Here is a 114470-nt window from a genome sequence, read left to right as displayed (position 1 = left end):
AATCGGTGCCTTCGATTGCGTCGGCAAACCGGCTCCCGGTGATGCGCGCCCCTTCGGAGACCTCGCCGACAAGGTAAAGGCCGCCGCACGGTCGCAACACGCTGCCTACCGCGCGGGGCGTCCGGAAACCGTTGCCGCAGTGCAGCCGACGCCAGTGAGCGATTATCGCGCGGGCCGCAAAGTCGTGGCCATCGGCTCCTCCACGGGCGGCGTCGAGGCGCTGATCGCCGTGCTCCAGAAGTTTCCGGCCAATTGCCCGCCCACCGTCATCACCCAGCATATGCCGTCGACATTCACCAAGAGTTTCGCGGAACGGCTGAACCGCATCTGCGCGCCCGTCGTGGAAGAGGCGACGGATGGCGCGCGCCTGCAAACCGGCAAGATCTATCTTGCGCCCGGCGGCGAACGCCATTTGCAGATTTCCAATCGTAACGCGCCCTGCTGCCGGCTCATCGAGCGCGACCCCGTCAACGGCCATCGCCCCTCCGTCGATGTCCTGTTCGATTCGGTCGCCGAGCTTGCCGGACGCAACGCCGTCGGCGTCATTCTCACCGGCATGGGCCGCGATGGCGCGGCCGGGCTTTTGAAAATGCGGCATGCCGGTGCGCGCACCGTCGGCCAGAACGAAAAAACATGTGTCGTCTACGGCATGCCCCGAGTGGCCTTTGAGCTTGGCGCCGTCGAACTGCAATTGCCGTTGGCCTCAATCGGCGAAGAAATCCTGAAACTAACCACTGCCCGCAAAGAAGGTGCTGACTAATGTCTCTCGCAGAAAAGATCAAAGTTCTGATCGTCGACGATCAGGTGACCAGCCGGCTGCTGCTCAGCGATGCGCTGACACAGCTCGGCTTCAAGCAGATCACTGCCGCTGGCGATGGCGAGCAGGGATTGAAGATCATGGAGCAGCAGCCCCATCATCTCGTCATCTCCGACTTCAACATGCCCAAGATGGACGGTCTCGGTTTCCTGCACGCCGTGCGGGCCAACCCCACCACCAAGAAGGCAGCCTTCATCATTCTGACCGCGCAGGGCGACCGCGCGCTGGTGCAGAAGGCAGCGCAGCTCGGCGCGAACAACGTGCTGGCCAAGCCCTTCACGATCGACAAGATGCGTGCAGCCATCGAGGCGGTTTTCGGATCGCTGAAATGATTGAAGCTGCGGCCAAGCGCGTACATATCATTCAGGGCGAGTACAAGGTTGTCAGCGATCCCGACGTGGTCATGACGACGATACTCGGTTCGTGCGTGGCCGCCTGTCTGAGAGACCCCGTTGCCGGCATCGGAGGAATGAACCACTTCCTGCTGCCGGGAACGGGCAATGTGACCGGGGGAGATGCGACGCGTTATGGCGTGCATCTCATGGAACTCCTGATCAACGGCCTTCTCAAGAAGGGCGCCCGCCGCGACCGGCTGGAAGCCAAGGTTTTCGGCGGTGCGAAGACGATTGCCAGCTTCTCCAATGTCGGCGAGCAGAATGCCGTCTTCGCCATGCAGTTTCTGAAGGATGAAGGCATTCCGGTCATAAGCTCCTCCACGGGCGGGGATCATGGCCGTAAGATCGAGTTCTGGCCGGTCTCGGGCCGTGCGCGGCAGCATCCGCTGAGCGGCGCGGAAACCCAGAAGACGGTTGCTATGGAAACGCGTCCGGTGCCGGCACCCAAGCCCGTCGCCAACGACATCGAATTTTTCTAGTCACGGAGTTTCCAATGCAGATTGCAAACAACACCGGCGCCACTCCGTTCGAAGAAGCCTTGCCGGACGTTCTGATGCGCGTGGTATCGGAACTGCACGATGTCGCCTATCTGATCGAGCGCATCGAGCCGCAATTGCTGGAAGTGACCAGCGGCGAATTGTCCAGTGATGGGGTCAAGCTTCTGCAGGGCATCGACCTTGCCGTTCAGAAAACCCGCGGTCTTGCCGAGTTCATCGATACCGTCACCGGCTCCATTCCCGGTCATTGGATTGTGGATGTCAGCACGGCGCTCAGTCTCGTCAAGTTGGCCGAAATGCAAAAGGCGCTGGGCGCAGCCTTCCGCCACGGCCATTCCCAGCCGCTCGACAAAGCCTCCGGCGACTTCGACCTGTTCTAGACGGCATTCCGGCACCATTCATCCTCGTGGTTCCGTCCTCTTCCCAGATTGCGGGAAAAGGCAACGCTCGCGCAAGCTTCGCACCCTATTGTCATTACGGGGCCAAAAGGTCTCGGACTCTATGAATGACGGTGCGGAACAGAATGAATCTGTTAAATCAAATCCCTCAGGTCTTGAAGAATTTCGCGGCACTGGGTCAGACACGCCTGCTGATGCTGGGCGGTGTGGGCATTTTGTCCATGGCCGTTATCCTTGCAGCAGCGCTTTACGTGAACCGTCCGGCTTACGAGACCCTTTATGTAGGGCTTGAAAAAAGCGACCTTAACAAGATCAGCATTGCGCTTGCCGAAGCCGGTCTCGACTTTCAGGTCGGAACGGATGGCGCCAGCCTTCAGGTTCCGGTCGGGCTCACCAGCAAGGCGCGTTTGCTTCTGGCCGAGCGCGGCCTGCCTGATAGCGCCAATGCCGGTTACGAGCTTTTCGACAATGTCGGCTCTCTCGGCCTGACCTCCTTCATGCAGGAGGTGACGCGGGTTCGCGCCCTTGAGGGTGAGATCAGCCGCTCCATTCAGCAGATCGATGGGATTGCGGCCGCACGCGTCCATATCGTCATGCCTGACGTCGGCAACTTCCGTCGTGGCGAGCAGAAACCCACCGCATCGGTCATGATCCGCGCCAATGCTACCGCCGGGCGCAAGGCGTCCGCTTCCATCCGTCACCTCGTCGCATCGGCCGTTCCCGGCCTTGAGGTCGATGACGTGACCCTGCTCGATTCGACCGGCCAGCTTCTCGCTTCCGGCGACGACGTCACCAATGCCGCGATGAACCGCTCGCTGACGCTGGCGCAGAACGTTCAGCAGGAAATCACCACCAATATCGACAAGGCGCTGGCGCCTTTCCTCGGCATGGACAATTTCCGCTCGAGCGTGACGGCGCAGCTCAATACCGACAGCCGGCAGATTCAGGAAACCGTCTACGATCCGGAATCGCGCGTTGAACGCTCCGTCCGTACGGTGAAGGAAGACCAGAAGTCCCAGGAAACGCAGCCCGATACGGCCGCGACCGTGGAACAGAACGTACCGCAGGCAGCGCCCCAGGGCGGCGGTGGCGGCCCGCAGTCTTCCGACCAGTCGGCCAAAAAGGAAGAGCAGACCAACTACGAGATCAATTCCAAAACGGTTGCCACGGTCAAGAATGGCTACACCGTCGAGAAGATTTCCGTCGCCGTGGTCGTCAACAAGGGTCGCATTGCCAAGATGGTCGGTGAACCCGTCGATCAGGCCAAGATCGACGCCTATCTTGCCGAAATGCAGAAGATCGTCACCTCGGCTGCGGGTATTTCCTCCGATCGCGGCGATATCGTCACGCTGACCGCGATGGACTTCCTCGAAACACAGCTGCTCGACGAGGCCGCAAGCGGTCCGGGCGTCATGGAAGTGTTGAGCCGCAATTCGGCCGGCATCATCAACTCGCTCGCCTTCGTTGCTGTCGCTTTCCTCGTCGTCTGGCTCGGTGTACGGCCTCTGGTCCGCACGGTTGCCGGCAGCGGTTCGGCGGCTGGCCAGATCAGCCAGGAGACCGCAGGTCTCGAATTGCCGGACTTCTCTCCGGGCATGGATGCTGGTGCGGGTGGTCTCATGGAAGGCTTCGGGGCGGATTTCGGCTTCGACAGCACCGACGATCTTCTGGCGGGCGGCGACAGCGAAGGCACCTTCAACCGCCGGGTTCGCGAAGGACCCGAACGCAGGCTCTCCCGCATGGTGGAAATCAGCGAGGAACGGGCAGCCAAGATACTTCGCAAATGGGCAGTGGAAAAAGCTGCGTGATTTTGAAAAAGGCCGGGTTTACCCGGCCTTTTGCGCATTTTCGGGTTTTTTGATATCCTTGTCTCGCGCGCGGTCGCATTCTCGTTTCGGGACACTGTTTACAAAAAATTCAGCAACGATACAGTTTGCTGGGAATAGGCTGAGAATGCCGTTTATGGATTGGTCAGCTTTTCAGTATGTTTTTTAGGAATAGACGAACAAGGAAATACGTGGAAAGGCTGGTGTCAGGTAATGGCAAATCCCAGTCCGTTCCATAAAATGAAGTGATTCGGTCTCCGGGGGCTTGCCGTCCCATTTTGGTAAGCTTCTCGAATGGAATGATTCCATCCCGAGGTATAATCTCCCCACTGGGAGCAAGAGGGCGTAGGCGATTGAAAGTCGATGTTGATATCCGCAGGCTGTCTGCCAAGCCTATGGAGGGCATGGGTAAGCCCTTGCCGCGCGACCAGCTTGCCAAGAACGTCGCAGCCACGGCTGCCGCCGGTAACGTTGCAGGCGCGCTGGATTTGCTCGTAACCTACGCCGGCGCCTCGCATTATCTGCTGGCGCGGGAGGACCTCCTCGAAGAAACCGGGCTGAAGTTCATCGTCACATCCGACTGGCCTTTCGATCTGGTGCGCAGGCTTGGCGCGGAGCTCGCCAACAGCCAGAACAGATCGAGCGAAATGGAAAAGTGCCTTTCGCTTCTGCAGCCGCGATTGCTCGTCCTTCCCGACGACGTTTCCGTTCCCTTTGGCATCGACCGGCAATATTCGGCGCTGTCCTTCTGCGTGGGCCGCATCCGTCTTTCGCTCTTGCTGCTGTTTCCCGAACATGCGGTTCCTTCGCCGGAACGTCTGCGTGAAATCGCCCTGCTGACGGGTTATTGCGTCAGCTTCGGCATTGCCAGTGAAGCAAAGGCTGTGCGGGACATCGATCTCACGGAGCGTGAGCTTGAGTGCCTGTTCTGGATCGCGGAAGGCAAGACAAGCGACGAAATTGCGATGATCCTTGGCATTTCTCGCAATACGATCAATAATTACATCACAAGCGTGATGCGGAAAACCGCAACGAAAACCCGGTCGGAGGCAATCGCCTACGCCGTGCGCAACAACCTCGTATAAATGGTCGGGACCGATGGTACAGACGAAAGATAATGAGGGTATGGGTCAAAGCAGCGGGATGTTTTTCCGCAGCCCTGTGGTGACGAGCCGGTCGGACCTGTTTCCGAAGCTCGTTGCCATGCAGAAGCTGGTCGGCGCACGCAATTTCGTGGTGACGAAGGCTGCCGCTTCCGGCTTCCCCAACAAGAAGAAGCTGACCTGTGAGCTGGAGAACTGGGGCATGAACGCCGCGGAACAGAGCGCGCAGTTCATCCGCGCTGTCGGCGATATTCTTCTGGATCATATCGAGACGTCGCTGCTGCCGGTCATCTGGCGCAACAAGAATGGCGGCGGATTTGCCGATCTTCCCGACGTGCCGGCTTTGCTGCGCCGGATCGAGAACGACACATTACCCTATGCGGGACTGGCTTTGCCGGTGCGGTTAGGCACCATTGGTAACGGTTACATTGTTTTCTGCGGCACCAACCTCGTTCTCGACAACGAGGTCGTCATCGAACAGCACATCAAATGCTGCGAGATCATGGTCGACATGCTGGCGCTGGACGAGCGCAAGGCAGCACCCTCGGAAGCCTTGAGCGAGAGGGAAATCGCCTGCCTGCAACTGGCGGGTGATGGCCGTATCAGTGAAGAAATCGCGGTGAAGCTCGGGCTTTCCGTGCATACCGTCAACGCCTATCTCGGCTCGGCGACGATCAAGCTCGATTCCGTCAATCGCATTCAGGCGATCGCAAAAGCAATCCGGCTTGGCTACATCCATTGATGGCGGACGGGGCTTTCCCGTCTCGCAAGTCTGGCCGTCTTCGGCCGGTTGATCGTGGTATCTTTGCCGGGAAAGCGCGACCGCGCAGGTCATTTCGCGTTTTTTAACAGTTGCCAACTAGAACTGTCATAAGTTTTGGCTTTGGGGAACTGTTTCATGCACAACCGGCTCTTTAAGTCCGTTGCGGGTAAGGTCGTCGCGCTGACGATCGGCCTGATCATGCTCAGCATCGCGGCAGTTGGTTTTTCCACCTACATGCGCTTGAAGGATAATATCATCACGACCGCGTTGCGCGATACCCATAGCGCAATGCGTGGCATGGCGATCCTTTACGAGATGAAGGTCGGTGGCGTCGCCCTCGACATGGGTGACGGAGACCTGAAGAGCGTCAACCGTGCCAGCATCGGGACGCTACGCGATAACGATCTTGTCGACCGCACGGCGGCTGGAAACGGCGGCATCGCCACCGTTTTTGAAACCAAGGCCGGCGAATTCGTCCGTATCACCACCAATCTGAAAAATGAACAGGGTGAGAGAGCGGCAGGCACCAAGCTTGCCACCGATCATCCCGCTTTCGAAAAAGTCTCCAAGGGCGAGGCCTATTTCGGCACCGCCACGCTTTTCGGCACCAATTACATGACCGGTTACATGCCGGTTCTCAACAAGTCCGGAGCCACCGTCGGCATTCTTTTCGTTGGCGTGCCCATGGCCGTTTACGAAGCCCAGATATATGGCCTGCGTGACCTGATGCTGATCTGTGGTGCGCTCGCCATGGCCGGCGTGGGGCTGCTCGCCTATTTCGTCATCCGGCGTACCCTGCAGCCTTTGAGCAAGCTCACCGATGCGGTGAAGTCCCTTTCGGATGGCAATCTCGATACGCCGATCCCCTATGCCACCAATACCAATGAATTCGGCAACATCGCCCGCGCTCTGGTGATATTCCGCGAAAATGCGCTTGAAAAACTCGCAATCGAGGGCAAAAGCGCCGAGGAACGGTCCGCGGCGGAGACGGAACGTCACCGCAACGATCCTGAGAAGCAGGAGCTGGACAGCCAGATCGAATTTGCGGTCAGCGAGATTGCGTCCGGTCTCGGCAGGCTTTCGCGCGGCGATCTCAGCCGTACGATCGAGACGCCCTTTAATGGCCGTCTGGATCGGCTGCGCACGGATTTCAATGAATCCCTTCTCAACCTGCGCGATGCGCTGGGCCAGATCCGTGAACGCACCCTGATTATCCAGCATAGCGGTTTTGAAATCGAGCAATCGTCTGTCGATCTTTCGAAGCGCACGGAAAATCAGGCAGCCTCGCTGGAAGAAACTGCAGCCGCTGTCGAGGAAATCACCGCAACGGTCAGATCGTCGGCCGAGCGGGCGCGGGAGGCCAATGAGGCCGTTCGCATCACCAAGCAGAGTGCAGATAGTTCCGGTTCGGTCGTCAGCAATGCCGTTGACGCCATGGGCCGTATCGAAGGCGCCTCGCGCAAGATAGAGCAGATCATCGAGGTCATCGACGACATCGCGTTCCAGACCAACCTCCTTGCGCTCAATGCCGGCATTGAAGCGGCGCGTGCGGGCGAGGCGGGCAAGGGTTTTGCGGTCGTGGCACAGGAAGTGCGCGAGCTTGCGCAACGCTCCGCCGACGCGGCCCGCGAAATCAAGCAGCTCATCAACCAGTCGACGCAAGAGGTCAGTTCCGGATCGAAGCTGGTGCAGGAGGCAGGCACTGTGCTTTCCGCCATCAGCCATCAGATCGTCGCCGTCAGCCAGCATGTCGAAACCATTGCGACAGCGACGCAGGATCAGTCTTCCGCGCTCCACAACGTCAACGGTTCCGTCAACCAGATGGATCAGATGACCCAGCAGAACGCAGCACTCGCTGAACAGTCTAGTGCTGCCAGCAGGGTACTGTCGGGCGAAGTGGAAGCGCTGCTCGATCTGGTTCAGCGTTTTCAGATGGAGCAGGGCTCGGCGACCGGCAAGGATCGCTACAGCCAGGCGGCCTGATATCTACATTTTGAAAGTCAAAAAGCTCCCGGATCGCAAGCTCCGGGAGTTTTTTTATTCCGCCGCCGCGCGGGCCGTGCTGGATATCTGGTTGATGTAGGCACGCAGCGCTGCTGGCTTGACTGGCTTGTGCTGAACGGAAATCCCGTATTTCTCCGCATCGCTGCGCACTTCCGGGCTGCGGTCTGCCGTCACAAGCAGGGCAGGGATCGTTTTGCCGTAAAACGTCCTGATGAGGCGGATGGCGCTGATCCCGTCGCCGTCATCAAGATGGTAGTCGGCTACGATGATATCAGGCGCCGCCGACATGCTGAGGAACGGTTCTTCCAACGCTGCCACGGACCCTGCGGGCAAGACCTCGCAACCCCATCCCGTCAGCAGTAACGTCATGCCCTCAAGAATTTTCGGTTCGTTGTCGATGCAGAGCACCCGGACGCCGGCAAGTCGGTCGCTTGCCGCCGGATTGGCGATCCCGCCGCTGGCCTTGGCGGGGGGCAGGCGATCCGCCTCACGCGGCAGGTGGATGCGGAATGTCGTGCCCTTTCCGGGTGTGGAAATCAGCTGCACCGGATGGTGCAGCATGCGCGACAGCCGGTCGACGATGGAAAGGCCAAGTCCCAGGCCGGAGGCCGTTTTTGCCCCTTCATCCAGTCGGGCGAATTCCTTGAAGACTGTGCGGAATTTGGATGCGGGAATGCCGATGCCGGAATCCGTCACCTGAATGACGACATCGCCACCCCGGCGGCGCGCGCCGACGACGACCTTGCCTTTCAGCGTATATTTGATGGCATTCGAGACGAGGTTTTGTATCAGCCGTCGCAAGAGGTTGGGGTCCGAGCGAACGGTGAGCGAGGTGGGCATGACCACGAGGTCGAGGTTCTTTTCCTGCGCCATCGGCGCGAAATCGGTCTCGATGCGTTTCAGCAATTCGTTCAGCGGCACGGGTGCCATACGCGCCTTCATCGAGCCGGTGTCGAGGCGGGAAATATCGAGCACCGCGCCAAGAATGGTCTCGACCGATTCGAGTGCCGAATCGATGTTCTGCACGAGATCGCTTTCCCCCGAGGCACCAAGCCGTTCGACCAGCGAAGAGGAATAGAGGCGGGCGGCATTCAGCGGCTGGAGAATGTCGTGACCGGCGGCGGCGAAAAACCGCGTCTTGCCGATATTCGCCTCGTCGGCGGATGCTCTTGCCTCCGCCAGCTCGCGGTTGACGCGGGTAAGCTCGACGGTGCGTTCCGCCACGCGCTGTTCCAGCGTCTCGTTGGCCTGTTTCAGTGCCTGGTCGCTCGCGACTCTCTGGGTGATGTCGGTGAAGGTGGCGACGATGCCCTTGTCGGGCATGGTGTTGGAGCGCACCTCGATGATGCGCTCGCCACCGCCAAGCACCAGCGAGAATGGCAGATCCATGGTCAGGAAACTGGTGATCAGTTGCTCGGTGTCGCCGGCGGGCATATCCCCGCGCTCCTGCAACATGGTGACGATATCCGTCAGCGGCACTCCCACCTGCCCGAATTGCTCGGGCAAATCGAGAAGGGTGCGGAAGCGTCGGTTCCAGATCGTCAGCTGCTGCGAGCTGTCGAAAACGGCGATGCCCTGATCCATCTGCGCCAGCGCCGTTTGCAGCATGTCCTGATTATATTGCAGGGCTTCACTTGCCTGATCGAGCAGCCATGCGGTGTCCGCGCTGGTATCTTCCGCCTTCTGGAGAATGATCGAGAGCACGAGCCGGGCGGAGGAAGAGCCGATGGCGCTGCCCAGCAATTGTTCGGAGAAATGGATCAGCGCCATATCGGCGGGCTGGTCGTCGTTGAGTTTCCTGCCCGCCGTCTTTTCATAGGTCGCCAAGGAACGCAGCATGCGCTCCTCGCCGAGATAACGGGCGATCGCGCTCTTGAGGTCGCCGACGCTGACGCGGGTTTTCCAGCCGCGCGTGGCAAATTGCGATTTCGAGTGACGCTTCACGAAGATGCCGGACTGGATGCGTTCAACCGGCCGCGGATTGCGCGAGAGCGAGCCGAGCACAAAGGCCAGACTATTGACGAGCAAGCTCAGAATGACCGCATTCACGAATGGATCGGCTTCCGGACCGTTGAAGACCGTGCTGCCGGAAAACAGGAAACCGAGAACGGTGGCCGCGACCTCGGAATTATCAGGCCCGCCGAAGCTCGGCAGAAACAGCAGATAGGCCCAGACGAAAAAGCCCGAACTCAGGCCGGCAATCGCACCGCGTGCATTGGCGCGCCGCCAGAACAAGCCGCCGAAAAGGGCTGGGGCCATCTGTGCGATCGCGGCGAATGCCAACAGGCCGATGGAGGCAAGTCCGGTAGCGCTGTCGGCGGCGCGGTAATAGCCGTAACCCAGCAGCATCACAGCGAAGATCGCCGTTCTGCGGATGTTGAGCAGCGTTTTGGCAAAATTGTCCCGGTGCGGCGAGCGGTTCAGCAGCTTCTGCCGCAAAAAGATCGGCATGACGATGTCGTTGGAAATCATGATCGACAGCGCGACCGAGGCGACGATCACCATCGCAGTCGCTGCCGAAAATCCACCGATGAAGGTGATCAGCGACACCACCGGCATCTGGTGTGCGAGCGGCAGCTGCAGCACGTAGAGATCGGCATCGCCATTTGTGCCGAGGGTGAGAATGCCGGCAAGCGCGATCGGCAGGACGAAGATGTTGATCGCGATCAGATAGAGTGGCAGCAGGAACCCCGCCATGCGCAGCTCTTCCGGCGTGCGGTTTTCAACCACGGTGACGTGGAACTGGCGCGGCAACAGGATGATGGCGAAGCCGGAAAGCAGGGTCATCACGATCCAGCGGCTGATGGGCGTATGATAGGATATTGCCCGCATGGCCTGTTCATTGCCGGAGGCGAGCTGCCACAGATGCGAGGGGCCGTCGAAGAGGACGAACAGGACGTAAAAGCCGACGGTGCACATGGCGACCAGCTTGACGAGCGACTCCATCGAAATGGCGAGGATAAGCCCGTCCTGATGTTCGGTGGCATCGGTGTGGCGGGTGCCGAACATGACGGCAAAGCCCGCCATGACGATGGTGACGAGCAGCGGCAGGTCGAGGAAATAGAGGTTGCCGCTACCGATGCCATAGTCGCCGGGATCGACCATCGTCGCCACCGAGCTGGAAACCGCCTTCAATTGCAGCGCGATATAGGGAATGGCGCCGACGAGCGCGATGATGGCGACGATCATCGCCACGGTGGAGTTCTTGCCGTAGCGGGCGGCAATAAAATCCGCAACCGATGTCAGCTTTTCGGTTTTGGCAAGCTCAACGATGCGGCGAATGATCGGCATGCCGATGGTGAAGGCAAGGATTGGACCGGTATAGATGCCGAGGAACTCCAGCCCCCTGTCGGCTGCCAGCCCGACGCCACCGAAATAGGTCCAGGATGTGCAATAGATCGCTAAGCTAAGCGCATAGACAAACGGCCGCCCCTTTTTCGGGGCGTTTCTTCTCCGGCTGTTCCTGTCCCCATAACTTGCAACCGCAAACAGCAGCAGGACATAAGCGAAGGCCGAACCGAATATGATCCACCCAGGAAGCACGCATCCTCCCCATGCAACAATCCCTGAAAATGAGCATAGGCGAATTCCGGGCCATTGAGAATGAGCGCGGTCTGATCATAAAGTTCAAGATGAACGTGTAAAAAGCCTAATAAATGCAATCTTGACGAATTCCAAATGGGACAAGGAACCTATATGGTTGAACGTGTAGGGACAGTCACATAGCTTCAGCTCGCGAAGCAGGAGAGAGGGACCATCTGATGCTTAACGAATTTAAAACGTTCATTGCCCGCGGCAATGTCATGGATCTGGCCGTGGGTGTTATTATCGGTGCGGCGTTCAGCAAGATCGTCGATTCCGTCGTTAACGATCTCATCATGCCGATCGTCGGTGCGATCTTCGGCGGGTTCGATTTCTCGAACTACTTCCTGCCGCTGAGTTCCGGCGTCACCGCCTCCTCGCTCGCCGCCGCCCGCGATCAGGGCGCCGTCTTCGCTTACGGTAACTTCCTGACGGTTCTGATCAACTTCCTCATTCTGGCCTGGATCATTTTCCTGATGGTCAAGGGCGTCAACAAGCTTCGCGCCTCGGTCGAGACCAAGAAGGCCGAGGAAAAGGCGGAAGCAGCCCCGCCGCCGGAAGACGTCAAGCTTCTCACCGAAATCCGCGATCTGCTCAAGACGCGTTGAGACCGGAACTATCCCGGCGCGATATCGCTGGTCCATGGGGCCGGTGATCTCCCGCCGGGGATCTATCCATAAAGAAAATCCATGACTGCCTCACGGAATATCATGCATATCGGCTGTTCGATGCGCTAAGAAGGCACCAAACGGAGTGTCTTTAATGTCCATTTTGAACAGTCTGAGCGCACGCTCTCTGGCGGCTCCCGAGAGCGGCATTGTCGAAGTCGTGAATTATGCCCGGGGACGGGACAATCTTCTGCCGCTGTGGGTCGGCGAAGGCGATCTGCCTAGCCCGGACTTCATCAACAAGGCTGCCATCGACGGGCTCAACAATGGCGAGACCTTCTATACCTGGCAACGCGGCATTCCAGAATTGCGACAGGCGCTCAGCAGCTATTACGAGCGTCACTTTGCAGCCTCGCTTTCCCCTGAACATTTTTACGTGACAGGTTCCGGCATGCAGGCGATCGCGCTTGCCGTGCAGGCGCTGACCTCACCTGGCGACGAGATGGTTTATCTCACGCCCACCTGGCCGAATATCGTCGCTGCCATTGGCGTGGCGGGCGCAGAGGCAGTTCCGGTCGGTATCGATTTTCACGATGGCCGCTGGGATCTCGACATCGGCAAGCTGGAAAGTGCGATCACCGGCAAGACCAAGGCGCTTTTCATCAATACTCCCTCCAACCCGACCGGCTGGACCGCGACGCGCGACAATCTTCGCGATGTTCTGGCGCTTGCCCGCAAACACGATCTGTGGATCGTGGCGGACGAGATTTATGCGCTTTACCATTATGCCGGCACCCGCGCACCGTCGTTCCTCGACGTCATGGAGCCGGACGACAAGATCGTTTTCGCCAATTCCTTCTCGAAGAACTGGTCCATGACCGGTTGGCGCGTCGGCTGGCTTGTTGCACCGCCGGCCATCGGTCAGGTGATCGAGAACCTTATTCAATATTCCACGTCAGGCGTGGCGCAGTTCATGCAGCGTGGCGCAGTGGCGGCTCTCGACCACGGCGACGGTTTCGTTCGTGAGAATTATGAACGCGCTTTGACGTCCCGCGACATTCTCTGCGATGCCCTGATCGCGACGAACCGTGTGGAAACCCTGAAGCCGGACGGCGCCCTTTATGCTTTCCTCAAGATAGACGGCGTGACGGACAGCCGCGCCACGGCGCTGGATATCGTCGACAAGACCGGGGTCGGCCTTGCGCCCGGCACCGCCTTTGGCGAAGGCGGAGAACTGTTCCTCCGCGCCTGCTTCCTGCGCAACCCTAAGCAGATTGAAGTTGCGGCCGATCGGCTGGCGTCTTACATCCTCGGCAGGTGAAATCTCTACCCTGCCGCGCCGAGCATTTCGCCACGGCAGGGAAATTTGCCAAAAAATCACGGTGAGCTTCCAAAATTACAACTTCGCGGCGTAGCAATCGACGCGCGAGTTTTTCTGTGCTATGCGCATCCTGTTCCAATTATGAGAACATTTTCATCTAATAAATAAAAAGCACCTCATTGCGCTAACCAATCGTAAGCCACCTTTTCAGAGGGCTGAGGGATCGGCAGCGTATTTGCTGTGCAAGTAATCAATGATGAAGAATTATTGGCTTTGATGGATGCAACAAAGGCAAACGGGGAAGTAATGTCATGGCTGTTCTGGTCACCGGTGGGGCCGGTTATATAGGAAGCCACATGGTGTGGGCTCTGCTTGATGCCGGGGAAGAGGTCGTTGTTGTCGACCGTCTTTCGACGGGATCACGTTGGGCTGTTGCACCTGCGGCGCGTTTCTATCTGGGCGATGTGGCGGATCGTGCGTTGCTCGGCCAGATTTTCAAAGAAAACCAGATCGAGACCATTTTTCATTTCGCCGGCTCCGTCAGCGTTCCTGAATCGATCAGCCGACCGCTTGAATATTACGAAAACAACACCGGTACGACCCGCGCCCTTGTGACGGCGGCGGTCGACCACGGCATCCGCAACTTCATCTTCTCTTCGACGGCAGCCGTTTACGGGAACCAGCCCTTTGATGGCCCGGTTCCGGAAACGGCGATTCTCAGCCCTGAAAACCCCTACGGCCTGTCGAAACTCGCCTCCGAAATCATGTTGCGCGATGTCGTGACGGCGCATGATTTCAACTATGTGGCGCTGCGTTATTTCAACGTCGCCGGAGCCGACCCGCAGGGCCGCGCCGGGCCTTCACCCACGGGTGTGGCAAACCTCATCAAAGTGGCGTGCGAGGCGGCAACCGGCCGGCGCGACAAGGTGGAGGTATACGGCACGGATTATCCCACCGCAGACGGCACCGGCGTTCGCGACTATATCCACGTCAGCGACCTGATCGACGCGCATATGCTTGCCATGGCGCATCTGCGTGCCGGTGGCGGTACACGAACGCTCAATTGCGGTTATGGCGTCGGTTATTCGGTACTGGACGTCCTGCAGGCGGTGCAGCGGGAATCGGGACGCGAGTTCCCGATCATCCATTGCCCGCGCCGTCCGGGCGATATTGCGACCATGGTGGCGGATTCCACGCGTATCCAGTCGGAGCTGGGCTGGCGCCCGCGCTTCAACGATCTGGCGACCATCGTTCGCACCGCGTTCCAGTGGGAGGCCAAACGCGAGACCCGGTCAAGCGACATGATCCCGCCGCTCAGGCGCAAGCTGGCGGCGAGAGGCTAAGCGGCCTTTGCATCAACGGATGCGGTTCTACCTGAAAGAGTAGACGACCGGCCGATCCGAAACGCTTGCAGCGGGGAGCCATTTCTCGCTGTCGAAAAAGCTGCGTGTCAGCTTCAGTCCCGGCAATTGTTCCGTTGCGAGCAAAATCACGTTCAGGCGATGCGGCGCGGTCGGCTCCGGCTTTATGGAGACCGAAATACCGAAATGTTGTGCCTGATAGGGCTGCAACCTGCGTGCCGGCTCAAGCATGTTGGCAAGATCAGCCCAGCGCGTTTGCCCGATGATCAGCGCTAACGCATCATCAAGCTTTGTCAGAATAACAGTACCATCAGGCGTCTGGGGTGCTACGACCTTCATCCTGATGGAGCGAACCTCGCCGGACGCCTCGCCTCTGATATCAAGGAAAAGGGATGCCCGTTCGGCAGCGTTCGCCGTGTCCCCGACCACAAGATCGGCCATGCATTCGAAATTGCGCATCTTGAGCGGGCTGGCATGCCAGCCTTGCGGGTTGGAAAAGCCCGCCGCGATAAAGCGGTCGCAGAGGTCTTTGCCGGACAGAACGAAGTCGCGGGCAAAGGATGCTCTGTCGCCGCCTTGCTCGAATTTCAGCAAATGAGGCGGTAGATCGAGTTTTTGTACGACGGGCTTTTGCGGCTTGACGCGCTTTATCCTCGTCGGCGGCTCGGCGGAACGCATGGCGGGCGCCAGGTTGAGATAGGTCAGCAGGCTTTTGAGATGTTTTTTGTCATTGGCAAGCAGCACCGTTGCCAATACGGCAAGGCAAACGGCCAGCACCGCAAACAGCAGCGCGCCAGGCCTTACTCTTTTTTGCAGGCTTGCGTCCATCGGGGAACCCTAATGGCTGCCGGGGGGAGGGGCGTCAACCGGTTTTTGATATGGCTTTTCGGGCTGTCGGCAACCCGGTGAATATATTGCGAGTGGAAGTTCTGAAAAATATTCTGCAATCCACCGCCGGAATTTCCGGCGGTGCGGCGTTATTCGGAGGAGTTTTTGGCCGTGTCCTGTCCGTCGGCGCTGCTTTCATCGTCCGCGACAGGAATGGCGTAGGAGCCGTTCAGCCAGCGGGCGAGATCGAGTGAGCGGCAGCGATCCGAACAGAACGGATAGTCGTCCCGTGTCGAGGGCCGTCCGCATTCTGGGCACGGCTGCGATTTGCGAAGCGGAGTGACGTTTCCGGCGCTTTCGGTAGGCGATTTTGCCATGGTCTATCCTTCGAGCCAGCCCGACGTCACCTCAAATCCTTCACCGGAAAGAAGCGACATGGTCTCGTAAAGCGGCAGGCCGACGACATTGGTGTAGGAGCCGGTCAATTTCTGCACGAATGAGCCGGCAATGCCCTGGATACCGTAGGCCCCGGCTTTGCCGCGCCATTGCCCGGAGGCAATATAGGCGTCGATCTCGCGCGTGGAGAGGCGCTTGAAGCGCACCTTGGTTTCCACAACCTTCTGGCGGATTTTACCGCCGGGCGTCACAAGGCAGATACCGGTATAGACCCAATGGCTGCGTCCCGACAGAAGGTGCAGCGCTGCGGAAGCCTCTTCGGTATATTCCGCCTTGCCGACGATGCGACGACCCACGGCCACCACGGTGTCGGAGCCGAGAACATAGGCATCTTTCCACGTCTGCTCGCTCTTCAGCGCCGCATGGGCAGCCTCGGCCTTCTGCAGCGACAGGCGACGGCACAGCGTGCGCGGGTGCTCCAGCTTCACGGGCGTTTCGTCGATATCCATCGGCATCAGGCGTGCCGGCTCGATACCGATCTGATGCAATAGTTCCAGACGCCGCGGCGAGCCGGATGCCAGAACGAGCTTTTGTTTTGATATTGTCATTGCGCTGCCCGGGCGTCCGATGCCGAAAACCGATTACTTGAAGCGATAGGTGATGCGGCCCTTGCTCAGGTCGTAAGGCGTCATTTCAACCAGCACCTTGTCGCCGGCCAGAACGCGGATACGGTTCTTGCGCATGCGGCCCGCCGTGTGGGCGATGATTTCGTGTTCGTTCTCAAGCTTTACGCGGAATGTTGCGTTCGGCAGCAATTCGGTTACGATGCCCGGGAATTCAAGGACTTCTTCTTTTGTCATGTAAGGGTTTTCTTCCTGTTGATAGTGCCGGACATATCGTGTCCGGGAAAATTGCGCGGAAACTACACAATCCCGGCACATTTGTGAACCTCTAAAGCATCACGGCGAAAATCGGAACCGATTTTCACCAGGCAAGAGGCGTGGATCTGATAAATGCCTGTCCTGTGCGGCGTTTGAAGCGTCTGCTCCGACCGAAACGGACACCCATCCTCAGTCTTTTGAAAGCGTATCCGCCACCGGTTGCGGCCGTCCCGGCAGGCGCTCCGCAATCAGCCTGGCAAGATGGTCCCGCACTTCGCGATAGGCGTCGAGGATCTGGTCCCGCGTGCCGGTAATGACCGTTGGGTCCATGGTCGGCCAGTAGACCACGTCGAGCGAGTTCGAGCGCGTCAGTTCAAGGGCTGCGTGATGGGCTTCAGGTGTCAATGTAATGATCAGGTCGAAAAAATCATCCTCGATCTCGTCCAATGTGCGCGGTTTATGCTTGCCGAGCGAAAATCCCTGTTCTTCCAGCACCGCATCCACGAAGGGGTCTCGCTCTCCCGCCCTGACACCGGCCGACTGGATGTAGATGCCGGGCGCCACCAGCCGTTTGGCGATGACCTCCGCCATGGGGGAACGAATGGAGTTCATGCCGCACATGAAGAGGACCGATTTAGGGGCGTGTCCGTCATTTGGAGCCGTGGCAGGATCTCTCATCTCTAACCCCGCCAATAAAGCACGCAGACGAGGGTGAAGAGACGGCGCGCGGTGTCGAAATCCACTTTGATCTTGCCGGAAAGCCGGTCCATCAAAGTTTGCGAGCCGTCATTGTGAATACCCCGCCTGCCCATGTCGATCGCCTCGATCTGGCTTGGAGTGGAGGAGCGTATTGCCTCGTAATAGCTTTCGCAGATCAGGAAATAATCCTTGATGATACGGCGGAACGGTGTCAGCGACAGAATATGGGTCGAGACATCCTTGTCGTCTTCGGTTCTGATCGAGAAAACCAGCTTGGCATCGACCAGCGATATATGCAGCCGGTAAGGCCCACCCTCATGGCCAAACGGTTCGAAAGTATTTTCCTCGATCAGGTCGAAGATGGCCACGGCGCGTTCATGCTCCACGTCGGGCGTGGACCGGCCGATGCTATCGTCCAGAACCACATCGCAGAGCCGGAAATCGCCTGAAGCCATCTCTTAACTTTCCGGATTGAGGCGAATGGCGACCGAGCGCGCATGTGCGTCCAGCCCCTCCGAACGGGCAAGGGTGATTGCCGCCGGTGCAAGCTGGCGCAACTGCTTGGGGCCTAGACGCAGGATGGACGTGCGCTTGACGAAATCCAGCACCGAAAGGCCGGAGGAGAAGCGCGCCGACCGTGCCGTCGGGAGAACATGGTTGGAGCCGCCGACATAATCGCCGATCACCTCAGGCGTGTGGCGTCCGACGAAGATCGCGCCGGCATTGCGAATGTGGGTCATCAGGGCATCCGGATCGTCAACGGCGAGTTCCAGATGCTCGGCAGCAATGCGGTTGGCAAGCGGAATGGCATCGCTGAGCTTTTCGACCAGAATGATCGCACCGAAATCGGCCCAGCTTGCCGTCGCGGTCTCGGAACGCGACAGACGCTTCAATTGCCGTTCCACAGCAGCTTCCACCGCCTTGCCGAGTTCGGCATTGTCGGTGATCAGGATCGATTGCGCGCCCCTGTCGTGCTCCGCTTGCGCCAGAAGATCGGCGGCGAGCCAGTCCGGATCATTGTCCTTGTCGGCAATGACAAGCACTTCGGAAGGCCCGGCGATCATGTCGATGCCAACAGTACCGAAGACCTGCCGTTTTGCGGCCGCCACATAGGCATTGCCGGGGCCGACGATCTTGGCGACGGGGGTGATCGTTTCCGTGCCGTAGGCGAGTGCAGCTACGGCCTGCGCGCCGCCGATGCGATAAATTTCCTCAACACCCGCGATGCGCGCGGCGGCAAGAACGGCAGGGTTTATGACGCCGCCATTGGCCGGCACCACCATGACGATGCGCTCAACGCCCGCGACCTTGGCCGGCACGGCATTCATCAGGACAGAGCTTGGATAGCTGGCGGTGCCACCCGGCACGTAAAGGCCAACGGCCTCGATCGCCGTCCAGCGCGAGCCCAGGCCCACGCCGATCTCGTCCTCGTAGATATCGTCCTTCGGCATCTGCCGGGCGTGGTGTTTTTCGATGCGCCGGGCTGCGAATTCGAGGGCTTCGAGGACGCTGCTGTCAACGGCTGCGACGGCTGCGTCGATTTCTTCCGCCGTCACCCGCATCGAGACCTTCGAGAAATCGATGCCATCGAATTTCAGGGAATAATGGGCAAGGGCCGCATCGCCGCGATGGCGGACATCATTGATGATGTCACGAACGGTCGCGTTGACGTCTTCGGAAACTTCCCTCTTGGTCGTCAGGAAGGCTGCGAATTTCTGTTCGAAATCAGCCGATGCCTTCTCCAGCCAGATTGCCACGCCATTACCCTCTCATTTTCCCTGCGGGCGATCCCGCAGGGTGCACGAACTTACCGCAGAAACAAATGCGGCTCTGGTAAGTGGCATAAATCGAAACAGTGACGAAAGGCAACCGTTGCAATGGTGTGGAGAGCTTATTCGCTGTCCGGATGCTGTGGTTTGGCGGCTGTTTCCCAGGCGCCGCTCACATCGGTCAGCTGCGCTTCGATACATTCGACGTCGAGCGCGATGGCGCCGCCGCCCGAAAGCGTCAGTTCAACGGCTCCATCAGGTCCTTCGCCGTTCTGTACGAAGCGGATGGCGAGAAGCGAAAGCACCTGCTCCCTGTCGGCGCGGTCGATGCCGTGCGAGCGGACGGCGGAGACCCGCTTCAGGAAAACGACGCTGCGGCAGCGTTCCGGCGGCAGATTTTTCTTGTCAGTGCTTTCCCAGACGAAACGGTTGGCGGAAAGCGTGAATTGACCGTGCTTCGCCTCGAAGGCAACGTCCTTCAGCTTGAAGACGCTGTCCTGCATATGCGTCGAAATGACGGAGAGATCTTCAGTATCCAGCGCGAGCAATTTCAGGCCGCTCATCGTTTTCTTCCTTTTCCGCGGACTGCTGCCCGCAATGTCTATTCCTTGTACTGGAAATAGGCAGTCTAGGCCCGCTCTGCAACGGGGGAGAAAACGAATGAGCGGCTATGAAAGGATCAATCGCTGACGCGTTCGACCAGCGCACCGCAACGAGTGAGCTTTTCTTCAAGGCGTTCAAAACCGCGATCGAGATGGTAGACGCGCGAAACCACGGTCTCGCCTTCCGCCACCAGGCCAGCAATGACCAGCGACACCGAGGCGCGCAGATCGGTCGCCATCACAGGCGCACCCTTCAGGCGGGTGACGCCTTCGATACGGGCCATCTGTCCGGAGAGCGAAATCTTCGCGCCCAGACGAGCCAGTTCCTGCACATGCATGAAGCGGTTTTCGAAGATGGTTTCGGTGATGTGGGATACGCCCTGCGACCGCGTCATCAGCGCCATGAACTGCGCCTGAAGATCGGTGGGGAAGCCGGGGAAGGGCTCGGTGACGATATCGACCGGCTGAATGCCGTTGCCGTTGCGCACGACGCGCAGACCGGTCTCCGTGTCGCTGATCGACACTCCGGCAAGCCGCAGCGTGTCCAGCGCATTGTCGAGCAGTGCTGCGCGCGTGCCTTCCAGTACCACGTCACCGCCAGCCATCGCCACGGCCATGGCATAGGTGCCGGTCTCGATACGATCAGGCAGAACCCGGTGGCGTGCACCGGACAGCGAGGTAACGCCCTCGATGGTGATGGTGGAGGTGCCTGCGCCTTCGATCTTTGCGCCCATGGCTGTCAGGCAGTGCGCGAGGTCGACCACTTCCGGTTCGCGGGCGGCGTTGTGGATGACGGTGGTGCCTCTGGCAAGGCTCGCAGCCATCAACATCACATGCGTTGCGCCGACGGAGACTTTCGGGAAAGTGTAAACCGCGCCGATCAGACCACCCTTGGGAGCGGTGGCGTTGATGTAGCCGCCGTCGATCTCCATCGTCGCACCGAGCGCCTCAAGGCCCTCGATGAACAGGTCGACCGGGCGCGTGCCGATGGCACAGCCGCCGGGCAGAGAAACGCGTGCACGGCCTTCACGGGCAAGCAGCGGGCCGATGACCCAGAAGCTCGCGCGCATCTTGGAAACCAGCTCGTAAGGCGCAGTGGTGTCAACGATGGTGCGGCAGGTGAAATGCACGGTGCGGGAATAGGCTTCGCCCTGGCTTTCGCGACGGCCGTTCACGGAAATATCGACACCGTGGTTGCCGAGAATGCGGATGAGCTGCTCGACGTCGGCCAGATGCGGCACGTTTTCGAGCGTCAGCGTATCGCTGGTCAGAAGCGAAGCGATCATCAATGGCAGAGCAGCGTTTTTTGCGCCGGAGATGGGAATGATGCCGTTGAGCTTGTTGCCACCCGTAATTCTGATGCGATCCATGCGTCCCTACGGGCCTGTGCCCGCCTTTCTTTATCGTGCCTTGCGGAAATGCGCGTCCTTAGACGAGTTTCCGCGGCGTTTCAATTTTATGCTGGTGAATTCTCTATGAGGATGATTCGTCCGTTTTTGCGGCAGGCAGGCCAATCGTCTCATCCGCATCGCCGGCGCGGCGCGCGCGAACCTGCTGTTTGCGCTTCTGAAGGTTTTCACGAAGCTTCTTCGCCGCCCGCGCCTTGCGCTCCGCCTCACGCTGGCGCGCCTTCTCGCCGGGACCGGCCTGCGCGTTGCCGTTTGCCGCAAGGGCTGACGGCTCTGCGGAAGCGCCCACGGAAACCGCTGTCTTTGCCTGTTTGTCATGATGTTCGTTCATAAATTCAGCAATATCCGAAAAATGAACTTTTCAACAGGGGGCGCTGTTTTTTGCACCGCTTGATGAAGAATATCGTTTTGCGGCTTGCGCTCGTCAAAAACCTATGGCAATAGGCCGCCACGCTTGATGCTGAAGCAAACGCTTCGGCACCGGATGCTGCTATAGCTCAGGGGTAGAGCACTCCCTTGGTAAGGGAGAGGCCGAGAGTTCAAATCTCTCTAGCAGCACCATTTTCCCCAATGAAATCAAAGATTTATGTAGCGACGCAACGTGCGTGGCTCATGCCGTATGCAGTGTCTGCGCGCGTGCTCCTTGGCACTCCGAACAGCTTTCGGAAAAGGTGAAAACCGCGCCTCTTGCGAAGCGCGGTTTCCATTTCCGAATATTCTGTTGCTGCCAGAGCGGGACGAAACCGCCCGTAGCCAACGGGCGCCGTTTACTGGCGGAATAGCGACAGGATATTCTCGGAGCTGGTATTGGCGATGGAGAGAGCCTGGATCGCCAGCTGCTGCTGCGTCTGGAGAGCCTTGAGCTTGGTGGATTCTTCGTTCATGTCCGCATCGACGAGGCGGCCGATGCCCTTATCGATGGAGTCGGTGAGCTTCGAGATGAATCCTTCCTGCAGATCGAGACGCATCTTGATGGAACCGAGATCGGCGCTTGCGCTGATGAGCGATTCCAGCTTGGTGTTGACGAACTGGATCATGTTGTCGAGACCGGCATTGTCGGTCAACGGCTGGCCGTTGGCGTCCTTCAAGCCGCTGAGGTCTTTGGTGATGTCGAGATCGATCAGCGAGTAGCTGAGTTTCTGCGCCATCTGCGGGTTCGCGCCAGTTTCGAGGTAAATCTTGTTGTTGGAAGAACCGCCAGTTCCGATCTCGGTCACGGTGGTACCAGCAGGCGTCGGCGTCGTATTGTTGGCTTTCACGTAGAGAGCTTCGCCCGCAGCGTTTTCGCCGATCTTGAAGTAGGTGCCGTTATCATTTGCCGAAGTTGCGGCGGCAACGGTAACAAGTCCGGTTGTTGCACTTTCCGCGGAGACCGTGGTCGTGCCGGCGGGTGCGAAAGCCGCCATCTGTGTTGCGGTAAACACTTTCGCGGTATAGGGCGTCGTGGTTGCAACACCTGCGGGAGTGGTCGTGGTGATCTCGAAGTTGCGCAGAGCGCCGGTGTCGGAATAATAGGCGGCGCTGTCGAGGATGCCGTTTTTCGCCGCGCCGGTCGATGTATCGAAAAGGGCGGTCTTGTTGTCGACCTGAATGTTGATGGTCTTGACTGCAACATTACCCGCGCCGTCACGGATGAAGGAGCCGACGATCTGCTTTGTTATCGGGGTGAGGTTGCCGGATGCGTCGCTGATCTTGCCCTTAAGCCAGTTTTCGCCGGAGAAGGAGGCGGATTCGCCGATGCTTTTCAGCTGGTCCTGGAGCTGGCGGACTTCTTCCTGGATCTTTGCCTTATCGACGCCAGCCTCGCGGGCGGCAACCAGCTTCTTGCTGATTTCCTTGACGACATCGACCGTGGTTTCCATGGCGGAATAGGCGGTGTCGACCTTCGCGGCGCCGAGGCCGAGAGCGTCCTGAACAGCGGAAAGAGCACCGTTATCCGAACGCATGGTGGTCGCGATGGACCAGTATGCAGCGTTGTCGGATGCGGTCTTGACGCGCAGGCCGGAGGAGACGCGCGACTGCGTTTCTTCCATGTTGGTGCCGATGGCGCGAAGGGTCTGAAGGGCGGCCATTGCCGCGACGTTCGTCAAAATGCTGGTCATAATTATTTGCCCCTTGATTGGCTGAAATGAAAAGGGACATTCCGGATTGCCGCCGGGAACGATCGCGCGGCTTGATGCCTGTTAACCTCTTTTTCGTCTTGGTTAACCAATCGTTTCGATGGCTAGGTTTTAGGGCTCGAATGGTTAACAAAGCCTAAACTGTCGTTAATAAAAATTAGGAAATAATAATTTCTCTTAACCATGACGGAAAAAGCCGCGCACGAGGCGCGGCTTCTCCGGTCTTGAAGGGTATTTTCCGATTAACGGAAGAGCGACAGGATGCTCTGCGAGTCGTTGTTGGCGATCGACAGGGCCTGGACAGCGAGCTGCTGCTGGGTCTGAAGGGCCTTGAGCTTGGTGGATTCTTCGTTCATCTCTGCGTCAACCAGACGGCCGATGCCCTTGTCGAGCGAGTCGGTCAGCTTGTTGACGAAGTTTTCCTGCAGGTCGATGCGCATCTTGACCGAGCCGAGGTCGGCTGAAGCGGAGATCATGCTCTGCAGTTGTTTGTCGACGAAGACTATCATGGCGTCGAGGTACTGGTTCGCGGTAAGGGCGGAGCCGTCGGCATTCATTTCTGTGCCGATGAGATCCTTGGTGATGTCGAGCGATGTCAGGGAGTAGGAGAGGGCCTTCGCCAGCTGATTGTCGGTACCGGTAAGAAGGTAGACGTTCTGGTTGTCTTTCGACTTGCCGATTGCGACGGTACCGGCCGTTTTCTGAGCGGTGTCGACCGCGGTAAGACCGGTCGTGGCAGTTGCAGCTGTGCCATCGCCCATTACCTTGACATACTGGTCGTCACCAATTTTCAGATATGCGCCGTTTTCCGTTGATGACGAAGCCAACTTGACAACGAGAAGGCCGGTGGTCGTATCTTCGGTAGCCGTAACGGCCGTTCCGGCTGTGGCTTCCTTGAAGCCCTTAAGCTGTGCTTCCGTGAAAACGACGGCGGCCTTCGCGGTTGTGTTCCTTGCGGTGCCTGTACCGGTCGTGATTTCGAAGTTCTTGTACGATCCCGTTGAGGAATAGGAAGCGTAAGAGTCGAGGATACCCTGCTTGTCTTTTGCGGCACCGGAAGACGTATCGAACAATACGGTGTCATTGCCGAGTGCGACATTGATCGTCTTGATCGAAACGTTGCCACTGTTGTCACGGATGAAAGAGCCGACAACTTGCTTGGTGATGTCGGACAGTTTGCCAGTGCCGTCGCTGATTTTCGCCTGCAACCAGTTTTCACCGGAGAACGACGAGGAGCTGGAAATCGACTTCAGCTGATCCTGCAGCTGGGCGATTTCTTCCTGGATCTTCGATTTGTCGACGCCGGGTTCGCGGGCGGCAACCAGCTTGTTCTTGATCTGCTTAACGACTTCGATGGAGGATTCCATGCCGGAATAGGCGGTATCGACCTTTGCGGCGCCGAGGCCGAGAGCGTCCTGAACAGCGGAAAGAGCGCCATTGTCGGAACGCATCGTGGTTGCGATCGACCAGTAAGCGGCGTTGTCGGAAGCTTCGCCGACGCGCTGGCCGGAGGAAACGCGGTCCTGCGTCGTTTCCATGTTCTGGCCGATAGAACGCAGGGTCTGGAGTGCAGACATAGCTGCGACGTTTGTGAGAATGCTTGTCATAATAAATTGCCCCTTGAATGGCTGATTAAAGAAGGGACATTCCGGTCTCACCGGGAACGGCGCACAGCATCATGCCTGCTAACCTGCTGATTTTTAATGGTTAGCTCACCGTTTCGATGGCTTTAGCTAACCGCTTTATGGTTAAAAAATACTTAAAGTAGTAAAATTTCAAAATGTAATTTTTACGTGTAAATCATCTAAAAAACTTAAAAATAATATAACCGCACCCGTTTCCGGATGCGGCTCGTTAAACTCGCTCACCTTGCGGGCGGCGCTTTCACAACTTTGTTTTGATGTTGCTTTACGCGGTTGAGCCCGGCTCAGGCTCCCGCAGAGCCGGTTTTCCATTCGCGGAAGTTAGGCTTCTCTATTTCCTGCTCGCCATTCAGGTGGACGATAAACGAAAAAAGCCGCGCACGAGGCGCGGCTTCTTCAGTCTTGAATGGTATTTTCCGATTAACGGAAGAGCGACAGGATGCTCTGCGAGTCGTTGTTGGCGATCGACAGGGCCTGGACAGCGAGCTGCTGCTGGGTCTGAAGGGCCTTCAGCTTGGTGGATTCTTCGTTCATCTCTGCGTCAACCAGACGGCCGATGCCCTTGTCGAGCGAGTCGGTCAGCTTGTTGACGAAGTTTTCCTGCAGTTCGATGCGCATCTTGACCGAGCCGAGATCGGCAGCGGAGGATGTCATGCCCTGGAGCTGCTTGTCCACGAAGGAGATCATGGTGTCGAGGTACTGGTTATCCGTCAGCGCTGTGCCGTCGGCGTTCGTGAACGTACCCTTGAGGTCCTTGGTGATATCGAGCGACGTCAGGGAGTAAGTCAGCTGGGTCGGTGCATCGATATTGGCGGCAGTCGTCTCGAGGTAGTACTTCGTCGCGCCGAGCGTGCCGACGACGGAGGTGGTCGAGCCAGCGGCTGCCGGGTCGGTTGCAACTACCTTTACGTATTGGTTGTCGCCAATCTTGAGGTAGGTACCGTTTTCCTTCGTGCCGGTGCCGAGTGTGACGGTGGCCAGACCTGGAGTCGTCGTATAGTCGATCGCGACCGGCGTACCGGCGGTTGCCGGCTTCAGGGCGGCCAGCTGCGCTTCGGTATAAACCGTAGCGGCGATGGACTTCTCGGTCTTGGCGCCAGTGGCAGTGACGGTCGTGGTTGTGTCGAACGACTTGTAGTTGCCAGTCGAGGCGTAATAGGCATAAGAGTCAAGAATGCCCATCTTCTTGTCCGCTGTGCCCGAAGATGTATCGAACAGAACGGTGTTGTTGCTGAGGGCAACGCTGATCGTCTTGACGGAAACGTTGCCGCCTGCGTCACGGATAAACGAGCCGACGACCTGCTTGGTAACGTCGGTGATCGTGCCGTTGCCATCGCTGACCTTCGCCTGCAGCCAGTTTTCACCGGAGAACGACGAGGAGCTGGAAATCGACTTCAGCTGATCCTGCAGCTGGCGGATTTCTTCCTGGATCTTGGATTTGTCGACGCCGGGTTCGCGGGCGGCAACCAGCTTGTTCTTGATTTCCTTAACGACGTCGATGGAGGATTCCATGCCAGAATAGGCGGTATCGACCTTTGCGGCGCCGAGGCCGAGGGCGTCCTGAACAGCGGAAAGAGCGCCGTTGTCGGAACGCATTGTGGTCGCGATCGACCAGTAAGCGGCGTTGTCGGAAGCTTCGCCGACGCGCTGGCCGGAGGAAACGCGGTCCTGCGTCGTTTCCATGTTCTGGCCGATAGAACGCAGGGTCTGGAGTGCAGACATAGCTGCGACGTTAGTAAGAATGCTCGTCATGGTAGATTTGCCCCTTGAATGGCTGATTAAAGAAGGGACATTCCGGTCTCACCGGGAACGGCGCACAGCATCATGCCTGCTAACCTGCTGATTTTTAATGGTTAGCTCACCGTTTCGATGGCTTTAGCTAACCGTTATATAGTTAATGAACACCTAAGAATTTTCGAAAAAAAAGCATTCTGAAGATTTGTTGTGCAACCTTCGCGCGTGCGCGCGCGTAATCTGAAATGCTTAAAAAATAATAAAGCCGCACCCGTTTCCGGATGCGGCTTTGGTAAAAGGGCAATACGCTCGGGTCAGCCTCCGTCACGTCTGCCTGTCTTACGCGATTGCAAGACGGTCAGCCCCCGCTTGCGATACTGCGTTTCGTGTCATTCAGGCCAGCGGCTATCCGCTTGTCCATGCCCAAAATCTGACAGCGGGTGCTTTCCAATTCCCTAATTTCAGTGCGCTCCCGGCGCTTCGCTCAAATCGTGGTAAATGCTTTGAAAGCAAGGATGGTAAACGAAATCTTCCCGTTTGCAGACCACTCCACAAATGCAAAACCGCGCCCTTTCGGGCGCGGCTCGACTTTTGTAATTTTCTGTTCGATTAACGGAAGAGCGACAGGATGTTCTGCGAGTCGCTGTTTGCGATCGACAGAGCCTGGATTGCCAGCTGCTGCTGCGTCTGCAGAGCCTTGAGGCGGGTCGATTCTTCGTTCATGTCGGCGTCAACCAGACGGCCGATACCCTTTTCCATCGTTGCCGTCAGCTTGGAAACGAAGTCACCCTGCATGGAGATACGGTTGGACACCGAACCCATATCGGCAGCGGCGCCGTTGAGGGTTTCAAGCTGCTTGTCGACGTGGCTGATGAGCTTGTCGAGGATGTCGTTGTCCGTAGCCGTGGAACCAAGGAATTCGCTCGCGGTCGGAGCTGCGGCAGCACCGCGATAAACACTCATGTCGGAAATATCGAGCGTCAGGATCGATGCTTTCGCTACAGTGTCCTTAGCTGAAGAGTCAAGGATGCCGCCCTTATCAGTCGTGCCGCTGGTATTACCGCTATCAATAAGTACGTTTGAAGCGCTGAGTTGTACGTCGACGCGCTGAACCTTGACGGCGCCAGCGGAGTCACGGGTGAAGGATGCGACGACCTGCTTTTTCAGATTGGCGATAGCGGCGTCATCGGTGCCGGCAGCTAGAGCTGTACCGTTGGCGGTTACTTTCGTTTTCAGCCAGTTTTCACCGTTGAAGGTCGCGGAGTCCGCGATTGAGGTCAGCTGCTTCTGGAGCTGGCCGATTTCCTTCTGGATCTTCTTCTTGTCGGCGGTCGGGTCCTGGGCAAGGATCAGCTTGTCCTTGATTTCCTGAACGACCTTGATCGTGGCTTCCATGCCGGCATATGCGGTGTCGACCTTGGCTGCACCGATGCCGAGTGCGTCAGAAACGGTGGAGAGTGCCGAAGCGTCCGAACGCATCGTGGTCGCGATGGACCAGTAAGCGGCGTTGTCGGAGGCGGAGCCTACCTTCAGGCCGGTCGAGATACGACCCTGTGTGGTCTCCATGTTGTTGCCGATCGAACGCAGCGTCTGGAGAGCAGCCATAGAAGAGGCGTTGGTGAGAATGCTTGCCATAGTATTTTGTCCCTTATTTTTACGAGATACTGGAGTTGGGGACATTCCGGACTTTGTATTACCGGTCACAACGTTTCGGCCTCATGCCACTCGGTTCAGAGTTACTTGTCTCTGGAAACCAAACCCGCTGTGTGTGAGGAGAATTTCGCAGCGAAAAATTGCGCAATTATTAATTTGAGCCTTAAGAAATACTAGAAAATACTTATGGTTACTGCGAAGTATATTTAAATGGTAAGTTTTTAATTTAAAATTATAGTTATCCGACCCCTAGCGAAAACGGTAACCAAAGGGTTAAAACGCGAAAACCCCGCGGCCGTGGGGCTGCGGGGTTAACAAACAGGATTAACGAAGATTATTTCGGCACAAATGCCGTCAGTTGAACGATCTGACCAGGCTGCCGACAAGCAGGTTCCAGCCGTCGATCAGCACGAAAAACAGGATCTTGAACGGCAGGGAAATCGAGGTGGGTGGCAGCATCATCATGCCCATGGCCATGGTGATGGTGGCGACGATCAAATCGATGACCAGAAATGGCAGGATGATCAGGAAACCGATCTCGAAACCGCGCCGGATTTCCGACAGCATGAAGGCCGGAACGAGCACACGGTAGTCGACGACATTGTCGGTCATTACCACCTGTCCGCGTTCACGGGCGATATCGACGAACAGCTTCAGATCCTTGTCACGCGTATTGGCGTTCATGAAGGTACGGAAGGGTTCGGCGATGCGCCCTATGGCCTGCTGTTCGTTGATCTGGTTCTGCAACAGCGGCTGCACGCCGTCCGTCCAGGCTTTATCGAAGGTTGGCGACATCACGTAGAAGGTCATGAACATCGCCATCGATAGCAGGATCATGTTCGACGGGGTCGACGCAAGGCCCATGCCGGAGCGCAGGATCGAAAATGCGATCACGAAGCGCGGAAAGCTCGTGACCATGATCAGGATGCCCGGCGCGACGGACAGGACCGTCAATAGGCCAAAGGTGCGGATGATCCATGCCGCGACGGATCCGTCTATCTGTGTATTAAACAGATCGGTCGGAAATTGCTGGGCATTGGCAAGACCCGGCAAAGCGAGAAGGACGGCGATGGTTACAAGAAATCGAATCATTCGATGACAAAGGTCCGGAACATGACCTTGGATACGCGCCCTTGAGAGCGCAGGTCAACTCGTTCCTGAATGTCATCCTTAAGATATTGAAAGCCGCGCGGCCCTTCCAGCTGCTGGAGGGAAACGGTGCGAACATAGGCCATGATATCCTGATGGATATCCTCGGCCAGATTAACCTCCACCGGGCCCTTGAACATCAGCGCCACTTCGAGCCGCACCCAGTTCGTTGCGGGGTAAGCGAGGTTGGTGGTGATGGGGTCGAGCTGGACGATGCCGTTCGCCTCGGCCGGGATTTTTTCGATGCCTTCGCCCTTCTTCTCACCGTGTCCGCCGGCGGCAGCCGTGGCATGCGCCTCGGCGCCGGCGATCTTCGGGGCGACCAGGCCGCCCACGAACCAGCCGCCGCCCGCGCCGAGCAGGGTGAGGATAGCAACCCCCGCTATGGTCATGACCAGCGGGGAGGATTTTTTCTTGACCTCGGTCTGTTCGTTTTCCATGGGTCAGTCCCGCTTTCGCATGTCGGCGTCAGAGCGGCGAGAACAGGTCGACGACCTGTTGGCCGACCGGCGGTTGCTGCACTTCCGTCAGGCGTCCGCGACCACCATAGGAGATGCGGGCTTCGGCGATGCGCTCGTAGGAGATGATGTTCTGTGCATCGACATCCTGTGGCCTGACGATACCGCCGACATTCAGGATGCGGATTTCGTGGTTCACGCGCACTTCCTGCGAACCGCTGATGATGAGGTTGCCATTTTCGAGAATGCCGGTCACCACGGCGGCCACCAGCAGCGTCAGCTTCTCGGAGCGCTTGGTCTTGCCCTTGGCCTGGGTGTCTGTGTCGGAGCCGTATTTGATGTTCGAGATCGGCTTCCGGCGTCCAGCCGAAGATCTGCGCCTTGGCTTTCCAGTTCAGGCCGCTCGCATTGGTGCGGTTGCGCTCGGTCTCATTGTCGAAATCGGCCTTGTCGTTGATCTGGATGTTGACCGTCAGGATGTCGCCGATGTTGAGCGCGCGCAGATCCTTGAACAGCGCTCCCTGGCTGTCGCTCCATAGCGAATAGCCGCTGGCCATGTGCTTTGGCTGCTTCGGGTAACTGCCCATCTGCGGCGTCTGGCTGAATTGCAGGCCACTGCCGATCGGGCTCATTGAAGGCGCGTTGCCGATTTCCTTCAGGGTCTGGTTGTTCTGGCAGCCGGCAAGCAGGGCAAGCGGCAGGAGGAGGGCCGGAAGACGCGGGGTCATGTGGGATCCTTCGAAGTGTTTTTGTCGATTGCCTGCGACATGATGCCGGCGATGGTTGCGGCTTTCTTGGCATCCATTTCACTGAGGATGAGGCCGGATTGGCGCGGCGGAAGCTGCATGATGATGGCAGCCGCGATTTCCACATGCATCTTCTCGAGCTGAGGTGCTGCGGCATCCGCCTTCATCGTCTTGTAGATATCGACCAGATTGCTTTTCGCCTGCTCGAGGAAATGATTGCGGCGCGCCAGCCAGTCCTCATATTCCGCCTTGCGGTCTTGCAGCGTGGAAATGCGCTCGTTGACATCGGCCTGAAGCTTTTCAAGCTCCTGCTTCTGCATGAGGTAACGCTGGTCGCGGGCGGCATCGGCAATATTGGTGCAGAATTTCTGGATTTCATCCTGCGTGCTGAGTTCCGACACCACGTTCTGCTGGCTTTCGGCGCCGGCGGCAGGCAACAGGAAAAGCAGCGAGGCGACGGCCGCGAACCGGGTAAGACCATTGCTGAAAGCGGTTTTCTTGTGAAGTTCCGTCATTGCAGCACAAGCTCCGCCTGAAGGGCGCCGGCGGATTTGATGCCTTGCAGAATGGCGATGATGCCATCCGCCTTGAGCCCGATGCTGTTGAGACCGGCAACCAGCGTGCGAAGGTCAGGGCCTTCGACGATGGCGACCTTGCTGCCTTCCTGCAGTGCCATGATATCCGTCTGCGGCTGCACGGCCGTCTGGCCGCGCGAGAAGGGCGCCGGCTGAATGACCTGTGGCGATTCCGTCACCTGCACGGTCAGCGTGCCATAGCTCACGGCCACGCGGGAAATGCGCACATCCGCGCCGATGACGATCGTGCCCGTGCGTTCGTTGATCACGACTTTCGCCGGCGTATCCGTCTGGACCGTCAGGTTTTCGATTTCCGCCATCAGCCGGGTCAGGTCGGCGGTGCGGGGCTTCTGCACCGCGATTTCCTGCGAATCGCGCGGCTCGGCGATGCCGTCACCGTAACGGGCGCGGGCAAACGCGTTGACGACATCGGCGACCCGGACCGCGGTCGAAAAATCGGGATTGCGCAGTTGAAGGACCAGATTGACCGAATCCTTGAATTTGGACGGCAGCTCCCGCTCGATGATCGCGCCGTTCGGCACGCGCGCAGATGTGGTCACACCCTGCGTCAGCGTTGCGGCGTCGCCCTGGGCCGAAAAGCCGTTGACGATCAATGCTCCCTGCGCGACCGCATAGATCTGCCCGTCTGCGCCGGAAAGCGAAGTCATGATGAGGTTGCCGCCGCGAAGCGAGGTGGCGTCGCCAAGCGAGCTGACCGTCACGTCCACGCGGCTGCCGGGGCTGGCAAAGGGCGGCAGGTTGGCCGTCACCATTACCGCGGCGATGTTCTTGGCGTTGGACTGGCCGCCCTGCGTGGTGATGCCGAGGTTCTGCAGCATCGCGCGCATGGACTGTTCGGTGAAAGGCGAGGAGCGCAGGCTGTCGCCGGTGCCCTGTAGACCCACGACGAGACCGTATCCGATCAGCTGGTTGTCACGTCCGGCCTGCAGGGATGCGATATCCTTGATGCGGGACGTGTCTGCCTGGGCGGGTGGCGTCGAGAGGAAGGGCAGGGCCGAAAAGACCAGAGCCGCAGCGAGGATACGAAGCACTTTCATTTCGCCATAACCTGAATGGTTCCGTCCTTCATGACGGTGCCGCTGACCATCACGCCGGAATCGATGTTGCGTACCCTTACGACCTCGCCGAGCGAGCCGTCGCTCATCGGCGTTCCGGACGCCATCAGCGTCATGTTGCCGATGTGGAAAACGAGTTTGACGCTCGTGCCGCGCACCACCAGTGACGGTTCGCGAAGCGCTGCAATGGGGATCGTGCGGCCGGGAAGCAATGTCTGCTTGGAGATCATGCCTTCCACTTCGCTGATATCGCTCGCGTAGCCCGCGGAAATGTTGGGGTTGGTCACTTCCACCGGCTTCACCTGTTCGCGCGAGATCGTCTCGCCCGGATAGATCGTGCGTGTGGGAACCAGCGCCATCGGTGCCTGCGCAAAAGCGGGTGCCAGGGCACCCAGTGAAAAGGCAGACGCCAGGCACATACGGACGAACGCCGTTCTGCAGCTGCTATTTTTTCGGCCAAACCTCATGTCCGCCTGCCTTTCCGTTCTTACTTCAGGTTCTTGCTGACAATCGAAGCCATTTCGTCAGCGGTGGTGATGACCTTGGAATTCATCTCGTAGGCGCGTTGCGCCGTGATCAGGTCGGTGATTTCCTTGACGGCATCGACGTTCGAGCCTTCGAGGTAGGATTGCTTGACGTAGCCGTAGCTCGGATCATCAGGCACGCCGACAACGGCAGCACCTGAGGCCTGTGTCTGGGAAAAGAGGTTGTCGCCAAGTGGCTTCAGACCCGCCTCGTTGGCGAAGTTGGCGATGGTCAACTGGCCGAGCTGCGTGAAATCGGCAGCGTTGCCGATACGGGCGGTCACCTGACCCGTGCGGGTGATGGTGATGTCCTGCGCGTCGGTCGGGATATTGATGTTCGGAATGACATTGTAGCCATCGACCGTCACTAGGTTGCCGTCGGCATTCTTGTTGAAGGCGCCGGCGCGGCTGTAGAGCGTCGAACCGTCGGCGGCTTCGATCTGGAACCAGCCCTGTCCGATGATCGCCACGTCGAGCTTGTTGCCGGTCTCGATCAGGTTGCCCTGCGTATGGATGTTACGCACGGCTGATGTCTGCACGCCGAGGCCGATATTGGCGCCTTCCGGCACGATTGCCTGGTTGGCCCGGTTCGGCACGCCCTGCATGCGCTCGGTCTGGTAGAGAAGATCGGTGAACTCCGCACGCGCGCGCTTGTAGCCGGTGGTGTTGATATTGGCGATGTTGTTGGCAATGACTTCCAGATTGGTCTGCTGGGCGTCCATACCGGTGGCAGCGATGGCAAGAGCTCTCATGTCATTTTTCCTGCTGGGCTAGAGCATTTCCAGTAAAAGCGCGGAGCGGTCTTACGTCCGGAAAATGCTTAAAAACAAAGGCCTAGAGCGCGGCCAACGATTTCGTCAAACTGGACGCGCCCTAGATCTGCATCTTGGTAATGTCGAGATAGGCCGACACGATCTTGTCGCGGAACGCGATGGCTGTTTGCAGCGACTGCTCGGCGGAAAGCACGGCGTCGACCACTTCACGGGTGTTTGCCTTGCCCTGAATGCCTTCGAAGGAAGCGACTTCGGCCTTCTTCAGATTGTTCATGGCATCCGTCGACATATTGCCGAGAACGCTTGCAAAGCTTGCGCCTGTCTGCTGGGCCGGCGTCGTCTGCTGGCTGCCGAAAATGCTTTCCGTCAGCGAGGAGACGTTGCCTGCGCCGCGCGTCAGCGAAAGGGAACCGAGTTGTTTGATACCGTCGATCATTGCGATGCTTTCAGAAGGTCGATGGTGGAGGCGACGAGGTCGCGGGTCTGGCGGATGACCTGAAGGTTGGCGTCGTAGCTGCGGTTGGCTTCGCGCATATCCGCCATTTCGATCAGGACATTGACGTTCGGCATCTTGACCATGCCGTTGGTATCGGCGGCCGGATTGCCGGGGTCGTATTCGTGGACGAAATCGCCACGGTCGACACCAAGCTTCTTCACGGTCACGCGCTGCGCGCCGCTTACGCGGTCGAGCTCGGAGCCGAATGTCACGGTCTTGCGGCGATAGGGGTCGGCGCCGGGCGTGTCGCCGGTCGATCTTGCGTTGGCAATGTTTTCCGAAACGATGCGCAATCGGGTAGACTGCACTTCCAGGCCGCTGCCCGCGATCTTGCTCGCCGCACTCAAGGGATCCATGGTTTACCTCTTTACCGTCATCAGCATCATGCGATGGAAGGATTTGACGAGACTGGCGTTCAGGTCGTATTGGCGCTTGATCTCGCCGGTCTTGGTCATTTCCTCAGCAAGCGCGACCGAATTGCCGGATTCCTGCATGCCGATTTCGTTATTGATCGGGTTGTCGCGCACCGCGATATTTTCGCTGAGCTCACTCGCACCGAAATGGGCGGGATGGGTCTTCGCCATGCCGACCTGCTGGCTGGTGGCCTGCATCACCGCCTCGAAAGGGCTGACATCCTTGGCGTGGAACTTGGGTGTGTTGGCGTTGGCGATGTTGGTCGCCACGACTTCCTGCCGCACGCTCAGCCATTCCGCTTGGCGGGAGGCCAGATCGAACAGTTGAATCGGTTGCATAGACTTCTCCATCTCGTATGGCCCGAACCTAAGGGGCTAATCTTGCGTCAGACTTGCGGAGAGGGTCGAAGGGCAGGAAGACGGGGGAAAACTGCCGTTTCGGTCGGTCGAAAACAAAAAAAGGCGCGCCTGCAAATGCGGGCGCGCCTTTTTGATGGAAAGTGGAAGCCGTCTATTTTTCAGGGCGATAGGTTTTCCCGGACGAGGTCTCTATGGTCCATTCGCCACCGCGCTGCTCGATCTTGGTCAGAAGCGCATTGTCGGGCAAGGTGGAGCCGACCCGCACCATATACATGCCCGATCCGTCCTCGATCAGTGCGCGGCCGTTGGCGACGTGCAGCAGGCGGAAGGAGGTCTGGCCGGGGAAGGGCTGGTCCTCAAGCCCGGCGGCGAGATTGTTCTGTTTTTCCTTGCCCTTTTCACTGACTGTCGCCGTCATCAGCATGTCCGGCAGTTCGGCCGGCGGCGGCGTGTCTTCCTTGTTGCGATTGGTCATGGCCATCGGCGAAACGCTGAAGACTTCCCGCGGGCCGGTATGGGGCAGGTCGCGCGTACGGTCGCCATCCGCCACCTTCATTCCGAACTTGTCCTCGTTGAAGAACACGTACCAGGGGAAAAAGGCAGCGGCGGCGGCAAGCCCTATTCCCGTCCATGCCAGAATGCGGTCGGGCGTAAAAAAGGGAGGCTGCGGCTGCACGTCCTCGACGTCGTTATTGTCGATCTTATCGATCTGTTTCTTTTTCACGGGTCAGCCTCTCATTCTCGGGTTTACCTGCGGCTGATTATTCTGCACTCCACCACGCAGCGCCGTCGCGAGATCCGCATAGGCGTCCTGCGCCACCGGCTCGTTCGGAAGCTGTTTCAGCGTTTCGTAGATGATTGGAACCTGCTTCACCGCCATGTCGAGATCGGGATCGGTGCCGGGCCGATAACCGCCGATGAGACGCAGATCCCGTGTTTCCTCAAAGCGATGCACCAGCGCTTTCAGGCGCGACACCAGCTTTTCCTGATCCGGTGTCCATGCCTTCTTGGCGAGACGCGAGATCGAGGCCAAGGGATTGATCGGCGGATAGCGGCCTTCTTCGGCAAGGCTACGATCCAGCACGATATGGCCGTCGAGAATACCACGGGTCGAATCGGCAATCGGATCGTTGTGATTGTCGCCGTCCACCAGGATGGAGACGATGGCGGTGATGGTGCCGCTGCCCTCGGCGCCGGGTCCGGCCCGCTCCAGAAGGCGCGGCAATTCGGTGAAGACCGAGGCCGGATAGCCGCGTGCCACCGGCGGCTCACCCGAAGCGACCGCCACTTCGCGGATGGCATGGGCAAAACGGGTGACGCTGTCGATGATGAGAAGGACGTTGTCGCCCCTGTCACGGAAATATTCGGCAATGGTGACGGCCGAAAGCGGAGCCATCTTGCGCAGCATCGGGCTTTCGTCGCTGGTCGCGACGACGGCGACGGATTTGCCCATGTTCTCGCCCATCGTATCCTCGATGAACTCGCGCACTTCACGACCGCGCTCGCCGACAAGCCCGATGACGACCTTGTCGAAGGCGTCGGCCTTGGCGAGCATCGACAGCAGCGTGGATTTGCCCACACCCGAGCCGGCAAAAATGCCGAGACGCTGGCCAAGGCACAGCGGCGAGAAAATATCGATTGCCCGGACGCCGGTCTTGAACGGCGTCTCCACTCGCTTACGCGTCATCGACGGCGGTGCGTTGCTGGAAATCGGACGGCGCTCCGTGCCGGAGGTAAGCGGTCCTTTGCCGTCGATGGGCTCGCCAAGCGCATTGATGGTGCGTCCGCACCAGCTGTCGTCAGGCGCAACGCGGAAGGCGCCCTTGCGGATGACGGTGTCGTGAATGCCGATAGGCTCGCCCGGTTCGATGGGGCAGACGTAACAGATGTCCGGTTCCACACGCACCACTTCGCCGAGATGGATGCCGGTCGCGCTGCGATGGGCAACGAATTCGCCGAGCCTCACATGCCGCGACAGGCCGGAAACCGTGTAGTGTCCGGCGGCAATGGTGCGGACATGGCCGCCTGGCGCCACCGAAAACTCCGGATCGGCATAGTGCCCGGCAAGGCTGGCCAGCTGGGCGAGCTTCGGTGAAATCGCGCCAATCGTGAGCGTGGATTCCGGCATTGTCATCGCTCAGTTCCTTAACGTGCGCCGCCAAGCGTCTTGATGGCATCGCCGAAGGTGGATTCGGTATCGCGCATCATCGACGAAATGCTCTCGAAGGCACGGTTGACCTGGATGAGCTGGGTCATCTGGGAAATGCCGTTGACGTTCGACTGCTCGAGATAACCCTGTACGACGCCGACCTCGTGATTGTTGACGACCGGTGTCGGCGTGGCCACGGGCTTCACGCCGCTATTTGGGTGGCGCAGGAAGCCTTTCGAGAAATCCGCCTGAAAGATGCCGAGCGTGGCGACGATGTTGTCGTTCTGCCTGATAGCGCCATCGAGGCTGACGGTGATCGGACCGCCATTCGCATTGAGCTGAATGGGACCGCCGCCGGCATCGAGAACCGGATAACCGCTCGAAGAGATGAGCGCTCCGTCCGGACGCATGGTGAAACGGCCGTCGCGGCTCAGAATTTGGCCGTCGGGCGTGTCCAGCGCAAACCAGGCATCGCCCTTGATGGCGAAATCGAAAGAATTGCCGGTCTGTTCGAAAGCGCCCTGACGGGTGGAAAGATAGTCGTTGCCCTGCGACACGAACGCCACCTTGGCATTCATGGAGTTGTGGTTCTTGGCGACCATTTCGTCGAATTTCACTTCGGAACCGCGGAATCCGACCGTGTTCGCATTCGCCATATTGTCGGAAATGGTGGTGAGACGACGCTCCAGCGCGATCTGCGAGGAAAGCGCGACGTACAGTCCGGATTGCATATCATTTGCCTCCGAGTTTCAGGGAATTGATGGAGATCAGCAGATCAGGGGAAATACCGTAGCCGCTGGAGGAGCCGAAAACGGCCAGAGGATCGTAGGTCGTCGAGGGGTTCTGCATTTCCCACATGATGGTGAAACGCTCGAGCAGCTTGCCGACCTTTTCAGGATTTTGCAGATCCTTGATATTGATGGATTTTTCGATGAGCGCTGCCTGTTTGTCGACACTTGCTGCAGCAAATTCGTCGGGCAGGTTGTAGGCGGTGCGAAACACCTGTGCGAGCGCGTCGTCGGCCAGAAAATCGAGACCCGATTTGATCGTCGGTGCCTTGCGCTCGAAATAAAGAGCGAGCCGGACACCGTTATTGTCGCCACCCGCCTCCTGTTCCAGCGTCTGGCGGGTGTATTTGCTGATGATGCCGGACTGGGCAGCCTCGGCAGAGGTCGCCGCCGCACCCAGGCTTGCAAAGTCGAGCGATTTCGCAAGATCCGCATAACGGCTGTCGGAAAGCTTGTTGGCAAAGGCATTCTTGTCGGACGTGCCTTCCGTCAACACCTTGCGGATGAAGGCTTTCGCATAGGCCATGTCTTCGAGGCCGTGGGCTTTCAGCGCATAATTGTAAAGACGGGTATCGGCCATGAAATCGTCGACGGATTTCACATTGCCGATCTTCGACCGGTAATATTCGGTTTCGCGTGCCACATCAGGCTGCTTCGACACTCGCTCAAGCGATTTGCCGATGTCCTGACTGATCAGTCTGTAGCTGGTATAGGTGGAAGTCACTGAACCGCCGCTCTCGTTTGATCCCGATATCAAGGCGCACGTCCGCCTTTGTCGGGATAATGCCGCAGGTTGCTTGTGCGAAACTGGCTGCGGTAACGAGCGAACGAGGCCTGACGGACAGGTTCACGCAAGCCACATTTTCTAGACATGGCGGCATGGAACACTGTTCGGGCGTGGTCGATCAATGAATATTGTAATTGGACTTATAATCACCTTCGGCTGCATTATCGGCGGCTACATGGCGATGGGCGGCCATCTGGACGTCCTGATTCAGCCGTTCGAACTGTTGATTATCGGCGGTGCCGGTCTTGGCGGCTTCATCATGGCGAACCCGATGAAGGTCGTGAAGGACTCGGGCAAGGCGCTCGGTGAGGCCTTCAAGCACTCGGTTCCGAAGGAGCGCAACTATCTCGACGTGCTCGGCGTGCTTTATTCGCTGATGCGCGACCTGCGCACGAAATCGCGCAACGAGATCGAGGCGCATATCGACAATCCGGAAGAGTCCTCGATCTTCCAGAGCGCGCCCTCGGTGCTGAAGAACAAGGAGCTGACGTCGTTCATCTGCGACTACGTCCGCCTCATCATCATCGGTAACGCCCGCAGCCACGAAATCGAAGCGCTGATGGACGAGGAAATCGAAACCATCCTGCACGACAAGCTGAAGCCCTACCACGCGATCACCACCATGGGCGATTCCTTCCCAGCCATCGGTATCGTCGCGGCGGTTCTCGGCGTCATCAAGGCCATGGGCAAGATCAACGAATCGCCGGAAGTGCTGGGCGGCCTCATCGGCGCGGCGCTTGTCGGCACCATGCTCGGTATCATCCTGTCCTATTCGATCTGCAACCCGCTCGCTTCGCAGGTCAAGATCGTCCGCACCAAGCAGCATCGCCTCTATATCATCGTCAAGCAGACGCTGATCGCTTACATGAACGGTTCGGTGCCGCAGGTTGCGCTTGAATACGGGCGCAAGACCATTTCCAACTACGAGCGGCCGTCCATCGACGCCGTCGAACAGGAGATGATGAACCCCGGCGGCGAAAACAAGGCGGCATGACCATGGCTAAAGCTGCACAGCAAAGAGCACCCGTCATCGACACCTCGCTGCTCGCGAAACTTACGGGCGGGCTTTCCGACCGCAAGACGATCGCAAAGGTCGGTTCCGATATCGGTCATCTCTACAGCGAATTCCTGCCTGATATTTTTCACAGCGAGACCGGTATCGCGATAGACGTCGAATATATCGGCTCCGAATCGGGGCTGATGACCGATCTCATCGCCAATCTCGGACAGAATGTCTCGGTTGCCGATTGTTCGCTGCGCAACTGGTGCCCCAATTTCATGATGGCTGTCGGCAACGGCTTCGTCATCGCGCTCATGGAGCGCATGCTGGGCGCGGCAGCCGACACCATCGGCGAGCCGGACGAACGCAGCCTGTCCCATATCGAACTCGACCTTGCGGCCATGGTTCTCGGGCGTATCGGGGGTGTCCTGCGCTCGGGTGTCAACGCACCGGGTGGCTTCGAGGCGACGATCGACCCGCCGTTCAAGGCCAATGGAAAAAGCGCTTTCGACGAGATGATCGCCGGCCTTTACGGCGTGACCGTCCGCATGAAGATCGATATCGGCAAGGTTTCTTCGGAATTCGCGCTCATCGTGCCGCAGCGGCCCCTGCTCAAGACCTCCATCGCCGCTCCCAAGGCTTCAGCCCAGGCGCTGAAGAAGCAGGAGGAATGGGTGGATATGATTTCGGAGCAGGTGAGGAGATCGCAGGTAACGCTCGAGGCGCGCATCAAGCTCGAAACGCTGACCCTGCGGGCGATCTCCAGGCTGGTGGCCGGCGACGTCATTCCGTTTCAGGATCTGAAGCAGGACGATATCGGCGTCGAGGTCAGCGCCAACGGCTCCAAGCTCTATAATTGTGAATTCGGCAAGTCCGGCGACCGCTACATGGTTCGGGTAAAGAACAATGTCAGCACGGACGACGACATCTTGCGACATTTGATGGGTTAAATCCTGTCCACCCTCTTGGGGTGCTGGGCAGGCTGACGCAAGTTTCAAAGGGAATAATCAGCGCATGGCTACGAAGAAAACACCTGTGACCGATGATATGGCGCTGCCGTCGCTTGAAGATGGCGGTGAGCTCGACCAGGCTATCGGCGATCTGCGTGGCGTCCTCAAGACGGATGCGGAAGGTTCGCTGTCCGATTTTGGCGACTTCGGGGATTTCGGAAGCGTTGACGACGCTTCCGCCGACAGCGACCTTTCCGCCTTTGGTGGCGGAGCGGGCGATTTTGCGATGAACGATTTCGCGGCCACGCCACAGGTCGCGGGCATCAAGGCGCCGCTCGGCAGCGGCCTGTCCGACAATATGGACCTGATCATGGACATCCCGATCGATGTCCAGATCGTTCTCGGCACCAGCCGGATGCTCGTCTCGGGTCTGATGAGCCTTGAAGAAGGCGCGACGATCGCGCTTGACCGCAAGATCGGCGAGCCGGTCGAGATCATGGTGAATGGCCGCCGTATTGCGCGCGGTGAAATAACGGTACTTGAAGACGATGATACGCGCTTTGGCGTAAAATTGATTGAAGTAATGAGTACGAGAAAAGCCTGATCCCTGTGGGGACGGAGAGGAAAGACCATGATGGACTTCGAGGATTTCGGTAACCCCCTGGCAGGGAAGCCGTTGTCTCAGGCCGACAAGGCGGCCGCGGTGCTTCTTGCCATGGGCAAGGGCGTTGCCGGCAAGCTGCTGAAGTTTTTCACGCAGCACGAATTGCAGATGATCATTTCCTCGGCCCAGACGCTGCGTGTCATTCCCCCTGACGAACTCGCCCAGATCGTGGCCGAGTTCGAGGACCTGTTCACGGAAGGAACGGGTCTGATGGACAATGCCAAGGCGATCGAAAGCATCCTCGAAGAGGGTCTGACGCCTGAGGAGGTGGATAGTCTTCTCGGCCGTCGTGCAGCCTTCCAGGCTTACGAGGCGTCGATCTGGGACCGCCTGCAGGAAGCCGAGCCGGAATTCGTCGGCAAGTTCCTGCTGCGCGAACATCCGCAGACCATCGCCTATATCCTCTCAATGCTGCCTTCGTCCTTCGGTGCCAAGGTTCTTCTGACCATTCCCGAAGAGCAGCGCGCCGATATCATGAACCGTACGGTGAACATGAAGGAAGTCAGCCCCACGGCTGCCCAGATCATCGAGAAGCGTGTGGTCAACCTCATCAACGAAATCGAAGCCGAGCGTAATGCGGGCGGTTCCACGAAGGTTGCCGATTTGATGAACGAACTGGACAAGCCGCAGGTCGATACGCTGCTCAGCTCGCTCGAGACGCTCAGCAAGGAAGCCGCCAACAAGGTCAAGCCGAAGATCTTCCTCTTCGACGACCTCATGTTCATGCCGCAGCGCAGCCGCGTCCTGCTGCTCAACGATGTCTCGGCGGACGTTCTGACCATGGCGCTGCGTGGCGCAACCATGGAAATCAAGGAATGCGTGCTGTCCAGCATCAGCCCGCGCCAGCGCCGCATGATCGAATCGGATCTCGCAGTGCCGCAGGCTTCCATCAACACCCGCGAAGTGGCGATCGCACGCCGCGCCGTGGCGCAGGAAGCAATCCGCCTGGCCAATTCCGGCCAGATCCAGCTGAAGGAAGCCGCCACGGAGGAACAATCGGCCGCCGCCTGAGCGGAAGCCGGTTGATAACCCACCTCACGGGCAGAGCCGGCCATTGCGATGGCCGGCCTCGGGCGCTAGTTTCGGGATGACGGCCTGCCGCGATCGGCGGGCCTTTTTTTGATCCCGGGAACGTGCCTTGGCAGACGATCAGGACAAGGACAGTAAAACAGAAGACCCCACGGAGAAAAAACTCCGTGATGCGGCCGAGAAGGGCAATCTTCCCTTTTCTCGCGAAGTGCCGATCTTTGCTTCGTCACTCGCCTTTTATTGCTATCTGGTTTTCTTTTTGCCTGAAAGCGCCGGTCGTCTCGGCGTAACGCTGAAGGACCTGTTCGGCCAGCCCGACCAATGGAACCTCAGCACCCGGCCGGACGCCCTGTCGCTGCTTTATTTTCTCGGCACATCCATGGCCTATCTGCTGATGCCGGCCATGATCATGTTCATCGTTTTCGGCCTTGCCTCCTCGTTTTTCCAGAACCTGCCGTCGCCGGTGCTTGAGAGGGTGCGTCCGCAATGGTCGCGCATCTCGCCCGCAAAGGGGTTCGGCCGCATCTACAGCAAACAGGGTTTTGTGGAATTCGGCAAATCGCTGTTCAAGATCTTGATCGTTTCGATCATCATGTTCCTGTCTTTGCGCGGCGATTTCTACAGCCTCATCGACCTTATGTTCTCCGATCCGCAGGTCATTTTCGTCAAGGTCGTCGAGGTCGTCAAAAAAATGATGGTCGTGATTCTGTTCTCGACCGCGCTGCTTGCCGCCGTTGACCTTTTGTGGACGCGCCACCATTGGTTCAGCCAGCTGAAGATGACGAAGCATGAGGTGAAGGAAGAATACAAGCAATCGCAGGGCGACCCGGTCGTCAAAGCCCGCCAGCGTTCGGTCGCCCGTGACCGTGCCCGCCGCCGCATGATCGACAATGTGCCGCGCGCGACGCTTGTCATTGCCAACCCGACACACTTTGCGGTGGCGTTGCGTTACGTTCGCGAAGAAGGTGACGCGCCGATCGTCGTTGCCAAGGGTCAGGACCTTATCGCATTGAAAATCCGCGAGATTGCGGAAAAAAATAATATCCCCGTTTTTGAAGACCCGCCGCTCGCACGCTCCATGTTTGCGCAAGTCTCGATAGATAGTGTGATTCCACCAGCTTTTTACAAGGCTGTGGCTGAGCTCGTTCATCGGGTTTACGCCATGAAGTCATCGAAAATACGGGTTCAATAAAACCAATGAAAAAATCCGCCTATTCTGAAAAGCGGGAAATGATCGTCGCAGAGGCGATCAACCCGATAGCCACCGAACTGCGCCTGCTCGATCCGGCCGACCTGATTTCGTTGCTCAGGTTCGAGTGTAATGGCAGCATTGCCGACCTCGTGTCGTCGGCTGCGGAGCTTTATTATCATCCCGGCACCATCAACTTCGGCGCGGGTGGCGAATACAAGCTCGAATGGGAAGGCTCGCCGGAGATCGTTCTCGATCTTGAACTCAAACCGCAGGGCGCCACGGTTTATGCACGATTGATTCTGGCCAACGAACATGCGGCGGTCGAGATCAATCATGTTTCGTTTCAGAACCCTTCGGAAAATCCGGACGAGAACACCGAGTTCCTTCGTCGGAGCCTGATGGCTGCCCGATTCGTGCCGGCTCGTCAGGGCGAAGCGGCCTGATCCAGACCACCTGATATTTTCAGCTATTTTCCGTTGCGCCTGCCGAAATTGCGGGCGCAACGGCTTTATCTGGGCGATTTTTCGCCCGACCTTGCCTGAAGCGTGCCGGTTTATGCAAAACCGGTCTTTGAAGCCAAGGAACGCCTTGCAAATCAGCGTTGTTGTTTGGTACCTATCAAGTTAACGATTTGTTAACGAACGGCAGGTCGCGCTGGCTCTCTTTGCCATCGCCGATGCGCATGATGCCCCTGCTCGTTTTCGGCGTAGCGCCGGATTTTTCCTGACAGTACCAATTGGGTGGACCCAATGACCAGCATCTTGACCAATGCGGCGGCGATGGCCGCGCTGCAAACCCTGCGCATGATCGACAAGAATCTTGAGACGACGCAGGCGCGCGTGTCGTCCGGCTACCGTGTCGAAACAGCAGCGGATAATGCCGCCTACTGGTCTATCTCCACGACCATGCGCTCCGACAATGCGGCGCTTTCGGCGGTGCAGGATGCATTGGGGTTGGGCGCCGCCAAGGTCGACACGGCCTATGACGCCCTTGCGAACTCGATCGAGGTCGTCAAGAAAATCAAGGAAAAGCTTGTCGCCGCCTATGGCGTCGGGGCTGACCGCGGCAAGATCCAGGACGAAATCAAGCAGCTTCAGGAACAGCTGAAGAGCACGTCGGAATCTGCCTCCTTCTCCGGCGAGAACTGGCTGCAGGCCAGCATCAGCAATGGTGGCACGCCGCCGGTTGTAGAACCCATCACCAAAAAGGTCGTCGCGTCCTTCACGCGCACCGGTTCGGGCAATGTCGGCGTCACCACGGTTGACTATGTGCTGGACGGCAGTGCCGTGCTTTTCGACCTCAGCGGCGGAAAACTCGGTATTCTGGACAAGAGCGCCGTTTTTGTCGCGAAGACGGAACAACAGATCACCCAAACATCGACGACAGCCGGCGTGACTACCAATGCGGGTTACGTCGTCAAGAAATTGACGGACGCGGAAATCGGCACGCTGAATGCGGCGACGCCGGATACGAATGCCGACCCGAGCGTCTACAGCAATGGCACGGTGAACTATCTCCGTTTGGCCGAGAATACCTGGGTCAAGGTGACGGCCACCAACCCTTCGGGCGGCGGCACCACCGTCGCGGCAGCCTATCGGGACACGGGCAGCAACGATTGGTTCTATGACACGACCGGCGCGCCGACCTCCGTCGCCAGATCCCTGGGTTTGTCCGTCTCCACGCTCGATCTCGGCAATCTCGATGTCGTGGCGGCCGCCATGAGCGGTTTTTCCGGCGGCACCACGAACTACACCGCTTCCGACGCCATCGATGTGATGATGAGTTTCGTCGACAAGCAGCTGGAAGCCATGACCAGCACGGCCTCCAGCCTCGGTTCCTTGCAGAGCCGCATCAACATGCAGGAAAACTTCGTTTCGAGCCTGATGGATGTGATCGACAAGGGCATCGGCCGTCTGGTCGATGCGGATATGAACGAGGAATCAACCAGGCTGAAGGCGTTGCAGACGCAGCAGCAGCTCGGCATCCAGGCTCTCTCGATCGCCAATGCCAACGCGCAAAACATTCTTCAGCTCTTCAAGTAAACCGGTTTCGGTCCGGCGGGTACGGGTGAGTTGGCCGCAAGGTTTCTCAAACGGGCCCCGCCTTCATCCTCGCACAAGTTTGAACACCTAACGTCGGGGCAATATCGGGTGGATCGCATGGCGTGATCCGGCCCGAACAATGGAAGAGACGGGCAGGGTAGCAAGGATGACGGTGGTGCCGCCAAACGGCTTTGATCGCAGGCAACGAAACATGTCTTGCCCCTTTGGCCTGTTTTGCCGGGGGCGGGCATGAGCGCGTCCATTGCAAGATATCTCAAGGATTTCGGTGACGTTCAGCCCGCAGGACTGGCGTTCGGCGATCCATTGGCGGATGCCGAGGGTATTTCCGGTTTTGGCGATGTCGCGACCGGTTTCGATGAATTCGAGACCCTCGACGTGGAAGGCGAAAAACAGGCGGCCTATGCCCGTGGCCACGAGGATGCGACCCGCGAGATCACGGAGAAGATGCAGGCCGAGCGCGAAGAGCTGCTTGCCGCCCACGCCGCCGAGCTGGAAGGCTTACGTTCCGTCTATCTGGAAGAAATTGCCGTTTTCCTGTCGCTGCGGTTGCGCGAGGGCATCGATGCGATCGCGACCAATCTCAGCGAACAGACCGCCAATATTCTTGCTCCGGTTCTGACCGAGGAGCTGTCGCTGAAGGCGGTTTCGGCGCTGGCGGATGTCGTTCGCGCTTCCATGCCGGATGGCGAGGCCGTTACGCTTGTCGTGAAAGGCCCGAAAGATTTGTTTGAGCAGCTGAAGATACAGCCGGGCTTTGAAGAAGAGACGATGAAATTTACCGAGACTGCGGACATCGACCTTTCCGTTGAGTTGGGCGAAAGCGTGTTCGTCACGCGTATGTCCGCCTGGGCATCCAGTCTGCGGAAGGTGATGAAATGAGTGAAGGCGAAAATCACCACCACGGCAAAAACGAGATAATCATCGTCAAACGCCACAAGGGCGGGCACGAAGGCGCCCATGGCGGCGCGTGGAAGATCGCCTATGCCGATTTCATGACGGCCATGATGGCGTTTTTCCTCGTGATGTGGCTGGTCAATGCCGCGAACGAGGAAACCAAGGCCTCGGTCGCCAGCTATTTCAATCCGATAAAGCTGTCCGATGAGAAACCTTCGTCCAAGGGGCTGGAAAAGCCGGTGGACAAGGAAGAGGGCGTCCAGAAGAAAGACCAGTCCAATATAAAGGCGGAAAAGGTCACCCAAGGCTCGGCCGCGGCGACGGGTGAGGATCTGACCTCCCAGACCGGCGAGCAGTCGAACTTCTCCGAAGCGGACTTTTTCGAGAATCCCTATTCTGTGCTGGCGGAAATCGCCCAGCAGGTCGGGCAGCAGGCCAATGTCAGTGCCAAGGGTGAGGGCGGCGCGGCCGATTCCGGCCCGGCGACGGGCGCCAGCGGCGGCGAAGCTTACCGCGATCCCTTCGATCCCGATTTCTGGACCCAGCAGGTAAAGATCACCCGCGCGGACCAGCAGCAAAATCCGGCTGAGCCGCAGCAGTCCGCCGAGAGCAAGCAGCAGGACGCCGCCAAGGACAACGAGGCGGTTGCGGTGAGATCGTCTCAGCAGCCGGCCGATAACACGGATCACGGCAAGAATATCGAAGTCGCCGCCGTGGTGCCGCAACAGCGGCCGGGTGCCGCCGAGCAGGCAGCGCTTGCACGGACGCAGCCAGAGCAGCAGCAGGGTACCGCTGCACAGAAGGCGGAGGCTGAAGAGCTGCGCGAAGAGATCGAGAAGCAGATATCCGGAATTACCGGCAAGCTCGCCGAAGGTCTGGTGGTAATGCCTGCCGAAGGTGGATTGCTGCTTACCATTTCCGACCAGACGGAAACACCGATGTTCAATGTCGGATCGGCCGTGCCAAGGGGCGAAATGGTCCTGGCAATGGAAAAGATCGGCAAATTGCTTCAGCAGCGGGGCGGCAGCGTGGTGATCCGCGGCCATACCGATGGTCGGCAGTTCAAGGGCCAGGCCAATGACAATTGGCGGCTTTCCATGGATCGCGCGCATAGCGCCTATTACATGCTGGTTCGCGGTGGTTTGTCCGAAGAGCGGGTGAAACAGGTTTCGGGTTTTGCGGATCGCAGATTGCAGGTGCCGGCAGACCCCCTCGCGAATGCGAACCGCCGTATCGAAATTCTGCTTGAGGCCGATCGGGGGTGAATGTGACGAAATCCTCGAAACGTTGGCTTTTTCTTGCGGCGACACTTTGCGGTCTCGGTGCCGAGCCGGTGAAGGTTTTCTCGCAATCGCAAGAAAACCTCATGCCCTATGCCATGTTGCGTTCCCTGCAGTTCGTGCAGGATTCGGTCACCATGGGAGATCACTCGGCGAGTGAAATGCAGCGGTTTCTGCTCCAGACGATCGACGAGCGGCTTAAAAGCGCGCCGTCGGCGATCTTCAAGGATCCGCGCAATGTCGATGCGGCACTTATCTATGCGATGAGCGGCGGCAATCCGGCGACGCTCGAATTGCTGGTCGCGCGTGATGTGGATGGCAATTTCGACAGCCGCGTCGCCGATATCCTGCGCAAATATCTCTCCGGCAAGGGAACGCTGGTCGCCCAGAGCATCGCGGCCATGGTGCCCGAATATCGCGGCAAGCGGATTGGCGCCTATCTTGCACTGATCGGCGGCAATGTGACGATCCCGCGCGATCCGCTGGCTGCCCTCGGTTTCTACGATATAGCCCGGCTGGAAGCGCCCGGCACCATCGTGGAGGAGGCTGCACTGCGCCGTTCGCTGGCGATCGCCGTTGAAGACGGCGATGCGGGACGCGGCATCGAATATGCGCAGCGTTACGCGCGGCGCTTCCTGCATTCTCCCTATGCCAGCCAGTTCGCGGATCTTCTGGTCTCGCTGGTGGTCAAGCGCGTCGATTCCGTCAGCGACGAGACGATACAGGAAACATTCGCGATGATGGACACGGAGAGGCAGAAGGAAGCCTATCTGCGCCTCTCCCGTCTGGCGGCGATCAGCGGCAAGGATTCGTTGGCGCGCATGGCGGCGCTGAAAGCGAAAGCCCTGTCGCCCGACATGCCGGATCAGCCGGAAGTGCAGGCAAATCTCTATGAAAGCCTCTCCAATATCGGCACGCCCGACGTGGTGAGCGCGATTGAAACAATCGGGAAAATTCCGGAAGCCCAGCTTTCGGATCGGGACAGGGCCTTGCGGGATGCGGCAAGGACGATCGCCGACCAGGTGGTTCGTCCTCCTTCCTTGCAGCCTGGCGCCGATGTTGCCGCCACGGTGGAGCAGGATGGCAAGCAGGGCGTGCCCGCGAATGAGGCGGCCAGCGCCGAGACGAAGAGCATATGGCGAGTTGAAAACCACAAGGCTGACGAACAGGGCGAGAACGTCCGGCAACTCGTGACGAGTGGCCGCAGCACGCTCGATGAAATCGACAGCCTGTTAAAGAAAGGCGAGGGGGCACCATGATCGACGGAACCATTAACGCGATAGTGAATGCGCCATATAACGATCCGCGCGCCGGCAGCGCCAGCGTGAAGGACGACGCCAAAGGCGGAAGTTTCGGCGATACCCTCGCCACGGTCAGGGACGAGCGTCCGCCGCAGGCGCCGCATTCGCGGCATCAGCAGGAGGCAGGATCGGCTGAGGAACAGCATGCACAGCCGGATGACGACGCGGAAAAGACGGATGTGCCGGTCAAGCGGCCCCCGAGCTTCCTGAATGTGATCGTCAAGGACCATTCCGGAGAAGGTCATGGTCACGAGGCTGTGGCCGAGCTTCAGAACGCGGTGAAGACGGCGCGGACGTCGCTTGAAAACGGCAAGACCGGCAAAAAGGTCAAGGACGACGCCGACAAGGACAACGGGACGGCGGCGGATGCGATCGATCCGAAGCTGGCGGAGCTGCAGACGCTCACGGCCAATGTCGGCGATATCGTGACAGCCAAGACGCCGCTTGAGGAAATTGCGCAGGCGATTGCCGGCAAGGCCGATGCGAAGTCCGACAAGCTTGAAACTGTCAGGGGCAAGGCCGAACCTTCGCCAAAAGACATGCCTGCACGGACGGAGCTAGCCGGCAGTGACGCTGGGTCCGGATCGGGCAACGAGGGCGATGCCTCATCATTCCGCTTCTCCTCTCCGCGTTCCGGCACGGCCCGAGCTCTCGATATGAGCACGGTTCAGCGTGACGGTCGTGTCGAGTTCGATGCCCGGGAAAGCAGCGGAAAGGCGACCGATACCATCACGGTTCTCGATTCACGGCGGTTCATTGGCCTGGCGCCTTCGTCCAACGCTTCGGCCCTGACCGGCCTTATCGCCAATGATCCGGAATGGGTAAGCGCCATGCAGCCCGGCTCGTCGCTGTCCAACGAGGCGGCTCAGAGCAGCACCGGTAAGGTCGTCCATACGCTGAAGCTGCACATGACGCCAATCGAGCTAGGATCGGTGACGATGTCGCTGCGTCTGGCGGGTGATGAGCTGGCCGTTCACATGACAGTGGAGAGCGTGGCGGCCTATAAAAAGATCCAGCAAGACAGCAAGAGCATCCTAGAAGGCCTCAAGGCGCAGGGTTTGACCGTCGATAACATCACGATCAGCATTGCTTCTTCCGATAAGAGTGACCAAACGGGCACACAAGCCAACAATCAGCAAAATCAGCAGGCGCAGCAGCAGGGCCAGCAGGCGGCAGCGGGGCGCAACCGTGACGAGTCCGGCGCACGCGGCGGACGGCAAGGCAATGGTGATAATTTGGGGGTGCATAATGAAGGCATGGACGGCGCTCTTGGCTCTGCCCGCACTTCTGCTGATAATGGCGTCTACCTCTGAAAACGCCTCTGCTTCGGCAACGTCAGGTGTCTGTGAAAGGGAAATCCAGTCTGCCGCCCGTAAATACGGCGTGCCGGAGGGGATTCTCTATTCCGTTGGCCTGACGGAGACCGGCCGCAAGGGTCGGCTCGACCCCAATGCCATGAATATTGAGGGAAAACCGGTATTTGCCGCATCCACGGAGGAGGCGCTCTCCACTTTCGAGGCAGCGAAACGCAACGGCGCCAAGCTGATCGACCTCGGATGCATGCAGATAAACCATTATTTCCACGGCGAAAACTTCACATCTGCGCGTGAAATGTTCGATCCACGCCGCAATGTCGAATATGCCGCCATGTTTTTGCGCAATCTTCACAACAGGCATGAAACCTGGACCATGGCGGTCGCCCGCTACCATGCCGGCCCGAATAACGACCCGGCGCAGAAGAAATATGTCTGCCGGGTGATCGCCAATCTGGTGGCCACAGGTTACGGGAAATGGACCGTCAACGCGAAAAATTTCTGCGACGGATAACAACCTTTAATTGTTTTCGTAGGGTGCAGGACTCGCAATCTGAAATATGGCGAGAGAAAGCCCTAAAAAAGGCGCTGCAAGCGATTTTTTCGGATTTCTGAAATTTTTACACAAAAAATTTGTGCCATATATGGTTAACAACCACTATATATAGATCAAATCGGCACAAAATGGTTAATCAATTATTAATAACTATCGATGATTTCCTACAGTTGTCGCTGAATCCCCCGATTCGTACCAATGCCTCATTAGAAAACACCACACTGATTCGGAGGCGGACGAATGATCGTAGTGGTTGATGAGCGCGAGCTCGTTAAAGACGGCTATACATCTCTATTTGGGCGCGAGGGCATCCCCTCGACCGGTTTCGATCCGGTCGAATTCGGGGAATGGGTCTCGACGGCGGCGGACAGCGATCTTGCGGCCGTTGAGGCCTTTTTGATCGGCCAGGGCGACCGGAGCTTTTCGTTGCCGAAGGCGATCAGGGATCGCACGACGGCACCGGTAATCGCGGTCAGCGACCAGCCCTCGCTGGAATCGACGCTGGCGCTGTTCGACAGCGGCGTCGACGATGTCGTGCGCAAGCCGGTTCACCCCCGTGAAATCCTTGCACGTGCGGCGGCGATCCGTCGCCGGCTGCAGGTCATCTCGAACTTCACCGATGCCGGGCCGATCCGGGTTTTCTCCGACGGCCGTGATCCTGAAGTGGGTGGCGAGGTCTTTGCCTTGCCACGCCGCGAGCGCCGTATCCTGGAATATTTGATTGCCAATCGCGGACGTCGCGTTTCCAAGGCTCAGATTTTCAACGCCATCTACGGCATCTTCGATGATGACGTCGAAGAGAACGTCGTGGAAAGCCATATCAGCAAGCTGCGCAAGAAGCTGCGCAAGAAGCTCGGCTACGATCCGGTCGATTCCAAGCGTTTCCTTGGCTACAGCATTGATTGGCAATGACCTTCATTGATCCGCGTGGTCTTTTTCAAACGCGGTATTTCAGACAGCTTCACGCAAGCCAAACGCTTTACCTTCTCCCTGAAGATGACCACGAGGGTTTTTGAATGAGTATTTTCGGCACTATGCGAACCGGCGTGTCCGGCATGAATGCGCAGGCGAACAAGCTGGGCACCGTGGGCGACAACATCGCCAACGCCAGCACCACCGGCTACAAGCGCGCATCGACGTCGTTCTCCTCGCTCGTTCTTCCCTCGTCGTCAGGCAGCTATGCCTCCGGCGGTGTGCAGTCCAACGTTCGCTACAGCATTTCGGAGCAGGGCAACCTCTCCTACACCACGTCGAGCACCGATCTTGCCATTCAGGGCAACGGTTTCTTCGTGGTTCAGGACGGCGCGGGCACGCCTTACCTCACAAGAGCTGGCTCTTTCGTGAAGAATTCGGAAGGCTTTCTGGAAAATGCGGCAGGCTTCCAGCTCATGGGTTACCCCTACGGGTCCAACCCGCCGGCTGCCGTCGTCAACGGTTTTACCGGGCTTGAAGCCATCAACGTCAACAATTTCGGCCTGACGGCATCGCCCTCCACGCAGGGTAGCTTCCCGGCCAACCTCAATCGCGACGACGCGATCGTGGCGGCGGCGTCGCTTCCGAGTGGCAATGCCGCAACTGCGACCATTGGCAACAAGACCTCGTTGACGGCATTCGACAGCGGTGGTGCGAAGGTGCTCTACGATTTCTATTACACCAAAACTGGTGCCAACACTTGGGAAGTGGCGGTCTATCGTCAGGATCAGTCAACCAATGGCGGTTTCCCGTATACGGCGACAGCACCGGCTACTCTTGTCAAAGAAAAGGTGGATCTTACCTTCGATCCTGCCACCAACAAACTCACTTCCACTTCACCCAATTCGATCACCATTAATGACGGCAACAGCGGCGTAGCACAGGCGATCAAGATCGACCTGTCCGACATGTCGCAATTCTCGGCGAAGTTCACGCCGGGTACCGCGATCCTGAACGGCAATGGTCCGAGCCAGATCAAGGATGTCGAAATCGGCAAGGACGGTGTGGTAACGGCAGTCTATCAGGACGGCGGTCGCCGCAACATCTACCAGCTGGCGCTGGCGACGGTACCGAGCGTCGACAATCTCACACCGCAGAACGGTAACGTTTACCTGCCCAGCAACGAGTCGGGTGTCGTTACCATCGGCTTCGCGCAGACAGGCAGCTTCGGCTACATCCAGAAGGGTGCGCTTGAGGGCTCGAACGTCGATATCGCCAGCGAACTCACCGACATGATTGAATCCCAGCGTATCTACACTGCGAATTCGAAAGTCTTCCAGACCGGGTCGGATTTGATGGATGTTCTGATCAATCTGAAGAGATAATAATTCTCACGAGGACAAATGAATGTCGCTCACGTCAGCAATGATTACTGCGCAGTCGATTTTCAACAATACAGGTAAGCAGACAGACGTTACTTCGAAAAACATTGCCAATGTCGGTAATGCGAACTACGTCAAGCGAACCGCCATTCTCGGCACGACCATGTATGGTGCGAATATCGTCACCAATGGCCGTGCCCAGAATGAAAGTCTTCTAAGACAGACAATCGCCAGTGCATCCCTCGCTTCCGGCCAGAAAACCGTTCTGACCGGGCTTGAGGAGATGAAGAGCCTTTTCGGCGGCAACAATTACGAGAGCTCGCCAGCCGAATATATGAAGAAACTGCGCGAGAGCCTCGACGGTTACTCTGCCAAGCCGAGCGATGCCGCTCTGGCAGCGACGGCGGTGACCTCGGCCACGGACGTCGCCAACTCCCTGAATAAGGCGTCGTCCGAATTGCAGGCCATGCGTCTGCGTGTCGACAAGGAAATCTCCCTTCAGGTCGACAAACTGAATGGTCTTCTTTCGAAATTCGAGGAAGCCAACAACGAGGTCAAGGCGCAGACCGCGATTGGCGGCGACGCCAGCGATGCTCTCGATCAGCGCGAGACGCTGCTGAAGGACATTTCGTCCATCATCGGTATCAATGTCGTCAACCGCGAAAACAACGATGTCGCGCTTTATACGACGGAAGGCGCGACCCTGTTCGAGGTCGTGCCGCGCAAGGTGACCTTCAAGGCGCAACCGGGCTACGATGCGACGACCACCGGCAATGCGATCTATGTCGACAGCGTCGCAATCAAGGCGAGCACCGGCAGCAACACGACGGCTGAGGGTTCGCTTCAGGGCCTGATGCAGGTTCGCGACGATCTGGCGCCGACCATGCAGGGCCAGCTCGACGAAATCGCCCGCGGCCTCATCTCCATGTTTGCAGAGAAGCCGGCAGATGCGACCAGCGGTCTGCCGAACAGGCCGGGTCTCTTCACCTATGGTTCGCCTGCGGCGACGACTATTCCGGCAAACGGTGTTGTCTCTCCGGGGCTCGCTGCCAGCATTACCGTCAACTCGGCGTTAATTATTTCCAAAGGTGGAAACCCGGAATTGTTGCGTGACGGCGGCATCAACGGTACCGCTTATGTGATCAATCCGTCGACGACGGGCGGAACCGGCTTTTCCAAGCTGATCGACAGCTATGTGACTGCTTTTGACGCGCCCATGAGCTTTGACGCGTCGACACGTATCGATACGAATACCAGCATCCTGAAATACGGCACCAATTCGATGGGGTGGCTCGAACAGGAACGGTCCGGCGCAACTTCGGCAAACGAAGCGAAAAGTGCGCTTTATGAGCGCTCCGCCTCTTCCTATTCGAACAATACGGCCGTCAGCCTGGATGAGGAGCTCTCGCTGCTCATGGATATCGAACAGTCCTACAAGGCGGCAACCAAACTCGTGAGCACCGTTGATGATATGCTCAAGTCGCTGATGGACATGGTGAGGTAAAAGATGAAAACGTCCTTCATTTCATCGCTGGCGATGCAGAACAGCATGCGCAGCACCATCCTCAAGGCCCAGCTTGAGATGACGAACCTCAATACCGAGCTGACGACCGGCAAACATGCCGATATCGGCGTGACGTTGGGCGCCAACACGGCCCGCAGCCTCGATCTCAATCGGGATGTCGATCGCCTCTCCTCGCTCGTCAGCATCAATTCCATTGCTACGCAGCGTCTCAAGTCCTCCCAGGCGGCGCTTGATGGCATGGCGAAGGCCGCGCAGGAAATTCAGAAGGTTCTTGTCCCGAATACCAGCAGTGAAGCGCCAACGCTGGCAACGGTCGCCAAAACGATTACGAATGCGTTCAATACTTTTACCGGCTTTGCCAATACGGCAGTCAGTGGCGAGTTTCTGTTTTCCGGTATCAATACGGATGTGAAGCCAGTTGACGACTACTTCGCCGAAGGCTCGACGCTGAAGGCAGCCTATGAGGTGGAGCTGAACGCGTTCATGGCGGCACAGACACCGGCTGTCGGCAATATTGCCAACCTGTCCAAGGATCAGGCTGCAGCGTTCATGACCCATATCGAAGGTGTGTTCAACGGCACCACGACGGTGACGAACCCGCCGCACAGTGATCTCACGGCCGGCCAGAACTACGATTTCTGGACGACCTATGGATCTAAGGCGAGCGACACGAACATGACGAGCCGCATCAGCCAGAACGAGGTGGTCGATACATCGACCAACAGCAACTCCCAGGGGATGCGCTACTTCGCGATGACGGCCATGACGGCGATGACGTTCCTTGATGACAAGGTGCCGAGCGGCGTTCGCGAATTGGTGGCGACCAGGTCGGTGACCAATATAGGCACGGCCATTAGTGGTTTGAACCAGCAGCAGAGCGTGCTCGGCCTCTCCGAGAGCCGTGTTTCCAAAGCGAATGACTCACTGGCCGCCCAGAAGAAGATCATCGAGACGCACCTGCTGGATATCGAGGGGATCGATACCTACGAGGTGAAGACACGCCTCGATCTGCTCCAGCAGCAGATTGAAATTGCATACAGCCTCACGTCGCGTCTGCAAAAAATGAGTCTGGTAAACTACCTCTGATGAACAGGGGTGGCGGCAGATAAAGGATACATGAATGTACCAGTTTTCCTACGCCGAAATCATGGAGGATGGTGTCGCAGACGCGAAGGATCGCGAGCGGCAGGCGTTGACAAAATCGATCGACCTTCTGGTGGAGGCAAAGGATTCGTCTTCCCAGCGCCATACGATCGAAGCGCTTTTTTACACTCGACGGGTCTGGATCCGCTTCATTGAGGACCTCAAGCAGCCCGAAAACCAGCTGGCCATGGAACTCAGGGCAAATCTGATTTCGATTGCGATCTGGATTTTGAAAGAGTGCGAACTGATCCGGAAACGTCAGTCGACGAATTTCCAGGGTATAATTGACGTGACAACCATCATCAGGGATGGACTGAAATGAAAAGTACACTTCGAATCTCGCTGAAATCGGGCGAAAAGATTTTCATCAACGGAGCTGTTTTGCGGGTGGATCGCAAGGTGGCGCTCGAATTCCTGAACGATGTCACGTTCCTACTTGAAAACCACGTCCTGCAGCCGGAGCAGGCGACGACGCCGCTGAGGCAGCTTTATTTCATCGCGCAGATGATCCTCATCAATCCGGAAGGACGCGAACAGTCGACGAACCTGTTCCGCAAATCCGTGAGCATGCTGCTGAATTGCTTCCAGCATGAGGAGATACTGGCGGAACTCAAGCGGATCGACGGTCTGGTTGCTTCTGGCAAGGCTTTCGAGGCTCTGAAGGCCATCCGCGGTCTTTATCCGACCGAGGAGAAAATCCTCAACAATCAGGAAATGACCCCCGCAACGATCGAACAGATTCGCAAGGAGATCGCACCATGGCGGTAGACGCAGTCAACTCGGCAGCGGCAAATCCCTGGGCTAATGCCGGGGCGAGCAACAGTGACAAGAACGCGGCTTCGCTGAACTACGACAGCTTTCTGAAGTTGCTGATCACCCAGATGAAGCATCAGGATCCGACCAGCCCGATGGATGCCGGTCAGCAGATGTCGCAGCTGGCAAGCTTCTCGCAGGTTGAGCAGACGATCAAGACCAACACCCATCTGAAGAGCATGCTGCAGGCGGAAGCCCTGACGCGCGCTTCCGATCTGGTCGGCAAGACGGTTCAGAGCGCCGATGACAAGGTCACGGGCGTGGTGAAAGAGGTTCAGGTCTTTTCGGATGGCATCGTCGCCGTCACGGAATCCGGTGATAAAGTCCTGCTTCAGGCTGGCGTGGTCTTCTCCAACGGCCCGATCACGAGTAAACCTACGGGCTCGGCCGAGTCGGATGTTCCGGCTGGTTCCTGAGATTGATGAGGCGGCATGATGCCGCCTCTCCGGAATAAAGGATTGGGCGATGAACGAGGCCGATGCGCTTGATATCATGCAGGCGGCAGTCTGGACGGTTCTCGTTGCGGCCGGTCCCGCCGTCCTTGCGGCAATGATCGTCGGTGTCGCCATCGCCTTCATCCAGGCCCTGACCCAGGTTCAGGAAATGACGCTGACTTTCGTCCCTAAAATCGTGACGATCATGATCGTTCTTGGCGTCGCCGCCCCCTTCGTGGGCGCGCAGATCGCTCTTTTTTCCAATCTCGTCTTTTCACGGGTTCAGTCGGGCTTCTGACGCCCGTCCGGTCCGGATGCCATCCTCGCGCAAGCTTCAGCGACTAGGGATAGGCTGAAGCATCGGGCTGAATTGCGTGAGTGATTTTCGAAAACCGATGCCACGGAACCGTGCGGCGGCTTTTCCGTCGCCCTTCTCATGAAGAGACAGGACGATTTTATGGCTCAACCACCAGTCATTTCCTTGCCCAAGGTAAGCCCGAGCATGCGGGATGTCGGTTTCGCATTGGGCATCGTGTCGATCCTTTGCGTTCTCTTCCTGCCCATTCCGGTCGTTCTGGTGGATGTCGGGCTGGCCTTTTCCATAGCGCTTTCGGTCCTTATCCTCATGGTGGCGCTCTGGATCCAGCGTCCGCTGGATTTCTCGTCTTTTCCGACCGTGTTGCTGATTGCGACCATGATCCGTCTGTCGCTGAACATTGCGACGACGCGCGTCATCCTTTCGCACGGCAACGAGGGACCGACGGCGGCCGGCGGTGTGATCGCGGGTTTCTCCGGCCTCGTCATGTCCGGCGACTTCGTGATCGGTCTGATCGTCTTTCTGATCCTGATCACCGTCAACTTCATCGTCATCACCAAAGGTGCCACCCGTATCGCCGAAGTCGGCGCGCGCTTCACGCTCGATGCCATCCCCGGTAAGCAGATGTCGATCGATGCGGATCTGTCCGCCGGCATCATCGATGAAAAGGAAGCGCAGCGCCGCCGCCGGGAACTGGAGGAAGAAAGCTCTTTCTTCGGTTCGATGGACGGTGCCTCGAAGTTTGTGCGCGGCGATGCGATCGCCGGTCTGATCATCACCGCCATCAATATTTTCGGCGGCATCATCATCGGTTATTTCCGCCACGGCATGCCGATCGGCGAGGCTGCCGATGTTTTCGTCAAGCTTTCGGTCGGTGACGGTATCGTCTCGCAGATCCCGGCCCTTATCGTGTCGCTGGCGGCCGGCCTTCTGGTGTCGCGCGGCGGCACCGCCGGATCGACGGATCAGGCCGTCATCAATCAGCTGAGCGGCTATCCGCGCGCCTTGATGGTCGCAGCCATGCTGATGGGGCTGCTTGCCGTCATTCCGGGATTGCCCTTCCTGCCCTTCACGCTTCTGGGCGGCATCATGGCCTTCGGCAGCTGGTATATTCCGCGCCAGGCCGAGGCGGAAAGCGCGCTTCGCCGTCAGGAAGAGGAGGACAAGGTTCTCCAGACCAACGAAGCGGAAAAGGACTCGGTCAAGCAGGTTCTGAAAACCGCCGAAATCGAGCTGGCGCTCGGCAAGCAGGTTTCGACCCGCCTTCTCGGTGCGCATCAGGAGCTGGCTTTCCGTGTCGGCAAGATGCGCAAGAAGTTCGCGACCCAATACGGTTTCGTCGTGCCGGAGATCAAGGTATCCGACGACATCATGATCCCGGAAAAAGCCTACCAGATCCGTGTTCATGGCACGACGATCGCGTCGAGCAATCTGCGTGTCGGCGATGTTCTTGTCGTGACGGGGGCGGGGCGCAAGCCGAGCATTCCGGGCGACGAAATCCGTGAACCCGCCTTCGGCATGCCGGCCGTCTCCATTCTCGAGACATTCACCGAGGATTTGAAGCGCGAAGGTTTCCACCCAATCGACAATGTCTCGGTGGTGCTGACGCATCTGAGCGAAGTCATCCGCAACAACCTGCCGCAATTGCTGTCCTACAAGGACGTCAAGATCCTCATCGACAGGCTGGATCCGGAATACAAGAAGCTCGCCGACGAAATCTGCTCGTCGCACATGTCCTATTCCGGCCTGCAGGCGGTGCTGAAACTGCTGCTCGCCGAGCGCGTGTCGATCCGCAACCTGCATCTCATTCTGGAAGCGGTCGCCGAACTTGCCCCGCATGTGCGCAAGACCGAGCAGATCGTCGAACATGTGCGGGTACGCATGTCGCAGCAGCTCTGCGGCGATCTCGCCGACAATGGCGTGTTGCGTGTGCTACGGCTCGGCAACAAGTGGGATATGGTGTTCCATCAGGCGCTCAAGCGTGATCAAAAGGGCGAAATCGTCGAATTCGACATCGATCCCCGCCATCTCGAGGAGTTTTCCGAGCAGGCGTCGAAAGTTATCCGTGAATTCATGGATCGCGGACTGCCCTTTGTCCTTGTCACGTCGCCGGAAACACGGTCCTATGTGCGCATGATTATCGAACGACTCTTTGCGACCCTGCCGGTTCTCTCGCATGTGGAACTGGCCAAGGGGCTGGAGATCAAGATTCTGGGCGCCATTTCATGATAACCGACCCGCAAGGGGCAATTATCGCATTGTTCCTTGCAATTTGCCGCATCGGCGCCTGCTTCATGACCATGCCGGGCTTTTCCAGCTCGCGCATTTCACCGCAGATCCGCATTCTGCTCTGCGTCGCGATCTCCATGGCGCTTCTGCCGGTGCTGTGGGATACGATCTATCCGAAAGTCTCCGGCGCAAGCCAGGGCACCGTTGTCGGCCTCATCTTCACCGAGATCGTCATCGGCGCGATGTATGGATTGATCGCACGGTTTTACACGCTCGGCTTTCAGTTCACTGGCGCGCTCATCGGCGCATCCATCGGGCTCAGCGCTCCCGGCGGTGCGGATGTCATCGAAGATGTGCAGGAAAATCAGATATCGAACTTCATCACCTTCGGCGGGCTTATGGTGCTGTTCATACTGGATTTCCACCACATCGTTCTGCGGGCGCTGATCGATTCCTACGGGGCGACACCGGTCGGTGCGTTGATCAGCGGCCAGAAGATGCTGATAACGCTCACCGATACGCTGCGGGCGTCCTTCTCGATTATGCTGCGGCTTGCCAGCCCTTTCGTGATCTACGGCTTGATGTTCAACGTCGCGGTCGGTCTCATCAACAAGCTGGCGCCGCAGATACCGGTCTACTTCATATCGACGCCTTTTGTTCTGGCGGGCGGTATTTTCATGCTTTATTTGTCGATCGCGGCCCTCATCCGCCAGTTCGTGGATGGTTTCGGCCCGGTCTTCATCGGCTTTTGATCTGGAGAAAACGCCATGGCTTCGGACAAGCGTTCGGCCAAACTCAAGCGCCTGGTAACGGTCCAGCGCCATATGGAGAAAATGGCCGAGGTCGAGCTGGCTGACACCACCCGCGTGCGTGCGGAAGTGGCAGAATCCATGGAGACCGTGCTTGAAGCGATGAGTTCCATGGAACCGGTCCACCAGATGTTCTCCAAGCACTATTCGGATCGTTACGGCCGTCTCGTCGTCAAGGACCGCCAGCTCACCGGCGTGCAGCAATTGCAGGAAAACAAGGTGCTCAAGGAAAAGACCAAGGCTGACCGGCTTGAGGACAGAATGCACCTTGCCCGTGACCTCGAGGATCGTGAGGCCGACGATAATGCAATCTATGATCTGTTAGAAATAACGAACGCATCCCGGACACCAGCCTCCAGCAAGGTTGGCGATCCATAGTCTATCCCGTTGTTGCATCGCTGGCGTCCGGATGGACGTATTGAGCGGTGTTTCTTGATTGAGCGAACGCCCGGCCTTCAATGCCGCCCGTTCGTCAGCTCGGGAGTTCTGGACGTGGCGATATCGGTTATAAGTGATCTGGTGATGGATGTGGTTCGCGCTGCGGACCCTCAGGAAGTGCAGGTCGCCCAGGAAAAATTGAAGGCGAACAAGGCGGCTTTCGCTGCGACGAGCCTTGCCGATTCGGGCAAGGGCTTTGGCGCTGCCGTTGATATGCTTGATAGCGCCACCTCGAAGGCGGGTCTCGGCAATACCAACATCCGCTCTGCCCGTACCGAAATTCCGGAAACATATCGCAAGTATGAGGCTTCCGTGCTTCAGACCTTCGTTGCCAACATGCTGCCGAAAGACAGCGAGGAGGTTTACGGCAAGGGTAATGCCGGCGAGATCTGGAAAAGCATGATGGCGGAACAGTTTGCCGACACGATCTCCAGAAATGGCGGCGTCGGCATTGCGGAACAGGCCTACAAGGATGCGTTGCGGAAAGCCGAGAGCAAAGGCATTACCGACGTATCCATGAATGAAAAAGACCATAATGCTGCAATTCGGATGGTGGCGGAGTTCGAAAGGCAGGTCCTCGGCGTTTCCAATGATAAAACGGACGAGGCTTGAGCATGATAAATCATAACGAGGAGACACGCATGGACCTTATGTCGAACGACCACCGCATCAAATCCGTTCTCGGCCGTCTTGAAATGATCATCGACAATGAGAATGACAATATCGGTAAGGACCCCCAGTTCGATTTCAAAGTCTCCAATGCCCATAAAAGCCGTTGCCTCTATGAGTTGACGATGCTGTTCCGCGATACGCCCCATGAGGAAATCGCCGCCGGACATCTCGATCAGGTGCAGGGCATCAAGTCCAAGCTTGCAACCAATGCCAGCCGCGTCGAGGCGCATCTGAATGCGGTTCGCGCTGTCGCGGATCTGCTCAAGACCGCGATCCAGGAAGCCGATACGGACGGCACCTATTCGCAGGAACAGTTCATGTATGGTGCCGCCTCCTGATGTTGAAGCTTCTTCTCACCGGCGTCTGGGTTTGCGCCGTCACGCTCGGCGCGGTGTATTTCTCCGTCCAGATGGCGACGGCACCCTCGCCGGGGGATGAGGCGGGGGCGAAAAAGGCCAGCCTGCAACTGGTCAAAGGCGAAAGCATCACCATTCCCGTCATCAATGATGGCGGTGTGAATGGCTATTTCCTCAGCCGCATTTCCCTGCGTGTCGACAAGGAAAAGATGGCGAAGATCGAACTGCCGGCAACGCAGTTGATGACCGACGAATTGTTCACGCTTCTAGCGGGCTCTTCCATGGTCAACATCGCCAATATCTCCACTTTCGATCCTGATGTCTTCAAGCAGCGCATCCGCGAGGGGCTGAACAAGAGGCTCGGCGATGAGGTGGTCGGTGATGTGCTGATCGAGCAGCTCGATTATCTGTCGAAAGCCGATATTCGCGAGCAGAAGGGCAATGGTTCGCCCCATTCGGTCAAGATTGTTGAAGGCGAGAAAGTCGACGCCGGAAAAGAAGCGGCCCCGAGCCACTGACGTCGCGTGACGCAGTGTGGGCCGCCAGTCTGGTTAATCGAGCCTTTCTATTTCCCGTGACATTCGAACAGTTGCTTTCAGGGTAACTTCAACCAGCACCTGTATAAACAGACCCATGAGCCGCCATCCAGCAAACCTTGCGCCGGATTGCCGGCGGTGGGTTTGGCATTTGGGGGTTGGCATGAATTTCGCGGCAGGTTTTGCGCGGACGGGATCGCAACGGAATATCCACGGATTGCGCGTCTGTGATCTGGACTGGAACGGGGCGCTGGAAATGGTCAGCGGTCGGGCTTCGGCTTGCGAAGGCCATACGATGCTCTCGTTTCTCACCATCCAGAATGCCAGGCTGTCTCTCAAGGACATTGCTTACCGGCAGATTCTGGAAAGCTGTCTGCTTCTGCCGCAGGGCAGGGGGATGAATGCCGCCGCACGCGCCGAACATGGCAAGCCTCTGCCCGTCACCATCGACGGCGTCGCCTTCGTCATGGCGCTTCTGACCTATATGGCTGTGCCGAAACGTATCGGCGTTGCGGGAGATGATGCGGCGCAGGTCGGAGAGGTCCTCGCCAAGCTGCGCGCACACGCACCCTGGCATGATTTCGTGATGCTGAACCGGGATACGTCGGGCGTGAAGGTGGATGTCGTGCTGGCCGGCATGCTCGGGGAAAATCAGGAAAAATGGCTGCATCGCAGCGTCAGTCGCGACGATGCGCGGGTCGCCATCGCGGTCGGCCCACTGTTCAAGGTGCTGGCGTCCGAAGTGGCCGGCATGCCGGAAATCTTTCGCAAGTTGCATATGAGCTGGCTTTACAGCCTGTGCGCCGAGCCATGGCACATCGCGCTCGGCAAGGGCTGAGACCGGTCCGCAAAGCCCGCGTTAACCATTTGTTTGCCACGATCCTTTAACCTCCCGTAAGGTTTTGAAAGCTGCCTGTTGCGGGCGGCGCCGAGCGTGGCAGACGGCTTCAGATGGTTGATCACAGTCCCGATATGATGGCGACGCGCCCTGACGAGGATGATGTCGCCGTACCTGTGTCGCAGTTGCGCAAGCATTGTCTGCGACTTCTGACGGCCGGTTGCGTGGCCGCGGCCACTGTCGCGGGTGCTGCACTTCCGCTCCTGCTCATCGATTCCGGTTTTCGCGGCTATGTTTCGCAGGCGCGTGTCGAGGTCACCCAGACCGGTTACGATGCGCCTGATGCGGCCCGCTTTCTTGCCATGGCCCGCCGCACCCTGCTTTCGCCCTCCGGGCTGGACCGGATAACGGGCGACCTCAAATTGAAACCCGCCGATATGGTCGGCGTTCACAATCAGGGCGAGCTTGGCCTGCTTCTCGACCTTTTGACGGGGGCGGATACGCGTTCGCTTTCCCCGCGCGAAGCGTTGAACGGCGCGGTGGGCGAGGCGATCCGGCTGGAACTGACCCCGGATGAAAATACGCTTATCGTAACCTCGAAGGCTGCGACGCCGGAAGGCGCGATGCGGCTTACCGACTATCTTTCGATGCGTGTGATGGCGGATGGCAAGGCTGGCACCATGACGCCTGCCATGCGCGAGACGGAGAGGGCGCGGACCCGGCTGGACGAGGCGGAAGCCGCGCTGAACGGTTTCCAGATGCGCCACGGCGATACCGTGCTGTCAGAAGTGCAGCAGCTCGAACAGCAGTTGCGCGACATAAACGACAACCTTGCGGGGAGCACCCGGCAGCAACAATCGCTTCAGACGGAGCTGGCGGCGGCCTCCGCGCTCAAGCCGAATGATGTGTTGTCGAAGCCCCTGCCGTCAGGTGCTGCTTTCTCAGCGCTTGAGGATATCAGGCAAAGACATGCGAGTGCCAGCATGGCACTAGCCGGGGTCTCTGTGGATTACGGCCCGAAACATCCCCGCCGCATCGCCGCCCAGAATGCGGTGGATGCCGTGCAGGCGCTTGTCGCTCCCGCACTTCGCCAGTTGGTCGATGGTTTGCGGGCGGATGAAAAGCGCGTCGCACAGGAAGTTGCAACCGCGAACGGCGAGCGGACGAAACACCTTGATCGGCTGAGCAGCCTCGATGTCACGCCCGGTGAACTCTCCAGATTGCAGGGTGAGCTGGAAACGGCGCGAAATGCCTATCTCGAGGCAAGCGAACGCCGGGACATGTCCTCATCCACGACTACCGCCGTTGAGACCCGCCTCACCAGGAAGGCCGGACCGGGCGAGCTGTCGCGCGATATGACGCAAGCCGGGATGCTGGCGGGCGGTGGCGCGTTGATCGGCCTGCTGGGCAGCCTTTACCTCCTGAGCTATCGTCGCCACGACGAGGAAGAGGAGGCCGCATTCGCCTTCGAGGACGCGCAGGTTCTCCCCTCTGAAGAAGTGCCAACACAATCCGCGCAGTTTCCCGAATTCGAGCCGATCGAGCCGGATGTGTTCCACGATCTGGAAGAGCCGGCCACCGATGGCGATTTCGAGCCGGAGGATGAGTTCGCCGACTATTACGCCGAGGCGGCGAATGAGGCCGGATTTGATACCGATGACATTCCGCTGGACGAGCGCGTCCGGCAGGTTCTGATGGGCAACCGCACTGTGCGGAATGCTGCCCAAATGTCGCCGGAGCTGCCGCCTTTGCTCAATGAAGCCCTTGCCGGGCACTTCGATCACGAGCAGGCCGAGGCCGAGGAGTTGGCGGAATTGAGACGCGAGTTGGCGCTCTTGAGGGAGCGTCTCGCCGATTACGCCGATCACCGCGAAGACTACCGCAAAACGGCCTGAAAACGCCGCATTTTCGCTTGCATTCCTGTGAATGGGATACCATACGGAGCCAACGTAACCCAGCAGGAGCAGGACGCATGGCAGTTGTGATTGACGGGAAGGCGAAGGCGGCTTCGGTAACGGAGGCGGTCCGCAAATCGGCAGAAACGCTTGAGGCGGAACAGGGCGTGAAGCCCGGTCTCGCGGTTGTCATCGTCGGCAACGATCCGGCCAGCCACGCTTACGTGAACTCCAAAAGCAAGACGGCCAAGCAATGCGGTTTCAATTCGGTTCAGCACACACTGCCGGAAGAAACGACGCAGGCTGATCTCCTGAAGCTGGTCGGCGATTTGAACGCCGATGCGTCGATCCACGGCATTCTGGTGCAGCTTCCTTTGCCGAAGCACTTCAATTCCGATGAGATCATCCAGTCGATCCTGCCTGAAAAGGATGTGGACGGGCTGAGCGTGCTCAACGCCGGCAAGCTCGCAACCGGCGATCTTGCCACCGGCCTCATTTCTTGCACGCCCGCTGGCGCCATGCTTCTGGTGCGCGGCATTCACGGCGAAGACCTTTCCGGCCTCAACGCCGTGGTCATCGGCCGCTCGAACCTGTTCGGCAAGCCGATGGGCCAGCTGCTCTTGAACGCCAATGCCACGGTGACGATGGCGCATTCACGCACCAAGGATCTCGCCACCGTCTGCAAGACGGCCGATATTCTCGTGGCGGCAGTCGGTCGTGCGGCGATGGTGAAGGGCGATTGGGTAAAACTCGGCGCAACGGTCATCGATGTCGGCATCAACCGCATTCCCGCGCCGGAAAAAGGCGAAGGCAAAACGAAGCTGGTCGGCGATGTCGCCTTTGACGAGGCAAGTGCTGTGGCCGCTGCCATCACGCCGGTTCCGGGCGGTGTCGGCCCGATGACGATCGCCATGCTGATGGCCAACACCGTCATCGCCGCCTATCGCGCGCTCGGCAAGACCGCACCGAAGTTCTGAAATCGGCGCTACTCTTTCGGCGCTGGCCCTGTGGAGGCGCGAACCACGAGTTCCGCCTTCCAGAGTTCCTGATGGGGCTCCGTCTGATTGAGCTTGATCCGGTTGATCAGGCGCTGGCCGACACGCACGCCCGCTGCCCTGAGCGACGAGCGGGTGGTGGTGAGCGGCACGGAAAAATTGTCGGGCTTCAGAAGCGGCAGCACGTCGTCATGGGCGATCAGCGAAATATCTCTGCCGGGTTTCAGGCCGCGCTGGTTGAGCGAGCGGATGACGCCGAGCGCAAGTGCGGTACTGGCGCAAACAATGGCGGTCGGCCTCTCTGGCTGTGACAGCAGCGCCTCCATGCCGAGATAACCCTCCTCGTCGGTCATGCTGCTGTGCCTTGTGTTTTCTGGGCGCAAGGTCAGGCCGTTTGCCGCCAGCGCCTTTTCCACACCGAGATAGCGGCGGAAGGTAAAGTCGTAGCCTTCTGGCCCGTTCAGAAGCCCGATCCGTTTATGGCCAAGCTGGAGCAGCAGCTGGGTCGCATCGCGAAAGGCGGCCTCATTGTCCACGTCGAGATAGGGATAATCCTCCTCCACGCCGAAGGAGCGGCCATGGACGAGGAAGGGCAGCGACAGCGATTGCATCATGGCAATGCGGGTGTCGCTCTTTTTCATGTAGGCGAGGTAGATGCCATCGACACTGCCGCTTGCGGCCAGTCCCCGCAGGGCTTCCTGTTCCTTTTCCGGCTCCGTGGGCGTGATGACGAGGTGAAACCCGCTGCGGGCCGCTTCCTCGCCGAGGCCGCTCAGGAATTCGCCGAAATGCACATCCGAGCGGTGGTGTTCGCCAACCGGCATCACCAGTCCGATGGAGCCGACCTTGCCTGTCGCCAGCCTCTGCGCCGCGGCATTCGGGCGGTATCCGGTCTTTTCGGCGGCTTCCGTGACACGGCGTCGCGTTTCGGCGCTGACCTCGGGATATCCGTTGAGCGCCCTGCTGACGGTTGTCTGAGAAATCCCCAGCAGTTGCGACAACTGTTTCAGGTTCATGTTTGTTTTCCTCCATGCGCGCACTTTGGAAAATGGCAAAAGCCTCTCCTCAAACTCCCAAAGCGCTTTAGGTTTTTACCAGCCTCCGCTGGTTTTCTCAATCGAAAACGATAGCCGCCTTCCTAAGTAAGTATGACTATTCATACGACAATGCGGCCCATCCAATGAAAGAGCCTCTTGACTCCTTCTTGATGACAATGAGATGAATAGGCAGCCAAAGCGCTTTGATTTATGGGAGGTGCTTTGAGCCTTTTATGTGATGGGAGGTAAATCACATGCAGAAGACTCTTTTGGCGACGGCGGCATCGATAGTGCTGCTGTCGGGTTCGGCCTTTGCCGCCGACCTTAAATTCGCGCCCGGTCAGGACGCCAAGTTCAACTGGAAAAGCTACGAGGACTTCAAGGCGGCGCATGCCGACCTCAAAGGCCAGACGCTGACGATTTTCGGGCCCTGGCGCGGTGAGGATGAAGCGCTGTTCCAGTCGGTGCTTGCCTATTTCGCTGACGCAACGGGCGTGAACGTCCGTTATTCCTCGTCGGAAAACTACGAACAGCAGATCGTCATCGACACGCAGGCAGGCTCGCCGCCCAATATCGCCATTCTGCCGCAGCCCGGTCTTCTGGCCGATCTCGCCGCCAAGGGCTTTCTGGTGCCGCTCGGTGATGAGACCGCGAAATGGGTCGAGGAAAATTACGGCGCGGGCAAATCCTGGGTCGATCTCGGCAGCTACAAGGGTAAGGACGGCAACAAGGCCTACTTCGCATTCCCCTTCAAGGCCGACGTGAAGTCGCTCGTCTGGTACGTGCCTGAGAACTTCGAGGAAGCGGGCTATAAAGTGCCCACGACCATGGAAGACCTGTTCAAGCTGACGGATCAGATCGTTGCTGATGGTGGCACGCCCTGGTGCATCGGCCTCGGCTCCGGCGGTGCTACCGGCTGGCCGGCAACGGATTGGGTAGAAGACCTGATGCTGCGCACGCAGCCGCTCGATGTCTACCAGAAATGGACGACGAACGAGGTCAAGTTCACCGATCCGGCCGTGGTTGCGGCGATCAACGAGTTCGGCAAATTCGCCAAGAACGAAAAATACGTCAGCGGCGGTGTCGCGGCTGTGGCCTCCACCGACTTCCGCGACAGCCCCAAGGGCCTCTTCGACATTCCGCCGAAGTGCTACCTGCACCATCAGGCATCCTTCGTGCCGTCCTTCTTCCCGGCAGGCACCAAGGTCGGCACGGATGTGGATTTCTTCTACATGCCTACCTACGCTTCCAAGCCTGAACTCGGCAAGCCGGTCCTGGGTGCGGGTACACTCGTTACCGTCACCAAGGAAGCGCCCGCCGCGAAGGCTTTCGTCGACTTCCTGAAAGCCCCGATTGCGCATGAAGTGTGGATGGCACAGTCCAGCTTCCTGACGCCATACAAGGGTGTGAACGTCGATACCTATGCCAACGAGCAGATGAAGCGCCAGGGCGAAATCCTGACCACCGCAACGACTTTCGGCTTTGACGGTTCCGACCTGATGCCGGGCAAGATCGGTGCGGGCGCATTCTGGACCGGCATGATCGATTTTGTCGGCGGCAAGTCCGCCGATCAGGTCGCCGCCGATATCCAGAAGGCCTGGGACGGCCTCAAGTAAGCTCAATCCGGCTTGGCCCGGCGGTGATGCCGCCGGGCCTTTGCCAATGGAACGGCGCGTCGACCGCATAAAATCAGCGCGGCGCGGAGAAGATCAAGGGAGGGAATATGGCTCAACAACTCGTTTCTGCCATAGGCGTCATGGTAGCAGGCGTTTTTGCCTGCGCCGCCTATTATTGGCTATCCGACAAAGTGTTGCAGGTGATCTTTCCCGTCCGCTCGGGAGATGTGTTGCAGGCGTCCCGCAACCTCAATCGCCGCGCGGCGGTTCGGCCCTGGCTGTTCATCGGCCCCGCTTTGATCCTTCTGCTGGTTTATCTGGTCTATCCCGTCATCGCCACGCTGATCCTGTCGTTCCACGACCGGACCGGCACCGAATTCGTCGGCCTTGCCAACTATCGCTGGGCATTTTTCGATGCCGGTTTCCGCCAGTCGATCTTTAACAACATTCTCTGGCTGGCCGTGGTGCCGGCCGCCTGCACCTTCTTCGGCCTCGTCATCGCCGTCATGACCGACCGCATCTGGTGGGGCAATATCGCCAAATCCATCGTCTTCATGCCGATGGCGATCTCTTTCGTCGGTGCCTCCGTCATCTGGAAGTTCATCTATGAATATCGCGCTGAAGGTCAGGTTCAGATCGGCCTTTTGAACGCAGTTGTCGAGTTTTTCGGCGGCAATCCGCAGGTGTGGATTTCCATGCCGTTCTGGAACAACTTCTTCCTGATGGTCATCCTCATCTGGATCCAGACCGGTTTCGCCATGGTCATCCTGTCGGCGGCGCTGCGCGGCATCCCGGAAGAGACCATCGAGGCAGCCGTCATCGACGGCGCCAATGGCTGGCAGATCTTCTGGAAGATCATGGTTCCGCAAATCTGGGGCACCATTGCCGTCGTCTGGACCACGATCACCATTCTCGTGCTCAAGGTTTTCGACATCGTGCTGACCATGACCAACGGCCAGTGGAACACCATGGTGCTCGCCAATCTCATGTTTGACTGGATGTTCCGCGGTGGCGGTGACAGTGGCCGAAGTGCTGTCATAGCACTCATCATCATGGCGGCCGTCACCCCGATCATGGTCTGGAACATCCGCCAGGCCAACCGCGAGATGGAGGGCCGCTGAGATGAATATCGTCAAACGCCTTCGCCGCGTCGGCCTGCCGCGCCTTATCGTCCATGCCAGCGTGCTGGTCGTTGTGCTTCTCTGGCTCCTGCCCACGCTCGGTATTCTCGTCAGCTCGCTGCGCGACAAGGACCAGATCACCGTATCAGGCTGGTGGACGGCCTTTTCCAGTTCCGAACAGACGGCGGCGGTTCGCCTTGCCGACGCTGCCGTGCAGAAGCAGGACGGAAACCGATACGTGATATCCGGCAATGTCTTTGAAAACGGCGCCGGCGGAAAAGTCTCCGCCTTCGGCGTGCGCGTGCAGGAGCCGAGAGCCTTCAAAGCGGGTGAAGCGGCCGATATCGGCGATGGCGAGACGCTGCTGGTCAATGCGGACGGCACCTATGAATACAGCAAGGCCTCCAGCTTCGAGGGTTCCCGTGGTAAGCGCGTCTATATTTCCGTTGGAACGCCGCCGGTCTTCACGCTCGATAATTATCGAACGGTTCTGACCTCGGAAGGCATCGGCCAGTCCTTCGTCAACTCGCTGACGGTGGCCGTGCCTGCGACCGTCATCCCCATTCTCATCGCTGCCTTTGCCGCCTATGCCCTGTCATGGATGAGCTTTTCCGGCCGCAATTTTCTGATTGCGATGGTGGTGGGCCTGATCGTCGTGCCGTTGCAGATGTCGCTGATCCCGCTCCTGAAACTCTACAACGAAATCGGCAATATCTTCGGCGTTCCGTCCAAGACCTATGCCGGCATCTGGCTGGCGCATACCGCCTTCGGTCTGCCGCTCGCCATCTACCTGCTGCGCAACTACATTTCCGGCCTGCCGAAAGAGATCATCGAAAGTGCGCGTGTCGATGGCGCGAGCGATTTCGAAATCTTCGTCAAGATCATCCTGCCGCTGTCATTCCCGGCACTTGCTTCTTTCGCCATCTTCCAGTTCCTGTGGACCTGGAACGACCTGCTCGTCGCCATGGTCTTCCTCGGTACGCAGAAGGACGAGCTGGTGCTGACCGGTGCCTTGAACGCGCTGCTCGGTTCGCGCGGCGGCAACTGGGAAATCCTCACCGCCTCGGCCTTCGTCACCATCGTTGTGCCGCTTGGCGTCTTCTTCGCCCTTCAACGTTATCTCGTGCGTGGCCTGCTCGCGGGCTCCGTCAAGGGAGGCTGATTATTCCATGAACGCCCATACCAGACAGGATGAGACTATGACCGCTCCGGTGACTTCCGCTTTGACGCCCAACAAGGATTGGTGGCGCGGCGCCGTGATCTACCAGATCTACCCGCGCTCCTATCAGGATTCCAATGGCGACGGCATCGGCGACCTCAAGGGCATCACAGACCGCCTGGCGCATATTGCCAGTCTCGGCGCAGACGCCATCTGGATTTCGCCTTTCTTCACCTCGCCGATGAAGGATTTCGGTTACGACGTTTCGAACTATGTCGATGTCGATCCGATGTTCGGCACGCTCGCCGATTTCGACGGGTTGATCGCTGAAGCCCACCGTCTCGGCGTCCGTGTGATGATTGATCTGGTCATGTCGCATACCTCGGACCAGCATCCGTGGTTCGTGGAAAGCCGCGCCAGCCGCAACAATCCGAAATCGGACTGGTATGTCTGGTCGGACAGCAAGCCGGATGGCACGCCGCCCAACAACTGGCTGTCGATCTTCGGCGGCTCCGGCTGGCAGTGGGACCCCACCCGCATGCAATATTACATGCACAACTTCCTGACCTCGCAGCCGGACCTCAATCTGCATAATCCGGAAGTGCAGGAAGAACTGCTGAATGCCACCCGCTTCTGGTTGAAGCGCGGCGTCGATGGTTTCCGCCTCGACACGATCAACTTCTATTTCCACGACCTGGAACTGCGCGACAACCCGGCGCTGGCGCCGGAGCGCCGCAACGCCTCCACGGCGCCTGCGGTCAATCCCTACAATTTCCAGGAACACCTCTACGACAAGAACCGCCCGGAAAATATCGCGTTCCTGAAGCGTTTCCGTGCCGTGCTGGACGAGTTCCCGGACATCGCTGCCGTCGGCGAAGTGGGCGACAGCCAGCGCGGTCTCGAAATCGTTGGCGAATATACCTCCGGCGATGACAAGATGCAGATGTGCTACGCCTTCGAATTCCTGGCGCCGGACGCACTCACCCCGCAGCGTGTTGCCGACGTGCAGGCGGATTTCGCCAAGGCCGCGCCGGAAGGCTGGGCCTGCTGGGCTTTCTCCAACCATGATGTCGTGCGCCATGTCAGCCGCTGGGGTGAGCATGTCGAAGACAAGGACGCCTTCGCCAAGGTACTTTCTGCGCTACTCATGACGCAGCGCGGCTCCGTTTGCATCTATGAGGGCGAGGAGCTCGGTCTCACCGAAGCCGATATCGCTTTCGAGGATCTACAGGACCCGTACGGCATCCAGTTCTGGCCGGAATTCAAGGGCCGCGATGGTTGCCGCACGCCGATGGTGTGGGACGCAGGCCACGCGCAGGCCGGTTTCTCAACCTCGGACAAGACATGGCTGCCTATTCCCGCCGAACACAAGCAGCGCGCCGTCAGCGCCCAGCAGGGCAACGAGGCATCCGTGCTGGAGCATTATCGCCGGTTCCTGTCCTTCCGCAAAAAGCATCCCGCTTTCGCCAAGGGCGGCATCGAATTCCAGCCGGTGGAGGGGGACGTGCTGAGCTATACCCGCACGCTCGGCAACGAAACAGTTCTTTGCCTCTTCAATCTGTCCGCGACACCTGCAAAGGCGACGCTGCCGGAAGGGAACTGGGAGGTTCTCGAAGGTCACGGCTTTGCAAGCGGCCTTGACGGCAGAAGCGTAGAACTTCCGGCATGGGGCGCTTTCTTCGCCCGTTACGCCTGACAGAACAGGGAGGAACAACCCATGACAAGTCTCGTTCTCAAGGATATCCGCAAATCATACGGGCAGGTGAAGGTCCTGCACGGCATCGATCTGGAGATCGAACAGGGCGAATTCATCGTTTTCGTCGGCCCCTCGGGCTGCGGAAAATCGACGCTTCTGCGCATGATCGCCGGTCTGGAGGAAATCACCGGCGGCGAGATGTTCATCGACGGCCAGCTCGTCAATGAAATCCCGCCTTCGCGCCGGGGCATTGCCATGGTGTTCCAGTCCTATGCGCTCTATCCGCATATGACCGTTTACGACAACATGGCTTTCGGCATGAAGATCGCCAAGGAAAACCGCCAGGAAATCGACCGCCGCGTTCGCGCCGCTGCCGAAATCCTGCAGCTGACGCAATATCTGGAACGTTTGCCCAAGGCACTTTCCGGCGGCCAGCGCCAGCGCGTCGCCATCGGCCGCGCGATCTGCCGCAATCCCAAGGTCTTCCTGTTCGACGAGCCGCTGTCGAACCTCGATGCCGCACTGCGTGTCGCAACCCGCATCGAGATCGCCAAGCTCAACGAACAGATGGCCGATACGACGATGATCTACGTCACCCACGACCAGGTGGAGGCGATGACGCTGGCGGACCGTATCGTCGTTTTGAATGCGGGTCGTGTGGAGCAGGTCGGCCCGCCGCTGGAACTTTACGAAAACCCTGCCAACCTCTTCGTGGCGCGGTTCATCGGCTCGCCCGCCATGAACATCATCGCGGCGAAGATTGCCGGAACAGGGGAGCGGACCTCCATCGAACTTGCCGGCGGGAAGACGCTGAACGTCGTCGTTCCCACACCTGCAACCGAGCAGGGCAAGGCCGCGAGCTTCGGTGTCCGGCCGGAGGATTTGAGCATCGTCACCGGCGACGATTATCTTTTCGAGGGAAAAGTCGCGATCGTCGAGGCTCTCGGGGAAGTGACCCTGCTTTATCTCGAAGCGCCCAAAGGGCAGGAGCCTATCATCGTCAAGGTGCCGGGCATCGTTTCCGTCGCCAAGGGGCAGACCCTGCGCTTTGCAGCACCGCAGGCAAAGCTCCATCTCTTCGACGCTGAAGGCAAGAATTACCGCAGATAATCGCCTGCGCTCTTCGAAAAACATGCCCCGGAACGTCCCCGTTCCGGGGTTTTTTCATGACCTTTTGCCGCTGTGGAAAAACGTCGGAAATGTACCGCTTCCGGTCTATCTAAGACGACGCTGATATAAATTGTTAAAGACTATGTCCTAATCTTGGAGGCGTTGATAGAGCATGGGAGTCCGGGCGTGCAGAGCAGTGCGGGTGTCGTCAAGAACAGTTACCTGACCAGGGAAGAATCCTTCATGTACGACCGCGAAGGCCGGTTTCGCATGGAAGATACCATGAATGCGGCGCGCATCGAATATACCGAGAAGGCCGTCATGCACATGGCCGCCCGCCGTTGCGACGTCATCCGCATCTCCCAGACCGAGGCAGTGCTGGCGCTGCTGACGAAATATAATCTGCCGAACCAGTTCTATCTGGATATTCCCGACGCCCGCATTACCAAGATCGGCTGTGTGATGTTGCGCGTCAACGCCAACAACACCATCCACGTCCGCTTCCTGCGCATGCTGACGCAAAAGGAACTGGACCGCATTTTCGTGTTCAGCACGCACCCTGCCCATAAGGACAGGAAGCTCGATATCCGGTCGTTCTGAGTACGGATTTCAAGGTTTAGCGACCTGAAATTAGCACCGGTGACGATTGCGAAGGGCGTCACTCGAGTAAATCGCAATCCTGAAAAATGCCTTCCATGCCCATCAATCCGAAAACGACCTTCGGTTTGAAAATCGTATTGCCGTAAACTTCTATATTGCCCTCACATTCACCCGTTAAACTGACTAACGAGTTGCCGGGCGCGGAAATATCCGCTTCGAAAAGAAAAGAATGATTCCCTTCTTGAAGCTTGACGGAGCCGGAAAATTTCTCGTCTAGATATTTGTCGATTACAAGTTTCTTATCTATGTATAGTTTAAGAGAGCTGATCGAGCCGTCTATCGGACCAAAACCGGCGTTGTTAATAAACGGTCTGTTTGTTTTAATGACGACATTGTACATAGGCGCAGGCGGAGGCGGAAGAAAATCGTCCCGCCATTCGTTCATAATCGTCCGAATGCATCCTGGCCGGTCGAGCGCCATACCTTCAATCTTTTCTTGTAGAACTCCCACATAAGCACTCTTTGAAAAGCTCTTCGTGGTGTCAATATCCATTGTAGCAAGCTTGCCGGCTAGTTTATCTACCTGAGTTCTAACTTCGGAATTGCTTGTTACAGTGCATATTTGTTCCGCGAATACCCTCACGGCTTCAATTGCGTTTCTCTTCCTAAGTTCATATTGTGCCACAGGATCTTGAGCTTTAGCCGCAGCGAGGGGAACGAAAAGAGCTGCAGATGAAATAAATAAATATAATCTCTGACCTTTCATTACGGCTCCTATTTAAAAAATATCAGCTTTGATCACGGCGGCAGCTTCTTTTTTGCAGTCCGCTGGTTTCAGAGCGAGCCCTTCTATTTTTTCCTGTATGATCCCGATGTAGCTATCGGCTTTGTAATTTGCTGAAAATGCTGGCTTGATGTCGATGAGCCCCCTGAGTAGCGAGTTCATCTCCGCTGTAAGCTCAGCTCTAATTTCTGCCGAAGTTCTTTGGCCTTTGGGCACACATATGCGATCTGCATAATCAGCAATAATCGACAGCGCTCTTGCCTTTTCATCTAACGTAATCTGCGCGCTTGCTTGATCGGATAGAAGGCTAATCAATACTATTGGAAAAGCTTGAATAAATCGCATGATAAATCTCTGGTTGAAATATGATACTTAAAACAAGAGATTTATGTATTTGCAACTAAAATGTTATCTTGGCGTCAAGACTATTCATGGCGGTCGAAAACGTCGCATCCCATTAGTCTTCGTCCCGAAAACGTGCCTTCGGTTGTGGAAATTGAACATTCTTTGGGTTTGAGCTATGACAACCCGCCCAAAACGGTCTGCTTCAGCTTCACATCCGGCACTTCCGCAAACGCAAGATCGCTGCGGCCGAAATAGGATTTCTGGTTGGTGGCGGACCAGTCGTTGCACACGAGTTTGTAGCGCTGTTTCATGTCCGGTTTTTCCGGCATGGCGTAAAGATAATCGCCAGTGCGGGCGGCAAGCGGAATATCGCCGTCCTGGTTGCAGCGCTTGAGGATTTGCGCAAGTGCCTCGCCATCCACTTCCGTCACCATCAGCTTGCCGTCGAAACGCAGCGAGGCGTTGAAATCGTATTGGCGAATATCGCCCTGCGGCAGACCGGCACCGAGCGACGTATGGGCGATGAAGCCGACATCCGCCCCCGCTTTCGCGGCAATGAGATGCGCCACATGGCGTCCGGCCTCGTCAACGGTCATTGCCTTCTCGGATTTGCCGACGATTGCCCGTTCTTCCGCAGTGAGATGTTTTGCAAGCGTCTGCTCGATCAGGCTCTTGAGCGCCGGGGAGGCGGGGGCGCCGCTGTCAATGGCGACCGTCTCGATGGTCGGAGCCTTGCCGGGGGCAGCAATTGTTGCAACGGCCATGGAGGTGCACCACGAGCCGGTGTGGACATAACGCGTAGCGCCCTGTTCATGCACGAAGTTCAGGTGATCGTGACCGCCGACCAGCAGGGTGCCGTCCGGCAGCAACGGCAGGATATCACGGTCGGCAACGACGCCGGCATGGCTGAGAACGATGTTGATCGCATCCTGCTTGACGATGGCGGGCAGATTTTCCTTCGCCCACTCCACGGGCTGGGGAATATCCAGCATCTCGCGCGTCGCCTTCGGATAGGTGTTGATCGCGTTGGTGGCAAGACCCGCAACGACGACCGGCTGTCCACCTGCACTCACTTCGGCACTGGCCGGAGCATAGACAGCGCCGGTGCGCTTGTCGATGATGTTGGAAAGCACGGTTATGCCGAGCGCGCGGGCGCGGCTGACGAAATTGGCAAGGTCGTTATCGATATCCGGCTCATGGTTGCCGATGTTGATGACGGTGGGGGCGAGTTTGGCGAGCGCCGCCAGTAAGGTCCACTCGATTTCACCGGCCGAACGTGTCGCCACCGCATTGCCGGTTTCGAACAGGTCACCGTTCAGAAGAATGATATGGGGGACCTTGTCGGCGGCGATGCGGGTTTCTATTGCCGCGAGAAGCTGTCCGATGCGCTCATAGGCCGAATGTAGATCTGCGATGACGATTGCACGCAGCGCCACGCCTTGCGCCGCAACCGGCGTTGCCACCACCATCAGCGGCAGCATGGCGGTGCCGGCCATAAGCTTCAGCACATCGCGGCGCTTGCTTGAGAAAATCGTCATATCCGGCCTCATCATCTGAAATTGCGCCATCGTCCTGCCGTTGGCTGAGAAGGCCCTATAGGGCGATCATCACAGCCGCATGACAAGTTTGGCGTTTAAGAGACGGGAAATAAAGTGGGTTCTGCAGGGCCTTTCAAAGGGTATGAAGGCGAAAGCCGGATAGGGCTTTCGCCTTCATGCACTCAATGGAACAGTACGCTGGCACCCTGATCGGCCGGGCCGACATTGCGGCGGAAGGGGGCGAAAAGTTCGCGGCCCATGCCCCATTCGTTGCCGGAAAGGTCGGCGCGCGCCGGTTCGCGCTTCGCCAGTTCTGCTGCGGAAACCAGCACTTCCAGCGATCCGGAAACGGCGTCGAGACGGATGATGTCGCCGTCGCGGATGAGCGAGATCGGTCCGCATTCGGAGGCTTCCGGCGTGACGTGAATGGCGGCCGGCACCTTGCCGGAAGCGCCGGACATGCGTCCATCAGTCACCAGCGCCACCTTGAAACCACGGTCCTGCAGCACGCCGAGCGGCGGCGTCAGGCGGTGCAGTTCCGGCATGCCATTGGCCTTCGGCCCCTGGAAACGGACGACGGCGATGAAGTCGCGGTTGAGCTTGCCGTCCTTGAATGCATCCTGGAGTTCCTGCTGGTCGTTAAACACGATTGCGGGCGCCTCGATGATGTGGCGTTCAGGCTTGACGGCGGAAATCTTGATGACCGATTTGCCAAGATTGCCGGTCAGCATTTTCAGGCCGCCAGTTGGCTGGAACGGCGTTTCGATGCTGGCGAGAACCTTGGGGTCGTGGCTCTGCTCGGGCGAGGGCTCGCGGGTTACCGCTCCGTTTTCGTCAAGCTTGGCATCCACGGTGTAGGCTTCAAGACCGTGTCCGAAGACGGTGCGCACGTCGTCATGCACGAAACCATGTTTCAGCAGTTGCTTGATGAGGAAGCCCATGCCGCCGGCGGCGTGGAAGTGGTTCACATCCGCAAGACCATTGGGATAGACGCGGGCGAGCAGCGGGACGATATCCGAGAGATCGGAAATATCCTGCCAGGTAAGGATGATGCCGGCAGCACGCGCCATGGCGATCAGATGCATCGTATGGTTGGTCGAGCCGCCCGTCGCATGCAGGCCGACGACGCCGTTGACGATCGAGCGTTCGTCGATCATCTCGCCCGCAGGCGTAAATTCATTACCCTGCGCAGTGATGGCAAGCGCCCGCTTGGCGGCCTCGCGCGTCAGTGCTTCACGTAGCGGCGTGCCGGGATTGATGAAGGAGGAGCCGGGCATATGGAAACCCATGATCTCCATCAGCATCTGGTTGGAATTCGCCGTGCCGTAGAAGGTGCAGGTGCCGGGGCCGTGATAGGATTTTGATTCCGCTTCCAGCAGCTCGGCGCGGCCGACCTTGCCTTCGGCATAAAGCTGGCGAATGCGGGATTTCTCGTCATTCGGCAGGCCAGTGGTCATCGGGCCGGCCGGAATGAAGATGGAGGGCAGGTGGCCGAAGGAAAGCGCGGCGATGACGAGACCGGGCACGATCTTGTCGCAGACGCCGAGATAGACGGCGGCGTCGAACATGTTGTGCGACAGGCCGATGCCGGCAGCCATGGCGATGGCATCACGGGAAAACAGCGAAAGCTCCATGCCCGGCTGCCCCTGGGTCACGCCGTCGCACATGGCAGGCACCGCGCCCGCCACCTGCGCCACGCCGCCGGCTTGCGCTGCGGCCTCGCGGATGATGGCCGGGAAAGTCTCGTAAGGCTGGTGCGCCGATAGCATGTCGTTATAGGCGGTGATGATGCCGAGATTGCCGACCCGGTCGCCGGCAAGGAGGTCCTTGTCGGCGGGGGAACAGACAGCAAATCCATGCGCGAGGTTGCCGCAGGAGAGAGTGGAACGATGAACGCCCTTCGAAACCTGCAGCCGCAGCCGCTCGAGATAGGTCTCGCGGTAGGGCTTGGAGCGTTCGACGATGCGGGCGGTAATGGCCTGAATGCGGGAATCGGCGGACATGAGCGTTCATCCTGTTCGTTGGTCGAGAACCGGCGTTCCGGGAGATGAAGGACCGGTTATCGTGTTTGCGTCTTCTTATCGTCGGGCGCTGTCGCGGAGCCGCTTGCGCGGCAACCGCGTCTGGTTATGGCGCCCAGTATATATCCACGAGCGTTTCAGCCCGGTTCAGCACGGCGCGGATCGGCATTTCGTCCTCATCCTCGCCCGACTGTGCTTTTTCAAGCGTCGCTTTTTTTGCTGCGCCTTCGATATGCAACACCAGAAAACCCGCATCGTGAAGGCTGGAGAAGTTGAACGTCAACCGTTCCTCTCCCGCATTTTCCGCCGCCATGGTCAAAACGCCGCGCGGTTCGTCAAGGTCGAGCGCCTCATAGAGGTTGTCGCCACCGGGAAAGAACGATGCCGTGTGGCCATCTGTTCCCATGCCGAGCACGACGACATCGAACGGATCGCAGATCGCCTCGGTCTTGACGGTCGCAAGTGTGGCCGCATCCTCGGGCGAGGCCGCCGGCTGGAACAGCGGTACGAAATAGGCCGCCTTCGCCTTGTCCTGCAACAGGTTCTCACCAACCAGGCGATGGTTCGAGCGCTCGTTTTCCGGCGGCACGAAACGTTCGTCCACCAGCGTCACGCTGATGTTGCTCCAGTCGAGATCATGGCGGGAAAGCGCCTGAAAGAACAGCTTGGGCGTTGAACCGCCGGAAACGGCAATGCTTGCCGTCCCGTATTCTTTCGTTGCCGCATCGAGACGCCCGGCAACATCCGCCGCCAGAGCGTTCGCCAGTTCGGCGGCAGTATCGAAGACGTGCATTGTTTCGCTCATCTTCGCGCCCTCAATCAGCGTCGTGCCAGGTGCGGCCATCGCGCTCGATCAATGCGATCGAGCCGCTCGGGCCCCATGTTCCGGCGGTGTAACCCTGTACGCCCTGCGCCAGATCTTCCCAGCTCTTGAGAATGGGGTCGATCCAGTCCCATGCCGCTTCCACTTCGTCGCGGCGCATGAACAGGGTCTGGTTGGAGCGGATGGTATCCATCAGAAGCCGCTCATAGGCATCGGGGCTGCGCACGTTGAAGGCTTCGGCAAAGCTCATGTCCAGCGAAACCTGACGCAGGCGCATGCCGCCCGGGCCGGGATCCTTGATGAGGAGCGACTGCTTGACGCCTTCGTCCGGCTGCAGGCGAATGACCAGCTTGTTGGCCTCGATCTTGCCGGCCGCATCGTCGAAGATCGAATGCGGGATCTGCTTGAAGGTGACGACGATTTCCGAAACGCGGGTCGCAAGACGCTTGCCGGTGCGGATGTAGAAGGGAACGCCAGCCCAGCGCCAGTTGGCGATTTCGGCCTTGATGGCGACGAAGGTTTCCGTGTTGGAAACGCCGCCCTCCAGCTCCTCCAGATAACCCTTCACCGGGCCGCCTGCGGAAGCGCCGGCGCGGTACTGGCCACGAACCGTCAGCTTTTCGACATTGCTGGTGTCGATCGGCTTGAGGGAGCGCAGAACCTTGAGCTTTTCGTCACGCACGGCTTCCGCGTTCATGGAAGCGGGCGGCTCCATGGCGACGAGGCAAAGCAATTGCAGAATATGGTTCTGCACCATGTCGCGCAGCGCACCGGCCGTGTCGTAATAACCGGCGCGGCCCTCGAGGCCGACCGCTTCGGCGACCGTGATCTGCACGTGGTCGATATGGGCGGAATTCCACAGCGGCTCGTAAAGCGCGTTGGCAAAACGCAGCGCCATCAGGTTCTGCACCGTCTCCTTGCCGAGATAGTGGTCGATGCGGAAGATCTGCTCTTCCTTGAAGACATGGCCGATCGTGTCGTTGAGTTCCTGCGCCGAGGCAAGGTCGCGGCCGATCGGCTTTTCGACGACGATGCGGGTCGAGCGGGTGATCAGCTTGTATTCACGGATCTTGTCGGCGATATCGCCGAAAATGCCGGGCGCGACGGCCAGATAAAAGGCGCGAATGCGCTCCTTGCCCTCATCGAGCAGCTTCTTCAGTACGTCCCATCCGTTGCCGGATTTGGCGTCGACGGGAACGTAGAAAAGCCGGTTGAGGAACAGCGCAACCTGCGCGTCGTCATATTCGCCCGCCTTCAGGTGCTCCTTCAGCGCGTCCTGCGCGAACTTGCGATATTCCTCATGGCTCATGACCGAACGCGAAGCGCCGATGATGCGGGTCGGTTCCGTAAACTGGCCTTCGACCTGACGGTGATAAAGGGCCGGCAGAAGCTTGCGCTCCGCCAGATCGCCTGTGCCGCCGAAAACGACACAATCAAAAGCTTCAACAGGAATGATCTGACTGCTCATATCGATACTCTCGATCTTCAAGGGTTGGGGCATCCATAATCTAATCGATTTAAAAATGCCATACTCAGTTATGTGAAATTATGAATTTTGGTTCCATCGGCCTGTCTGCCATCGCCAACAGTCTGTAAACATTATCCTAAAACCTGTCTCGCAACGCATACCATGAGAGCGCCAGGAAAAGCAGCGGCGCCCGGAACGACGCCCCACCGGGGAAGGACGGAACCTTCAGCCGGGCGAAGGGCGCCAGCATGTCCTTTTTGCCGAGAACGAGATCGGCGTAGAGCTTGCCGCAATAATTCGACAGCATCACCCCGTGGCCGGAATAACCGCCGATGGAGGTGACGCCCGGCATTACCTCGCGCACGAACAGCTGACGCGGCAGGGTAATGCCGACGGAGCCGCCCCAGGAATGGGTGATCTCGACATTTTCGAGCTGCGGATAAATCTCGGCGATCTGTTTGCGGATGTGGATCGAAATGTCGCGCGGCGTATCGGCTGTGTAGGCCTCGCGCCCGCCAAACAGCAGGCGGTTGTCGACCGTCTTGCGAAAATAGCGCACCACGAAACGGGAATCGGCGACGGCTTCCTTGCCGGGAATGATGTCCGGAAAATCATCAAGCGGCGCGGTCGCGCCGATGAAGGAGCGGATGGGCATGATATGGGCTGCCGTCACCGGCTCCAGATTGCCGATATAGGCGTTGGTCGCGATCAGCACCCGCGTTGCGGTAAGGGTGCCTGAGGGCGTTTCGATGATGGTCTTGCCGCCGGACTGGCGGATGGATCTAGCGGGCGTCATTTCATGGATGCCGGCGCCTGCTTCTTTTGCCGCTTTGGCAAGGCCGACCAGCAGCTTCAGCGGATGAATGTGGCCGGTGCCGGTATCGCGCGTGCCGCCGAAATAATGGGTGGAGCCGACACGCTGCCGCGCTTCCCCCCGCTCCATGTAGGAAATATGCGCATAGCCATAGCGATTGTTCATCGCATCGACGCTTTTGCGGTAGTCGTCTTCGTAAGCCGCCTTGTGCGCCACATAGAGCTGGCCCGGCAGATATTCCATGTCGATGCCGCGATCGCTGGCAAAATCGCGAACGTAGTGCTTGGCGTCCTCGGCAATGTCGAACAGCAGCTTCGATTGTTCGAAGCCGATCTGTTCCTCCATCTCGTCGGGGAACGAGCGCTGGCCGGTGCCGAATTGTCCGCCATTGCGGCCCGATGCGCCGTCGCCGAAACGATGTGCCTCGATGAGGACGACGGAGACGCCGTTGGCGGCAAGATTACAGGCAGCCTGAAGGCCGGTATAGCCGCCGCCGATGATCGCGACGTCCACCTCTTTTGAGCCGTCGAGCGCCGGATATTCCGGCCGCTCGCCGACTGTCGCCTGATACCAGGAAATTCCCGGCGCAATCGGGCTTTGCCATGTCATGCTTGGAACACCTCACACGTTGAGAAGCAGGAATTCCCGCTCCCAGGGGCTGATGACCTGCATGAAGGTCTCGAATTCCCCACGCTTCAGGCCCGCATAGAGGCCGACGAATTCATGGCCGAACACCCGCTCGAACTGTTCTTCGCCTTCCAGCAGCGCCACGGCTTCCAGGAGGCCGCGCGGCAGGTCGATCGAACCTTCATTCGCCGTCTCGGCGGTCGGTTCCGTCGGCTCGATATTGTTGACGATGCCGAGCCAGCCACAGGCGAGGGACGCGGCAAGTGCGAGATAGGGATTGGCATCCGAACTCGGCAGGCGGTTTTCCACGCGCCGCGCCTGCGGGCTTGAAATCGGTACCCGGAAGGCGGTCGTGCGGTTGTCGTAACCCCAGGCATTGTTGACCGGGCAGGCCATGTCAGGCGTCAGGCGGCGATAGGAATTCACGTAGGGTGCCAGCATCACCAGCGCGTTCGGAACATAACGCTGCATGCCGCCGACGAAGGCGAAAAACTCCTTGGAGGGGCCGCCATCCTTGTTGGAGAAGATATTGCGGCCGCCGTCGATTTCCACCACCGACTGGTGGATGTGCATGGCCGAACCCGGCTGCCCCTGCATGGGCTTAGCCATGAAGGTGGCATAGATGCCGTGTTTCAAGGCAGCTTCACGGATCGTGCGCTTGAACAGGAACACCTGATCGGCAAGTTCGATCGGGTCGCCATGGCGCAGGTTGATTTCCAGCTGGGCCGGGCCTTCCTCGTGGATCAGCGTGTCGATCTCGAGGCCCTGTTTTTCGGAGAAGTGATAGATATCGTCGATCAGCTCGTCGAATTCGTTGATGCCGGCAATGGAATAGCTCTGCCCACCAACGATCGACCGTCCGGAGCGGCCCTTCGGCGGATGCAGCGGATAGTCCGGGTCGTCATTCATGGCGACGAGGTAGAATTCGATTTCCGGTGCTACGACCGGCTTCCAGCCTTTTTCGGTGTAGAGCGAAAGCACGTTTTTGAGGACGTTGCGCGGCGTGTAGGGAACGAAATTGCCCTCGGCATCCACGACGTCGCAGATCACCTGTGCGGTCGGGTCGCTCTCCCACGGTACGACGGAAAGCGTGGAAAGATCAGGCACCAGTTTCAGGTCGCTGTCGCGTGGCTCGTAGCGGAAGTTTGCGGTCTCATCCGGATATTCGCCTGAGATCGTGTGGCGATAAAGCGCGGAGGGCAGGGCGAGCGAGGTGTCGCCCGTGAATTTCGCCGTCGGCATCATCTTGCCACGCGCAACCCCGGCAAGATCGGGTGTTATGCATTCGATATCCTCGATACCGCGCGCCCTCAACCATTGCGAAGCTTCGCGCCAGGAGGAAACGCCACGGGTGGAGGAGAGGTCGAGGGGAGGTTTCTTTGCCATGGTTGCCTGTTTTTTCGGGCGGAGCATGGTTTTCTTCGGGGGCATGTATCACCGGGTCTGTGTTTCGACTGCCGCCATCATAACCGGAGTTTGGCAATTGGCGAGGGGGAAAGCGCCATTGACAACGGGCGGCACTTCGAAAAGAGGAAAGGGAGAAGCAAACGGAAAACAACTATGGCAGAGAAATGTGACGTGCTGATTTTGGGGGCGGGCGCCGCCGGCATGATGTGTGCCATCCGCGCCGGCCAGCGCGGCCGCTCCGTCATCATCCTCGACCACGCCAAGGCGCCGGGCGAGAAGATCCGCATATCCGGCGGCGGCCGCTGCAATTTCACCAACATCCATGCCGGGCCGAAGAACTATCTCTCCGCCAACCCGCATTTCGCCAAATCCGCGCTTGCCCGTTACACGCCGCGCGATTTCATCGCCCTGGTCGAAAAACATCGCATCGCCTGGCATGAAAAGACGCTCGGCCAGCTCTTCTGCGACGACAGCGCCAAGGATATCATCCGTATGCTGCTTGGCGAAATGCAGGCGGTGAATGTGAAGCTGAGGCTCGAAACCGCTGTCTCTGATGTCACCCATGATGGCGGGCGTTTTCGCGTGACGACCTCCGGTGGCCTCATCGAGGCGGAAAGCCTCGTTGTCGCAACGGGGGCCAAGTCGATTCCGAAAATGGGGGCGACCGGCTTTGCCTACCAGATCGCCGAACAATTCGGCCTGTCGATTGTCGAAACGCGTCCCGGCCTCGTGCCGCTGACGCTCGATCCTGCCGCGCTGGAGAGGCTAAGCCCGCTTGCCGGTGTCGCCGTCCCGGCCGAAGTTTCCCATCGCAAAACAGCTTTCAACGAAGCGCTGCTGTTCACCCATCGCGGTTTGAGCGGCCCGTCGATCCTGCAAATCTCCTCCTATTGGCGCGAAGGTGATGTCATCCGCCTGAAACTGGAGCCTGCGCGCGATATCCTCGCCTTGCTAAAGGAAGCGAAACAGAAGAACGGCCGCCAGTCGGCCCAGACCGCCCTTGCGGAAATCCTGCCGAAACGGCTGGCCCAGCATGTCGTCGAAAAATCGGGCCTGACCGGCAATCTTGCCGATATGTCGGACAAGGCTCTGGCGACCTTGGCGAATGAGGTGCAGGACTGGCAGATCAAACCCGCCGGTTCCGAGGGGTATCGCACGGCGGAAGTCACGCTTGGTGGCGTGGATACGACCGGCCTCGATTCCCGCAGCATGGCGGCGAAATCGGTGGCCGGCCTCTATTTTATCGGCGAATGTGTTGACGTGACCGGCTGGCTCGGCGGCTATAATTTCCAGTGGGCCTGGGCCTCCGGTCAGGCGGCAGGTGAATTCGCGTGATTGTTGAAACATTCGTAGTTCTCTCCTCCGTCATACCGGCCTTGAGCCGGTATCCAGCCATGGCGCGTCTGCGCCGTGAAAAGAGTCTCTTGCGATCAAAGACTTGATCGCGCTGGACCCCGGATCAAGTCCGGGGTGACGAAGTGCGGAAGTAACCCGTTCACCAAACTCATTTTAGTTGGCGGACTTTGTCGTCGGTCCGCGCCCATTTTAATATTCTGTTAATGGGCGTGGAGTCATCCTGACCGAATGCCAGCAAAGCCGGACAGCATCGTCGTCGGCTGCACATGATGTCATGCTGGAGGCTCTTTACAGGGCATGGGTCGGTTGAGTTTTTAGTCAGGAGCCCGCGCATGAACAGATCCGCACATCGCCGCCCTCGCGCCATTGCCATCGCCCGCGCCGAAAACGAGAGCAGACAATTGGCCTTTCGCCTGACCGCAATCGCAGTCGGTGCTCTGGCTGCCCTGATCGCTCTCTTTTACTGACGTCCGCCGTCTCGCTCTTACCATTCCCGCAATTGCGCTGAAAAGCCGCGACAGACGCGATGCCTCTGCCATGTCCGTATAGAATTTGTCTTCCTGCAGGATGACTTCCCGCCGCGTGCGCGGTTTTAGATTTTCAATGATAACCTGTGCTGCATAAAACGCGTGCAGATCGTGCATGTCGCTCTCCTTGTTACGGAAGGCCATGATGCACGCCGTTTTTTGTTTTATCTGCGTAAGAAAATGCGCTACGTTTTTCACCGATGAAAAACGTCACCTGGGATTCCTACCAGCTTTTTCTCGATGTGTCACGCAGCGGCGGCCTGACGGGCGCTGCCGCGTTGACGGGTTTAAGCCCGGCAACTGTCGGGCGGCGCATGGTCGAGCTGGAGGAGCGCATTGGCAAGGCCCTGTTCCAGCGCAGCCAGACGGGATATGCGCTGACGGCGGATGGCCGTGCACTGCTCGACCGCCTTCAGGCAATGGAACAGGCGGCGAAGGATATCGAGGGATGGCAAAAGGCGTCGTCAGCCTCCTCCGTGGTGCGAATTGCCGTTGGCACCTGGAATGCCTGGCTGCTGGCGGTGAATTTCTCGGCCATCTGCACGGATCGCGATGATTTCCGTATCGATCTTTTCATTGCCGAACAGCGGGCATCTCTGGCGCATCGCGAAAACGATATCGGCATTCGCGCTTTCGAGCCTGAGGAGCGCAATCTCGCCGCCATCAAGACGGGGGAGGTGGCCTATGCGCCCTACAGGCTGCGCAATGCCGCCACCTCCGTTTCAGACCGGTGGCTGGCGGTGGCGGAGGAAAACGCCATTTCCGCCTATCTGCGCTGGCCGCGTGAAAACCGGCAGGACAATATTATGGTGACCGTCAACAGGCCGACGGCGCTGCTCGATCTCACGCTGGCCGGGGCAGGGGTCGCCGTGCTTCCCTGCTTCGTTGGCGATGCCGATGCGCGCCTGACGCGCGAGGGCGGAGAGATCGAGCCGCTCCGCCACAATCAATGGATCGTCATGAACAATGACGATCGCCACCGTCGCGATATACGGACGGTGGCGGACCGGATGACGAGGTTGATCAAGGGACATTCTGATCTATATGCCGGGCGCAGGAGCCGCCCGGCGTAACAGCCATCTCAGGCGGCAGCACTTCCCTGCGCGACGATGACCGGGATCAGGAGATCGCCCCAGTTGCCGCCGCCGCCGTGGTGGCGGGCAGAGCGGACCAATTCAACGGAGACACCGGCCTCGACGGCCTTCATGACGGCCTGGTTGAGGCGGTGCAGATCATTGGCCAGCATGCGGATGGCGACCTGCTGATCCTGCGTCATGGCGGAGGACTGCTCCTCGGCGCGTTCCTTGACGTGGGTCTTGATGGGGTTGTGGGCATTCATGGCATTTCTCCTCTCTTTATTGGTTGGGATTCTTGATGCGATTTGCAAGCCCTTCCCGGTTAAGGGAAGGGCGCTTTTTCGGTTTATTCCGCCGCCGGACGGAACTGGTCGTGCTCGGTGGATTCCTTCATGGCGGTGGTCGAAGACGTCCCGCCCGAGATTGCCAGGGACACGGCGTCGAAATAACCGGTGCCGACCTCGCGCTGGTGTTTGGTGGCGGTATAGCCGTTTACCTCAGCCGCGAATTCCGCTTCCTGAAGCTCGGAATAGGCCGCCATCTGCCGGTCCTTGTAGCCGCGCGCCAGCTCGAACATGCCGTAGTTCAGCTGGTGGAAACCGGCCAGCGTGATGAACTGGAACTTGTAGCCCATCGCCCCCAGCTCGCGCTGGAACTTGGCAATCGTCGCGTCGTCGAGGTGCTTTTTCCAGTTGAACGACGGTGAGCAATTGTAAGCGAGCTTCTTGCCGGGATGCGCCTTGTGCACGCCTTCCGCAAACCTGCGTGCCTGCTCGAGATCCGGCTTGGAGGTCTCGCACCAGATCAGGTCGCAATAGGGCGCATAGGCCACTGCACGGGCGATGCAGGGTTCGAGACCGTTCTTCACCTGATAGAAACCCTCGACGGTGCGACCGGCATCGTAATCCACGAAAGGACGGTCGCGCTCGTCGATGTCAGAGGTCAGAAGCTTGGCGGCCTCCGCATCGGTGCGGGCGATGACCAGCGTCGGCACACCCATGACGTCGGCGGCAAGACGCGCCGCTGTCAGGTTGCGAATATGCGCTGCCGTCGGGATCAGAACCTTGCCGCCGAGGTGACCGCATTTCTTTTCCGATGCCAGCTGATCCTCATAATGGACCCCCGCCGCACCCGCTTCGATGAAGGCCTTCATGATCTCGAAGGCGTTGAGTGGCCCACCGAAACCGGCCTCCGCATCGGCAACGATCGGCGCGAACCAGGTGTCGACCGAAAGGCCCTTGCCCTCCGCCGTCTCGATCTGGTCGGCGCGCTGCAGGGTACGGTTGATACGCTTGGCAAGCTCCGGCGCCGCATTGGCGGGATAAAGTGACTGGTCAGGATACATGGCCGAAGCTGTGTTGGCATCCGCCGCGACCTGCCAGCCGGAAAGATAGATCGCCTTCAACCCGGCGCGAACCATCTGCATGGCCTGATTGCCGGAAAGCGCGCCGAGCGCATTGATGAAACTTTCCTCGTTGATCAGCTTCCACAACCGGTTCGCACCCATCTCTGCCAGCGAATGGCGGATTTCGACGGAGCCGCGCAGCCGCTCCACGTCGGCGGCGGTGTAAGCGCGCTCGATGCCGTCGAAGCGTCCTTGCGGTGCACCCGGAACAAGTTTGTAAAAATCCGTCATACTTCTCTCTCCCATGACAAATTCAGTTTCTGAAACGTGCTGCCTTCAACTTTGTGAAGCACCGTTCGATGTGACTACATTTACATTTTCGAGAGTTTCAGCGCCAGAACAAACATAAAAACAGTGACTTGAAAGAGGTTATCCTGTAGTGTGCATGACAGAGTGGGGCTGTAAAATTGTAAATTTTGTAAAAGACTTTGTGTTGGCGAGTTTGTAATAGATTTGTATGGGTCGCGGGATGGAGAGGTGAAGCGGTGTCGGAAAACAAGATTTTTGCTGGTCCGCGCGTGCGCCGCATTCGCAATGGTCTGGGGCTGACGCAGACGGCCATGGCCGAGGCGCTGGCGATCTCGCCGTCCTATCTCAACCTCATCGAGCGCAATCAGCGGCCGCTCACCGTGCAGCTGCTGCTGAAGCTCGCTTCCGTTTATAAGGTCGATCTGGACGACCTACAGGGTGAAAGCGCCGGTTCCGCCGGACAGCTACGCGAGGTCTTCGCCGATCCGCTGCTGGTCGGCGAGGTGCCGTCGCCGCAGGAGTTGATCGAGGTTGCCGATGCCGCGCCCAACGCGGCAAGCGGCATTGTCAAGCTCTACAGGGCCTACAGGGAACAGGCGCAGCGCCTTTCCGACCTATCGGATCTTCTGGCGCGGGAGGGGCATGAGACGGCGCTTTCCTCCACCCGCCTGCCGATCGACGAGGTGCGGCACGTTTTCGAAAACCGGCCGGCCTATTTCCATGCCATCGATGCGGCGGCGGAAGAGCTGCACAGGCAATTATCGACGGGTGACGATCTCGCCTCGGGCCTCAGGGCGTGGCTGCAGAAAAACCACGGCATCGTGGTCAGAACCCTGCCGGTGCATGCCATGCCCAATCTGCGGCGGCGTTACGACCGGCATTCCATGCGGCTGTTCTTATCCGAGCGCCTGTCGCAGCCGGATCAGCTGCGGGAAATGGCGATGGAGACCTGTCTTCTGGCACTGCGCGAGGAGGTCGGCGCTGAGCTGGAAGCGCTTGGTCTGAAGGGGGAGGAGGCAAGGCGTATTGCCCGCTTCGAGCTGGCGCGTTATGCCGCCCATGCCCTGATGATGCCCTATGGCGCGTTTTTGAGCGCCGCCCAGCGCGCGAAATACGATCTCGATGTGTTGCGCTCGCGGTTCAACGTCTCGTTCGAGCAGGCCGCCAACCGCCTCGTCAGCCTGCAACGGCCATCGGCCGCGGCAATCCCGTTTTTCCTGATGGAGATCGATAATGCCGGCAACCGCTTCCGCATGGCGGGTGCCGGTGGTTTCCCGAGGGCGCGTTTCGGCGGCCTCTGTCCGCGTCTTAATATCCACGCCGCTTTCGCCCAGCCGGGGCAGGTGCTGGTGGAGGCGGTGGAAATGCCTGACGGTGACGCCTTCCTGACGGTTGCGCGCACGCTCGAAGGCCCGCAGGCGGGATTTGGCGAAAGGGTGCGGCGAACGGCCGTGCTTCTAGGCTGCGACCTGGCTCAGGCCGGGGAGACGGTCTATGGCGCTGCCGCTTCGGGCGCGGTCCCTGTCGCCGTCGGCCCCTCATGCCGGCTGTGCGAAAGGCAGGGCTGTCTGTCACGGGCGGAAGCCCCGCTGACGAGGCCGCTCGGTCTGGACGAAATGGTGACCGGCCTCAGTGTTTTCGACTTCCAGTAGGTGTTTCGCGTGGCTTTTCTCCGGGCAGAACACATTCGGTTGAAAATGCTGTGCCGCACATTTCCCGCTTGCTCCCTTTTGTTTTCCTTTCTAGTCTCACTAAAAAAGGGGATCACGCTTCCGCCGTGAGGATGCGTAAACAGGAGACATCATGAAAAATCGTTCGCTCCGCCTGACTTTGGCCCTTACTTCCGTGCTGGTTGCAGCAGGCTCGGCAATGGCCCAGGAAAAGGTCGTTCACGTCTTTAACTGGTCGGATTATATTGATCCCGTCATCCTTGAAGACTTCACCAAGGAGACCGGTATCAAGGTCGTCTATGACGTGTTCGACAGCAACGAGCTCGTGGAAACGAAGCTTCTGGCCGGCAGCTCCGGTTATGACGTGGTGGTGCCGACCGGCCCCTTCCTCGCCCGCCAGATCAATGCCGGTGTTTTCCAGAAACTCGACAAGTCCAAGTTGCCGAATTTGAAGAACATGTGGCCGGATGTCTCCGAGCGCCTGGCGAAATACGATCCCGGCAACGAATATGCCGTGAACTACATGTGGGGCACCACCGGCATTGGCTACAATGCCGCCAAGGTGAAGGCCGCTCTCGGCGATATTCCGGTCGATAGCTGGGATGTTCTTTTCAAGCCGGAAAATGCTGAAAAGCTGAAATCCTGCGGCATCAATATTCTCGATGCGTCGGACGAGACCTTCGCCATCGCCATGAATTACATCGGCAAGAACCCGGACAGCAAGGAAACGGCTGATCTGGAAGCCGGCGGCGCGGTCTATTCGAAAATCCGTCCCTATGTGAAGACCTTCAACTCTTCCGCCTATATCGATGAACTGGCAAATGGCGACAGCTGCATCACCATCGGCTGGTCGGGCGACATCCTTCAGGCGAAAAAACGCGCTGAGGAAGCCAAGAACGGCGTCGAGGTGAACTACGTCATCCCGAAGGAAGGCACCTATATGTGGTTCGATAACCTTGCCATCCCGGCGGATGCCAAGAATGTCGAGGAAGCGCACACCTTCATCAACTATCTGATGCGGCCGGAAATCATCGCCAAGGCGTCCAACTACGTTCAATATGCGAACGGCAACCTTGCCTCGCAGGCGCTGATGGACCCGTCGGTCGCCAAGAACCCGGCGGTTTACCCCAATGCCGAGACGATGAAGAAGCTCTTCACCATCTCGCCTTACGGACCGAAGGAACAGCGCGTCTTGAACCGCGTCTGGACGCAGATAAAGACCGGTAGCTGATAACTCGGCGCGCTGGTTGGGGAACGGCCGGCGGGCCTGTTGCTCTGATACCTTGCCGGCAGGTCACGCAACCTGCCGGCGCTGCCCGCCTCATGGCATCGGACCGAAACGTGAAAAACGGTTTTCGGGCAATCCGATGCTCAAATCTACAAAATCAACGGGATTTGAAGGTGGGGTGAATGGCGAAAACTCTGGGGCCGGTCAAACGTAAATTTAGCCCTTGGGACAATCCCGATGCGGTTCCGTTCATCCGTTTTGAAAACGTCACCAAGCGTTTTGGTGATTTCGTCGCCGTCGACAATCTGACGCTCGATATTTACGAGCGGGAATTCTTTTCGCTGCTTGGTCCTTCTGGCTGCGGCAAGACCACACTGATGCGCATGCTGGCCGGTTTCGAGGAGCCGACCGATGGACGCATTCTCCTTCAGGGCAAGGATATTTCCGGCGTTCCGCCCTACAAGCGCCCGACCAACATGATGTTCCAGTCCTATGCCCTTTTCCCGCATATGTCGGTGGAAAAGAACATTGCCTTCGGTCTGGAGCAGGATGGTCTGCCCAAGGCGGAAGTATCTTCCCGCGTCGAGGAAATGCTGCGTCTCGTCAAGCTCAGCGAATTTGCCAAGCGCAAGCCGAGCCAGCTTTCCGGCGGCCAGCGGCAGCGCGTGGCGCTCGCCCGGTCGCTTGCCAAGCGGCCGAAGGTGCTTTTACTGGACGAACCGCTCGGCGCGCTCGACAAGAAGCTGCGCGAGGAAACCCAATTCGAGCTGATGGACATCCAGACCAACCTCGGCCTGACCTTCCTGATCGTCACCCATGACCAGGAAGAGGCGATGACGGTGTCGGACCGGATTGCGGTCATGGACAAGGGCATCGTCGTGCAGGTGGCGACGCCGGCCGAGATTTACGAGGCGCCGAACAGCCGTTACGTGGCGGATTTCATCGGCGACATCAATATTTTCGACGCAAAAGTCGTCGCCAACGCTTCCGACATCGGCAAGCCGGGGCTAGTGACGCTGGATTGCGACGGCTTGAAAGTGGCCATGGAGCAGGAATGCGCCGCTGCGACCGGCAGCCAGGTGGCTTTCGCCGTCCGCCCGGAAAAAGTCCGCATCTCGCTCGATCAACCCGCCGACAGCGCCGTCAATTCCGCCTATGGCGAAGTCTGGGATATCGGCTATCTCGGCGACTTCTCGGTGTTCATCGTCAAGCTCGCCGATGGCCGTGTCATCCGTGCAGCGCAGGCGAATGTCTCGCGTCTGGTGGATCGCCCGATCACCTTCGGCGATATGGTGTGGTTGAACTGGAAACAGGATTCCGGTCTTGTGTTAACGCGCTGAGGGGAGGTTTTTATGGCAGTCACCACTCCTGAAAACCGGCAAAGTCCCTGGCGTTGGCTGGTCGTCGCGGTTCCCTATTTCTGGCTGATGCTGTTTTTTGCAGCACCCTTTTTTATCATCTTCAAGATATCGCTTTCGGATACGGCGATATCCATGCCGCCCTATACGCCGGTCTTTGAAGGGTTTTCGAAGCTTGGCGCATTCTTCTCGCAGCTGGATTTCGAAAACTACCTGTTTCTGACGGAAGACCCGCTCTATATCGACGCCTACCTGTCGTCGTTACGCATCGCGTTCATCTCCACCTTCCTGCTTTTGCTGATCGGTTACCCCATGGCGCTTGCCATGGCGCGTGCGCCGACATCCATCCGCCCGACGCTGGTGATGCTGGTGATCCTGCCGTTCTGGACCTCGTTCCTGATCCGCGTTTATGCCTGGATCGGCATTCTGAAGCCCGAAGGTCTGCTGACGGTGCTGTTTCAATGGCTCGGTTTTCTGGGGCCGGACCAGCAGGTCAATATCTTCCGCACCGAGACGGCGATCTTCATCGGCATCGTTTATTCCTATCTGCCGTTCATGGTGCTGCCGCTTTATTCGGCGCTGGAAAAATTCGACAACACGCTGTTGGAGGCAGCGGCCGATCTGGGCTGCCCGCCATGGAAAGCCTTCTGGAAGATCACCTTCCCGCTGTCACTGCCGGGCGTCGTGGCCGGGTCGATGATCTGCTTCATCCCGATAACAGGCGAATTCGTCATCCCCGATCTGCTTGGCGGCGCGCAGACGCTGATGATCGGCAAGACGCTGTGGACGGAATTCTTCGGCAACCGCGACTGGCCCCTGGCATCCGCCGTTGCCGTGCTGCTTCTGCTGTTGCTGGTGGTGCCCATTGCCATCTTCCAGAACCAGCAGAAGAAAGTGGGGTGAGGCCATGAAACGCGGAAAATTCGACATCACCGTTCTGACGCTCGGTTTTGCCTTCCTCTATATCCCGATCATCATCCTGATCGTTTATTCCTTCAATGCCTCCAAGCTGGTCACCGTCTGGGGCGGCTTTTCGCTGCAATGGTATAAGTCCATGTGGTCGAACCAGGGGCTAATGGATGCGGCGTGGGTTACGCTTCGCGTCGGTATTCTGAGCGCCACCATCGGCACCATCCTCGGAACGCTGGCGGCGTTGTCGCTGACACGGTTCGCACGGTTTCCGGGGCGGGTGCTGTTTTCCGGCATGATCTATGCGCCGCTCGTCATGCCGGAGGTCATTACCGGTCTGTCGCTGCTGCTGCTGTTTGTGGCCGTCGGGGTGGATCGCGGTTTCTGGACGGTGGTTATCGCCCACACCACCTTCACCATGTGTTATGTGGCGATCGTCGTGCAGTCTCGTCTTTTGACCTTTGATCGCAGTCTCGAAGAAGCAGCGCTCGATCTCGGTTGCCCGCCGGTCAAAACCTTTTTCAAGATTACACTGCCGCTGATTTTTCCGGCCGTCATCGCCGGCTGGATGCTGGCTTTCACGCTGTCGCTCGACGATCTGGTGATCGCAAGTTTCGCCACCGGTCCCGGTGCGACGACGCTGCCGATCAAGATTTATTCGCAGGTTCGCCTCGGTGTGACGCCGGAAATCAATGCCATCTGCACGATCCTCATCGGCCTTGTCACCATCGGCGTGATCGCCGCTTCCATCGCCTCCAAACGCACCGAACTCCAGCGGATGAGGGACGAACACGCAGCCGCGCGAAACTGATTGAGTGGCCTGTTTTTGATTTTTACGCGTTACTGTTGAAGTCGCGATGAAATTAGAAACCTGTAATTTAGTTTTTGGCCTTTACGGTCTCAAAATAGGAATTATCGTCGGTAATTGATCGATTTTGGTTTTAACTGCTTGTTAATAGGAGTTGGCGGAAAGTAAATCCCAACGCAGGGCTGTCAAACTTTTGATGGCCGGGATTGATAATTTCCATATGGCGAGGTTGTCCCCCTTTCTCTCGTTAAATAAGCACAACTAATACAGGCGGTCGAAAGGCCGCCTTTCTTTTTGCCGTCATTCCGGATGCCGCTCAGCCGTTTTCCGGATGATCCATCGATTTCGAGACGAGAAGCACGGGCAAAAGCCCGGCGATAATGATGATGATGGCAGGCACGGCAGCATCCTGCACCCTGGAGCGGGACGCATCCTCATAGACCAGCGTGGCGAGCGTGTTGAAGCCGAAAGGCCGGAGCAGGATCGTGGCTGGCAGTTCCTTCATGGATTCGATCAGTACCAGAAGAAAGGCGGTCAGCGCCGCAGGCCGCATATTCGGTAACAGTACCTTGAACAGCGTCTGCAAACGGTTGCGCCCGAGCGTGCGTGAAGCCATGTCGATATGCGGCGAAAGCTTCTGGAAACCGGCATCGAGCGTTCCCTCCGCCATGGTCATGAAGCGTACCGAATGGGCGTAGATGATGGCGAAGGCGGTGCCGGAGAGCAGCAGGCCGCTCGAAAACCCGAAATGTGAGCGGATCAGCCCGTCGACGCGATTGTCGAGACCGGCCAGCGGAATGAGCACGCCGATGGCCAGCACCGTTCCCGGCACGCCATATCCCATGGAGCCGAGGCGGGCGGCCACCTTCGATGTGCGCGAACGCTCGGTGCGGATGGCATAGGAAAAAACGAAAGCCGCAATCAGCGTGACGAAGGCGGCGGAAAGCGAAACTTCGAGACTGTGCCCGAGCGCTTTCAGCAGCTTCGGGGCAAATAGCGCATCCAGCCTTTTTGCGGCGTAACCGCCAAGAACGATGACGGGAATGAAGAAGCCGCTGGCCACGGGAACGAGGCAGAACAGGCTTGCGGACCAGCGCCGCCAACGCCCGAGGCTCTTCAACCGGTGGCGCTGTGCCATGCTTGTCGCTTTCGGTGCGGCGAAGCGCTGTTTTTCGCGGGCGTTGCGTTCGATGAAGATCAGCGCCCCGACGATAAGCAGGATGACGGCGGCGATCTGTGTGGCATTGGCAAGGTTGCCGCGATTGAGCCACGTCTCGTAAATGGTGAAGGTCAGCGTCTGGACACCGAGATACTCGACGGCGCCGATATCGTTCACCGTTTCCATCAGGACCAGCGAGAGGCCGATGGCGATTGCCGGCCGTGCCATCGGCAATTGCACGGAAAAAAACACGTTGAGCGGTTTGGCGCCAAGCGTGCGCGCAGCTTCGGCCGCAAACCGTCCCTGCATGGAAAAGGCGGCGCGGGCCGACAGATAGACATAAGGGTAAAGCACCGAACTCAGAACCACCACGGCGCCGCCGAGCGAGCGTATGTCCGGAAACCAGTATTCGCGGATGCTGTGATAACCGAAGGCGGCGCGAAGGGCGCTCTGCACCGGGCCGGTGAAATCGAGAAACTCGCCGAAAGCATAGGCCGCCAGATAGGAGGGGATGGCGAGCGGCAGGACGAGTGCTGCGGATAATATCCGCCGCAACGGAAATTCGAAGGTGGTGACGAGCCAGGCGCAGACGATGCCGAAAAATGCTGTCGTCGCAGCCGTCATGGCCAACAGCAAAAAGGTGCGAAACCCGGCGCGTGGCAGGACATTGGCAAGAAGATGCTGCCACCCCTCCGTGCTGCCGGTCAGCGCCAGCCAGAAGACCGCCAGAACGGGCATGGCGGCAATGGCTGCGACGATGACCGCAGTGATGGGCAACAACGAAAAGCGTCGTGTTGCCGGAATGGAAACCGTCATGGAAATGCCAGCCTGCTGTCCTGCGAAAGCCTCAACCGGCTGTCCTTTCAGCCGGCGGTTCCCGCATTGCTACGCCCGCATGGCCTCAGTTGGCAAGAACCCGCTGCGACGGAAAGGTAATTTCCACCAGCGTTCCCTCATTCGGTGTCGAGGTGATGGAGAAGTTCGCGCGGTTGGCATCCACCATCGCCTTGGTCAGCGGCAGCCCCAGCCCGGTGCCATCGCCGCGCACGCGTTTGCCCGATGACGCCACCTGCCGGAATGGCTTCATGGCCTGCTCCAGCTCCGCCCGCGTCATGCCGATGCCGGTGTCGCGAATGCGCAGCGCTACGCTGCCATTGGCCTCATAAGCGGTGGAAACCACGATCTGGCCGCCCGACGGCGTGAAACGGATGGCGTTCGACAGGATGTTGAGCACGATCTGCTTGATCGAGCGCAGATCGGCGACGATCTGCGGCACGGATTGCGAAAGTGCCGTGCGGATGATGACACGCTGATTGTTGGCCTGCGGCTGCACCAGCGATACCGCTTCGGCCACCGTCTCGTTCAGCGGCACGGCGATGAAATCCACATCCATCTGCCCGGCTTCGATCTTGGAGATGTCGAGGAGATCGTTGACGATATCGAGCACATGCCGGCCCGAACGGCCGATATCATTGGAATATTCCACATAACGAGGGTGGCCGATCGGCCCGAAACGTTCGGTCGCCATCATGTCCGCAAAGCCGATGATGGCGTTGAGCGGCGTACGGATTTCGTGGCTGACGCGCGCCAGAAAATCGGTCTTGTGGGCGTTGGCGGTTTCCGCCGCGCGCTTGGCGTTGCGCAGCTCTTCTTCCGTGCGTTTCCACTGGGTGATGTCGCGAATGACCACGCAATAGCCGTGCGAGGATTTGAGCCGCCCGATGGTCATGAACAGCGGCAGAAATCCGCCGGATGCTTCGCGGCCGATTACCTCGCGGCCATCGTTCAGCACGCTGGCGACACCGTTATTGGCAAGGCCGGAAAGATAGTCCAGCACCGCGCGCTGGCTCTCGTGGGCAAAGAGCGTGACGAAGGGTTTTCCGGCGACCTCGCCATTGTCATAGTTGAACAGCGCACTGGCGGAGCGGTTGAGCGAACGGATTTCGCCGTCTTCGCCCAGGAGCACCACGCCATCAGTTGCCGTTTCCAGAATGGAATGCAGCTCCTCGACTTCGCCCTGCAACACGGAAACACTGCCTGTTTCGGCATTCGTCGTTTCGGTCGCTGCCATGTTTTCGTTGGCCGCCGCAACCGGCGCCTGTTTTTCTTCCAGCGGAACCAGCGACAGCATCAGCGCCTTGGTTTCTTCCCAGCGAATGGATTGCAGCCGCGCCTTGACGGGGATGATGTCATTTTCGGCGCTGACGACGACCATGCCGCCCTCGTTGTCAGGCATATCCTCCAGCTCCTGCCGTTGCAGCAGTGCTTCCAGTCCGCCGACCTCCTGCAACTCATCGAGAGAGCCGTAGCCCGTCAGTCGCAGAAAATCGGGATTGGCGTGGATCAGCCGGTCGCCGGCATGCACCAGCAGCGCCACAGGCATCTGGTCCAGCGTTTCGGCGCTCAGCGCATCGGCGGGGCGCGACGTCGCGCTGACCATCGCGGCGGCGATATCGGCTGCCGGTGCCACGTCCACTGCGGCGTCTTTGTGTTCCGCGGTCTCTATTTCTTCCATCGGCGCTTGAATGGCCACAGGCCGCTCGCCACGAACATAGTCCGCGAAGAGATCGGCTTCCTCAGCCGTTTCTGTCGCCTTGACGTCCTCTTTCACGACGGGCGCCAGGTCCACCTGCGTTCCGGCATCGATATCGTCATCAATATCCTGTACCGACGGCTCGGTAGGAAGGGCCTCTTCCTCCGTTTTGCGGCTTTCGTCCGAAACGGCATCCGCAGGCGCCAGCGTCCGGCCGATTTCCCGGAAAGCGGCCTGCTCGCCGGCGGTCAGACCCTCGCGGGAGCGCCAGCGGCGTTCTTCCAGATGCACGACCTTGTCGGAATAGGACGGCTCCGGTTCTGGCTCCGGGGCTGGCACGACTGCCAGGGCCGGCACTTCGAATTCCGGCGGGCTGTAATCATCGTGCCGTTCTTCGTCCGAAATCTCGGCCGGCGCAGCTTCTGCGGTTGGGGTTTCGTCATCGACCTCATCGAGGAATGCCAGCAATTCGTTGCTTTCATCCTCGGCAGCCGGCGGCGGCGAAACCTCGGTTTGAAGAATGTCTTCCCCGTTCAGGAAGGTGAGGCCGGTAGCGTGCGGATCTTCGACGGCATCGGCCAGCCGCACGATGCCGAAACCACGGAACCCGTCGAATTCGCGCGACCGCGTATAGGTGGGCAGGGCGGCGAGATCGATCGGCACCATGAGGGAGGTGCCTTCCACCGGCCAATAGATCGTCTTGCCCGACCATGTGTCGCGACGACCGAGAAGCTCGCGAATCTTGCCTTCCGGATCGAGATTGAAAAGTGCCGCCACATCGGCAAAGCCCATGCCCTCGACAGCTGCTGCCTTCGGACCCACCGCCTCCGCGAATTCGTGGGAGATCGAGCTGAAGCGCCCCTCAGCATCGATTTTCCAGACGAAACGGGATGCGCGCCCGCCGGCATTGAAGACAAAAGGCCGCGCTTCTTCCGTTGATTCGGTTTCCGCCGGAGTATTCTCTTCCACCTGTGCAACGGCCTGCACTGTCACTGGTTCAGCGATCTCATCTTCCGTCGATGGGCTGTCCGTGTCCAAAGCCTGTTCGGCATGGTCTTCGCCAGCCGCCCGGCTGATTGTTGGAACTTCAGCCTCATCCGCGTCCAGTTCGAAGAGATCGGCAATATCGTCGGTCATCGCCGCATTCGCGGCCGTATCGGCATCCTCCACGGGAATATCCGTCGGGGTCTCCGCTTCTTCTTCTACAGCTGCTGCTACCGGCAACGGCAGGACGGTTTCTTCACCCTGTTCCGCCACTACTTCGTCTTCGGCGTCCGAAGGCAGTTCCTCCACATCCTCGATGCCGGCGACGGCGTCGAGTACGGAATCGAACGAAGCAGCCGCTGCGGCAACGGGTGCTGTCTCCGCAACCGGCAAAGCGGGTTGGGCGACAGCCGGGGTTTCCTGCGGCTTATCTTCGGCAAAGCCGTTGACCGGATCGAGCGTTCCAAGCGCGGTCTCGACTACGAACAGCAGGTTGAGTTCGGGCGATGTGGTGATCTGGCCGGTGGCGGCGGGCATATAACCCTTGCCTGTTGGCACGGGCCGTTTGACGAGGTGACCTGCCTGACCTGCGGCCATCCTCACCAGCGTCTTTGCCGTATGCGGCGTGATGCCGAGCGACGCAAACTTGGCCGAGGCGGCAACGACCTCGTTGTCGCCATTGATAACGGCGATATGGATATCGGGATCGTCAAAGCCTTCGATCATGCGCCTTGCGCATTCCGCCGTGTCGGGTGCTGACTGATCGGTGAGGGCGGAAAACAGAACAGCGGGCTGGCCCGGTTCGGCCTCGATGATTTCCGCTCTGGCGGTAACGGCAAGGCTGCGGAAGCCCGCATTGATGCGAATGGTAAACGGCAGGCTGTCGCCCGCCTTGGAAAGGCGCGCCGCCGTCGCCGCCAGCTGCCGGAAGGTCACGTCCTGCCGTTTAGGGCCCTGTTCCAGAAAATCGTAGACCATCGGCGTGCCGAACAGCGCCGCACCCCGCCCATTGGCCCAAAGCGCGCTCTGAAGGTCGAGCGAGAACAAAGCCATCGCCTCGCCGCGGCCAAAACCTTCACGCACCCGTTCATGCACTGCGATATCGATAAAAGGATACTGGACGGCGGGCATGTCGAAACCTATTCTGGCACTACCGGACCTTGCGAGGCTTTCGGCTTCCTCATGAAGCTGAAACGTAAACCCTCTGAGGCACCACGTTAACAGAATTTTAAATAACTTCACAGCGCGGCGGGGTCCACCGTCGCCTGAATGAATCGCCAAATAGAGTTAACATGAACAGGGCTGGCCGCGCCCGTTCTGGCCCCGTTCCGGATTACAGGTGGCACGGGTTGCCGCCGTCTTTCGACAGTCTCTGCCAAATGAAAACCGCTTGCCTTTCGAAGCCTTTTTTCGCAAAATTCACCGAGGGACTTGCAAATGGGGAAAACACCTTTTATGTCACCCCCCGTGGCGCCGGTTCGGCGTTTGATGTGCGGTTGTAGCTCAGTTGGTTAGAGCGCAGGTTTGTGGCACCTGAGGTCGGAGGTTCGAGACCCCCCAACCGTACCATCTCCAATTTTCCGAAAATCCCCGAAAACCATTGCTGCGATTTCAGGCCGCGATCCATGTGATCAGCCGGCGCGCCGTTTTGCTGTGCGTGCATTCCTGCCATTTCCGCGTTCCCAAAAACCATTTGGCTAAAATCGCTTGCGCTGGTATTGTCCACCCAACGAAACCTTATGAAAGCCAGCAGCATAGCGTCTACGCTTGTGCGCGGCGAAATGGACAAGACAGTGATCGACCCCGGAAACGGCCCAAAGCCGTCGGAACAAGGGGCGTCGGTGGCAAACAAAGGGAAAGCGAAGCGATCCCGTCGTGGCAAGAAAAACAGGCGTGACGGTAAACCCCGTGACGTTGCTGTGCTGTCGCATGATGTTGCCGCGGATGTTCCGGCCGGTTCCCCCTATGTATCGGCTCTCGAGCCGGATGCCGAGCCGCGTAAAAGAAAGCGCCGCAGGCGTTCCCGCGGCAAAGGCAGCTCCCAGCAGACACCGCCTGTTCCCAGCGAGCAGCCCGAGGTTTTAGCCGCAACGGATGCCACTAATCCATCCTCCGTGCCGCCTGGTGTCGGTCGCAAGTCGCGCAACCGCAAGCGGGCTCACCGTGATCCGCGCAGTCGCGATCCGCAGGGCCGCCCGCTGGTTCCCTCCCATGCGCCCCGACATGTCGGCAAACAGAATGGCCGTGCCAACGGGGCGCAGGAACAGCACCGGCAGCAATCCGAAATGTCCGCCCGTCACGGTGGACGCCAGCAAGAGCATGGTCCGGAATTCGCGACGGACATGTATGCGGCGCTCGATCTCGGCACCAATAATTGCCGCCTGCTGATCGCGCAGCCGACACGGCCCGGCCAGTTCCGGGTTGTCGACGCCTTTTCGCGCATCGTCCGGCTGGGCGAGGGGCTGGTATCGACCGGCCGTCTTTCCGACGATGCGATGGATCGCGCGGTGGAGGCTCTCAAGGTGTGCTCCTCAAAGCTCGCCGGTCGCCCGATCAGGCGCATGCGGCTCATCGCCACCGAGGCCTGCCGGGCAGCAATCAATGGCGAGGAGTTTCTGGAACGGGTTACCCGGGAGACCGGGCTGCGACTTGAAATCATCAGCCGCGAGACGGAAGCGCGCCTTGCCGTATCAGGCTGCGCCTCCCTCGTCGGGCGCGAAGCGCGCTCGGTGGTGCTGTTCGATATCGGTGGCGGATCGTCCGAAATTGCGGTCATCAAGGTCGGCGAGAATCGCTCCAACCGGCTCGCCAACCATATCACCCACTGGACGTCGCTGCCGGTCGGCGTCGTGACCCTCTCGGAACGCCATGGCGGTCGCGATGTGACGCCGGATGTGTTCGCTGCTATGGTGCGGGAAGTCGAAGGGCTGCTTGATGCCTTCCAGTGCCCGCCTCTGGCGCCGCTTGCGCATCACGAGGATTTTCATCTGATTGGAACTTCCGGCACGGTGACGACGCTTGCGGGCGTTCACCTTGATCTGCCGCGTTACGATCGCCGCAAGGTGGATGGCCTCTGGCTTTCCGATACCGAGGTAACGGCGATGCAGGACAAGCTTCTGGCCTGGGATTTCGCCGGCCGCGCCGCCAATGCCTGCATCGGCCCCGACAGGGCCGATCTGGTTCTGGCCGGCTGCGCCATTCTCGAGGCCATTCGCCGCCGCTGGCCGGCGCGGCGCATGCGCGTGGCGGATCGCGGGCTGCGCGAAGGCCTGTTGACGGATATGATGGCGGATGACGGCGCATGGCGGCGTAACCGGATAAGGCGCATGCAGATGGCACGGCAGGACAGAACGGAAGGTTTGACATGAGCAAGGCGCCGACAAGCACCAATCGCACCGGCCGAAAGATCGGCCAGAAGGTCAAGAAGACCAAGCTCAAGGCCTCATCGCGCCGCTGGCTTGAACGTCATATCAACGACCCCTATGTGCAGCGCGCCAAGCTGGAAGGCTATCGCGCCCGCGCGGCCTTCAAGCTTCTGGAAATCAACGACAAGCACCAGATCCTGAAGGGTGCCACCCGCATCATCGACCTTGGTGCCGCACCCGGAAGCTGGTCGCAGATCGCTTCGAAGGTGACGGATTCCACCGAGGAGGACATTCGCGTCGCGGCCATCGATTTTCTCGAAATCGATCCCATCCCCGGCGTGAAAATCCTGCAGCTCGACTTCCTCGATCCGACCGCACCGGACCAGTTGATGGAGGCCGTTGGCGGCACGCCGGATCTGGTACTGTCCGACATGGCGGCGCCAACCACGGGCCACCAGAAGACGGACCACATCCGCACCATGCATCTCTGCGAAGTCGCGGCCGATTTCGCGGTTCAGGTGCTGGCGGAAGGCGGCCATTTCCTTGCCAAGACCTTCCAGGGCGGCACGGAAAAGGCATTGCTGGACATGCTGAAGAAGAACTTCAAGCAGGTCCTGCATATCAAACCGGCGTCTTCGCGGTCGGAATCGGTCGAAATGTTCCTGCTCGCCAAGCACTTCAAGGGCCGGACGGCCGCAACGCAGTCCGTTATGCACGTGGATGAGGCGGACGAAGACTAACGCATCGGATAGAAATCGTGTTCGATTTTCGTCTGTAACGTGTGCAGATTCAAACAGTTAGAGCGCCGTGTGTCCGGAAGGATGCACGGCGCTTTTGTTATTCCGCCGGTTGCGAGACCTTGCCGCGGTGGCCGGAGACGGCCGCCCCCGCATTGCCGTCCATGCGGATGATCGGAACGATGGCGAACAGCGAGACGAGCGCCACGATGGTGAAGGCGATGTGGAAATCGGCAAGCTGCAGATGCGAGCCGGATATCATGCTGCTGACTTCCAGAATGGCGGCGGCGAAAGCGACGCCCAGCGCAAGGCTGATCTGTTGCAGCACTGATGCCATCGAGGTCGCCTGACTTGCCTGGCTGTCCTCGATATCGGAATAGCTGAGCGCGTTCGATCCGGTGAAGAAGAAGGAACGGGCAAACCCCGCCGTGACCAGACAGATCATGATCAGCGGGTAGGGGGTATCAGGCGTGAAGAAGCTGTTGGCGAGCGTCGTGAAGGCGCCGACGATGCCGGCCCCGATCAGCGTTGATCTGAACCCTGTTGCGGCAAAGACCCGCTTGGCCATGAATTTCGTGGTGATAGCGCCGATTGCGCCGGCAAAGGTGATCATGCCTGATTGAAACGGGTTGAGCCCGAAACCGATCTGCAACATCAAGGGCATCAGGAAGGGAATGGCGCCCGTGGAAATGCGGAAGGCGGTGCCGCCGACGGTGGCCGCCCGGAACGTCGGGTTGCGGAAAATTCGGAAATCCAGAATCGGGGCAGGGTGGTTTGCCGCGTGGCGCAGATAAAGGAAGCCGCAGATAAAACCGATGATCGTCGAGGCAATGCCGATGGCGGGCGGCAGTGCCGGAAGGCTGACGACCGACACGCCGAAAACCACGCCCGACGCTGCAAGGCCTGATAATACGAACCCCTTGCCGTCCATTGGCGGCGGATTGGTGGTTTCGATTTCCGGCAGGAAGATCGTCGACAGCCAGATGCCGATGACGCCGATGGGCACGTTGATGAGGAAAATCCAGTGCCATGAAAAATAGGTGGTGATGAAGCCGCCGATCGGCGGGCCGGTCAGCGGCCCGACAAGCGCCGGTATCGTCAACAGCGCCATGGCGGAAACGAGTTCGCTGCGTTTCGTCGTCCGCAGGAGGACGAGGCGGCCAACGGGCGTCATCATCGCGCCGCCCATGCCCTGCAGGAAACGCGAGACGACGAATTCGAACACCGACGACGAGACCGCGCAGCAGATTGACCCGACGACGAAAACGCCGATGGCGAAACGGAAGATTTTCTTCGCGCCGTATTTATCGGCCATCCAGCCGCTGATGGGAATGAAGATCGCCAACGACACCATATAGGCCGTCAGCGCGAGCTTGAGCGTGATCGGACCGACATGGAGATCGGCCGCAATCGCCGGAAGCGATGTGGCGATGACGGTGGAGTCCATCTGCTCCATGAAGAGAGCAACTGCAAGGATCAGGGGAATGATGCGGTTCATGAGGCTGCCTGCGGCTCTCCGCTGCGACAATGGTATCGCAGTTCCTCCTACGCCTGATGGGCCGGCTTGCCAACACGTTAATTATCAATTTCTGAAGTTCCGATCAAACCTGCGTGAGGCCGGTTTCCTTGCAACTTTCTCGCTCTATTGTCCGTTGGGCACAGTGACTTTGGCGATATCGGGAGAAAATGATGACTCAATCCTTGAGCATGAGCAGACGCGGCCTTATCGGTGCGGCGGGCGCAAGCGTTCTCGGCGCTCCGCTTTTGATGGCACGCACCGCAACGGCTCAGCCGAACCAGCCGCAAACCTCCATGGAGATCAAACACGCCATGCCGCCGGAAACGAACCGCTTCAAGCTTGGTAATTTCGAAGTGCTTGTCGTGAAGGACGGTGCGCGCGCCGCGCCCAATCCGGGTGAGACCTTCGGCACGGACCAGTCGGCGGAAACCGTCGGCAAGCTGCTGGAAGACAATTTTCTGCCGAAGGAGCAATTCGTGAATTCCTTCTCGCCGGTTCTCATCAATACCGGCACGGACCTCGTGCTGTTCGACACCGGTTTCGGCGAGGCTGGCCGAGGTGCCGGAAACGGTCGCCTGACCGAAGGCATGGCGGCGGCCGGTTATTCGCCGGAGGATGTGACCGTGGTCGTGCTGACCCACATGCATGGCGACCACATCGGTGGGCTGATGGAAAAGGGTGCGCCCGCTTTCTCCAAGGCGCGTTATGTTTTCGGCCAGACGGAATATGATTTCTGGACGGATGAGAAGCGAGTGGGAACGCCTGCCGAAGGCGGCCACAAGGGCGTCATCGCCACCGTCAAGCCGCTCGCGGAAAAGGCGACCTTCATCGGCGATGGCGCCAATGTGGTGTCCGGCATCACCGGCATTGCGGCGTTCGGCCATTCGCCGGGGCACATGATCTTCCGAGTCGGATCGGAGGGTAAACAGCTGATCCTGACGGCGGATACGGCCAACCATTTCGTGCTGTCGCTGCAAAGGCCGGACTGGGAGGTGAAGTTCGACATGGACAAGGCGGCTGCTGCTGCGACCCGCAAGAAGGTCTACGACATGATCGCCACCGAACGGTTGCCTTTCCTCGGTTATCATATGCCTTTCCCGGCCGTCGGTTACGCGGAAAAGCTGGATACGGGTTACCGTTTCGTGCCGAAGTCCTACCAGTTCGACATCTGATCTCTGCTGCAATGCAGCAACAGAAGAAGCCCGGAAGGTCATTCCGGGTTTTTTCTATTCCCTTCCTGTCATGAACGTGTTACCAGCCCTCGCCAACTTCCAAGCAATCCTTGCAGGGCGCCGGGGTGAACTTTTCGTTCCGGAACGGCCACGCATTTTCATTATGAAGGAATTTGGTCATGGCACGCATCATTCAAACACCCACTGGTTTGGACGCTCTCACATTTGACGATGTGTTGCTGCAACCCGGACATTCCGAGGTTATGCCGGGACAGACGAATATCGCCACCCGCATTGCCCGCGATATCGATCTCAACCTTCCGATCCTCTCTTCCGCCATGGACACGGTCACGGAAGGCCGTCTTGCCATCGCCATGGCCCAGGCCGGCGGCATCGGCGTCATCCACCGTAACCTCACCCCCATCGAACAGGCCGAAGAAGTCCGGCAGGTGAAGAAGTTCGAAAGCGGCATGGTCGTCAACCCGGTCACGATCGGCCCGGATGCCACGCTCGCAGAAGCACAGGCCTTGATGAAGGCGCACGGCATTTCCGGTATTCCGGTGGTTGAAAACGGCGGTTCCGGTGGCCACAAGAACGGCCGCCTCGTCGGCATTCTTACCAACCGCGACGTGCGCTTTGCCTCTGATCCGCAGCAGAAGATCTACGAACTGATGACCCGCGAAAATCTGGTCACGGTCAAGGAAAGCAGCGTCGATCAGCAGGAAGCGCGCCGCCTGCTGCACAAGCACCGCATTGAAAAACTGCTGGTAGTGGATGGAAAAGGCAATTGCGTCGGCCTCATCACCGTCAAGGATATCGAGAAGTCGCAGTTGAACCCTAACGCCACCAAGGATGCGCAGGGCCGCCTTCGCGCCGCCGCCGCCATCAGCGTTGGTGCCGATGCCATCGAGCGCGCCGAGCGCCTCATCGATGCCGGTGTCGACCTTCTGGTCGTCGATACCGCACACGGCCATTCGCAGCGCGTGCTCGATGCCGTTTCGGTGGTCAAGAAGATGTCGAACTCGGTTCGCATCATTGCCGGCAATGTCGCCACCGCTGACGGCACCAAGGCGCTGATCGATGCCGGCGCCGATGGCGTCAAGGTCGGTATCGGCCCCGGTTCCATCTGCACCACCCGCATCGTCGCCGGCGTCGGCGTTCCACAGCTTGCTGCGATCATGGCCTCGGTCGAAGTCGCCAATGCTGCCGATATTCCTGTCATCGCCGATGGCGGCATCAAGTTCTCGGGCGATCTGGCCAAGGCAATCGCTGCAGGCGCTTCCGCCGTCATGATCGGCTCGCTGCTAGCCGGCACGGATGAAAGCCCGGGTGAAGTGTTCCTCTATCAGGGCCGTTCCTTCAAGGCCTATCGCGGCATGGGTTCCGTTGGCGCCATGGCACGCGGTTCCGCCGACCGTTATTTCCAGGCGGAAGTGCGCGACACGCTGAAGCTCGTTCCGGAAGGCATCGAAGGCCAGGTTCCCTACAAGGGTCCGGTTTCCGGCGTCCTGCACCAGCTGGCCGGTGGCCTGAAGGCCGCCATGGGTTATGTCGGCGGTGGCACGATCAAGGAATTCCAGGAGCGCGCCACCTTCGTGCGCATCTCCAGCGCCGGCCTGCGTGAAAGCCACGCCCATGACGTGACGATCACCCGCGAAAGCCCGAACTATCCCGGCGCGGTTTGATCTTTCGAGGCGAGATCCGTAACAACATAGTCTCAGTATTTGGCGCTCCCCGATTCATGCCGGATCGGGGAGCGTTTTCATGATGGGAGGAGAAAGCATGTCACCAACGACCGCAATGTTCTGGCCGATGATTGCCCATGTCTTTCTCGTCTTCTGGCTTTACGGCCTGCTGATCATCCGGCGCAACAAATACACCTTCAAGGACCGCAGATCGGCGATCAAGCTGCGCGATCTGGGCGAGGAGGCGCGCGAAAGCCATCTGGTGAACCGCAATATCGCCAACCAGTTCGAGCTGCCGGTCCTGTTCCACATCGCCTGCCTGCTGCTTTACATTACGGATGCGGACAACATCGTCACCGTCGTGCTGGCATGGCTTTTTGTGCTCTCGCGCTACGCCCATTCCTATGTTCACGTCACCAGCAATCGCCTGCGTCAGCGCGGGGCATTGTTCGGCATCGGCTTTGCGCTGGTCGTCTGCCTGTGGGCATGGCTCGCCATATGGTTGGCGCTGGAATAAATCAGCACCATGAGGTTGCCTCATAAGTGAGACAATCCCACCTTGCAAAATAACCCGATTTGCGATGGGTCAATTTCATGACGTCCCATCCCCGTTAATCTCTGCCTCGCCGTCAAGGATTTCAGGCGAGCAGAGATTAGGGAGTATGTCATGGCTAAGACAATGAAGGCGGCGGTTGTCCGCGCGTTTGGAAAACCGCTGACCATCGAGGAAGTGGCGATACCGGATCCCGGCCCCGGTGAAATTCTCATCAATTACAAGGCGACGGGCATTTGCCACACCGACCTGCACGCCGCAACGGGCGATTGGCCGGTGAAACCCAACCCGCCCTTCATCCCCGGCCATGAAGGCGTCGGTTATGTCGCGAAGATCGGCGCTGGCGTCACCGGCATCAAGGAAGGTGACCGTGCCGGCACGCCGTGGCTTTATACCGCCTGCGGATGCTGCATTCCTTGCCGCACCGGCTGGGAGACCCTTTGCCCGAGCCAGAAGAATTCGGGTTATTCCGTCAACGGCAGCTTTGCTGAATACGGCCTTGCCGATCCGAAATTCGTCGGCCGCCTGCCGGATAATCTGGAATTCGGTCCCGCCGCACCCGTGCTCTGCGCCGGTGTCACCGTCTATAAGGGTCTGAAGGAAACCGAAGTCAGGCCCGGTGAATGGGTGGTCATTTCAGGCATTGGCGGGCTTGGCCACATGGCCGTGCAATATGCAAAGGCCATGGGCATGCATGTCGTTGCCGCCGATATTTTCGACGACAAGCTGGAGCTTGCGAAAAAACTCGGAGCGGATGTCACCGTCAACGGTCGCGCGCCTGACGCGGTGGAGCAGGTGCAGAAGGCAACCGGCGGTGTCCACGGCGCGCTGGTAACGGCGGTTTCACCCAAAGCCATGGAACAGGCTTACGGTTTCCTGCGCTCCAAAGGGACGATGGCGCTTGTCGGCCTGCCGCCGGGCTTCATCTCCATTCCGGTTTTCGACACGGTGTTGAAGCGCATCACGGTGCGCGGCTCCATCGTCGGCACACGGCAGGATCTGGAGGAGGCACTGACCTTCGCCGGTGAAGGCAAGGTCGCCGCCCACTTCTCGTGGGACAAGCTCGAAAACATCAACGATATCTTCCGCCGCATGGAAGAGGGCAAGATCGACGGCCGCATCGTCGTGGACCTCGCCGCCTGATACCTATGACCGGAGGCGGCGCTCACGCAAATGTGTGGCGCCGCCTCCGCCCGCCTCGTTCCTCACCCTGCAATCTGCGCTATCCTTCCGCATCCGTGCGTCCAAGGAGGATAGAGCGATGGACAAGCCGAAGATTACGCAGGCCATGATCGACGCTTACGATGAATATACCCATCTCAGCCTCGACCGTCGCAAATTCATGGAAAAGCTCACCGTGCTTGCCGGGTCCGGTGCGGCGGCAGCGGCAATCGCGCCGCTGCTTTCGGCCAACAGCGCCCATGCGGCAGTCGTTGCACCTGACGATGCGGGGATCGTTGCGGAGGAGGTGACCTATCCCGCTCCCGGTGGCGAGATGAAGGGCTATCTCGTCACGCCGAAATCGGTTGCCGGCCCCATCGGCTCGGTCATCGTCATCCATGAGAACCGTGGCCTGAATGACCATATCCGCGATGTGGCAAGACGCGTGGCGCTTGCCGGTTTCAGGGCGCTTGCGGTCGATTTTCTCTCCCCGCAGGGCGGCACTCCGGCGGATGAGGATAAGGCACGGGAAATGTTCAGCGGTCTCGATATGGACGCAACGGTCGCCAATGCCGAGGCTGGTCGGGTGTGGCTCGCCGCAAGGCAGGGTGCGAACGGCAAGGTCGGTGCGGTCGGTTTCTGCTGGGGCGGCGGGCTGGTCAACCGTTTTGCCACCAAATCGGCGGGCCTGAATGCCGGCGTCGCCTATTACGGCCAACAACCGCCAGCCGCCGATGTGCCTGATATCAAGGCGCCACTGCTTTTGCATTACGCCGGTCTCGATGAGCGCATCAATGCCGGTATCGATGCCTATAAGAAGGCGCTGGAGGCAAACGGCAAGATCTTCGAAATCTTCGTTTATGACGGCGTCAACCACGCCTTCAACAACGATACGTCCTCGGCGCGATACGACAAGACCGCCGCCGATCTCGCTTGGGGCCGCACGACGGAGTTCTTCAAAAAATATCTGGCGTGATGGGGGGGCGGTCGCGTAGCGGACAGAAGGCGTGTGGGGCTTACCCCCTCTGCCCTGCCGGGCATCTCCCCCTCAAGGGGGGAGATCGACCCGAGGCTAGGTCTCGGCCATCTTCAAGGTTGAGATAGAACCGGCGATAGCGCGTCTTGCCGATCTCCCCCCTTGAGGGGGAGATGCCCGGCAGGGCAGAGGGGGGTAAAGCCCCACACGCCTTCGATCCACTGATCTAAATGCCGCCAGCCCCACGCTTCAAATGCTCATCGAGCCGGGGCATGATCTCCACAAAATTGCAGGGCAAGTGGCGATAGTCGAGCTGGGCCTTGAGGATGCCGTCCCAGGCATCCTTGCAGGCGCCGGGAGAGCCGGGCAGCACGAAGATGAAGGTGGCGTTTGCCACGCCGCCGGTCGCGCGTGACTGGATGGTGGCGGTGCCGATCTTTTCATAGGAAATGCGATGGAAGATGGCGGAAAACCCGTCCATGCGCTTTTCGAACAGCGGTTCCAGCGCCTCGGGCGTCACGTCACGGCCGGTAAAGCCAGTACCACCAGTGGTGATGACCACATCCACACCTTCGGCAAGCGTCCAGTCGCGCACGGTGTTGAAAATGGCGGCCTTGTCATCAGGCACGATGGCGCGGGCGGCGACCTGATGTCCCGCTTCCCTAATCCTCGCGACAAGTGTGTCGCCGGACTTGTCGTTCTCCAGCGTGCGGCTGTCCGAAACGGTCAAAACCGCGATGCCGAGGGGAATGAAGGGTCTTTCGCCTGCCATGGCCTTATCCTCGAATTGTTTGATCTTCAGATGGTCCGCGTCGCCTGAAAGTACCAGTCGGGGCGTTTGTTACGAAGCGATGTTTCCGCTTTTTGCGCGGCATCGAAGGAATGAAAAATCCCGAAACAGGTGGCGCCCGAACCGGACATGCGCACAAGGAAAGCGCCTTCCTGCGACAACATTCCGGCGATTTCACTGACTTCCGGCAGCAGCGCCTTTGCAGGTGCTTCGAGATCGTTGCGGCTTTGCGCAAGAAAATCCATCCAGCCGCCCGCTTCTCGCACCGGCAGAGACGGATTGGCCTTGTTCTGCAATCGCCGGAAAATCTCCGGCGTCGAAACGGCTTTCAGCGGATTGGCGAGCATCAGAAAGAGTTCCGGCAGAGCGGAGACTGGCTCAATATCCTCGCCGATACCGCGCGCGATAAGGGACCGGCTTTCAAGGCACATCGGCACATCCGCGCCCAGTGCGAGCGCGACAGAGGCAAGCCTTTGCGGATCGATCATGGCATTCCAGTGCCGCAACAGCGCCCGCAGCGTCGCTGCCGCATCCGCCGAGCCGCCGCCGATGCCGGATGCGACCGGCAGGTTCTTTTCGAGATGAATTGCGACCGGACGCGTCGGTTGACCCGTGGAGGCAAGCGCGTCGCGCAACAGGTCTCTGGCACGGGTGACAAGATTGTTGCCGCCGTCGCCCGCGCGCAGCAGGTCGCCGAAGGAACCGGAGATCGAGAAGGTGTCGGCATCGGCGTCGCGAACATGGATTGCGTCGCCGGCTTCGGTGAAGGTCACCAGCGTTTCGAGCAGATGATAACCATCCGCCCGCTGGCCGGTCACATGTAGTGCCAGATTGATCTTGGCCGGGGCCGCCTCTGTTGTTTCGACAGCCCCGGGAATGTCATCGGCGCGCATGCCGCGTCAGGATTTCTTGTCCGGGGCAGGGGCGGAAGGGGCCGGTGCTGGCGGAGCCGGCGGTTGTGGCGCGGCGTCCTTCTTGGCAGTGTTTTCGGCGTCCTTCTCCACCGGCGGCAGGCCGTTGGCGATCTTTTCCTTCACCTTGGCCTTGTCCAGATCGTCATTGTCGCCAATCAGCGCACGGTTCCACTGATATACGGCCTCGATCTTGCGGCCGACACGCCAGTAGGCATCGCCCAGATGGTCGTTGATGGTCTGATCACCGGCCTTGAGCTCGATTGCCCGTTCCAGCTCGGTCACGGCCTGGTCAAATGCGCCCAGCCGGTAGTGCGCCCAGCCCAGCAGATCGACGATGTAACCGTCGTTCGGCCGAAGCTCGACCGCGCGGCTGATCATCTTCATCGCTTCGTCGAGGTTGATACCCTTGTCCACCCAGGAATAGCCGAGATAGTTGAGCACCTGCGGCTGCTCCGGGTTGAGTTCGAGCGCACGCTTGAAGTCCGGCTCGGCCTTGTCCCATTCTTTCAGGCGCTCATGGGCAATGGCGCGCTGGAAGAACACGGTCCAGTCCGATTTCTGCGGCACGGCGCCGATCACTTCGACAGCCTTGTCGTAGTTTTCGGCCATGGCCTTGTAGTCCTTGGCGTCGGAAAGCACGCTGCCATAGGCGAGATAGGACCGGATGTCCTTCGGGTCGGATTGCAGCAGCGATTGCAGGTGCTTGCGCGCTTCATCCACTTTGCCCGTCTGCGCCAGCGTCAGTCCGAGCTGCAGCTCGGAGATGCGGTGCATCGGAGAATCCTTCGGCACGTCGCGGTAGAAGGCGATGGCGCGGTCGGGCTTTTTCATCGCTTCGGCAAGTCCGCCGAGAAGGATCAGCGTATCGGCGCTTTGCGGATCGAGAGCCCGCGACGTCTGAAGGTAAAGCGTGACGATCTCTTCCGCACCTTCGCGGTTCAGCGCGCCTGCGATGGAAAACATCACGGAAGCAGCACCTTCGACGGCGTTGGTGATCTGCTGCGGCGGCTTTTCACCCTTTTCGATGGACTGGCGAAGCGCCTTTAGCGGTGCGTAGTTCGGCGCAAAAGTATCGCCGACCGCAATCGCGTCCAGCGCCTTCTGCTTGTTGCCGGCGGAAGCCTCCAGCCGGGCAAGTGCCATCACGGCGCGCATATAGGTGTCTGAAGCGGTTGCCCCGCCTTCGCGGTCCGTCACGGCTTCATTCAGGCTCTTGCGGGCGGCATCGGTATTGCCGGAGACAAGGGCGATTGCCGCCGCATTGTATTTCTGGAAGATCGAAATCCAGCCCGGACCCTTCATATTGTTGACGAGCGCCAGCGCTTCCTTCGGCTTGCCGGAACCGGCGCGCGCCCATGCGGTCAAAAGCGTGTTGACCATGCGGTCGAGATCGTTCGGACCGGTATATTTCAGGATTTTCTCGGCCTTGACGAATTCCTTGTCCTTGATGGCATCGAGACCGCGAACGATGGTCGTCACGCGCTCAACGGAGGTATCGTCCTTCATCGAATCGGCGATCTTGGCACCGGCCTCGAAATTGCCGCTCAAAAGCTCGGCGATCATCAGGCGCTGGCGGATTTCCGAATTGGCCGGATCGAATTCCAGCGCCTTCTTGTAGAGCGAAATCGCGGTGGGGTAGTCCTGATCGACATCGGCGTTGCGCGCGGCAAGGAAAGCACCGGAGAAGGTGTTTACCTTGGCGGGATCGAAAGTAACGGCCTTGGTTTCCGTTTTCGTCTCCGCAAAGCCGGGGCTTGCACCCGCCCCAAGTGCGAGAGCGGCGGCAAGAGCCGCGCTGCAGAGAAGACGAAGTGCTGGTTTACGCCGCATGAGGGAACCCTTGCCTTTGTGCAGAAGCACGGAAAAATCAGTTTCCATTGTTTGGTCACGATAGAATGGCTTTTTTGAAGCAACCCCGCAAGAAATTATGGC

Annotated in this window: 106 protein-coding genes, 2 tRNA genes and 1 pseudogene (1 of these 109 only partly in view); 62 read left to right on the top strand and 47 right to left on the bottom strand. The window is 58.9% G+C overall.

Annotated features, from left to right (window positions below; genetic code table 11):
- The 8 genes from cheB to RBH10_RS20245 form a co-directional block, all read left to right on the top strand.
- A protein-coding gene (cheB, locus tag RBH10_RS20280; RefSeq protein WP_045015139.1) for a protein-glutamate O-methylesterase CheB crosses the window boundary here: on the top strand, nucleotides 1-760 show its 3' portion. It extends 296 nt beyond the left edge of the window; 760 of the gene's 1056 nt are visible here — the last part of the coding sequence; its start codon lies off the left edge, out of view; the stop codon is at nucleotides 758-760.
- Complete coding sequence (cheY2, locus tag RBH10_RS20275; protein ID WP_003493781.1) at nucleotides 760-1149, top strand: chemotaxis response regulator CheY2; 390 nt, start codon at nucleotides 760-762, stop codon at nucleotides 1147-1149. Before cheB ends, cheY2 begins: the two co-directional genes overlap by 1 nt.
- The gene (gene cheD / locus RBH10_RS20270; RefSeq protein WP_045015138.1) at nucleotides 1146-1691 is read left to right on the top strand and encodes a chemoreceptor glutamine deamidase CheD; all 546 of its coding nucleotides are present in this window, start codon (nucleotides 1146-1148) and stop codon (nucleotides 1689-1691) included. Before cheY2 ends, cheD begins: the two co-directional genes overlap by 4 nt.
- A 14-nt stretch (nucleotides 1692-1705) precedes the next feature.
- Nucleotides 1706-2089, top strand: coding sequence for a hypothetical protein (locus RBH10_RS20265; protein ID WP_045015137.1), 384 nt, complete (start codon nucleotides 1706-1708; stop codon nucleotides 2087-2089).
- Nucleotides 2090-2232: 143 nt separating this feature from the next.
- Nucleotides 2233-3915 (top strand): flagellar basal-body MS-ring/collar protein FliF, encoded by a 1683-nt coding sequence (gene fliF, locus RBH10_RS20260; protein ID WP_045015136.1) that lies wholly within the window; start codon nucleotides 2233-2235, stop codon nucleotides 3913-3915.
- A 371-nt stretch (nucleotides 3916-4286) separates the two neighbouring features.
- Entirely contained in the window at nucleotides 4287-5018 is a 732-nt protein-coding gene (gene visN / locus RBH10_RS20255; RefSeq protein ID WP_052675361.1) for a transcriptional regulator VisN, read from the top strand.
- 58 nt (nucleotides 5019-5076) lie between these two features.
- On the top strand, nucleotides 5077-5778 hold the full coding sequence (gene visR, locus RBH10_RS20250; RefSeq protein ID WP_045015135.1) for a transcriptional regulator VisR: 702 nt from the start codon (nucleotides 5077-5079) through the stop codon (nucleotides 5776-5778).
- A gap of 156 nt (nucleotides 5779-5934) precedes the next feature.
- Nucleotides 5935-7782: a methyl-accepting chemotaxis protein gene (locus tag RBH10_RS20245; protein WP_306180789.1), complete on the top strand. Its 1848-nt coding sequence runs from the start codon at nucleotides 5935-5937 to the stop codon at nucleotides 7780-7782.
- Nucleotides 7783-7836: 54 nt separating this feature from the next.
- Here the strand turns inward: RBH10_RS20245 and RBH10_RS20240 are convergent, their stop codons facing one another.
- Complete coding sequence (locus RBH10_RS20240; RefSeq protein WP_281038130.1) at nucleotides 7837-11346, bottom strand: hybrid sensor histidine kinase/response regulator; 3510 nt, start codon at nucleotides 11344-11346, stop codon at nucleotides 7837-7839.
- A 218-nt stretch (nucleotides 11347-11564) separates the two neighbouring features.
- Here RBH10_RS20240 and mscL point away from each other — a divergent pair, with 218 nt between their 5' ends.
- From mscL to galE, 3 genes are all read left to right on the top strand, one after another.
- A complete protein-coding gene (gene mscL, locus RBH10_RS20235) occupies nucleotides 11565-11993 on the top strand; it encodes a large conductance mechanosensitive channel protein MscL (protein WP_045015132.1) in 429 nt (142 codons plus the stop codon).
- Nucleotides 11994-12147: 154 nt separating this feature from the next.
- The gene (locus RBH10_RS20230; RefSeq protein WP_281038131.1) at nucleotides 12148-13314 is read left to right on the top strand and encodes a pyridoxal phosphate-dependent aminotransferase; all 1167 of its coding nucleotides are present in this window, start codon (nucleotides 12148-12150) and stop codon (nucleotides 13312-13314) included.
- 311 nt (nucleotides 13315-13625) lie between these two features.
- Nucleotides 13626-14657, top strand: a complete 1032-nt coding sequence (gene galE / locus RBH10_RS20225) for a UDP-glucose 4-epimerase GalE (protein ID WP_045015130.1) — start codon at nucleotides 13626-13628, stop codon at nucleotides 14655-14657.
- Nucleotides 14658-14684: 27 nt separating this feature from the next.
- On the opposite strand, the gene RBH10_RS20220 is transcribed toward galE, so the two are convergent.
- The 10 genes from RBH10_RS20220 to RBH10_RS20175 form a co-directional block, all read right to left on the bottom strand.
- Nucleotides 14685-15503: a DUF6030 family protein gene (locus RBH10_RS20220; protein ID WP_281038132.1), complete on the bottom strand. Its 819-nt coding sequence runs from the start codon at nucleotides 15501-15503 to the stop codon at nucleotides 14685-14687.
- Between the two features lie 149 nt (nucleotides 15504-15652).
- Nucleotides 15653-15880 carry a DNA gyrase inhibitor YacG gene (yacG, locus tag RBH10_RS20215; RefSeq protein WP_045015128.1) on the bottom strand — a complete coding sequence of 76 codons (228 nt, stop codon included), beginning with the start codon at nucleotides 15878-15880 and terminating at the stop codon, nucleotides 15653-15655.
- A 3-nt stretch (nucleotides 15881-15883) separates the two neighbouring features.
- Entirely contained in the window at nucleotides 15884-16507 is a 624-nt protein-coding gene (locus RBH10_RS20210) for a Maf-like protein (RefSeq protein WP_045015127.1), read from the bottom strand.
- A gap of 33 nt (nucleotides 16508-16540) precedes the next feature.
- Nucleotides 16541-16759, bottom strand: coding sequence for a translation initiation factor IF-1 (gene infA, locus RBH10_RS20205; protein WP_003493814.1), 219 nt, complete (start codon nucleotides 16757-16759; stop codon nucleotides 16541-16543).
- 210 nt (nucleotides 16760-16969) lie between these two features.
- The gene (locus RBH10_RS20200) at nucleotides 16970-17458 is read right to left on the bottom strand and encodes a low molecular weight phosphatase family protein (RefSeq protein WP_045015126.1); all 489 of its coding nucleotides are present in this window, start codon (nucleotides 17456-17458) and stop codon (nucleotides 16970-16972) included.
- A 2-nt stretch (nucleotides 17459-17460) separates the two neighbouring features.
- The gene (locus RBH10_RS20195; protein WP_045015125.1) at nucleotides 17461-17934 is read right to left on the bottom strand and encodes a UPF0262 family protein; all 474 of its coding nucleotides are present in this window, start codon (nucleotides 17932-17934) and stop codon (nucleotides 17461-17463) included.
- Between the two features lie 3 nt (nucleotides 17935-17937).
- Complete coding sequence (hisD, locus tag RBH10_RS20190; protein ID WP_281038133.1) at nucleotides 17938-19236, bottom strand: histidinol dehydrogenase; 1299 nt, start codon at nucleotides 19234-19236, stop codon at nucleotides 17938-17940.
- A gap of 134 nt (nucleotides 19237-19370) precedes the next feature.
- The gene (locus RBH10_RS20185) at nucleotides 19371-19811 is read right to left on the bottom strand and encodes a DUF2948 family protein (RefSeq protein ID WP_045015123.1); all 441 of its coding nucleotides are present in this window, start codon (nucleotides 19809-19811) and stop codon (nucleotides 19371-19373) included.
- A gap of 116 nt (nucleotides 19812-19927) precedes the next feature.
- On the bottom strand, nucleotides 19928-21220 hold the full coding sequence (murA, locus tag RBH10_RS20180; protein WP_281038134.1) for a UDP-N-acetylglucosamine 1-carboxyvinyltransferase: 1293 nt from the start codon (nucleotides 21218-21220) through the stop codon (nucleotides 19928-19930).
- Between the two features lie 103 nt (nucleotides 21221-21323).
- Nucleotides 21324-21548, bottom strand: a complete 225-nt coding sequence (locus RBH10_RS20175) for a hypothetical protein (protein WP_372339807.1) — start codon at nucleotides 21546-21548, stop codon at nucleotides 21324-21326.
- Between the two features lie 197 nt (nucleotides 21549-21745).
- Between RBH10_RS20175 and RBH10_RS20170 the strand changes: the two genes are divergently transcribed.
- Nucleotides 21746-21820, top strand: a tRNA-Thr gene (locus tag RBH10_RS20170).
- A gap of 206 nt (nucleotides 21821-22026) precedes the next feature.
- Here RBH10_RS20170 and RBH10_RS20165 read toward each other — a convergent pair.
- From RBH10_RS20165 to RBH10_RS20080, 18 genes and pseudogenes are all read right to left on the bottom strand, one after another.
- On the bottom strand, nucleotides 22027-23361 hold the full coding sequence (locus RBH10_RS20165) for a flagellin (protein WP_281038136.1): 1335 nt from the start codon (nucleotides 23359-23361) through the stop codon (nucleotides 22027-22029).
- 260 nt (nucleotides 23362-23621) lie between these two features.
- Nucleotides 23622-24986, bottom strand: coding sequence for a flagellin (locus tag RBH10_RS20160; RefSeq protein ID WP_281038137.1), 1365 nt, complete (start codon nucleotides 24984-24986; stop codon nucleotides 23622-23624).
- Between the two features lie 456 nt (nucleotides 24987-25442).
- Complete coding sequence (locus tag RBH10_RS20155; RefSeq protein WP_306180787.1) at nucleotides 25443-26774, bottom strand: flagellin; 1332 nt, start codon at nucleotides 26772-26774, stop codon at nucleotides 25443-25445.
- Between the two features lie 591 nt (nucleotides 26775-27365).
- On the bottom strand, nucleotides 27366-28391 hold the full coding sequence (locus RBH10_RS20150) for a flagellin (RefSeq protein ID WP_045022119.1): 1026 nt from the start codon (nucleotides 28389-28391) through the stop codon (nucleotides 27366-27368).
- A gap of 372 nt (nucleotides 28392-28763) precedes the next feature.
- Nucleotides 28764-29501 (bottom strand): flagellar type III secretion system pore protein FliP, encoded by a 738-nt coding sequence (fliP, locus tag RBH10_RS20145; protein ID WP_003515060.1) that lies wholly within the window; start codon nucleotides 29499-29501, stop codon nucleotides 28764-28766.
- Nucleotides 29498-29998: a flagellar basal body-associated FliL family protein gene (locus RBH10_RS20140; RefSeq protein WP_045022113.1), complete on the bottom strand. Its 501-nt coding sequence runs from the start codon at nucleotides 29996-29998 to the stop codon at nucleotides 29498-29500. Before RBH10_RS20140 ends, fliP begins: the two co-directional genes overlap by 4 nt.
- Nucleotides 29999-30026: 28 nt before the next feature.
- Nucleotides 30027-30744, bottom strand: a pseudogene (gene flgH, locus RBH10_RS20135) (flagellar basal body L-ring protein FlgH).
- Nucleotides 30741-31277 carry a MotE family protein gene (locus RBH10_RS20130; protein WP_281039596.1) on the bottom strand — a complete coding sequence of 179 codons (537 nt, stop codon included), beginning with the start codon at nucleotides 31275-31277 and terminating at the stop codon, nucleotides 30741-30743. The pseudogene flgH and the gene RBH10_RS20130 overlap by 4 nt, the downstream one beginning before the upstream one ends.
- Complete coding sequence (locus RBH10_RS20125; RefSeq protein WP_281039597.1) at nucleotides 31274-32395, bottom strand: flagellar basal body P-ring protein FlgI; 1122 nt, start codon at nucleotides 32393-32395, stop codon at nucleotides 31274-31276. Before RBH10_RS20125 ends, RBH10_RS20130 begins: the two co-directional genes overlap by 4 nt.
- Nucleotides 32392-32880 carry a flagellar basal body P-ring formation chaperone FlgA gene (gene flgA, locus RBH10_RS20120; RefSeq protein WP_082065944.1) on the bottom strand — a complete coding sequence of 163 codons (489 nt, stop codon included), beginning with the start codon at nucleotides 32878-32880 and terminating at the stop codon, nucleotides 32392-32394. The genes RBH10_RS20125 and flgA overlap by 4 nt, the downstream gene beginning before the upstream one ends.
- A gap of 20 nt (nucleotides 32881-32900) precedes the next feature.
- Nucleotides 32901-33689, bottom strand: coding sequence for a flagellar basal-body rod protein FlgG (gene flgG / locus RBH10_RS20115; protein WP_281039598.1), 789 nt, complete (start codon nucleotides 33687-33689; stop codon nucleotides 32901-32903).
- Nucleotides 33690-33810: 121 nt separating this feature from the next.
- Nucleotides 33811-34146 (bottom strand): flagellar hook-basal body complex protein FliE, encoded by a 336-nt coding sequence (locus RBH10_RS20110; protein ID WP_045022102.1) that lies wholly within the window; start codon nucleotides 34144-34146, stop codon nucleotides 33811-33813.
- Nucleotides 34143-34562 carry a flagellar basal body rod protein FlgC gene (gene flgC, locus RBH10_RS20105; RefSeq protein WP_045022100.1) on the bottom strand — a complete coding sequence of 140 codons (420 nt, stop codon included), beginning with the start codon at nucleotides 34560-34562 and terminating at the stop codon, nucleotides 34143-34145. The genes RBH10_RS20110 and flgC overlap by 4 nt, the downstream gene beginning before the upstream one ends.
- Nucleotides 34563-34565: 3 nt before the next feature.
- Entirely contained in the window at nucleotides 34566-34958 is a 393-nt protein-coding gene (gene flgB, locus RBH10_RS20100) for a flagellar basal body rod protein FlgB (RefSeq protein WP_003515082.1), read from the bottom strand.
- 172 nt (nucleotides 34959-35130) lie between these two features.
- Entirely contained in the window at nucleotides 35131-35703 is a 573-nt protein-coding gene (locus RBH10_RS20095; protein WP_281039599.1) for a hypothetical protein, read from the bottom strand.
- A gap of 3 nt (nucleotides 35704-35706) precedes the next feature.
- Complete coding sequence (fliI, locus tag RBH10_RS20090) at nucleotides 35707-37113, bottom strand: flagellar protein export ATPase FliI (protein WP_281039600.1); 1407 nt, start codon at nucleotides 37111-37113, stop codon at nucleotides 35707-35709.
- An 11-nt stretch (nucleotides 37114-37124) separates the two neighbouring features.
- Nucleotides 37125-37859 (bottom strand): flagellar basal-body rod protein FlgF, encoded by a 735-nt coding sequence (gene flgF / locus RBH10_RS20085; RefSeq protein ID WP_045022097.1) that lies wholly within the window; start codon nucleotides 37857-37859, stop codon nucleotides 37125-37127.
- Between the two features lies 1 nt (nucleotide 37860).
- The gene (locus RBH10_RS20080) at nucleotides 37861-38640 is read right to left on the bottom strand and encodes a DUF1217 domain-containing protein (RefSeq protein WP_045022130.1); all 780 of its coding nucleotides are present in this window, start codon (nucleotides 38638-38640) and stop codon (nucleotides 37861-37863) included.
- Nucleotides 38641-38824: 184 nt separating this feature from the next.
- On the opposite strand from RBH10_RS20080, the gene motA reads away from it, so the two are divergent.
- The 29 genes from motA (at nucleotide 38825) to RBH10_RS19935 (ending at nucleotide 66220) form a co-directional block, all read left to right on the top strand.
- Complete coding sequence (gene motA / locus RBH10_RS20075) at nucleotides 38825-39697, top strand: flagellar motor stator protein MotA (RefSeq protein WP_045022095.1); 873 nt, start codon at nucleotides 38825-38827, stop codon at nucleotides 39695-39697.
- The gene (locus RBH10_RS20070; protein ID WP_281039601.1) at nucleotides 39694-40653 is read left to right on the top strand and encodes a FliM/FliN family flagellar motor switch protein; all 960 of its coding nucleotides are present in this window, start codon (nucleotides 39694-39696) and stop codon (nucleotides 40651-40653) included. The genes motA and RBH10_RS20070 overlap by 4 nt, the downstream gene beginning before the upstream one ends.
- 64 nt (nucleotides 40654-40717) lie before the next feature.
- Complete coding sequence (gene fliN / locus RBH10_RS20065; protein WP_003515093.1) at nucleotides 40718-41257, top strand: flagellar motor switch protein FliN; 540 nt, start codon at nucleotides 40718-40720, stop codon at nucleotides 41255-41257.
- Nucleotides 41258-41284: 27 nt separating this feature from the next.
- Nucleotides 41285-42328 (top strand): flagellar motor switch protein FliG, encoded by a 1044-nt coding sequence (gene fliG / locus RBH10_RS20060; RefSeq protein WP_045022086.1) that lies wholly within the window; start codon nucleotides 41285-41287, stop codon nucleotides 42326-42328.
- A 127-nt stretch (nucleotides 42329-42455) separates the two neighbouring features.
- Entirely contained in the window at nucleotides 42456-43538 is a 1083-nt protein-coding gene (gene flhB / locus RBH10_RS20055) for a flagellar biosynthesis protein FlhB (RefSeq protein ID WP_045022084.1), read from the top strand.
- Nucleotides 43539-43543: 5 nt separating this feature from the next.
- Nucleotides 43544-43981 (top strand): hypothetical protein, encoded by a 438-nt coding sequence (locus RBH10_RS20050; protein WP_045022082.1) that lies wholly within the window; start codon nucleotides 43544-43546, stop codon nucleotides 43979-43981.
- Between the two features lie 306 nt (nucleotides 43982-44287).
- Nucleotides 44288-45580: a flagellin gene (locus RBH10_RS20045; RefSeq protein ID WP_281039602.1), complete on the top strand. Its 1293-nt coding sequence runs from the start codon at nucleotides 44288-44290 to the stop codon at nucleotides 45578-45580.
- Between the two features lie 249 nt (nucleotides 45581-45829).
- Nucleotides 45830-46480: a hypothetical protein gene (locus RBH10_RS20040; RefSeq protein WP_281039603.1), complete on the top strand. Its 651-nt coding sequence runs from the start codon at nucleotides 45830-45832 to the stop codon at nucleotides 46478-46480.
- Nucleotides 46477-47760 carry a MotB family protein gene (locus tag RBH10_RS20035; protein ID WP_281039604.1) on the top strand — a complete coding sequence of 428 codons (1284 nt, stop codon included), beginning with the start codon at nucleotides 46477-46479 and terminating at the stop codon, nucleotides 47758-47760. Before RBH10_RS20040 ends, RBH10_RS20035 begins: the two co-directional genes overlap by 4 nt.
- Entirely contained in the window at nucleotides 47757-49034 is a 1278-nt protein-coding gene (gene motC, locus RBH10_RS20030) for a chemotaxis protein MotC (RefSeq protein WP_306180786.1), read from the top strand. The genes RBH10_RS20035 and motC overlap by 4 nt, the downstream gene beginning before the upstream one ends.
- The gene (locus RBH10_RS20025; RefSeq protein ID WP_281039606.1) at nucleotides 49031-50389 is read left to right on the top strand and encodes a flagellar hook-length control protein FliK; all 1359 of its coding nucleotides are present in this window, start codon (nucleotides 49031-49033) and stop codon (nucleotides 50387-50389) included. The genes motC and RBH10_RS20025 overlap by 4 nt, the downstream gene beginning before the upstream one ends.
- Entirely contained in the window at nucleotides 50325-50903 is a 579-nt protein-coding gene (locus RBH10_RS20020; RefSeq protein ID WP_045022073.1) for a lytic transglycosylase domain-containing protein, read from the top strand. Before RBH10_RS20025 ends, RBH10_RS20020 begins: the two co-directional genes overlap by 65 nt.
- A 282-nt stretch (nucleotides 50904-51185) precedes the next feature.
- On the top strand, nucleotides 51186-51857 hold the full coding sequence (gene rem, locus RBH10_RS20015; RefSeq protein WP_003515107.1) for a transcriptional activator Rem: 672 nt from the start codon (nucleotides 51186-51188) through the stop codon (nucleotides 51855-51857).
- A gap of 104 nt (nucleotides 51858-51961) precedes the next feature.
- Nucleotides 51962-53242, top strand: a complete 1281-nt coding sequence (locus RBH10_RS20010; RefSeq protein WP_045022072.1) for a flagellar hook protein FlgE — start codon at nucleotides 51962-51964, stop codon at nucleotides 53240-53242.
- Nucleotides 53243-53264: 22 nt separating this feature from the next.
- Entirely contained in the window at nucleotides 53265-54743 is a 1479-nt protein-coding gene (gene flgK / locus RBH10_RS20005; protein WP_281039607.1) for a flagellar hook-associated protein FlgK, read from the top strand.
- A gap of 3 nt (nucleotides 54744-54746) precedes the next feature.
- Entirely contained in the window at nucleotides 54747-55850 is a 1104-nt protein-coding gene (locus tag RBH10_RS20000) for a flagellar hook-associated family protein (protein ID WP_281039608.1), read from the top strand.
- Between the two features lie 34 nt (nucleotides 55851-55884).
- The gene (flaF, locus tag RBH10_RS19995) at nucleotides 55885-56229 is read left to right on the top strand and encodes a flagellar biosynthesis regulator FlaF (protein WP_003515112.1); all 345 of its coding nucleotides are present in this window, start codon (nucleotides 55885-55887) and stop codon (nucleotides 56227-56229) included.
- Complete coding sequence (flbT, locus tag RBH10_RS19990) at nucleotides 56226-56675, top strand: flagellar biosynthesis repressor FlbT (RefSeq protein ID WP_003515113.1); 450 nt, start codon at nucleotides 56226-56228, stop codon at nucleotides 56673-56675. The genes flaF and flbT overlap by 4 nt, the downstream gene beginning before the upstream one ends.
- A complete protein-coding gene (gene flgD / locus RBH10_RS19985; protein ID WP_281039609.1) occupies nucleotides 56666-57136 on the top strand; it encodes a flagellar hook assembly protein FlgD in 471 nt (156 codons plus the stop codon). Before flbT ends, flgD begins: the two co-directional genes overlap by 10 nt.
- A gap of 49 nt (nucleotides 57137-57185) precedes the next feature.
- Nucleotides 57186-57452, top strand: a complete 267-nt coding sequence (locus tag RBH10_RS19980) for a flagellar biosynthetic protein FliQ (RefSeq protein WP_003515115.1) — start codon at nucleotides 57186-57188, stop codon at nucleotides 57450-57452.
- Between the two features lie 159 nt (nucleotides 57453-57611).
- On the top strand, nucleotides 57612-59699 hold the full coding sequence (gene flhA / locus RBH10_RS19975; RefSeq protein WP_281039610.1) for a flagellar biosynthesis protein FlhA: 2088 nt from the start codon (nucleotides 57612-57614) through the stop codon (nucleotides 59697-59699).
- Nucleotides 59696-60451: a flagellar biosynthetic protein FliR gene (fliR, locus tag RBH10_RS19970; protein WP_281039611.1), complete on the top strand. Its 756-nt coding sequence runs from the start codon at nucleotides 59696-59698 to the stop codon at nucleotides 60449-60451. Before flhA ends, fliR begins: the two co-directional genes overlap by 4 nt.
- Before the next feature lie 15 nt (nucleotides 60452-60466).
- A complete protein-coding gene (locus tag RBH10_RS19965; RefSeq protein ID WP_045022064.1) occupies nucleotides 60467-60886 on the top strand; it encodes a hypothetical protein in 420 nt (139 codons plus the stop codon).
- A gap of 114 nt (nucleotides 60887-61000) precedes the next feature.
- Nucleotides 61001-61558 carry a rod-binding protein gene (locus RBH10_RS19960; RefSeq protein WP_045022063.1) on the top strand — a complete coding sequence of 186 codons (558 nt, stop codon included), beginning with the start codon at nucleotides 61001-61003 and terminating at the stop codon, nucleotides 61556-61558.
- Nucleotides 61559-61587: 29 nt separating this feature from the next.
- Entirely contained in the window at nucleotides 61588-61956 is a 369-nt protein-coding gene (locus RBH10_RS19955; protein WP_003515122.1) for a hypothetical protein, read from the top strand.
- A complete protein-coding gene (locus RBH10_RS19950; RefSeq protein WP_281039612.1) occupies nucleotides 61956-62492 on the top strand; it encodes a hypothetical protein in 537 nt (178 codons plus the stop codon). The genes RBH10_RS19955 and RBH10_RS19950 overlap by 1 nt, the downstream gene beginning before the upstream one ends.
- Before the next feature lie 181 nt (nucleotides 62493-62673).
- Nucleotides 62674-63348, top strand: a complete 675-nt coding sequence (locus RBH10_RS19945; protein WP_045022059.1) for a WecB/TagA/CpsF family glycosyltransferase — start codon at nucleotides 62674-62676, stop codon at nucleotides 63346-63348.
- Nucleotides 63349-63461: 113 nt separating this feature from the next.
- The gene (locus RBH10_RS19940) at nucleotides 63462-65243 is read left to right on the top strand and encodes a hypothetical protein (protein ID WP_281039613.1); all 1782 of its coding nucleotides are present in this window, start codon (nucleotides 63462-63464) and stop codon (nucleotides 65241-65243) included.
- 77 nt (nucleotides 65244-65320) lie between these two features.
- On the top strand, nucleotides 65321-66220 hold the full coding sequence (locus RBH10_RS19935; protein ID WP_281039614.1) for a bifunctional methylenetetrahydrofolate dehydrogenase/methenyltetrahydrofolate cyclohydrolase: 900 nt from the start codon (nucleotides 65321-65323) through the stop codon (nucleotides 66218-66220).
- 8 nt (nucleotides 66221-66228) lie between these two features.
- Here the strand turns inward: RBH10_RS19935 and RBH10_RS19930 are convergent, their stop codons facing one another.
- Entirely contained in the window at nucleotides 66229-67278 is a 1050-nt protein-coding gene (locus RBH10_RS19930) for a LacI family DNA-binding transcriptional regulator (protein WP_281039678.1), read from the bottom strand.
- Nucleotides 67279-67529: 251 nt separating this feature from the next.
- Between RBH10_RS19930 and RBH10_RS19925 the strand changes: the two genes are divergently transcribed.
- The 6 genes from RBH10_RS19925 (at nucleotide 67530) to RBH10_RS19900 (ending at nucleotide 74577) form a co-directional block, all read left to right on the top strand.
- Nucleotides 67530-68891: an ABC transporter substrate-binding protein gene (locus RBH10_RS19925; protein ID WP_281039615.1), complete on the top strand. Its 1362-nt coding sequence runs from the start codon at nucleotides 67530-67532 to the stop codon at nucleotides 68889-68891.
- Between the two features lie 107 nt (nucleotides 68892-68998).
- Nucleotides 68999-70012 carry a carbohydrate ABC transporter permease gene (locus RBH10_RS19920; RefSeq protein ID WP_281039616.1) on the top strand — a complete coding sequence of 338 codons (1014 nt, stop codon included), beginning with the start codon at nucleotides 68999-69001 and terminating at the stop codon, nucleotides 70010-70012.
- Between the two features lies 1 nt (nucleotide 70013).
- Nucleotides 70014-71174: a carbohydrate ABC transporter permease gene (locus tag RBH10_RS19915; RefSeq protein ID WP_045022049.1), complete on the top strand. Its 1161-nt coding sequence runs from the start codon at nucleotides 70014-70016 to the stop codon at nucleotides 71172-71174.
- 37 nt (nucleotides 71175-71211) lie between these two features.
- Complete coding sequence (locus tag RBH10_RS19910; protein ID WP_281039617.1) at nucleotides 71212-72867, top strand: alpha-glucosidase family protein; 1656 nt, start codon at nucleotides 71212-71214, stop codon at nucleotides 72865-72867.
- Nucleotides 72868-72888: 21 nt separating this feature from the next.
- The gene (locus tag RBH10_RS19905) at nucleotides 72889-73977 is read left to right on the top strand and encodes an ABC transporter ATP-binding protein (protein ID WP_281039618.1); all 1089 of its coding nucleotides are present in this window, start codon (nucleotides 72889-72891) and stop codon (nucleotides 73975-73977) included.
- Between the two features lie 243 nt (nucleotides 73978-74220).
- Entirely contained in the window at nucleotides 74221-74577 is a 357-nt protein-coding gene (locus tag RBH10_RS19900) for a hypothetical protein (protein WP_034501827.1), read from the top strand.
- Nucleotides 74578-74635: 58 nt separating this feature from the next.
- On the opposite strand, the gene RBH10_RS19895 is transcribed toward RBH10_RS19900, so the two are convergent.
- From RBH10_RS19895 to RBH10_RS19860, 8 genes are all read right to left on the bottom strand, one after another.
- Nucleotides 74636-75343: a hypothetical protein gene (locus tag RBH10_RS19895; RefSeq protein WP_281039619.1), complete on the bottom strand. Its 708-nt coding sequence runs from the start codon at nucleotides 75341-75343 to the stop codon at nucleotides 74636-74638.
- Between the two features lie 12 nt (nucleotides 75344-75355).
- Entirely contained in the window at nucleotides 75356-75706 is a 351-nt protein-coding gene (locus RBH10_RS19890; RefSeq protein ID WP_281039620.1) for a hypothetical protein, read from the bottom strand.
- 173 nt (nucleotides 75707-75879) lie between these two features.
- Nucleotides 75880-77244 (bottom strand): metallophosphoesterase, encoded by a 1365-nt coding sequence (locus tag RBH10_RS19885; protein WP_281039621.1) that lies wholly within the window; start codon nucleotides 77242-77244, stop codon nucleotides 75880-75882.
- 182 nt (nucleotides 77245-77426) lie between these two features.
- Complete coding sequence (edd, locus tag RBH10_RS19880) at nucleotides 77427-79247, bottom strand: phosphogluconate dehydratase (protein ID WP_045022037.1); 1821 nt, start codon at nucleotides 79245-79247, stop codon at nucleotides 77427-77429.
- Nucleotides 79248-79371: 124 nt separating this feature from the next.
- Nucleotides 79372-80070, bottom strand: coding sequence for a 6-phosphogluconolactonase (gene pgl, locus RBH10_RS19875; RefSeq protein ID WP_281039622.1), 699 nt, complete (start codon nucleotides 80068-80070; stop codon nucleotides 79372-79374).
- A 10-nt stretch (nucleotides 80071-80080) separates the two neighbouring features.
- Entirely contained in the window at nucleotides 80081-81556 is a 1476-nt protein-coding gene (zwf, locus tag RBH10_RS19870; RefSeq protein ID WP_045022033.1) for a glucose-6-phosphate dehydrogenase, read from the bottom strand.
- 136 nt (nucleotides 81557-81692) lie between these two features.
- Entirely contained in the window at nucleotides 81693-82979 is a 1287-nt protein-coding gene (locus RBH10_RS19865) for an FAD-binding oxidoreductase (RefSeq protein ID WP_281039623.1), read from the bottom strand.
- Nucleotides 82980-82991: 12 nt separating this feature from the next.
- On the bottom strand, nucleotides 82992-84428 hold the full coding sequence (locus tag RBH10_RS19860) for a glutamine synthetase family protein (RefSeq protein ID WP_045022029.1): 1437 nt from the start codon (nucleotides 84426-84428) through the stop codon (nucleotides 82992-82994).
- A gap of 129 nt (nucleotides 84429-84557) precedes the next feature.
- Here RBH10_RS19860 and RBH10_RS19855 point away from each other — a divergent pair, with 129 nt between their 5' ends.
- On the top strand, nucleotides 84558-85739 hold the full coding sequence (locus RBH10_RS19855; protein ID WP_281039624.1) for an NAD(P)/FAD-dependent oxidoreductase: 1182 nt from the start codon (nucleotides 84558-84560) through the stop codon (nucleotides 85737-85739).
- 335 nt (nucleotides 85740-86074) lie between these two features.
- Here RBH10_RS19855 and RBH10_RS19850 read toward each other — a convergent pair whose 3' ends face one another.
- A complete protein-coding gene (locus RBH10_RS19850; RefSeq protein ID WP_281039679.1) occupies nucleotides 86075-86395 on the bottom strand; it encodes a hypothetical protein in 321 nt (106 codons plus the stop codon).
- A 92-nt stretch (nucleotides 86396-86487) separates the two neighbouring features.
- Between RBH10_RS19850 and RBH10_RS19845 the strand changes: the two genes are divergently transcribed.
- Nucleotides 86488-87360, top strand: a complete 873-nt coding sequence (locus tag RBH10_RS19845; RefSeq protein ID WP_281039625.1) for a LysR family transcriptional regulator — start codon at nucleotides 86488-86490, stop codon at nucleotides 87358-87360.
- 8 nt (nucleotides 87361-87368) lie between these two features.
- Here RBH10_RS19845 and RBH10_RS19840 read toward each other — a convergent pair whose 3' ends face one another.
- Nucleotides 87369-87626, bottom strand: a complete 258-nt coding sequence (locus tag RBH10_RS19840; protein WP_003515151.1) for a hypothetical protein — start codon at nucleotides 87624-87626, stop codon at nucleotides 87369-87371.
- An 83-nt stretch (nucleotides 87627-87709) separates the two neighbouring features.
- Complete coding sequence (aceA, locus tag RBH10_RS19835) at nucleotides 87710-88999, bottom strand: isocitrate lyase (RefSeq protein ID WP_281039626.1); 1290 nt, start codon at nucleotides 88997-88999, stop codon at nucleotides 87710-87712.
- Nucleotides 89000-89253: 254 nt separating this feature from the next.
- On the opposite strand from aceA, the gene RBH10_RS19830 reads away from it, so the two are divergent.
- The 5 genes from RBH10_RS19830 to RBH10_RS19810 all read left to right on the top strand — a co-directional run bounded on the left by RBH10_RS19830 (nucleotide 89254) and on the right by RBH10_RS19810 (nucleotide 94993).
- Nucleotides 89254-90669 carry a helix-turn-helix domain-containing protein gene (locus RBH10_RS19830; protein ID WP_281039627.1) on the top strand — a complete coding sequence of 472 codons (1416 nt, stop codon included), beginning with the start codon at nucleotides 89254-89256 and terminating at the stop codon, nucleotides 90667-90669.
- A gap of 151 nt (nucleotides 90670-90820) precedes the next feature.
- The gene (locus tag RBH10_RS19825; RefSeq protein WP_281039628.1) at nucleotides 90821-91918 is read left to right on the top strand and encodes a polyamine ABC transporter substrate-binding protein; all 1098 of its coding nucleotides are present in this window, start codon (nucleotides 90821-90823) and stop codon (nucleotides 91916-91918) included.
- A gap of 179 nt (nucleotides 91919-92097) precedes the next feature.
- Nucleotides 92098-93255: an ABC transporter ATP-binding protein gene (locus RBH10_RS19820; protein ID WP_045022015.1), complete on the top strand. Its 1158-nt coding sequence runs from the start codon at nucleotides 92098-92100 to the stop codon at nucleotides 93253-93255.
- 12 nt (nucleotides 93256-93267) lie between these two features.
- Entirely contained in the window at nucleotides 93268-94176 is a 909-nt protein-coding gene (locus RBH10_RS19815; RefSeq protein ID WP_281039629.1) for an ABC transporter permease subunit, read from the top strand.
- A gap of 4 nt (nucleotides 94177-94180) precedes the next feature.
- Nucleotides 94181-94993 (top strand): ABC transporter permease, encoded by an 813-nt coding sequence (locus RBH10_RS19810; protein WP_045022011.1) that lies wholly within the window; start codon nucleotides 94181-94183, stop codon nucleotides 94991-94993.
- 313 nt (nucleotides 94994-95306) lie between these two features.
- Here RBH10_RS19810 and RBH10_RS19805 read toward each other — a convergent pair whose 3' ends face one another.
- The gene (locus tag RBH10_RS19805) at nucleotides 95307-96965 is read right to left on the bottom strand and encodes an iron ABC transporter permease (RefSeq protein WP_281039630.1); all 1659 of its coding nucleotides are present in this window, start codon (nucleotides 96963-96965) and stop codon (nucleotides 95307-95309) included.
- Nucleotides 96966-97050: 85 nt separating this feature from the next.
- The gene (locus tag RBH10_RS19800) at nucleotides 97051-100797 is read right to left on the bottom strand and encodes a PAS domain-containing sensor histidine kinase (RefSeq protein WP_281039631.1); all 3747 of its coding nucleotides are present in this window, start codon (nucleotides 100795-100797) and stop codon (nucleotides 97051-97053) included.
- Nucleotides 100798-101158: 361 nt separating this feature from the next.
- On the opposite strand from RBH10_RS19800, the gene RBH10_RS19795 reads away from it, so the two are divergent.
- The 3 genes from RBH10_RS19795 (at nucleotide 101159) to RBH10_RS19785 (ending at nucleotide 103771) form a co-directional block, all read left to right on the top strand.
- A tRNA-His gene (locus tag RBH10_RS19795) sits at nucleotides 101159-101235 on the top strand.
- A gap of 170 nt (nucleotides 101236-101405) precedes the next feature.
- Nucleotides 101406-103034, top strand: a complete 1629-nt coding sequence (locus RBH10_RS19790) for a Ppx/GppA phosphatase family protein (RefSeq protein WP_281039632.1) — start codon at nucleotides 101406-101408, stop codon at nucleotides 103032-103034.
- Nucleotides 103031-103771 carry an RlmE family RNA methyltransferase gene (locus RBH10_RS19785; protein ID WP_045022002.1) on the top strand — a complete coding sequence of 247 codons (741 nt, stop codon included), beginning with the start codon at nucleotides 103031-103033 and terminating at the stop codon, nucleotides 103769-103771. The genes RBH10_RS19790 and RBH10_RS19785 overlap by 4 nt, the downstream gene beginning before the upstream one ends.
- 97 nt (nucleotides 103772-103868) lie before the next feature.
- On the opposite strand, the gene RBH10_RS19780 is transcribed toward RBH10_RS19785, so the two are convergent.
- Nucleotides 103869-105266, bottom strand: coding sequence for an MDR family MFS transporter (locus tag RBH10_RS19780; protein WP_281039633.1), 1398 nt, complete (start codon nucleotides 105264-105266; stop codon nucleotides 103869-103871).
- Nucleotides 105267-105457: 191 nt separating this feature from the next.
- Between RBH10_RS19780 and RBH10_RS19775 the strand changes: the two genes are divergently transcribed.
- From RBH10_RS19775 to RBH10_RS19755, 5 genes are all read left to right on the top strand, one after another.
- Nucleotides 105458-106459, top strand: coding sequence for an MBL fold metallo-hydrolase (locus RBH10_RS19775; RefSeq protein WP_306180778.1), 1002 nt, complete (start codon nucleotides 105458-105460; stop codon nucleotides 106457-106459).
- Between the two features lie 179 nt (nucleotides 106460-106638).
- On the top strand, nucleotides 106639-108144 hold the full coding sequence (gene guaB, locus RBH10_RS19770) for an IMP dehydrogenase (RefSeq protein WP_035241640.1): 1506 nt from the start codon (nucleotides 106639-106641) through the stop codon (nucleotides 108142-108144).
- A gap of 115 nt (nucleotides 108145-108259) precedes the next feature.
- Complete coding sequence (locus RBH10_RS19765) at nucleotides 108260-108661, top strand: MAPEG family protein (protein ID WP_306180957.1); 402 nt, start codon at nucleotides 108260-108262, stop codon at nucleotides 108659-108661.
- Nucleotides 108662-108811: 150 nt separating this feature from the next.
- Nucleotides 108812-109840: an alcohol dehydrogenase AdhP gene (adhP, locus tag RBH10_RS19760; protein WP_045021995.1), complete on the top strand. Its 1029-nt coding sequence runs from the start codon at nucleotides 108812-108814 to the stop codon at nucleotides 109838-109840.
- Nucleotides 109841-109958: 118 nt separating this feature from the next.
- Complete coding sequence (locus RBH10_RS19755) at nucleotides 109959-110834, top strand: dienelactone hydrolase family protein (protein WP_281039635.1); 876 nt, start codon at nucleotides 109959-109961, stop codon at nucleotides 110832-110834.
- Nucleotides 110835-111060: 226 nt separating this feature from the next.
- Here the strand turns inward: RBH10_RS19755 and moaB are convergent, their stop codons facing one another.
- The 3 genes from moaB to RBH10_RS19740 are packed head-to-tail and all read right to left on the bottom strand — an operon-like array spanning nucleotide 111061 to nucleotide 114368.
- The gene (moaB, locus tag RBH10_RS19750) at nucleotides 111061-111606 is read right to left on the bottom strand and encodes a molybdenum cofactor biosynthesis protein B (protein WP_281039636.1); all 546 of its coding nucleotides are present in this window, start codon (nucleotides 111604-111606) and stop codon (nucleotides 111061-111063) included.
- 26 nt (nucleotides 111607-111632) lie between these two features.
- A complete protein-coding gene (locus RBH10_RS19745) occupies nucleotides 111633-112517 on the bottom strand; it encodes a 4-(cytidine 5'-diphospho)-2-C-methyl-D-erythritol kinase (protein WP_281039637.1) in 885 nt (294 codons plus the stop codon).
- Between the two features lie 6 nt (nucleotides 112518-112523).
- Nucleotides 112524-114368 carry a tetratricopeptide repeat protein gene (locus tag RBH10_RS19740; protein WP_306180956.1) on the bottom strand — a complete coding sequence of 615 codons (1845 nt, stop codon included), beginning with the start codon at nucleotides 114366-114368 and terminating at the stop codon, nucleotides 112524-112526.
- Between the last annotated feature and the right edge of the window lie 102 nt (nucleotides 114369-114470).

Origin of the sequence: Rhizobium sp. AN73 (genome assembly GCF_030757975.1) — a bacterium.
Taxonomy (GTDB): domain Bacteria; phylum Pseudomonadota; class Alphaproteobacteria; order Rhizobiales; family Rhizobiaceae; genus Agrobacterium; species Agrobacterium arsenijevicii.
This window is presented reverse-complemented; position numbering and strand designations above follow the sequence as displayed.

Bases quoted from the DNA above. Each gene is read 5' to 3' on its own strand.
- RBH10_RS19840 (WP_003515151.1), bottom strand. From the start codon at position 87,626: ATGAATGCCCACAACCCCATCAAGACCCACGTCAAGGAACGCGCCGAG.
- flaF (WP_003515112.1), top strand. From the start codon at position 55,885: ATGTACCAGTTTTCCTACGCCGAAATCATGGAGGATGGTGTCGCAGAC.
- fliI (WP_281039600.1), bottom strand. From the start codon at position 37,113: ATGACAATGCCGGAATCCACGCTCACGATTGGCGCGATTTCACCGAAG.
- RBH10_RS19815 (WP_281039629.1), top strand. From the start codon at position 93,268: ATGGCAGTCACCACTCCTGAAAACCGGCAAAGTCCCTGGCGTTGGCTG.
- RBH10_RS19800 (WP_281039631.1), bottom strand. From the start codon at position 100,797: ATGCCCGCCGTCCAGTATCCTTTTATCGATATCGCAGTGCATGAACGG.
- RBH10_RS19785 (WP_045022002.1), top strand. From the start codon at position 103,031: ATGAGCAAGGCGCCGACAAGCACCAATCGCACCGGCCGAAAGATCGGC.
- RBH10_RS20025 (WP_281039606.1), top strand. From the start codon at position 49,031: ATGATCGACGGAACCATTAACGCGATAGTGAATGCGCCATATAACGAT.
- moaB (WP_281039636.1), bottom strand. From the start codon at position 111,606: ATGGCAGGCGAAAGACCCTTCATTCCCCTCGGCATCGCGGTTTTGACC.
- RBH10_RS19910 (WP_281039617.1), top strand. From the start codon at position 71,212: ATGACCGCTCCGGTGACTTCCGCTTTGACGCCCAACAAGGATTGGTGG.
- RBH10_RS19920 (WP_281039616.1), top strand. From the start codon at position 68,999: ATGGCTCAACAACTCGTTTCTGCCATAGGCGTCATGGTAGCAGGCGTT.
- flbT (WP_003515113.1), top strand. From the start codon at position 56,226: ATGAAAAGTACACTTCGAATCTCGCTGAAATCGGGCGAAAAGATTTTC.
- RBH10_RS19755 (WP_281039635.1), top strand. From the start codon at position 109,959: ATGGACAAGCCGAAGATTACGCAGGCCATGATCGACGCTTACGATGAA.
- RBH10_RS19935 (WP_281039614.1), top strand. From the start codon at position 65,321: ATGGCAGTTGTGATTGACGGGAAGGCGAAGGCGGCTTCGGTAACGGAG.
- fliG (WP_045022086.1), top strand. From the start codon at position 41,285: ATGATGGACTTCGAGGATTTCGGTAACCCCCTGGCAGGGAAGCCGTTG.
- fliN (WP_003515093.1), top strand. From the start codon at position 40,718: ATGGCTACGAAGAAAACACCTGTGACCGATGATATGGCGCTGCCGTCG.
- RBH10_RS20110 (WP_045022102.1), bottom strand. From the start codon at position 34,146: ATGATCGACGGTATCAAACAACTCGGTTCCCTTTCGCTGACGCGCGGC.
- RBH10_RS20140 (WP_045022113.1), bottom strand. From the start codon at position 29,998: ATGGAAAACGAACAGACCGAGGTCAAGAAAAAATCCTCCCCGCTGGTC.
- RBH10_RS19825 (WP_281039628.1), top strand. From the start codon at position 90,821: ATGAAAAATCGTTCGCTCCGCCTGACTTTGGCCCTTACTTCCGTGCTG.
- RBH10_RS20130 (WP_281039596.1), bottom strand. From the start codon at position 31,277: ATGACGGAACTTCACAAGAAAACCGCTTTCAGCAATGGTCTTACCCGG.
- RBH10_RS20160 (WP_281038137.1), bottom strand. From the start codon at position 24,986: ATGACAAGCATTCTCACAAACGTCGCAGCTATGTCTGCACTCCAGACC.
- RBH10_RS19915 (WP_045022049.1), top strand. From the start codon at position 70,014: ATGAATATCGTCAAACGCCTTCGCCGCGTCGGCCTGCCGCGCCTTATC.
- RBH10_RS19820 (WP_045022015.1), top strand. From the start codon at position 92,098: ATGGCGAAAACTCTGGGGCCGGTCAAACGTAAATTTAGCCCTTGGGAC.
- visR (WP_045015135.1), top strand. From the start codon at position 5,077: ATGTTTTTCCGCAGCCCTGTGGTGACGAGCCGGTCGGACCTGTTTCCG.
- fliF (WP_045015136.1), top strand. From the start codon at position 2,233: ATGAATCTGTTAAATCAAATCCCTCAGGTCTTGAAGAATTTCGCGGCA.
- RBH10_RS20200 (WP_045015126.1), bottom strand. From the start codon at position 17,458: ATGAGAGATCCTGCCACGGCTCCAAATGACGGACACGCCCCTAAATCG.
- cheD (WP_045015138.1), top strand. From the start codon at position 1,146: ATGATTGAAGCTGCGGCCAAGCGCGTACATATCATTCAGGGCGAGTAC.
- RBH10_RS20040 (WP_281039603.1), top strand. From the start codon at position 45,830: ATGAGCGCGTCCATTGCAAGATATCTCAAGGATTTCGGTGACGTTCAG.
- RBH10_RS19925 (WP_281039615.1), top strand. From the start codon at position 67,530: ATGCAGAAGACTCTTTTGGCGACGGCGGCATCGATAGTGCTGCTGTCG.
- edd (WP_045022037.1), bottom strand. From the start codon at position 79,247: ATGTCCGCCGATTCCCGCATTCAGGCCATTACCGCCCGCATCGTCGAA.
- RBH10_RS20245 (WP_306180789.1), top strand. From the start codon at position 5,935: ATGCACAACCGGCTCTTTAAGTCCGTTGCGGGTAAGGTCGTCGCGCTG.
- flgF (WP_045022097.1), bottom strand. From the start codon at position 37,859: ATGCAATCCGGACTGTACGTCGCGCTTTCCTCGCAGATCGCGCTGGAG.
- fliR (WP_281039611.1), top strand. From the start codon at position 59,696: ATGATAACCGACCCGCAAGGGGCAATTATCGCATTGTTCCTTGCAATT.
- flgB (WP_003515082.1), bottom strand. From the start codon at position 34,958: ATGCAACCGATTCAACTGTTCGATCTGGCCTCCCGCCAAGCGGAATGG.
- RBH10_RS19810 (WP_045022011.1), top strand. From the start codon at position 94,181: ATGAAACGCGGAAAATTCGACATCACCGTTCTGACGCTCGGTTTTGCC.
- fliP (WP_003515060.1), bottom strand. From the start codon at position 29,501: ATGATTCGATTTCTTGTAACCATCGCCGTCCTTCTCGCTTTGCCGGGT.
- pgl (WP_281039622.1), bottom strand. From the start codon at position 80,070: ATGAGCGAAACAATGCACGTCTTCGATACTGCCGCCGAACTGGCGAAC.
- RBH10_RS20155 (WP_306180787.1), bottom strand. From the start codon at position 26,774: ATGACGAGCATTCTTACTAACGTCGCAGCTATGTCTGCACTCCAGACC.
- RBH10_RS20010 (WP_045022072.1), top strand. From the start codon at position 51,962: ATGAGTATTTTCGGCACTATGCGAACCGGCGTGTCCGGCATGAATGCG.
- mscL (WP_045015132.1), top strand. From the start codon at position 11,565: ATGCTTAACGAATTTAAAACGTTCATTGCCCGCGGCAATGTCATGGAT.
- RBH10_RS20000 (WP_281039608.1), top strand. From the start codon at position 54,747: ATGAAAACGTCCTTCATTTCATCGCTGGCGATGCAGAACAGCATGCGC.
- adhP (WP_045021995.1), top strand. From the start codon at position 108,812: ATGGCTAAGACAATGAAGGCGGCGGTTGTCCGCGCGTTTGGAAAACCG.
- RBH10_RS19945 (WP_045022059.1), top strand. From the start codon at position 62,674: ATGAATTTCGCGGCAGGTTTTGCGCGGACGGGATCGCAACGGAATATC.
- RBH10_RS20195 (WP_045015125.1), bottom strand. From the start codon at position 17,934: ATGGCTTCAGGCGATTTCCGGCTCTGCGATGTGGTTCTGGACGATAGC.
- RBH10_RS19905 (WP_281039618.1), top strand. From the start codon at position 72,889: ATGACAAGTCTCGTTCTCAAGGATATCCGCAAATCATACGGGCAGGTG.
- RBH10_RS19950 (WP_281039612.1), top strand. From the start codon at position 61,956: ATGTTGAAGCTTCTTCTCACCGGCGTCTGGGTTTGCGCCGTCACGCTC.
- RBH10_RS20165 (WP_281038136.1), bottom strand. From the start codon at position 23,361: ATGACCAGCATTTTGACGAACGTCGCGGCAATGGCCGCCCTTCAGACC.
- RBH10_RS20035 (WP_281039604.1), top strand. From the start codon at position 46,477: ATGAGTGAAGGCGAAAATCACCACCACGGCAAAAACGAGATAATCATC.
- motA (WP_045022095.1), top strand. From the start codon at position 38,825: ATGAATATTGTAATTGGACTTATAATCACCTTCGGCTGCATTATCGGC.
- RBH10_RS20045 (WP_281039602.1), top strand. From the start codon at position 44,288: ATGACCAGCATCTTGACCAATGCGGCGGCGATGGCCGCGCTGCAAACC.
- RBH10_RS19940 (WP_281039613.1), top strand. From the start codon at position 63,462: ATGGTTGATCACAGTCCCGATATGATGGCGACGCGCCCTGACGAGGAT.
- RBH10_RS20185 (WP_045015123.1), bottom strand. From the start codon at position 19,811: ATGAGCGGCCTGAAATTGCTCGCGCTGGATACTGAAGATCTCTCCGTC.
- RBH10_RS20265 (WP_045015137.1), top strand. From the start codon at position 1,706: ATGCAGATTGCAAACAACACCGGCGCCACTCCGTTCGAAGAAGCCTTG.
- RBH10_RS19765 (WP_306180957.1), top strand. From the start codon at position 108,260: ATGTTCTGGCCGATGATTGCCCATGTCTTTCTCGTCTTCTGGCTTTAC.
- flgK (WP_281039607.1), top strand. From the start codon at position 53,265: ATGTCGCTCACGTCAGCAATGATTACTGCGCAGTCGATTTTCAACAAT.
- rem (WP_003515107.1), top strand. From the start codon at position 51,186: ATGATCGTAGTGGTTGATGAGCGCGAGCTCGTTAAAGACGGCTATACA.
- yacG (WP_045015128.1), bottom strand. From the start codon at position 15,880: ATGGCAAAATCGCCTACCGAAAGCGCCGGAAACGTCACTCCGCTTCGC.
- RBH10_RS20220 (WP_281038132.1), bottom strand. From the start codon at position 15,503: ATGGACGCAAGCCTGCAAAAAAGAGTAAGGCCTGGCGCGCTGCTGTTT.
- RBH10_RS20020 (WP_045022073.1), top strand. From the start codon at position 50,325: ATGAAGGCATGGACGGCGCTCTTGGCTCTGCCCGCACTTCTGCTGATA.
- RBH10_RS19885 (WP_281039621.1), bottom strand. From the start codon at position 77,244: ATGACGATTTTCTCAAGCAAGCGCCGCGATGTGCTGAAGCTTATGGCC.
- RBH10_RS19740 (WP_306180956.1), bottom strand. From the start codon at position 114,368: ATGCGGCGTAAACCAGCACTTCGTCTTCTCTGCAGCGCGGCTCTTGCC.
- flgG (WP_281039598.1), bottom strand. From the start codon at position 33,689: ATGAGAGCTCTTGCCATCGCTGCCACCGGTATGGACGCCCAGCAGACC.
- RBH10_RS20230 (WP_281038131.1), top strand. From the start codon at position 12,148: ATGTCCATTTTGAACAGTCTGAGCGCACGCTCTCTGGCGGCTCCCGAG.
- RBH10_RS19790 (WP_281039632.1), top strand. From the start codon at position 101,406: ATGAAAGCCAGCAGCATAGCGTCTACGCTTGTGCGCGGCGAAATGGAC.
- galE (WP_045015130.1), top strand. From the start codon at position 13,626: ATGGCTGTTCTGGTCACCGGTGGGGCCGGTTATATAGGAAGCCACATG.
- RBH10_RS20150 (WP_045022119.1), bottom strand. From the start codon at position 28,391: ATGGCAAGCATTCTCACCAACGCCTCTTCTATGGCTGCTCTCCAGACG.
- flgA (WP_082065944.1), bottom strand. From the start codon at position 32,880: ATGAGGTTTGGCCGAAAAAATAGCAGCTGCAGAACGGCGTTCGTCCGT.
- RBH10_RS20125 (WP_281039597.1), bottom strand. From the start codon at position 32,395: ATGAAAGTGCTTCGTATCCTCGCTGCGGCTCTGGTCTTTTCGGCCCTG.
- RBH10_RS19745 (WP_281039637.1), bottom strand. From the start codon at position 112,517: ATGCGCGCCGATGACATTCCCGGGGCTGTCGAAACAACAGAGGCGGCC.
- aceA (WP_281039626.1), bottom strand. From the start codon at position 88,999: ATGACGGATTTTTACAAACTTGTTCCGGGTGCACCGCAAGGACGCTTC.
- flhA (WP_281039610.1), top strand. From the start codon at position 57,612: ATGGCTCAACCACCAGTCATTTCCTTGCCCAAGGTAAGCCCGAGCATG.
- RBH10_RS19775 (WP_306180778.1), top strand. From the start codon at position 105,458: ATGACTCAATCCTTGAGCATGAGCAGACGCGGCCTTATCGGTGCGGCG.
- flgD (WP_281039609.1), top strand. From the start codon at position 56,666: ATGGCGGTAGACGCAGTCAACTCGGCAGCGGCAAATCCCTGGGCTAAT.
- murA (WP_281038134.1), bottom strand. From the start codon at position 21,220: ATGGATCGCATCAGAATTACGGGTGGCAACAAGCTCAACGGCATCATT.
- RBH10_RS19845 (WP_281039625.1), top strand. From the start codon at position 86,488: ATGAAAAACGTCACCTGGGATTCCTACCAGCTTTTTCTCGATGTGTCA.
- flgC (WP_045022100.1), bottom strand. From the start codon at position 34,562: ATGGATCCCTTGAGTGCGGCGAGCAAGATCGCGGGCAGCGGCCTGGAA.
- infA (WP_003493814.1), bottom strand. From the start codon at position 16,759: ATGACAAAAGAAGAAGTCCTTGAATTCCCGGGCATCGTAACCGAATTG.
- RBH10_RS19780 (WP_281039633.1), bottom strand. From the start codon at position 105,266: ATGAACCGCATCATTCCCCTGATCCTTGCAGTTGCTCTCTTCATGGAG.
- zwf (WP_045022033.1), bottom strand. From the start codon at position 81,556: ATGAGCAGTCAGATCATTCCTGTTGAAGCTTTTGATTGTGTCGTTTTC.
- RBH10_RS19980 (WP_003515115.1), top strand. From the start codon at position 57,186: ATGAACGAGGCCGATGCGCTTGATATCATGCAGGCGGCAGTCTGGACG.
- RBH10_RS19865 (WP_281039623.1), bottom strand. From the start codon at position 82,979: ATGACATGGCAAAGCCCGATTGCGCCGGGAATTTCCTGGTATCAGGCG.
- RBH10_RS19855 (WP_281039624.1), top strand. From the start codon at position 84,558: ATGGCAGAGAAATGTGACGTGCTGATTTTGGGGGCGGGCGCCGCCGGC.
- RBH10_RS19955 (WP_003515122.1), top strand. From the start codon at position 61,588: ATGGACCTTATGTCGAACGACCACCGCATCAAATCCGTTCTCGGCCGT.
- RBH10_RS19860 (WP_045022029.1), bottom strand. From the start codon at position 84,428: ATGCCCCCGAAGAAAACCATGCTCCGCCCGAAAAAACAGGCAACCATG.
- guaB (WP_035241640.1), top strand. From the start codon at position 106,639: ATGGCACGCATCATTCAAACACCCACTGGTTTGGACGCTCTCACATTT.
- RBH10_RS20070 (WP_281039601.1), top strand. From the start codon at position 39,694: ATGACCATGGCTAAAGCTGCACAGCAAAGAGCACCCGTCATCGACACC.
- cheY2 (WP_003493781.1), top strand. From the start codon at position 760: ATGTCTCTCGCAGAAAAGATCAAAGTTCTGATCGTCGACGATCAGGTG.
- RBH10_RS19900 (WP_034501827.1), top strand. From the start codon at position 74,221: ATGTACGACCGCGAAGGCCGGTTTCGCATGGAAGATACCATGAATGCG.
- RBH10_RS19895 (WP_281039619.1), bottom strand. From the start codon at position 75,343: ATGAAAGGTCAGAGATTATATTTATTTATTTCATCTGCAGCTCTTTTC.
- RBH10_RS19805 (WP_281039630.1), bottom strand. From the start codon at position 96,965: ATGACGGTTTCCATTCCGGCAACACGACGCTTTTCGTTGTTGCCCATC.
- RBH10_RS20050 (WP_045022082.1), top strand. From the start codon at position 43,544: ATGAAAAAATCCGCCTATTCTGAAAAGCGGGAAATGATCGTCGCAGAG.
- RBH10_RS19965 (WP_045022064.1), top strand. From the start codon at position 60,467: ATGGCTTCGGACAAGCGTTCGGCCAAACTCAAGCGCCTGGTAACGGTC.
- RBH10_RS19890 (WP_281039620.1), bottom strand. From the start codon at position 75,706: ATGCGATTTATTCAAGCTTTTCCAATAGTATTGATTAGCCTTCTATCC.
- RBH10_RS20210 (WP_045015127.1), bottom strand. From the start codon at position 16,507: ATGACAATATCAAAACAAAAGCTCGTTCTGGCATCCGGCTCGCCGCGG.